Here is a 115,343-nt window from a genome sequence, read left to right on the forward strand (position 1 = left end):
GCCCGGTGCTGCTATCTGCGGCCAGCGCCCCGCGCATCCGCGCCGATGTGGTCGGGCCAGTCTGCGAAACCGGCGATTATTTGGCTCTCGACCGAGAAATGAGCATGCCAAGGCCCGGCGACCTGATCGCCATCGGCTCGGCAGGGGCTTATGGTGCCGTGCAATCGAGCACGTATAATACGAGGCGGCTTGTGCCGGAAGTGCTGGTCAAGGGCGACCAATTCCACGTGATCCGGCCAAGGCCGAGCTATGAGGACATGATCCGGTTAGACAGCCTGCCCGATTGGCTTGCATCCTGAGCAGGCTGTCTTTTCAGGAGATCGCGTTCACAATTTAGCCGGATGGCTGAAAAAACCACCCCTGCACCGGGCCTGCCCCTCGTCTTCGCCACAAACAATGCTATCCTAACATGTCAACGCTGTCGTGAACCGTATGAGTTGCGATAAGCAGTATAAGCGTTGAGATGACAGGAAACCGGAGACTGCCCATGACCGCTTCCGGCACGAAAAAGAGCCAAGGGGCTTTGAACGGCGATCAAAAGCTGGCCCGCAGGCTGGCCGTGAACCGCTGGACGGCAAGGCTTGTGCTGTTTTGTGAGCGGTTGCTGCCCTTGCTGCTGCTTCCAGCCTCGATTGCTGCTATTTTCCTGTCACTCGCTTGGCTCGGCTTTTTTCGCGAGGCACCCGGTTATCTGCGCTGGCCGCTGGTTTTTCTGTTGGTTTTCGGCTTTCTCGCCTCGCTTTTGCCCCTGGCCCGTCTGCGCTGGCCGCACATTGGCGAAGCAGACCGGCTGCTGGAAGAGCGCAATCATCTGCCGCATCAACCCATTGGCGTGCAGGATGAGGAACCGGCCTTCGACACGCCTTTTGCCCGCGCTCTCTGGCATGAGCATCAGCGGCGTATGGCAACCCGGATCGCTACGCTCGATGCCGGACAGCCAAAGCCTGATATCGCCCGCTTTGACCGCTTCGGCCTGCGCGCCTTTCCCGCTCTTCTTTTGGCGGTGGCCTTTGCCTATTCCGGCTCGAATGGCGCTGGCCGTCTCACCGATGCCTTTCTGCTGCAAGACAGGGATGACAACGCCCCTACCCTGCGCATCGATGCCTGGATTACCCCGCCGGGCTATACAGGCCGTCCCCCTGTTTTCCTCACGGGACGCAACGGCGATGGCACCCAGGATATCGCCGTTCCCACCCAATCGGTGGTCACTGTTCGGTTGACCGGCAGCACCGGAGACGAACAGGCAGAATTCAAACCGGCATCCGGGGCAGCGGCAGTCGCTTTCCAAGCGGTCAAGGCCGATCAGGAAAACACGCCCGGCCCCTTGGCCACCCCCTCGCCTAGCGTCTCGTCAGCCACGCCAACACCCGCCCAGACGGACAACAGCGCCCGCACGCTGACCCTGACCTTGGGCGAAAGCGGCACGCTGGACCTCGGCACCCGACAATGGCCGCTGAAGGTCATTCCCGACCATGCTCCAACTATCGCCTTTGACGGCATTCCGAAACGTGCCGTCAACGGGGCGCTGGAAATCGGCTTCACCGCCCGCGACGATTACGGTCTGCTGGAAGCCCGCGCCGAAATCGTCCCTGTTGAGACCGACCCGCAGGCCAGCCCACTCTATCCCCTGCCTGAATTCAAGCTGGACCTGCCGAGCCGCAATGCCCGCGACATCAAGAGCATATCGAGCCGCAACCTGACCGAACATCCACTGGCAGGCAAGAAGGTGCGCATCACGCTGATTGCCAAGGACGGACTGGGCCAGGAGGGCCGCAGCCCTGCCCATGAGATGATCCTGCCCGGTCGCAATTTCTCCGAACCGCTTGCCGCTGCCGTCGCCGAACAGCGCCAGGTCTTTGCGCTGGACACACGGCAGATGCCCCGCGCCGTGGCGCTCAACGAAGCGCTGACGCTGCGCGCCGATGAAACCATTCCGCAGCTTTCCCATTACCTGCTGATTTCCTCGGCCCATGCTCGCATGCAGATGGCGAGCACCACCGAAGCCTTGAAGGATACGGCGGATTATCTCTGGGAAATCGCGCTTGGCATCGACGGTGGCGATGTGTCGCTGACCGAGCGCAAGCTGAGCGAGGCGCAGCAGAAGCTGTCGGAGGCGCTGGAGCGTAATGCGCCCGATGCCGAGATCAAGAAGCTGATGGACGAGGTCCGTCAGGCGATGCAGGACTATATGAAGGCTCTTGCAGAGCGCCAGCAGCCGCAAAACGGCCAGCAAAACCAGCAAAGCGCTCAGAAAATGCTGACCCAGCGCGATCTGGAAAACATGATGAACCAGATCGAGAACCTGGCCCGTTCCGGCAACAAGGACGCCGCCCGCCAGATGTTGCAGGAGATGCAACGGATGATGAACAATCTCCAGGCTGGACGCCCGCAACGCTCCAATCCGCAGCAGCAACAGCAGACCAGCGAAGCGCGCAAGCAGATCGACAAGCTCGGTCAGATCATGCAGGACCAGCAGAAGCTGATGGACCAGACCTTCAAACTGGACCAGGAATTACAAAGCCGGTCGCAAATGGACGATGACCTTCAGCCGGAAGACGGTGACGGCATGACCCAGGATGATCCTCAGGCTAGCCCGACGCCGGATGGCGAGCAAAACCAGGATCAGGGCCAAAACCCGGACCAGAAACAGAATAAAGACAGCGCCGGTAAAAATCCTTCTGCCCCCGACCAGATGACGGCAGAGCAATTGCGCGAAGCCCTCAAACAATTGCGCCAGCAGCAGGATGCGCTTGGCAAGCAGTTGAAGGGCGTCCAGGACGGACTTGGCAAGCTCGGGATCAAGCCTGGAGAAAATTTCGGCCAGGCAGGTCGGGAAATGCAGGGCGCGGGCGAAGCGCTCGGCAAAAGCCAGGGTGACCGGGCCGTGCAAGGCCAGGGCCGGGCGCTGGAAGCCTTGCGCCAAGGCGCGCGCGATATGATGAACCAGATGATGCAGGCCATGCAGCGCGGCCAGGGGCAAGGTCAGGGCCAGGGGCAAGGCATGGCGGAAGGCAATCAGGGCGGTCGCGACCCGCTGGGGCGGCCACGGTCAACCACCGGGCCCGATTTTGGCGAACGGGTGAAAGTCCCCGACGAAATCGACGTGCAGCGCGCCCGCGAAATTCTTGATGCGATCCGCAACAAGCTGGGCAATAATGCCAGCCCAGAGGTAGAGCGCCGTTATCTGGAACGGTTGCTGGACATGTGATGGAAAGCTGGAGAGCAGCGGTCGCGCCCCTCACGTCCACGAAACCAAACAGAAGATGGACATGCAATCCTCTCCAGGCGACCGTCGCAGGGGCAACCGGAAACCGTCAGGCGGCCAACGCCTGGGCCACAGCCTTGCGAATATCGGGAAGCGCAAACGGCTTTGGCACGACATCGATGATTTTTTCGAGCAGATCGTCGGCCCGTTCGCGCTGTTCGGCATAGCCGGTCATCAGCAGGATTTTCAGGCCCGGAAAATCCGAATGGGCGCGATGCGCCAGTTCGATCCCATCCATGACCGGCATGCGGATATCCGACAGCAGCAGATCGAAATTGCTGGTGGCCAGCATTTCGAGACCCTCGGCGCCATCAGCCGCCTCATGGGTTTCATGTCCGTCGAGCCGCAACGCCCGGGCAACGAAGGACCGCAGGGCATCTTCGTCTTCGGTAATCAGTATCTTGGCCATATCCGCATTCCCATCTTGAAGCCTGCCACATCACCATTCGACCGAACCCAATCGACGGCTGTCATCATGCGGCATGTTGTACCAGGGCTTGAGGATGCTCACGCATCCGCGCCGTTACAGCACCGACCCCGAATCATAGAGGATGCGTGGCGCTGTCATTACCCAAGCAAATCACCAGTTTTTCCTTTGCGAGAGGTAAACAACCGGCAGCCAAGACGAGAGGATGGTTAATATTTTCTACCTGAAGACCGTGACACCGTCCCATTCCAGAGCATTGACCGTAACGGAGAAACTTTGTTGTAACCCATTGCGTAAAATGTATTTTCCGAAAATTACGACGCCGCATCGCCGGTAACAACACCGACAAAAGGCAATTCACGAAACGCGTGGGCGACATCCATGCCATAGCCGACGACAAAATAATCCGGGCATTCGAAACCGACATAATCAGCCTCGCACACTTCCTGGCGTTTGACCTTCTTGTCGAGCAGCACGGCAATGGTGACATTGGCAGCGCCGCGCTCATACATCAGCGTGCGGGCAAACAGCAGGGTTCGTCCCGATTCCAGAATGTCATCGATCAGCAGCACATTGCGGCCACGGACATCGCTGTCGATATCCTTGAGGATCTTGACCCCCTGCGACACCGTGCCGGTGCCGTAGCTGGACAGGGTGATGAACTCCACTTCAGGCGCAATGCCGACATGATGCAGCGCGCGGATCAGGTCGGCGGCGAAAATGAACGAGCCTTTCAAGATCGAAATCACCAGAAGATCCTCGGAAGGACCATCGACAATCGCCTTGGCGATCTCGATATTGCGGGCGGCGATCTGTTCGGCCGTGAACAAAGGTTCGATATTTTTTCCGCGAACGACAGGCATGGAGTCTCCAGGATTTCGCTGCCGATCTTCAGGCGACAGGTTTTTCTTTCACCCTGCCGATAGCACAATCAGGATTGCGAGGCATCCTTAGGTGCAAAGGAAAGCTTGAGTTCCGGCGTTTTTCCACCGGGATGGCGCAGCCGGGCCGCAATGCCACGGCTATGGCCGATACCGATTTCCGGCGCGGGCGGGGTGATAATCGTCGAGGCAATAAGACGGCCATCCGAATAGAGATCCGCCCTGATATCCGGCAGGGCCTGCGTCGTCGCGGCATGATTCTCCACAATCGCGTTGACCAGCAGAACCGGCATGCCACCGGAATTTTGTGGTGTCAGGCTGACATGGGTAATGTCGAGCGGATTTCTGGCAGGGACCGCCTCTGTGCCGCCAATCAAGCAAAAACCACCTGCGCTGAAAAACATCAGCACGGCAAGGGCTGCTATCAACGAGGTGAAAGACCGTTCCGATAGCTGCCCCAGGCGATTTTCCAACAGGACGACATGCCGGACCGTATAATTGACCAGAGCGTGCAGCACGCCCTGCGCTGCCGGCGCCTGTGGCCGGTATCGGGTGTTCATCTCCGCCTGAATTCGGCTTCGAAGTGCGCCGACGGGATCACCGACCGTGACGAATTTCGCATCGCTCACATCTTCCTCCAGCCGAAAGCCGGGACGTGGTATGGGGCGATAGGGCCGCTCGGGCGGCAAGAGATCGATATCGGGTTCGACATATTTAGGCCGAAAACGGAATGCGTTCATGGAACCCTCGCCACAGCAGGTCCAGACATTGGATGAAAAGAACCAAGTCCGGCTTGCCTTCAACAGAGATGAATCGCCCTTGATCGAAAGCTCCGCACCAGCCAGATGCGATAGAATACGAAGGGGCATTGAAACCAATCCATCCAAGTCGTAAATTCGAATGGTTAATGATTTGTAAAAAATCGCCGGATTGGCGCCGTAACATCGCGGCGTTTACCAAATGGTAACCGGAACCGTTAAGAACTGAGCAGTCGTCAACAGGCTCAAGCCCGGGTTTATCCATTGATCCACTTCGAAAATGTCGGCCTGCGATATGGGATGGGGCCTGAAATCCTCCGCGACCTGACCTTTGACATCCCAAAGCGCTCCTTCCAGTTCCTGACCGGGCCGTCGGGCGCTGGCAAGACCACGCTTTTGCGCCTGCTGTTCATGTCGCTTAAACCGACACGTGGCCTGATTCGCAGTTTCGGTCGTGATATTACCCAGATTCCGCGCAATGAATTGCCTTTGCTGCGCCGCAGGGTCGGCATCGTCTTCCAGGATTTCCAATTGCTTGACCATCTGACGACCTATGAAAATGTCGCCTTGCCGCTACGGGTGCGCGGCAAGGATGAGGCGAGCTATAAGCAGGATGTGCTGGAACTGTTGAAATGGGTGGGGCTGGGCGAGCGTATCAACGTTCTGCCGCCAATCCTGTCGGGCGGGGAAAAGCAGCGCGTTGCGATTGCCAGAGCCCTGATCGACCGGCCCGAAGTGCTGCTGGCCGATGAGCCGACCGGCAATGTCGATCCACCGATGGCGCGCCGCCTGCTCAGCCTGTTTCTGGAGCTGAACCGGCTGGGCACTGCCGTGGTGATCGCCACCCACGATCTGGCCCTGATGGACCAGGTCGATGCCCGGCGGATGATCCTGACTGAAGGGCGGCTCGATATTTATGAATGACCGCAAATCCCTGCCACCGCAGCCGAAAAAAATACCCGTGACCCCACCGCTGGCCAAGACCCCGCCGCCGGAGCGAGCAAAGGCGCAAAGGCGGGTGGAAATGCAGGTTCGCCCCACCGGCGCCATCCTGCCGCCCTCCAACATCCAGGGCAATGCGCTGATGGTGGTGATCGCCATCATGGCGTTCCTGGCCTGCCTGACGCTCGGCGCGGTGTCGATTGTCCGGGGAACGGCGTCCAGCTGGCAAAGCCAGATCTCCCGCGAGGTGACGATCCAGATCAAGCCGGACGACACTGTCAACATGGATGAGGCCTTGACGAAAGCCAAGGACCTGGCGCTAACCTTCGTCGGCACCAAGACCGGACAAATCGTCGATGAGGCCGCAACGGCCCGCCTGCTGGAGCCATGGCTCGGCACGGGATTGGATATCAACGACCTTCCGGTGCCTCGGCTGGTCATTATCACCATTGACGAGAACAATCCGCCTGACTTCGCCGCCATGCGTGATCTTTTGACCTCGCAGATCCCCCAGGCTTCGCTGGATGATCACCGCACCTGGGTGGACCGCCTGGTATCGATGGCCCGCACCACGGTGCTGATTGGCTTTGGCCTGCTGATCCTGGTGTTTACCGCCATGGTGCTGACGGTGATTTTTGCAACGCGCGGCGCCTTGTCCGGCAATCGGCATATTATCGAGGTCCTGCATTTCGTCGGTGCCGAAAGCCTGTTCGTGGCGCGGGAATTCCAGAAGCATTTCCTGAAGATCAGCCTGAAAGGCTCCGCGGCCGGCGGGCTTGCCGCAGCCAGCCTGTTTGCGCTGGCCAGCATCTGGCAGGACAATACGCTCGCCACGCCGCAAACCGATCAGGCCACCGCCATGTTTGGCCGGTTCGAAATCGGCTTTTCCGGCTACCTCGGTATTTTCGCCACGATGATCGTTATTGCTCTGCTGACAACGGTCACGGCCAGGTTGACTGTCATGCGCGCCATCTATGAAATCGACCAGATCAGGTCGGACCCCAGCCGCAGCGGCGGGTTGCCGCCCGAATGATCTATTTATCCGTCCTTGATGCGGGGATGCACCAGCATCCTCGATGCAGTTCCATTACGCACGAGCAATGACAATGCGCCAAGCAGACCCTGACCAGGATCAAGGCAGCCGGACCGCCAAACTATTCCATCGGCAAGCACCGCTGCGCCGCCTGCTACGCTATGGCGGCTATGCCATTCTTTTGCTGATGGCCTGTCTTGTCGCCGGTTTCCTGCATTTCGCCGATGACGTCACCGCGATGATGCCACCTGCTGAGCCCAAGGCTGATGCCATTGTCGTCCTGACGGGGGGCTATCAGCGCATCGACCAGGCTGTCGACCTGTTGCGCAAGGGATCGGGACGGCGGCTGTTGATTTCCGGTGTCCATCCATCCACATCGCCCGCAACCATTCGCAGGATGACGCAAAGCTCACCGGATCTATTTGCCTGCTGCGTGGATATGGGCTACCGCGCCATCGACACCATCGGCAATGCCAATGAAACCGCCCAGTGGATCCACGACAAGGGCTTTTCCTCGGTTCTGGTCGTCACCAGCAATTACCATATGCGCCGCAGCCTGATGGAACTGCGCCGTACAGACCATCAAACCCAGTTCATTCCCTATCCGGTCGTCACAGCCGATTTGCGCACCAGGGCCTGGTATGCCGATCCCAATGCGCTGCGCACGCTGCTGTCGGAATATGCCAAGATCCTCATTGCCTATACCCGCGATCTCGGCGGCTGGGACAATTGGCAGGGGCTTCGCACGTCTGGCAGTGCACCACAACAATCCTCCCAAAGCTAATCAGACCTGCGATACCTAACCATCTTCCGCTGATTGGAAAATTCGTATAGGCAGGGCCATCTGTCGGCGGAATATCTTCATGCTTGCTTTGCGGTCCCATGTTTTCAACGTGCTGTTTTATGCCTGCCTGATCCTCTGGATGGTCTTGGCCGCACCGATCTATTTCATCTTGCCGCGCAAAATCGCATATTCTGTCCCCAAGACATGGGCGCGGTTCAGTCATTGGCTGATGAAAACCGTGGTCGGCACGACATTCGAAATTGAAGGCCTGGAGAATATCCCAGACTCCGGCTACATCCTCGCACCAAAGCACCAATCCTTCTGGGATACCTATGCGCTTCTGCCCTGGCTGGATGATCCGGTCTTTATTCTCAAGCGGGAATTGATGTGGATTCCGTTCTTCGGCTGGTATGCCGCCAAGCAAAACATGATCCCGGTCAATCGCGGTGGACGTGGCAAGGAAATGGTCAAGGTCATGCAGCGTGCCGCCGTGGAAGTGCGCAACGGCCGCCAATTGGTCATTTATCCTGAGGGGACAAGACGCCCGCCCGGCGCCGATCCTGAATATAAATTCGGCATCGCCCGGCTTTACCGCGATCTCAAAGTGCCGGTCGTGCCGGTTGCCATGCATGCCGGTCTGTTCTGGCCGCGGCGCAGCCTGATGCGCTATCCCGGGCATTACAAGATTCGTATCCTTCCCCCCATCCAGCCGGGAATGAAGCCCGATGCATTTTTTGCAGTATTGACCCGCCAGTTGGAGGCGGCCAGCGACGCACTGCTGCTGGAGGCGGCCCAGACCAATCTGGATCTCCCCCTGCCGCCGACCGCCAAACACCGTCTTGAAACCATGAGAGCGCAGGAACAGGCCAAGAACCCCTCATAGCGTCGGTTTGTTCAGCCCCTTGACCACCTGCTCCAGCCAATGATCGCGGATGCCCATGCTGCGCAGGTGTTCTACGGTATTTTCGACATAGGCCCGGTTATCACCCGACTGGCCACTGGCCTGCGCGGTAACCTGTACCGCCTCCTCAACGGTAATCGCTCCCGCATATTGGCGGTGGTTTCGGTCCACCACGTAGCCAGTGCCAAGCACCCGGCGCCCATCAGACAGTTGCAACCGCAGCGTTTTTTCCTGATAGACCTGCGTCACCAGTTCCCGCGCCCGCAAATAGTCGAGCGTTTGCGGCCATGACGACGGACTAACACGAAAAGCCACACCATGGCAGGAACCACCTCGATCCAGCCCCAGAACCAGGCCAGGGGTCTGTTCGGTGCCGCGATGCACGAAAGATCGAACGCAAAGAGAGCGGCGAAACCCATGGGCCCTGGCAGCCTGCCGTTCTTCATGGACAAAGCCGGGATTCCACATCAAAGACCCGTAGCCAAACACCCAAAATTCGTCCATATCGCTGGTCATAGTGCTGGCTCCTGCTGTCTCATTCCCGAATTTTGATAGGTTTGGGTTGAAATTATCCAGCAGAAATGAATTTTTACAGCAGTCTTTGCACTGATAAACGGTGCTCGGCTCTGGTGCCTCAAAAGTCGCCTCGGTGACCGCTGAGCAAAATGGAAGACAATTGGAGAAGCGCATGGCCATGTCCAGCCGGACGAAGAGACCCCGGAAGAGATCGCGAGTTCTCTTGGTGGGCATTGTGCTTGTCCTGCTCGGTATCGTATACACCGCAGGCTGGTTCGCCGCTGCCAATTACGCCACGACAAAACTCGAACATGCCTTTGACGGTGATAATCCACTGGCTTCTGCCCTCGATTGCCCCGGAATGCGGATGAGTGGCTTTCCGCTGCATATCGGGTTGAATTGCACCAAAGTTTCGGTCAACGATCACCGCAATGGCATTACCGGATCATCAGGCGCCTTCCGGTCGTCGGCAGAAATTTTCCGGCCCGGCAGAATCAAATGGGAAATCGACGGGCCAGCCATTCTGCAAACCTCCACTGGGCTTGCCGGTGCTTTTCAATGGGACAGCTTTCGCTCCACCTTGTCGCTGGGCATGAACGGCGTCGATTCGTCAGCAAGCGTGATCCAGAAATTGCAGGCCAACCTGACCGACGCGCTCTCCGGCCGGGTTCTGAGGATCGATGCCACTGAGAGCCGGACGCGGCTGCAACGCGATGGCGAGGACCTCGTGGGAACCGCCCGCTTGACCGGCTTGGATTTTGGCCAGGACGACCGCAACCCCGATCTGCCGCCCATGGCCGCACAGTTGGATGTGAAATTACTCGCCCAGGCAGGCGCCCTCGATATCGAACATCCGGAACCCATACAATTGCGGGGTCTAAGCGGCGACATCCGCAATCTGCAGATCGATATGGGCCAAGGCCGCACGATTACTGCCAGTGGACCGATTTCCATCGATAACGCAGGCCTTGCTAACGGCACGCTCAAGCTGGAAATTGGCAAGGTCGATGCATGGCGGGACCTGGTGATTGCCGCCTATCCCGAAACCAAGGACATCGCCCGGATGGCTGCCAAGGGATTGAAAGCGGTGTTCCTTGGCCAGAATAAGGGCCAGGTGACACTTCAGATCACCAATGGCGTCGTGGTTCTGGGCTTCATCCCGCTTGGCAATATCCCGCCGATCTGAACCGGGCACCAGACGGTCTATCCGTTCGTCTTGCCATCCAGCCCATGACGGCCGAAATCCGGCACGTCCACATCCTGGCCCGCGTCGATGATCGAGCGGCGTATTGTGCGGGTGCGGGTGAACAGCTCAAACAGTTTATCGCCCTCCCCCCAACGGATCGCCCGTTGCAGATAGGCGAGGTCTTCTGAAAACCGCGCCAGCATTTCCAGAATGGCGTCCTTGTTGTGCAGGCAGACATCGCGCCACATGGTGGGATCGGACGCCGCCAGACGGGTAAAATCGCGAAAACCGGAGGCCGAATATTTGATGACTTCCGATTCCGTCACCGCTTCGAGATCGTCCGCAGTGCCGACGATATTATAGGCGATGATATGGGGAAGATGCGAAACGATCGCCAATACCTTGTCATGGTGCAGCGGGTCCATTTCATCGACGCGCGAGCCCAGTGCTTCCCAAAAACGCTTGAGCCGGGCAATCGCCTGCTGATCCGTATTCTCCAGCGGTGTGAAAATGCACCAGCGTCCATTGAACAGACCGACAAAACCAGCATCGGGGCCGGATTTCTCCGTACCAGCCAGCGGATGACCCGGAATGAAATGCACATGACCAGGCATATGCGGCGCCATTTGCGCAATGACAGAGGCTTTGGTGGACCCCACGTCGGTGACGATAGCCCCCGGCGCAAGATGCGGCGCTATCTGGATGGCCACCGTTTCGGAGGCACCGACCGGCACCGAAACGATCACCAGATCGGCCCCTGCAACCGCCTCGGCAGCCGACGTCGTATAGCGATCCCCAAGCTTCAATTCCTCGGCCCGCCGCAAGGTATCCACCGAGCGGGTTGAAACGACGATCTCACGCGCCAGGCCAAGCGCACGCACGTCACGAGCAATGGAAGAGCCGATCAAGCCGATGCCGATCAGTGCGATCCGGTCAAACTGGGTGCTGGCCATCACGGCTTGCCCATAAATTCGGTCAGGGCATCCATTACGCCAAGATTGGCCTCAGGCGTGCCGATCGACATGCGCAGGGCATTGGCAAACCCATAACCCTTGACCGCCCGCAGGATGTAGCCACGGCTGGTCAGGAATTCGTCGGCCTCGGACGCCCGCTTGCCATCAACATCGGGAAAATGGATGAGCAGGAAATTGGTGACCGACGGCGTGACCTTCAAGCCGAGCGCCTCGAAGGCCTGCGTCAGCCGGTCCAGCCATTCCAGATTGAAATCCACGGCCTTATCTGCAAAATCGCGGTCGAGAATGGCAGCGGCGCCCGCAGAAATCGCCGGGGCATTCATGTTGAACGGCCCACGCACCCGGTTCAGGGCATCGAGAATGGCAGCCGGACCATACATCCAGCCGATCCTGAGCGCTGCCAGCCCGTGGATTTTCGAGAAGGTGCGGGTCATCACCACATTGCGGTTTTCAGAAACGATTTCCAGCCCGGCTTCGTAATCGTTGCGGCGAACATATTCGGCATAGGCCGCATCCAGCACCAACAGCACATGTTTCGGCAGGCCGGCGACCAGACGGCGAATATCGGCACCCGGCACATAGGTCCCCGTTGGATTGCCAGGATTGGCTATGAACACCATCCGGGTCTTGTCCGTCACCGCCGCCAGAATGGCATCGACATCGACGCGGCAATCCTTTTCCTTGACCGTGACCGGCGTGGCACCTGCCGCCATGATCTGGATACGATAGACCAGGAAGCCATGCTCGGTGATAACAGCCTCATCGCCCGTACCCAGATAGACATGGCAGAGCAGGCCTAGCAGCTCGTCCGAACCATTGCCGCAGAGAATATTGGCCGGGTTTAACCCGTGCGCGCCGGCAATCGCCTCGCGCAGCTTCACGGCCTGGCCATCGGGATAAAGCTCGAGATTGGCGGCACCCGCCTTGAAAGCCTCAATGGCTTTCGGGCTTGGCCCCAGCGGCGTTTCATTCGATGAGAGCTTGAACACTTTTGCAACGCCAGGGGCGTGTTCTTTGCCGGGAACATAGGCGGCAATATCAAGGATTCCCGGACGTGGAACGGGCTGGTTCATGGTGCTGCTCATTGACGTGATTTCCTGGTTTTTGGTCTTGAACCTGATGCGGTTCAAACAGGCTGGCTCAAATAGGTATGCAGTAGCCCGGAACCTCTATTTTGTCGAGGGCGGCAACAGGGTTTGGCGTGTGGTTGGCACGCCTTGCGGGCTCAAAACCGGAGCAAATACCCGGCGCGATGCGCGCATGGCGACCGGCAACCCCTGATAGAGCCGCTTTTGCGCCTCGACAACGATAACGCCAGCAAAAGCCGGTGACAGCATGCGACCGAAGCGCTCGAAGGCACTATGCATTTTCAACATGGTTCTGAGCTTGGATGGAGGGAAAAACAATGCCTCGGTGCTGGCTCCCGGCGTAAAATTGGTCTCGCGCAGCAGCGCCGTCAACTGACCCCGAGAATAGGGGCGACCGGAGCCGAAAGGCGTATGCTCCATCCGCGCCCAGACCCCACGGCGATTGGGTACCACCATGACCAACCGCCCACCCGGCGCCAGAACCCGCCAGATTTCCTTGAGCGTTTCGCGCGGATTCTCGGCAAATTCCAGGGAATGGACCATCAACACCCGATCGATGGAACTGTCGGGCAGCGGTAGTTCCTCATCGAACACCAATGAGGTGGCGGAAAGCTCGCCCGGCGGCCAGTTCACCGCGCCCTGTCCCGCCGGCATGAAGGCGAAGGTGCGCTCGGTATCGGCCCGAAACCGATCCAGATACGGCACCGAATAGCCCAGCCCCACCAGCCGCTCCTCCGGCAGCCGCGCCCAGAGCGACGACAGCGCCATGGTAATGGATTGCTCGGCGGCATGGCCAAGCATGGTGTGATAGAACTGACGAAGATCGACTATATCCACATGCATGGCACAATTGTTAGCAGCAGGCTGTTGGACATCAAGGCCCCAGGCACTAGATTCTCCTCAAATCGCCACTTCCAAGCCAAAGGGTCACTCCGATGAAAAGCCCGGAAATCGAAATCTTCCCATGCCGCACCGACAATTACGGTGTGCTGGTCCATTGCCCAGAGACCGGCCTAACCGCGTCCATCGATGCACCGGAGGAAGGCCCGATCGTGGCCGCTGCCGAAAAACGGGGCTGGCAGATCAGCCATATTTTCACCACCCATCACCACAATGACCATGTCGAGGCCAATCTGGCGCTGAAGCAACGATATGGCTGCGAGGTCATCGGCCCGGTCAACGAGGCCGTCGCCATTCCCGGTCTGGACCGGTCCGCCTATGATGGGGAAGAGTTTTTATTTGGACCGCACCGGGTCCAGGTGATCGAAACGCCGGGCCACACGGCAGGCCATGTCTGCTATCATTTTCCAGATGCCAAACTGCTGTTTGCCGCCGATACGCTGTTTGCACTCGGCTGCGGGCGGTTGTTCGAACGCCCGGCTGCCGACATGTGGCATTCCCTGCAAAAGCTGGCCGTGCTGCCGGATGAAACCGCTATTTATTTCGGCCACGAATACACGCTTTCCAATGCCCGTTTCGCCCTGACCATCGACCCGGACAATGAGCGGCTTCAAGCCCGCGCCCGTGATATCGAGGCGATGCGAGCGCAAGGGCAGTTCACCATTCCCACCACCATGTCTCTGGAAAAGGAAACCAACCCGTTCCTGCGGGTGGCCGATCCAAAAATCCGCCGCAACCTGGTGATGGAAAGCAAGAGCAATGAAGAGGTGTTTGCCGAAATCCGCAAGCGCAAGGACAATTTCTGATGGCCGATGCCGATGAGATCATTGCAGCGCTGGCCATGCAGCCCCACCCGGAAGGCGGCTGGTACAGCGAAACCTTCCGCGACGGCAAAGGCGGCCAGCGTGGCCATTCCACGGCCATCTATTATCTGCTGCAAGCAGGCCAGCGGTCGCATTGGCATCGGGTCAAGGACGCCGCCGAGATCTGGCACTATTATGCGGGTGCGCCCTTAGCGCTCTATCGCTGTGACGATGGCATCACAGTGGAGACACTCGTATTAGGTACCGACCTTGTGCGCGGCGAACGACCCCAGGCCATCATCCCAGCGCTTAGCTGGCAGGCGGCGGAAAGCCTTGGGGAGTATACTCTGGTTGGCTGCACGGTCGCGCCGGGCTTTACCTTCGACGCTTTCGAAATGGCTCCTCCGGGTTGGGAACCAGGTCAGCCTCTTCGATAACCAGGCATATTGGTGTGCTTCAGGCCCCCTGTGCTTCAGACCCCCACAGGCTTCAGGCACATGTCAGCATAAAACGCTTTGTTGCGCTGCAAAATCCGATTTTTTGGAGTGGCGACATGACAATGAATATCCCGCTTGATTCGACCGCACCGCGCTCCACGCGCTACAATGGCGGCATGATATGGCTGCACTGGGCAACAGCGCTGCTGGTGCTTGCCCTGTTTCTTTCGGCAGAAATCTGGGAATTTACGGAAAAAGGCGGTGCGTTGCGCAATAGCCTGAAAGCGCTGCATTATGGTGCTGGCATCACGCTTTTCGCTGTGTTTGTGCTGCGATTTGTCTGGCGGATCGCCAGTCTCAAAACCCTGCCGGAAGAAGAAAAAGGCGTTTTGGGCCTGATGGCCAAGGCGGTGCATTATCTGCTCTATTTCGGGCTTGCCGCACAGATTTCCCTTGGCTTTCTATGGCGCTGGTCGCAGGGAAAACCGGTGGACTTCTTCGGGCTGTTTTCCATTCCCGATCTCATCGGTATATCGCCGGATTATCACCATCTGCTGGGTGACATGCATTCTCTGCTTGCCTGGATCATCATCGGCGCGGCCACGCTGCATGCCGTTGCGGCGATTTTCCATCATACCGTGCTGAAGGACGGCGTGTTGATGAAGATGATGCCCGGCAGGTAATCGTCAAGCCGCGTCTTCGATGGCTGTCTTGCGGCGAAACATGCCGCTTGCAGCCAGCGCCGCACCACCCGTGATCAGCACGCAAGCACCAAGAATGCGCAGGTTTGCCTCACCAAAACCGAAAACCAGCAGCACCAGCGTCGATAGCAGCGGGGCGGCGTAGGACGCTGCCCCCAGGATCTGGATATCGCCGTTCTTAACGCCGTAGTCCCAGGCATAGAAGGCCGCACCGACCGGCAGCAGCCCAAGGCCCGCCACGGCGAACCACTGGCTGGCACTGTCTGGCCAGACGGAGGTTTCCAGCCAAAGGTGACACACCAGCGAAAACAGTGACGTAGCGAGGCAGAAGCCGGTCACCACATCGGTGGAGACCGCATCGAACCGGCGCGTGACCAGCGAGTAGCTGGACCACGTCAAGGCGCAAAGCAGGGCCGCCCCATAGCCCATCGCATAGGCTGGATCGAAGGACAGGCCGTTTTTGCCGATGATCAGCACGGTGCCGCATAGCCCGGCAATCGCGCCCGCCATATGATACCAGCGCAACCTTTCCCCCGGCAGCAGCGCCGATCCGAACACGATCAGCAACGGCCAGAGATAGGCAATCAGCCCGGCTTCCACGGCAGGGGCATTTCTCAGTGCCGTGAAATAGAGGAAATGGTAGCCGAACAGGCCGGCAATCCCGACCAACCAGACCTTGGCCGGCTGTTTCAGCAATGTCAGCCGCTCCGGACGTATAATGAAAGTCGCAATACCGGGAAGACTGCCGATGGCAAAGCAGATGGCCGAGAGCTGGAAGGGCGGCATGGTTCCCGACGCTGCCGTAAACAGCGCCAGAAAAGACCACATCAGGATGGCCGAAAACCCGATCAGCGTTGCCCGAACCTTCATCCGTCCCTCAATTATTTTAGTGCTGATCAGGCCCCAAACCGGGTCGCTGTGATCGACAGCGTTCCCACCCGCGTTGGCACCCGCGCATAGACAGGGGCATATAAGGACATGGTTCCGGTCTTGGCAAACCAGATTTCCATATCGTTGGCGCTGCGCAGATATTCGATATCGCTACGACCCTTGTTGAAGCCGGATTTCGGCACATAGCGCACGGAGCAGACGATTGCCTCGCCCGACACATTGCCAGCGGTAAACTTGTTCTTGCCCTTGGGCGACATCACCAGATCCAAGCGGCTTTCACCATCGAAAATCGGCAGGGTCCTCGAGCAGATCTTGCCATCGTCGGGCAAGGTCAGCCCACCGACCGGATCGAGCACCGAGCGAAGATCCCCGGCACTCACTGGTATCCAGCGGTCCTTGTTGCGGTTGGGTTCAGGGGTGATGGTCGTGGAGACAACGTTGCCGCCCGCATAACGCACGTCATAGACCCGCGTCCGTTTGCCCCGCGTATAGACCAGATTGTAATTGCTGGCCTGCAAATGCTTGTCATCAGCCACCTGTCCCGTCACCTTGGTCTTTGCATCGAGACTGGTGAAGACATTGGCAATGCCCGCCGACGAAATCGTGCCGGTAATGGTGTAGCCGGGACGTGTGACCTCGGTCACGAAGGTGGCACGGGCGACAGGCAGACCAAGCAGGGTGACGCGGTATTCATTGCGATAGGTCTCGCCAGCAAAGGCAGAGCCGCTGGCCAAGACCAGCGTAACACCAAGCACCACAGGGGCGACCAGCAGAAAAGACAGTTTACGAACAAGCTTAAAATGCATTGCGACACCATGGCTCCAATGTCTGTTACCCCTTCATTTATGGCGTTCACTATGGCAAGACCATAGCCGAAGCGTCGATAAATCCGCCCTTTTGCCAAGGTTTGTCTTGACGGGGCGGCTTCAGCTGACTATAGAACCGCAACTTTCCAATCAGACCGCGTTGGATTGCGCCCTGGGTTATTGCCCAGAATGCTTTCCGACTGCCAATAAGAATAGGTGCATCATGTCCCGCAGTTGCGAATTGACCGGCAAGGGCGTCCAGTCGGGTAATAATGTAAGCCATGCCAACAACAAGACCCGCCGCAAGTTCCTTCCGAACCTGTGCGACGTCACGCTGATTTCCGATGCCCTCGGCCAGCGTTACCGTCTGCGCGTCTCTGCTGCTGCTCTTCGTTCCGTCGAGCATCGCGGTGGCCTGGATGCCTTCCTTTTGAAGGCAAATGAAACCGAACTGAGCATGCGCGCTCGTCTGCTGCGCCGCCAGATCGTCAAGAAGACCGCAGTCGCCGCCTGATATCAGGCAGCCACAGCATTGACATAACGAACGGGCTTGAACGGTAAAACGTTTGAGCCTTTTCGCTTGCGCCGTTTCTTGCCAAAATCTTTGGCACAGCGGCAAGTATCGACCCTTTCTTGTTATGGCCGGTCCGAATGTGGACTGAGCTATAGCTGGTGGCATCTCCCAGGATAAAAAAAATGCGGATCACACGTCACATCCTCGTCTACAGCATGCTCATGACCTTAGTCGTGGTCGCCTCCAACATCCTCGTGCAGTTTCCACTGTCGGGCCAATTGGCGGGCGTGCAACTCGGCGACCTCTTGACCTATGGCGCCTTTACCTATCCGGTCGCCTTTCTGGTCACGGATCTCACCAATCGCCAGTTCGGCCCCTCCACGGCGCGCAAAGTGGTGTTTGTCGGCTTTCTGGTGGGCATAGCGCTGTCCTTCGTCACCGGGCAGCCACGCATCGCCATTGCCTCAGGCACCGCCTATCTGGTCGGGCAATTGCTTGATATCAGCGTCTTCAACCGGCTTCGCCAGCAGGACTGGTGGAAAGCGCCGCTAGCCGGTTCGCTGTTTGGCTCGGTACTCGATACGGTGATTTTCTTCTCGCTGTCTTTTGCACCGGTCTTCGGCTTCATCGGCCCGAATGATGATTTCGCGATAAGCTGGGCACCGTTGCTTGGCGCGTTTTCCCCTGAAATCCCCCGCTGGATCTCTTGGGCCATCGGTGATTTTACCGTGAAAATGCTGGTCGGCTTGATTATGCTTTTGCCCTATGGGGCATTGATGAACAGGCTGAAGCCCTACCAGCTTGCGCGGGTTTGACCTCTGCTGCCTTACGGCAGCAGCCGGAACTCCAGCATCAGCGTCCGTTGCAGCATGAAGTGGTTGTCGTCGGAGACCAGGATCAGGCGAAGGTCGCCATTGCCCATGTCCACCACATCCAGGCCTTCCATATTGTCGATCTGGAAGCTTTGATCGGCGTCGAGCAGGATCTCTCCATCCACCAGCGCGCCCGGCTTGATGCTGTCGCCCTTGACGCGCACGATGCGCATGCCGAGCCCGCTTGGAAACCGGAACCGGCGCTCCAATAGCAGCAGATCACCATCCGGCAACCAGGCGCCATCGGTCACGTCGAAATCATCACGGCGCACCAGCTTGAAGCCACCCGGATGCGGACCATCGACCACGCCAGCATAGAGATTACCCTTGGCGTCCAGGCTCTCCTCGGTGATCGTCACCAGACCACCGGCAAGCGGTCCTTGCGCAGGCGATGCTGTCAGCATTTCCAGGCTGCGATTGCTCTTCAGGACCGTCTTGGGAAAAGGCAAAGGCAGGCTTTTTTCCGGCTTGGCCGTTTCAAATCCGTCGAGGGGATATTGATCGATCCGATGCCGCTGCTCAAAGCCGACATAGATCTTGTCGCCACGGATCGCCAGGCTCTCGGCGTCCATCGCCCGTTTCGGCGCATTGTTGCGGCCTTCGCGGTCCAGCATCGGAGCCAAAGAGACGCCATCGATACCGGAAAGGCGGCCCTTTTCATCTCGTTTGATTTCACCTGAAATCCAGTGACCGGTGTCCAGCACGCCAATGAAACGCTTGCCATCCGGTCGAAACCGGATCGAAGACCAGGCGCCAAACAAACTGTCTGACGATGTCAGATCCAGCCCACCGAGAAATTCCAGCTTACCGAACACGGTCTGGTCAGAGGCCGGATTGAAATATTCAATTTTGCGGCTACCCACCGCAGCAGACTCACCCACAGCCTGAGATGCCGCCAAAAGCAGCACGGAGCCGCAGCAGAAGGCGAGCAAGGCTTTGCGAGAGGTGATTAGCAACGGATCACGCGCACTCAGCTGGCGCGGCGGAACGAACCGCCACGCGCACCCTTGGCGGGCTTATCCTCAAACAGGCCAGCCAATTGCTCGGTCATCGCGCCTGCCAATTCATCCGCATCCACAATGGTCACGGCCCGGCGGTAGTAGCGGGTGACGTCATGGCCAATGCCGATGGCCAGCAATTCAACCGGAGACCGGGTCTCGATCTGCTCGATCACAGCGCGCAAATGCCGTTCAAGATAATTGCCGGGATTGACCGAAAGGGTCGAATCGTCCACCGGCGCGCCATCGGAAATCATCATCATGATCTTGCGTTGCTCACGCCGCGCCAACAGCCGGTTATGCGCCCAGATCAGCGCTTCGCCGTCGATATTTTCCTTGAGCAGGCCTTCGCGCATCATCAGACCGAGATTGCGCCGTGCCCGCCGCCACGGCGCATCCGCCGATTTATAGACGATATGGCGCAGGTCGTTGAGGCGGCCCGGCGTCGGCGGTTTGCCGCTGGCCAGCCATTGCTCGCGGCTCTGGCCGCCCTTCCAGGCCTTGGTGGTGAAGCCGAGGATTTCCACCTTGACGCCGCAGCGCTCCAGTGTGCGAGCTAGAATATCGGCGCAAGTGGCGGCAACCGTAATCGGCCGTCCACGCATCGAGCCGGAATTGTCGATCACCAGCGTCACCACCGTATCGCGGAACTGGGTATCCTTCTCCCGCTTGAACGACAGCGGCTGCATCGGATCGATGATCAGCCGGGTCAACCGGGCCGGATCGAGATAACCCTCTTCCAGATCGAAATCCCAGGACCGGTTCTGCTGCGCCATCAACCGGCGCTGCAGGCGGTTGGCCAGCCGACCGACCGCGCCCTGGAGATGGGCAAGCTGCTTGTCCAGAAAAGCCCGCAACCGATCCAGTTCGGCCTCGTCGCACAGTTCTTCCGCCGAGGTTTCCTCATCGAAGGCCTCGGTAAAGACTTTATAATCAACCTTCTCGTTGAAATCGTCGAACGGGCTGGCCGGACGGCGCATTTCACCTGGCGTCTCGCTGTCCTCGTCGCCTTCCTCGGACATGTCGTCGTCAGAAATCTCGGCACCGTCCATTTCGCCGTCGTCCATCTGCTCTTCGGCAGATTCGCTTTCATCGGCGGGCGCGCTCTCAGAACCGGCTTCCTCCTCGGAATTTTCCTGCTCTTCCTCGCCACTGCGCTGCTGGTCTTCTTCCGAGGTCTCTTCCTGCTCGGCCTGTTCCGGGTCCTCGCCAAAATCCTCGGCCATTTCCATGGACGACAGCATGTGGCGCACGACGCGGGCAAAAGCCTGCTGGTCCTCAATCACATTGGCCAGATTGGAAAAATCGCTGCTGGCCTTTTCCTCGATGAAGGAGCGCCACAGATCCAGCACCTTACCGGCACTTTCCGGTGGCTTTTGACCGGTCAGCGCCTCTCGGACCATCATCGCCACCGCTTCCGACAGGGGAGCATCCTCGCGCCGCTCGATGCCGGAAAAATTGGCCTTGGCATATTTTTCCGAGGTCATCGATTTCAGATTGGCGGCAATACCGGTCATCCGCAAGGCACCGATCGATTCCACCCGGGCCTGTTCGACCGCATCAAACACCGAACGGGCATCCTGCCCCTCCGGCGCCATCGAGGCATGGACTTTCTGGTCGTGGCAGGCGAGCCGCAGCGCCATGGAATCGCCAAGCCCCCGCGTCACCGCCAGTTCGTGGGCGGTCGGACGCTTGGAAATTTCCGGCAGGCGAATGCGCTCACCGGCAATGCCCGGACGATCATTGGCAAAGGCCACTTCGACATTGGCATCGCCGGCAATCGAGCGCACGCAACCGGTAATCGCCCGGCGCAACGGTTCGGTATCGACCGCCGTGCCGGGTTTCGCCTGGGAATTATCGCCGCGACCTGCCATGTTCCTTAAGTCTCTTTTCAGGCGCCAAGAACGATATTGGCTGCACTTTCCTTGAGTTCAATGCCAAAGGCGCGCTGGTATTGCTCGGCCACCAGGGTCCGCTCCAGTTCGTCGCATTTGTTGAGGAAGGTGACGCGGAAGGCAAATCCGATATCACCGAAGATCTCGGCATTTTCCGCCCAGGTGATCACGGTACGCGGGCTCATCACGGTCGAAAGATCGCCATTGATGAAGGCAGACCGGGTGAGATCGGCCAGCCGCACCATCTTGGCCACATTATCGGGACCGTTCGGGGTTGCGGCAAAGCCCTTGACCTTGGCCAGGACGATATCGACTTCCTTTTGATGCGGCAGATAGTTCAACGTGGTGACGATCGACCAACGGTCCATCTGTGCCTGGTTGATCTGCTGGGTGCCGTGATAAAGACCGGTCGTGTCGCCAAGCCCAACCGTATTGGCGGTCGCAAACAGTCGGAAAGCGGGGTGTGGGCGAATGACGCGGCTCTGGTCGAGCAGGGTCAGGCGGCCAGAGGATTCCAGCACCCGCTGGATAACGAACATCACGTCCGGGCGACCGGCATCATACTCGTCGAACACCAGCGCCACATTGTGCTGATAGGCCCAGGGCAGAATGCCATCCTTGAATTCGGTGATCTGCTTGCCGTCCTTCAGGACGATGGCGTCCTTGCCGACCAGGTCGATACGGCTGACATGGCTGTCGAGGTTGACGCGCACGCAGGGCCAGTTCAGCCGGGCAGCGACCTGCTCGATATGGGTGGATTTGCCCGTACCGTGAAAGCCGGACACCATGACGCGGCGGTTGTGAGCAAAACCGGCAAGGATGGCCAGCGTGGTTTCCCGGTCGAACAGATAGTCGGGATCGAGATCCGGTACATAGGCATCGCCCTTCGTATAGGCTGGCACGCGAATGTCGCTGTCGATGCCGAACACCTCCCGGACGGAAACTGTCGTGTCGGGCAGGTTGGCGATATCAAGGTCAATTTTGCTCATCGTCTCTCCAAGCCGGGCGGCATCTCCCAGCGCATACACTTAAGGTCGCATACAATCAGGTCGCATACGCAATCGGATATAGTCTTCGATTAACAGAAACCCGCCTGCTTTAACAATTGATAGGCCTGAATAACAGCCCGAAAACGCTCTTCAGAACCTCTGTCTCCGCCATTTGCATCTGGATGATGTTTTTTGACAAGCTCTTTATAGCGCCTCTTGATATCTTGGGCAGTGGCAGCCCCCGTCAACCCCAGAGCATCGAAAGCTTTTGCTTCCAGCGTCTTCAGTTTTCGCGCCTGCGGCTCGAACCGCGACGCATTGCCGCGCCCTTGCGAGACAAAGCCGAAAGGGTCTCTCATCCGCGCCTGCGCCGTAGCCGAGCCGGAGCGCTGGGTGGAGTGAATGGGCGATCCCTTGGCGGCCTTGTTGACGCCAACCGTCCAGGTCGGGCGATGGCCGGTGATCGCTTCCTTCTGGTAGCGGGCAATCTCGCTGTCGGAGAGACCGGAGAAGTAATTGTATCCCTTGTTATATTCCTTCACATGCTCGAAGCAGAACAGGAAAAACTGGCCTTCGGCATTGCGCCCCACCGGCGCACGATGCGCACCCGGCCGCTCACAGCCATCCCACTGGCAGGTGGTGACGGGCGGTTCCGGTTCCGCACCCTTCTTGCGGCGCGTACGGATCTTGTCGAAATATTTTGAGTCGAGTTTCATTGGCAAATTATGAGGCTTTCCCCATCTCACAACAAGAATTGACAAATCATATTGTTCTTGGCCTTTTGGAGGCTTTTACCAAAACGCCCGAATTGGTCAGCAGAATTGGACGCCACCGCATGCAGAGCCACCAGATGTCACTCCGCCAAACGATAGAGCAGAAACTGACGCAGGCCTTCCAGCCCGAGCGCCTGCTGGTGATCGATGAAAGCCACCACCATGCCGGCCATCAACCTGATATAACCGGCACGGGTGAAACCCATATGCGGGTGCGCATCGTCTCAGGCAGTTTTACCGGCCTCAGCCGCCTGGCCCGGCACCGGGCCGTTACCGACCTGCTGAAGCCTGAACTGGATGCCGGCCTGCATGCGCTGGCCATCGAGCCATCAGCCCCTGGCGAAGCCACACGCTGGTAGAGATCAGCCGGGCAGATTTTCGTTCAGAAAGCGCAGCACTTCCGAAGACGGCACATCGTCGGCGACGAAAGACTGTCCGATACCGTGGGTAAGAATGAATGTCAGTTGACCGCCCTTGACCTTCTTGTCCTGGGCAATGGCATTCATCAGCGTTTCAGCAGGCGGCATATCGCCTGGAATGTCGCTGATATGGGTCGGCAGGCCAACCTCTGTCAAGTGATGCTTGACCCGCTTTGCATCGTCAGGGCTCGCCAGATTGAGCCGGGCCGAGAATTCATGGGCCAGCACCATGCCGATGGCAACGCCTTCTCCATGCACGAGGCGGCGACTGTCATAGCCCGTGGCCGCTTCCAGCGCATGACCGAAGGTGTGGCCGAGATTGAGCAGAGCCCGGCGCCCATGTTCGCGCTCATCGGCCACGACCACATCGGCCTTGGCCTGGCAGGACAGCGCAATCGCCTGCGTGCGGGCCGCTCCACCGGCAAACACCTCGCGCCAGTTGCGCTCCAGCCACTCGAAAAACTCCGGCTTGTCGATCAGGCCGTATTTCGCCACTTCGGCATAGCCGGCACGAAATTCCCGTTCGCTCAACGTATTCAGTACCGCCGTATCGGCCAGAACCAGATCCGGCTGATTAAAAATGCCGACCAGGTTCTTGCCCTGCCTGGCATTGATGCCGGTCTTGCCGCCAACGGAACTATCGACCTGCGACAAAAGCGAGGTCGGGATCTGCACGAACCGCACCCCGCGCCGGACGATACCCGCCGCAAAGCCGGTGAGATCGCCGATGACACCGCCGCCAAGGGCGATCACCACGTCATTGCGCTCGATACGGGCTTCCAGCAGCACGTCGCAAACCTTGGTCAGGTGCTCAAAGCTCTTGGTCTTTTCACCGGCAGGAAGGGTCAGCGACACGGCTTCAAAGCCATCCGCCTCCAGGCTGTCCATCAGCGCGCCGTGGTAAAGCGCCCCGACATTCTCATCGGTGACGATGGCCGCCTTGCGGCCCTTGATACGGGTGGAAATCTCGCCGCCCGCCCGCCCGATCAGGCCGTCGCCGATCAGGATATCATAGGCGCGTTCGCCAAGCGGCACATGCACCAGACGTTCTGAGGATTCGGATGCCTGATCTGTGCTCATCGCTTGCTCCTGCCTTTGCTGATATAGGCGATCACCGCGTCCATCACCTCAGCGGAAATGGCTTCCTTGCGCCCATCGCGCGACAATACGGTAATATCGGCACGCTCGTAGATCGGGTAGCGCTCCAGCATCAGCTTTTCCAGCGTCTGTTTCGGGTGTTCGGTTTTCAACAGCGGGCGATGATCGCGCTTGTTGACCCGCTCCCACAACACATCCAGATCGGCTTTCAGCCAGATGGAAATACCCCCGCGCTCAATCTGCCTGCGGGTTCTGTCATTGATGAAGGCACCGCCGCCGGTCGAGACGACTTTCGGCCCGGACCTGAGCAGCCGCCGGATCACCCGGGTTTCCAGCGCCCGGAATTCCGTCTCGCCGTAGGCTGCGAACAATTCACTGATCGTCATGCGCGAGACCCGCTCGATCTCGGTATCGGTATCGATGAAAGGCAGGTTCAGTTGCTGGGCCACGAGACGCCCGATCGCGGATTTTCCAGCCCCCATCAGGCCGACGAAAATCAGGTTTCGACGCCCGAGCACCGAGCGGGCACGCTCAGCAAGAGGTAGAACAGCATGGGGCATCGAGTGGGTCATCAGCCTTTTCGCAACAGGTTTACCACCCTATTGACAAATGCCGGGGCCACGTCAAGCACTTGACGCACATGCCGACAAGAAACAATCACCCGCATGGCTTATTGCCTCCCTTAACTCCCAAGGGTTTACGGAGTTATTAGGCAAAACCTGCCATGTTCGATCTTGAAACAGGAACGGCTCCAGCCGATATTGCTGATGTGTGTTGCACTGAGGGAAAAGCAGAACTGTTCTTTCCCGAGGAGATAAACGACACCAAGAGAACCCAAAGTGTTACAGCAACCTCGACTGCTTCTTCCGGGAAGCACGGCACTGCACAGCATGGCTTTTAAAGCCGGAGGCCGTCATCATGCCCACCTTGTTCCGCTTCCTGTTCGTCATTGCCACCGTGGCAGCCATGATCTATGCGGCGATGTGGGCTCTGGTCATCTTTGTAGAACCAGGCCAGCGGGAGATCACCGCAACCATTCCTGCTGCGCAGATCAAGCCCCAGCAGCCATCACCGTGACGGCACACACACCAAACGATAGAAACGACAGCATCCATGGTTGATCTCGGCCACGCCCGCATCGAAGCTTTCCTTGAGATGATGAGTGCCGAGCGCGGTGCAGCGGGCAACACACTCTCTTCCTATGAACGGGATCTGGAAGATCTGCATGGCTTTCTGGCCACGCGCCAGGTCAGCGTCATGGCCGCCACCAGCGACGACCTTTCCGCCTATATGGCCGATCTTGGCCATCGCGGTTTCGAAGCCTCGTCCCAAGCCCGCCGTCTGTCGGCGCTTCGGCAATTCTACAAGTTTCTCTATGCCGAGGGACTGCGCGGCGACGATCCGACCTCGATCCTCGATACTCCGAAAAAGGGTCGGCCTCTGCCCAAGACCCTGTCGATTGCCGATGTCGACAAGCTCCTATCCCTGGCCCAGACCGAGGCGGCGTTGGAAGGCCCCGACCGCCTGCAAAGGCTGCGGCGCCTGGCGCTGCTGGAACTTCTCTATGCGACGGGCATGCGTGTCAGCGAACTGGTCTCCCTTCCGGCCAATGTCCTTGCGCAGGAGGGCCGGTTCCTGGTGGTCCGCGGCAAGGGCAATAAGGAACGGCTGGTGCCGCTGTCGCGCTCGGCCATCGCTGCCATGCAGGCTTACGCGCAGGCCAAGGAAATCGAACAGGCAGAAAAACCACCATCGAAAAAAACAGCATCGAAACAAACAGTATCGAAACTGGGAAAATCATCGGGCATTGGCTTCCTGTTTCCCGCCGCCAGCCGCGAAGGCTATCTGCCCAGACAGGTTTTCGCGCGGGAATTGAAGGATCTGGCCATTCGCGCCGGTCTCAGCGGCGATGCAGTGTCCCCACATGTGCTCAGGCATGCTTTTGCCAGCCATTTGCTTGAAAACGGCGCGGATCTACGGGTTGTGCAAGAATTACTGGGACATAGCGACATTTCGACGACGCAAATCTACACGCATGTGCTCGAAGAAAGGCTCCAGATTCTGGTTGAGACACATCACCCTCTTGCAAAACATAGGAAAAACCACGATTAGAAGCCCGGCTAGGCGATGTGCTAAGCCCCTTTGGTTGGCACGGAAATTGTCTGCAAGACAGACATGCGGCCAAGCATTGCGACGACATTTACGGTTTCACACCATCAAGGATGGGTGGTGAGATCAGACATATAGTCAGAAATTACGATGGCCGCCTCTCAGCCAACATCGTAAAGCAGGATAGAGTAACGGATCGGAACGGACCTGATGATCAACTATCTCGATTTCGAAAAGCCTATTTCCGACCTCGAAGGCAAGATTCACGAGTTGAAGAAGCTGAAGAGCGAGGATGAAAGCATCGACACCTCGGAAGAGATCGGTCGTCTGGAAATCCGCGTGCGCGAAGCCATGGAAGAGATTTATTCCAAGCTGAATGCCTGGCAGAAAACCCAGGTCGCCCGCCATCCGCAGCGTCCGCATTTCGTCGATTACGCCTCGCGACTGTTTACCGATTTCACGCCGCTGGCTGGCGACCGCAAATTTGCCGAGGACGCAGCCATCCAGGCTGGCCTCGCCCGTTTCCGGGGTATCCCCGTTGCCATTATCGGCCAGGAAAAAGGCAGCGACACCAAATCGCGCCTGAAGCACAATTTCGGCAGTCCCCGGCCTGAAGGCTATCGCAAGGCGATCCGCGTCATGGAAATGGCCGACCGTTTTGGCCTGCCGGTGATTTCGCTGGTCGATACCGCGGGCGCCTATCCGGGCGTCGGTGCTGAAGAGCGAGGCCAGGCCGAAGCCATCGCCCGCTCGACGGAAATGTGCCTTAACCTGAAGGCCCCGTTGATATCAGTCGTCATCGGCGAAGGCGGCTCCGGCGGCGCCATTGCCATTGCCACCGGCAACCGCGTCTACATGCTGCAACACGCCATCTATTCGGTGATTTCGCCTGAGGGTGCGGCCTCGATTCTATGGCGCGACAGCACCCGCGCCAAGGAAGCCGCCACCAATATGAAGATCACTGCGGAAGACCTAAAGGGTTTCGGCATTATCGACGATATCATTGCCGAACCGGTTGGCGGCGCCCATCGCAATCCCGAAACGGTTATCGACCGCACCGGGGAAACCATTGCAGCGGCACTGAAGGATATGTCTGGCCAAAGCGGCGCGGAACTGCGTGCGGCGCGGCGCCAGAAATTCCTCGATATCGGCCGCAACCTGTAAACCGCCGAGCGCGTCGTTCCTTTTGCAAGGCCATGCAATCTAGCAGGCGATTTGCCGCATAAATGTTTCAATCGGGCCTTAAACCGACAGCCATAATCAAGGGCTGTCGGTTTAAGCGGATATTGCAGCCTCGGCAATTCAGGCGAGGCATGGAGTGTGCGTGATGGGCGATCGGCACTTATTCACACTTTAGAAACCATATTCGGGCAAGGATCGAGACTGGATCGACAGGCTCCGACTTGATATGGTCCCGCCTGGATGATCAATGCTTCGTCGTCCCATGACAAGGACATGCTCACGCATCCTTGTCCTGAAAGAATGCCTCCGCCCCAATGAGACCCAGTTGAGCTCGCCAATGCGCATTTCAAACGCCGCCCTGCTGATCGCCACCACCCTGCTTCTGGCAGGGTGCAACGACACTTTGGATAGCGTCAGCGAAAAGAAGATGCCGGACAATGTGTCCAACAAGGTAGAGCAGCCGCTACCGCCTGAAATCCTCGCCTCGATGAAGGCGAAGGGCATGGAGCGCAATTCGCCAATTGCCATCCGGATTTTCAAGGAAGAAGGTGTTCTTGAAATCTGGAAGGCCAAGACTGACGGCCGTTTCGAGAAAATCGCTGACTACCAGATCTGCGCCTGGTCCGGAAAACTGGGCCCGAAAGAGAAGGAAGGCGACCGGCAGGCGCCGGAGGGATTCTATGCCCTGACGCCCGCCAATCTCAATCCCTATTCAAAATATTACCTGGCGATCAATACCGGCTTTCCCAACAAATACGATGCCGTCAACAATCGCAGCGGCACCAATCTGATGATCCATGGCGCCTGCTCGTCATCCGGCTGCTATTCGATGACGGATGCCCAGATCCTGGAAATCTATGCCTTTGCTCGCGATGCTTTTCGCGGTGGCCAGCAGACCGTGCAATTGCAAGCCTTTCCGTTCCGCATGAGTGCCGAAAACATGGCTCGGCATCGCTACAGCACCCACATGCCCTTCTGGCAGATGCTGAAGGCTGGCTATGACCAGTTCGAAGTCACCAAACAACCGCCGCAGGTTGGGGTTTGCGACAAGAAATATGTCTTCAACCAGCAAGTCGAAGCAGGCAAAAGCCTGAACGCGGCTGGTGCCTGCCCACCGATGAGCACACCACCGCAATTGTCTGCGGCGCTTGCCTCCTATAATTCCGCCTATAGCCGCGACTATGCCAAGGCCATGAAGAAATATGAGGACAAGGTCTGGTACGACCCGAGCGAAGCTGAACGCAAGGCTCTGGTTGCCGACCTGAAGAAAGGCCGCGACCTGGCCTATGCGCCGACAGGCTCGGCGCTGAAGGCTGGCAAGCTGTTGAAATTGTCCGAGGTCGCCGATCCGGCCAATCCGGTCATCAGCCCGCGGAAAACCGCAGCGACAGCGGCCCCGCTATTCGCATCCCTGGACAATTCCGCCAAGACCGGTCGCTATGGCGCGCCAAGCGATCCGCAGACGGCAAGCACTATGAGCTCTGGTGCTGCGAGTTCCGGTGCTCAGGCCACCATCGACCCGACCCAGACGGCAACCGTCGCCCTCCCGGCCACCGGTCCGGTTCCCGTTCCGAACCCCGTCGCGCCGCCACCACAGGCCAGCATGGTGGCCATGGATGCAGCCTCTGAGCCAGCGGCAAAACCCTTCTGGAAATTCTGGGCCGCCCGTTGACCCCGGAGTTGACCCCGGAGCCCGAAGAAATCCTGGACCTCAAAGGGCTGAAATGCCCGCTTCCCGTGCTGAAATCGCGAAAACGTCTGTCTGGAATGGCGGTCGGTAGCCGGCTCATTGTCGAAACCACTGATCCCCTGGCGATCATCGATATTCCGCATTTCTGCCGGGAAGAGGGATATATCCTGCTGTCCAGCGAGAGATCCGCAACCGGTCACCGCTTTGTGATCGGCAAACCGGATCAAATGCCCACCCGATAAAGCAGCGTCCGAGATAACCCCTGATCAGAAGGTCATGCCCGGCACTGCCAGGGGATTGTCTTCCAGAGCCTTCCGATCCGGTCGATCGATCGCCACTTTACCCGTGAAGGCATCAAACAGATCCCGCACATAGGCTTCGTCCAGCCCGTCAGTAATCATCACCAACCGGCTCCGGCGGTCGGAGGGGTCTGGCCAGGCTGCCAGCCGGTGCGGCGGATGAAAGATCGATTGCACACCATGAATGACGACAGGCCGCTCCGGATCGTCTTTCAGCCCAACCACCGCCTTCATCCGCAGCATTTTATCACCATGAGCCGACCGCAACAGGTCAATGAACATATGAAGGGCCGCCGGATCGACCGGATCGTCGTGCAGGATGGAGAAGGAGCGGATCGTGGCGCCGTGACGTGTGACATCGTCATGGTGATGGTGATGGTGATGGTCGTGGTCGTGGTCGTGGTCGTGGTCGTGGTCGTGGTCGTGGTCGTGGTGACGATGATCCTCCGCGTGCTGCTCTTCCTGCAACCACCGCGCCACGTCAGGCATTTTCGTCGCCGGATCATAAAGACCATTGTTGAGGATGACCGCTTCGCCAGCAGCCGATGTTTCCGCGTCGACAACAACAGCCCGTGGATTGAGCCCGGCAATCCGGCTCTTCAACCTTGCGATAGCACCTTCATCCGCAAGGCTGGCCTTGGTCATCACCAGCCGGTCGGCCACCGCCACCTGCCGGACAGCTTCGCTGTAATTGTCCAGCACTCTCTCGCCATTGACGGCATCGATCACGGTGATCAGCCCTTCCAGCTGAAAAGACTGAGACAGGACAGGATGCCCCATCACCGACTGCATCACTGGTGCTGGATCAGCCAATCCCGTGGTTTCGATCACCACCCGCGACAAGGTCTTGATCCGCCCCGTCTGCAAGGCATCGACCAGTTCAGCCAGGGTATCAATCAATTCACCACGCACCGTGCAGCACAGGCAGCCATCCGAAAGCTGGACGATCGAATCGCTGGAGGCTTCGACCAAGAGATGATCGATACCCACTTCACCGAATTCATTGATGATCACCGCCGCATCGCGCATGGCGGGATCTTTCAGCAGCCGGTTCAGCAGCGTGGATTTTCCTGCGCCGAGAAAGCCGGTCAGGATAGAAACAGGAATTCGGTCGGCAAGGGCAACCATGGTCATGACCTCTTCTTATACGAAGGCTCGAAGATGCTCACGCATCCTCGCCTTGAAAGAATTTCGAATGTCAAAATGCATCAAAGGCTTGAGATATGAAAGAGAACACGGATTGCCACGTTCAATGGCTCTCCGCGTTACATTTGCGGGCGCGGCGTGGGGCGCGGAACCTCGCCCATCTGCTGCTGTTTGGCACCCGAAGCCGCCGGTGGCGGATCAGGCGGCTCGCTGCCAGGGATGATGCCTGCAAAGACCGGCACCGGCGGTGCGGCCATTTCGTGGATATAGGGCGATTGCAACTTCATACGGCCGGTCTCATCGCGGGTTTCGCTGCGCCGCTTGCGTGCCTCCGTGGAACACATTTCGGCGGACACGTCATTCACCGCGTTCAAACCGTCAACGCTGTCAGGTCCCAGCGCCGAAAGGCGCGATCCCTGTGCATTGGGTCGATCGAAATATTTCTGGAGCAGATTGGCGGAAATATCAGCGCGTGCCGCCAGGCTGTCGGCACCCATCACCACGGTGATCAGCGTACGGCCATTGCGGGTCGCAGAGGTGATCTGGTTAAAACCGGACGCGCAGATATAACCGGTCTTCATACCATCCACCCCATCGAAACGGCCGACCAGCATGTTGACATTGGGATAGATCTTCTTGCCGGTATCAATGGCTTCGATCTTGAAATAACCGGCATATTCAGGAAATTCGCGGCGAATGGTCACGGCAAGCACCGCAAGATCGCGGGCCGTGGAATATTGGCCGGGAGCTGGCAATCCATTCGGATTGACGAAATGGCTGGATGTCATGCCGAGCCGGGCGGCCTCGGCATTCATCCGGGCAACGAACGCCGCCTGGCTGCCGCCGACATTTTCAGCCACCGCCATGGCGATGTCATTGGCGGATTTCACCAGCATCATCTTCAGGGCGTCGTCCAGCGTCATTTTCGAGCCGGGCTTGAAGAACATCTTGCTCGGCGCTTGCGACGCTGCAAAGGCGCTCAGTGTCACCACGCTATCCAGACGCACTTCGCCGGCTCTCAGCGCCCTGAACGTCGTATAGGCGGTCATCAGCTTGGTCAGCGAGGCCGGATACCATTTCTTGAAACTATCCTGGTGCTCCAGCACCGTCAGGGAGTTGACATCAACCACCAGCACGGGATTGGCGGCGACCGTAGACGGCAGCAGGGCGGCACACAGGGCAACGGCAACAAATGCGCGCCGGATCTGGCGAGGCAGCACGGACAATGACTTCTCCTTCCGGAAACTGGACAGACCACCCTGAATGTCTCTCGCATCGGGCAACCATATGTCCTATATGTCGAACCAATGGCAAAGCCCATCAGCAACGTCAATTGCAACCGAGTGATAAATGAGCCGGACCTGCCCGGTTCAAACGCATGTGATCAGGAAAACCGATGCCAATCTTGAACCGCGCCGCAGAACTGGAAGCCGATGTCCGGCAATGGCGCCATCATCTGCACCAGAATCCGGAAATTCTGTATGACGTCCATGAGACGGCTGCCTTTGTCACAGAAAAACTCAAGGAATTCGGCGTCGATGAGGTGGTGACGGGTTTAGGACGCACCGGCGTCGTTGGCCTGATCAAGGGACGTGGCGATGGCAGCCGGGTGATCGGACTTCGCGCCGACATGGATGCGCTCCCCCTGCAAGAAATCACCGGCAAAGCCTGGGCCTCGAAAACCGATGGCCGTATGCATGCCTGTGGCCATGACGGCCATACCGCCATGCTGCTGGGTGCCGCGAAATATCTGGCGGAAAACCGCAATTTCAACGGCTCCGTCGCCGTGATTTTCCAGCCCGCCGAAGAAGGCGGCGCCGGCGCGCTGGCCATGGTGGAAGACGGCCTGATGGAGCGCTTCGACATCGCCGAAGTCTATGGCATGCACAACATGCCCGGCATGCCGGTCGGCACCTTCGCGATCCGCAAGGGCGGGATCATGGCCGCTCCGGACAAATTCTTCATCACCATCAAGGGCCGTGGCGGCCACGCTGCCGAACCGCACCGCGCCATCGATCCGATTGCCATCGGCGCCCAGATCGTCACCAATCTGCAAATGATCGCGGCGCGCAGCGCCAATCCAGTGCGCTCAGTCGTCGTTTCCGTCACCCGCTTTCAGGCGGGAACGACCCACAATATCATTCCCGAACAAGCCGAACTGACCGGCACGGTGCGCACTCATGACGACGAAACGCAGGACATGGCAGAGCGCCGGATCCGCGAAATCGTCGCTGGCATCGCTAGCGCCCATGGGGCGGAAGCAGAGGTGATATATGAGCGCCCCTGCCCGGTCACGGCCAATCATCCTGACGAAACCGACAATGCCGCCCGCGCCGCCATCGATATCGTCGGCGAAGGCAATGTGAACACCGACGTCGATCCCTCGATGGCCGGCGAAGACTTCGCCTTCATGCTGAAGGCCAGGCCCGGCGCCTATATCATGATCGGCAATGGCAATACGGCGGGCCTTCACAACCCGGCCTATGATTTCAACGACGAGGCCATCGCCTACGGCATTTCCTACTGGGTGCGGCTTGCCGAACAACGGCTTTCGGATTGACCCGTTGTCTCATCAGGAAAAGGCTTGGCTTCATCGACGGCTTTTTGTATGGAGATAAACAGTGGTTCCGTAGCTCAGCAGGATAGAGCATCAGATTCCTAATCTGAGGGTCACGCGTTCGAATCGCGTCGGAATCACCATTTTTAAGCCAAAAGCGAAATAAACGATATTTTGCAGTAGGGCCGCCATATTTTCACAAGCTTTTTGGAATTAGGAACTACTATTGGTCGACCGGGCGCGGACCAGCGTCGGCTCATTCTGAAGTTATCATGCTTCAGAGAGGCTTTTGGACTTCGGAGTGTACTGGTGACCGTGAGAACTGCGAAAAACGATAGCGTCGTGACACCGCCCGCCGTTCCTGTACGCCGTGCTGCCGCAGAGCGCTATGCGCTGGTTGCCCCAACCTCGGCGGCGCGCTGGCTGCTGCTAGCCGTCTTGATGGCTAGCGCTTATTTTTTCTACGGTTTCATCGTGCCGTTGCTGGCCGCCATGGTGATCGGCTTTGCAAGCTGGCCGATCTATCGGCGCATCCTGGGCCTCGCCCGTGGCAACAGGACGATTGGTGCAACGATTGCCATCATTCTTGTGGTCTCCTTCATTGTCGTTCCCATCTCGCTGGCGGGTATCTATGCCGTCGATGAGGTGAAAAGCTGGGGCGTCTGGGCCTTGAAGGCCAATGAAGTCGGAGCACCAGTACCGCAGTGGCTCATCCAGGTACCCCTGGCCGGTGCCTGGCTTTCCGAGCATTGGGATCAATATGTCGGCCACCCCGGTGCGCTTGGTGAATTGGTGCAACTGATCAGCGGCGCCAATATCGGCACGATTTACCGTGGCCTTCTGGTGGTCGGCTCCTCGGCGTTCCACAGCTTTCTCACCTTGCTCTTCATGCTGATCGCCCTGTTTTTCGTCTATCGCGACGGGGAGCGTATTGTCGCGCAGGTGGATGTTGTCGGCGAGCGCATCCTGCCCGGTTGCTGGGAACGGGTATCGCGGCTGGTTCCGATGACGATCAGTTCCACAGTGACCGGCATGACGATCATTGCTGTCGGCGAAGGTATCGTGCTTGGCCTCGCCTATTGGATTGCAGGAGTTCCTTCCCCGGTTACGCTGGGCATCATCACCGGCTTCATGGCGCTCATTCCCGGTGGTGCGCCGCTGTCCTTCACCCTGGTCTCGATCTATCTGGTTGCCAGCGGCTCGACCATTGCAGGGGTCGGATTGCTTGCTTGGGGAACCGTGGAACTGTTCATTGTCGACAAGACTTTGCGGCCGAGACTGGTGGGTGGGCCGATCAAGCTTCCTTTCCTGCCAACATTTTTCGGCCTGATCGGCGGCGTCAAGACCATGGGCATGCTCGGCCTGTTCGTCGGCCCGGTGCTGATGGCGATCCTGGTGGCCATCTGGCGCGAATGGCTCCTGGAAGCCAAACAGCCCGAGTGATTGCGCTTCGGTAGCGCTTTCCGACAAACCTATTCAGGAATTTCCGCCAGACAGGAAAATCTATTCAGAAGCTCAGTTGATATAGCCGAGCCTGATAGCCTTGGCGATTGCCTGGATACGGTTGACCGAATCAAGCTTGATCGTTGCCGATCCAAGGTAAGCATTGACGGTATGGACCGAAAGACCGAGATTTTCGGCAATTTCTTCGCTGATCCGCCCATCGCCTGCCAATTGCAGGCAGGCGATTTCCCGGTCGCTCAACGCCTCGGATGGCGCTACTTTTCGCTCGCTCAGGGATAGAATATCCATCATCAGCTTGCAGCTGCGATTATGCATGTCGATCATCACATCGCTATCGAGATCCTCAGATCCATTCAATGCGAAGATGACATAGCCATTGCCGACAGCGCCCAGCCGGACAGGAAAAGCAACGCCCGAAAACGGCAGATTGCCAGCGGGCAGGCGCGATACGAAAGCCCCAAACTCACTGCTGATACAGAATGTGGCGTTGTCCTTGGCATTCCACATCAAAGGCAGCAGCAAATCATCGATGTGGCTCAGCAGAAGGTCGCCATAGCAGGACACAAATGCATCGCTATAGCTGCCGACCATGCCGCTTGCCGCCCAGCTCTCACATTCGCATTGCAACATGCGTTTGCGCGGCAGGCCCGACCCCGCCACCCGAAACACCGCAAAGCTGCGGGCGTTGATCGCCTTCTGCATCGCAATCAACCGAGGAAAAATATCCGCCCGGTTCGCAGCCAGCCGGGCTTTCAGATCTGCCGCCGATCCTGTCCTGCCGCTCGACATGTCTGCATTAAACGCCATGGCTGCCTTTCATACCGATGCTTGAAGATGCGGATGCATCCCCGCCTTGAAGAGGTTTTGGATGCCTCAAGACATCAATGACTTGAGATATCCTGAAGTAGAGCACCAACTGTCGCCTTTAAAGGTCGTCGGCGTTAGACCAGATTGTTGCGAACCGCATAGGCAATCGCTTCGGAGCGAGTTTTCGTAGCGGTCTTGCGCATCACACTGGTGATGTAATTATTGATCGTATTGCGGGAAATACCAAGAATCGTGGCGATTTCATCACTTGTTTTGCCTTCGGCAATCCAAAACAGGCATTCCAATTCGCGTTCCGTCAGCTCGAAGTCACGATCCGCTTTCTGCGACCGTCCTGTCGACAGGCTGACGCAATAGGCTGCCAACAAACCCACATCCCGCAACCGGTCGGGCGAGATTACGAATCCGTCGGGAAGAAGCATGACCAGCGCCAGCCGTGTACGACCGACATTGAACATCACTGAGCAATATTGACGGCTGGCCCCTAAGGGCAGTTCCAGGTCTTCAGGCAGGAGCACGAACTTTGCTTGCAGCAGGCCCAGGCATTTTTCAAGCTCGGTGGCCCGCGAACAGGCAGCCGACAATTCCGTGGCAACCCCACGCGCCAGATCGAACGGCCAGTCGGCCGTCACCACGAAATCCAGCCCATGTTCCTGAATAAGGTCGTATCGCGCCAGGAGATAGTGCGAGGCTCCAGCATAGTCCGTCAGGATATGCATCGCCACCCGAAGCTTTCCTGAGGACGCTGCCGAGGAAAGCTGTCTGATCATCGCATCACGCAACCTGGGGCCTTCAGGCCTGTTCGCCGTCTTCTGGCTACGGATCCCTTGATAGCCCCCAGGCTCAAGGAGTTCGACACTCATAAGGCTCCCCTTTCAAGGGACGAACGGCGACCTCTCACTATGCTTTGCCACGGAAGCCGCCCATTCCCTGGTTAAGCGCGTCATTCGAAACATGCCGAATCACCATAATGTTATTGTATGTAAATAACTTCTAAACGCTACGGGGATTAGCACAGAAGGTGTGGCTTATCCGCACCATACAAAAAAGCTGCGCCAACTTTCACCAGCGCAGCTCTCCTATTCGATTGGATTGAAGGATCAGGCTGCGTTCTCGACCGCCCATTTGCGCAGGATCTTGGCAGCGCGCTCTTCCGAGATTTCCACCATACGCGCCAGGCGCCGTTCCGGTCCTTCCTTGACGCGGCGGTTAAAGCCGCCATTCGGATCATTATCGAGGGCAAGGACATCATCGGCGCTATCGAAGCCGAAGTCGGACCCAAAGCCATCCATCAGCCCGCCACCGGCACCGGCATCAAGACCGGGCGAGAAGTCGGGCAGTTCCAATCCGGCAACAGCGTCGCTGCCACCCTCGAGCGCCGCAGTCCCACCGCCGCCCATCGAGCGTACCATTGGACGAATGCCCATCCAGACAACAAGGAAGGCAACAGCCAGGAAGGCAAGCGAGTTGATGATGCCCGCCATGTTGCGGCTGAGGATTTCCATCACACCGGGACCGGTTGGAGCCTCGCTCAGCAGCTGATTCTCCAGGAAGTCCATCGCCGTCAGGGTCACCACGTCGCCGCGCTTGTCATCGAGCCCGGCAGCCGATTTGACGATTTTCTGCATTTCCGCCAGATAGGCATCGATCTTGGCCTGATCGACCGGTTCGCCGACCATGGTAGCGATACGCTGCTTGTTGACCACAACGGCCACGGAAAGCTTGTCCAGCGTATAGCCATTCTTGACGGTGGCAATCGTCTTGCTGTTGATTTCGTAGTTGGTCTGCTCTTCCTTCTTGTCCTGCTGGTCGGACGATTCAGGACCGGCACCACCCGCTTGCGGCGCTGCCTGCGGAATATTCTGCTCCACGGTCGCTGCGGTATCGGATTGCCGCTGCTGCGACTTCTGTGCTTCCTTGGTTGTACGGGTCGAGCGTTCGACCTTGGATTCAGGATCGTAAACCGTTTCCTGGATCTGCTGCTGGTCAGTATTCAACTGCGCCGTAACGCTGGAGCGGAAATTGTCCATACCGAGGAAGGGTGCGAGGGCCTTGTCGATATTCGATTCGATTTCCTGCTGAACCGACTGGGCGACGCCGAGATTTCGGTTTGCAGTCCCGCCTGTCTCATCACCCGATGCCAGCAACTGGCCGGTCGAATCCAGAATGGTGACATCATCGACTTCAAGACCCGGCACAGCCGAGGCCACCAGATGGCGGATCGAAGCTGCGGATTTGCGACCGGCATCGGAACCGGCTCTGATCATAACCGAGGCTGTTGGCTTTTGCGCGCCGCGCCGGAAATTCCCGACATCCGGCATGACGATATGCACGCGTGCTGCCGCAATACCGTTGATCTGCTGGATCGTCCTGGCAATCTCGCCCTCAAGAGCGCGCACCCGGGTCACTTCCTGCATGAAGGATGTCAGGCCTAGGGAGCCGACATTATCGAACAGTTCGTAGCCGGCATTGGTGCTATTGGGCAGGCCGCGTTCGGCCAGCAACAAACGGGCCTTGCCGGTCATGCCAGCCTGAACCTGAATGCTCTTGCCATCGGCACCGGTCTGAAAACCGACGCCCGCTTCAGCCAGGGCAATACTGATTTGATTGACATCAGTCGCTTCGAGGCCAACGTAAAGGGTCTCAAAGGCGGGCTTATTGATAAAAAACGCCGCACCGATAACCAGCGCCACCGAAACGACGCCAACACCCGCAAGAGTCCATAGTTTTGTAGGTCCCAAGGACGAAAGGTTCTTGAGGACCTGGAGTAGTTGATTGAACAGATTCATTCTGTCTCGCACCGTCAAACATGAGGTTACGGCTTTTGGCCTAGCGTCACCCTAGGACGCGAAGCTTGTGCGAGCGTTTCCTGAAGCCTGCGAACCGAGCCCGACGTGCGGAAACGGATGTCTCAAAACGAAGATCGCCCCACAAGGGAGCGATCGAAACACTTCAGTATTTATGCATTTAAGGAATTATGAAAACTCTTTCTCTTAATTTCTAAGCACTTGCGGAGGTAAACCGCCTCGCAGTTTCGCTGGAAATGCCCTCTCGGGGCTGGCAGAGATCAGAAAAAGTCGAAATCACCCGCCACCTTGCTGAGAGGCTGCGAATGGCCATGACGCAGGCCATCGCCCAGTGCCTTCTGCATTTCGGCAAGCTTGACGAGGCTGAGCGCCGTCGTCATGTCCACTTTCCAGTCGTCGGACACATCCGCCGTAATGGTATCGATAAATTCGGCCAACCCGCGCGATTTCTGCACGGCGAGATCGATACCTTGCAAGACTTTCAGCGTTTCAGCCGATTCCAACGCCTTTGATCCACCCAATTCCAGCAATTGCGGCTCGACCCGCTCGATCAGATAGGCAACGTCGTGAAGTTCCGTCACAACACGCATCAGAATTTCAGGTAATGATTCTTCCACGCTCGTGGCCTCCATACTGACTCAGGCTTCGCAGTTCTGTTCTCCCGGAACCCACCACAGACAAACGCCACGCGGCACGCTCCATTTATGCTTTTTATTCAGTCCCGCCCTGAGCTTGTATAAACGAGCGAAGGGGCGTCCGTTCAGCTCATCCGAAACCGCAAACAGCGTTCGGATGGTCATTCATTTCATGCCAGCCTTGCTCGAATACATCGTATCGTCAGCCGCATCACATACCCTAGATTGTCCTTCAAAATCGTTACGCAACTTTGATCAGTATGGATTACCTGTGAAAGAACGGAACCGTTAGAAAAACTCGATCGAGCTTTCCACTGGCTTTTGCACTTTGACCGGCCGCTGTTCCATGGCCACGGTCTTTTGCGTCTCCGCTCCTGTCAGAGGATACTGGCGGGCACGACCGCTGATCGGCCAGAATTCCAGCTTGCGGCCATGTTCGCCGCCCGTCGAAGAGCCAACCACCTTAATGCCTTCATCTTTCAGAAACTGCGCAGCGAAGGCGGCATTCTGTTCGCCGACATTCGAGAACGTCGCAATCGTCTTCGCGCCCCCGAAAATCTTGGCTTCCAGACGATCGCGCCGAGCCCCCTTCTTCAAGAGGCCGTTGATCAGCAATTCCATCAGATGGACGCCATAGCGCGTGGCATCCCCGCCTCCCATGCCGGGATTGGCAGAGCCCGGCAGGAGGAAATGGTTCATACCGCCGACACCGGCAATGGGATCACGTATGCATGCAGCCACGCAGGAACCCAGGATGGTTGAAAGCACCACATTCGGGTCGCTGACAACCTTGTATTCACCTTGAATAATATGGACCCTGCGAGCCGCAGCTTCGTCACTCATTTTAACGCTCCGAAAACAGCTTCAATGGCCGCCTTCATCTTTTCGATGGTAAACGGCTTGGCGAGTACGTTATTGGCACCCAGTTGGGCCGCCTTCTGCACCAATGCCCTGTCGCCTTGGGCAGTCAGAATGATGAAGGCCGCCTTCTTGGTGGCCGGATTGCTTCGAACCGCCTGCAGAAGGCCGAGACCATCCATCTTCGGCATGTTGAAGTCGGAGATCACCAGATGATGAGGCTGTTGAGCCATGATCTTCATCCCCTGCTCACCGTCGCCGGCAGCCGTGATCTGCTTGAAACCCAGCTGAGTCAGCGCATCGCTCAAAAGTAATCGGCTGGTCACCTGGTCGTCCACTATCAGGACCTTAATTTTTTCAGCTATTGACATTATTCATAACCTTCTTTCCGTGCGGCCGTGAGTTTGAGAATTTCTTCGCCGATTGAGCCAAGCGGCAATTGATGCTCGACGGCACCCAGTTCATGGGCAACGCGAGGCATACCATAGACCACACAGGTCTTTTCGTTCTGCCCAATGGTCCGTGCGCCTGCACTTCGCATTTTGAGCAATCCAGACGCTCCATCGCGCCCCATACCTGTCAGTATGACGCCAACGGCATTGCGTCCAGCCAATTCCGCCACCGAATCAAAGAGAACATCGACCGATGGCCGGTGTCCATTGACCGGGGGCGTGTCCAGCAAACGGCAACTGGGAGCGGATGCGTTCACCACTTGCAGATGCCGTTCTCCACCAGGCGCCAGATAGATCTTGCCGATCTGCAATCTGGCACCGTCGGTTGCTTCCTCCACAACGGGAGCGCAGAGCCGGTTCAACCGCTCCGCAAAACTCTTGGTAAACGTCGGCGGCATGTGTTGGGTAATGACCGTCGGCGGACAATTGGGCGGAAATTTCTGCAGCACGGCAATCAGCGCTTCGACACCCCCTGTCGAAGAACCGATCGCCACGATCTTGCGGCCCACCCGGAAATCGGCAGCAGGCGTGGCAACCGGCGCCGCATGCATGATCTGCCGACGCTGCGAACGGGCAGCCGCCTTGACCTTCTCGGCAAGATCGCCGAACGGACGAGCCTCGCCCGGCATCGGCTTGCCAACGCAGTCGAATGCGCCAATTTCCAAGGCAGCCAGCGTCGCTTCAGCTCCACGATGGGTCATGGTCGAGACCATGATGACAGGCATCGGCCGCAGCCGCATGATCTTTTCGAGAAATTCCAAACCATTCATGTTCGGCATTTCAATATCGAGCGTCACCACATCCGGGTTCAGTTGCTTGATGGCGGCGCGGGCCTCCATGGCATCCTTGGCCTGGCCAATGACGCTGACTTCCGGATCGGAATTGAGAACGGCGGTGATCAGTCCCCGCATGGTCGGGCTGTCATCGACGACGAGAACGCGAGCGGCGGCTATCATACTTTGCGCCCTCCGGTCTTGCCGGTATATTTGTAGGTGGTGATACCGATATTATCGAACAGGTTCTTCGGATCGCCCGACACCCGCTCGGAGTGGCCGATATAAAGATGGCCGCCCTCCGGCAGCAGCCCGGCAAATCGCGACCAGATCTTCACCTGGGTGGGCTCATCGAAATAGATCACCACATTGCGGCAGAAGATCACGTCGAACGGTCCTTTGATCGGCCATTGCGCCATCAAATTCAACTCGTTGAAGGTGATCAGCTTCTTGACCCGGTCATCCACCTGGAATTTTCGGCGTCCACCGACATCGACATCGCGGAACCATTGCTTGCGCATGGCCGGGCTCACGGTTTCCAGCGCTGTTTCGTCATAGGCTCCGGCACGAGCCAGCGCCAGGATCTTCGGATCGATATCCGTTGCCAAGATCCTGAAATCGTAGTCGGCGGCATTCGGCATCAAGGACAGGACCGTCAAGGCGATGGAATAGGGCTCCTGCCCATCAGAACAGGCGGCAGACCAGATCCGCACGCGACCGCCGGCCTTGGCGCGGTTGATCAACCCCGGCAGAACCTCGGTGCGCAAATGATCAAAGTGATGGTTCTCACGAAAGAACCGGGTGAAATTCGTTGTCAGATGCGACAACATTTCGCGTCGCGCCCCGGCCCCCTCCTGGGAAGAGACAAGCGCGCAATATTCACGAAATCCACGCAATCCAAGATTGCGAATATGCTTCGACAGTCTTGAATAGACAAGGGAAGCCTTGGAATCGTTCAGCGCAATCCCGGCATCGGCATAGATCATCGCAGCAATTTCGTTGAGATCGCGGCGGGTCAACGGGTATTCGCCACTGGCCATGATCTCGTCGTCCGATTGCCGGCTATGCGCAGAAAAGGTCGATGTCATGCCGCTTCGCTTTCAGTTTCAGAGAAAAGGCCCGCCAGCTCAATCAAACAGATCATCCGTTTGTCAATGGCGAGGATGCCCCTTGCATATTGGCGCTCGAGATCAGACGAGACCTCAGGCGTCGGTTGGATCGCATCATCTGTTACGCTCAGTACGTCCGACACGGCATCCACCAGCAGGCCGACGACCTTGGTCCTGATCTGGACCACGATAATCACATGCCGAACGGTCGGCTCTGTTCGCTTCAGCCCGAGCCGGATCGCCAGATCGACGATCGGCAGGACAGCACCACGCAGGTTGATCACGCCCATCACGTAATGAGGAGACTGTGGTAACGGCGTTGCGGGGGTCCATCCACGGATTTCCCGCACCTGCATGATGTTGACACAAAACTCCTGATTACCGACACGGAACGCGATCAACTCGCGATTCCCCTGAACCAGATTTTCGACCGCATTCGACATTGGACTATCCTGCGACGGCTAACGACATTTCCTGCTTGAGAGACTGACCGCGCGAAGCAGCAACGACAGCATCCACATCCAGGATCAGAGCCACGCGGCCATCGCCCAGAATAGTTGCCGCGGCGATACCGGGCACATGAGTATAGTTGGCCTCGAGGCTCTTGATGACCACCTGACGCTGACCCTGGATGGCATCGACCATCAAGGCGCGCTGACCGCCACCTTCCGATTCAACCAACAGAGCAACACCATCGATCGGGTTGGCCTGGGCCGAGCGGAAGTTCAGGATCCGACCGACATCCACCAATGGGCAGAAGCTGTTGCGGATCGAAATCAGCCGCTGGTTGGCCCCGAAGGAATGGATATTCTGGGCTTCCGGCTGCAAGGTTTCAACGATGGCCGTCAAGGGAACGACAAGCGTCTGGCCAGCAACGGTAACGACCATGCCATCCAGAACCGCCAGTGTCAGCGGCAAGCTCATGGTGAAAGTCGAGCCCTGACCGGGGCGCGAGCTGATGGAGATGCGCCCGCCCAATGCCTGGATGGACCGCTTGACCACGTCCATGCCAACGCCACGGCCGGAAATGTCGGAAATCTTGTCCGCCGTGGAAAAGCCCGGCATGAAAATCAGATTGTCGATTTCCTCATCGGACAGATTGGCGTCGGCAGCGATGATATCGTTATCGATTGCCTTCTGGCGGACCCGTTCGCGGTTGATACCGGCACCATCATCGACCAGTTCGATCACGATACGGCCAGACCGGTGCTTTGCCGTCAGCTTGACCGTGCCTTCCGGGTTCTTGCCGGCGGCAGTACGCTTTTCGGGTGTTTCGATACCATGGTCAACGGCATTGCGGATCATGTGTGTCAGCGGCTCGGCCAGCTTGTCGATGACCGTCTTGTCCACTTCGGTGTTTTCACCTTCGGTGACCAGGCGGATCGATTTTCCAACCATATCAGCAACTTCGCGGACGATACGCGACATGCGCTGGAACACCGGCTTGACCGGCTGAGCACGGATCGCCATGACCGAATCCTGGATCTCGCGGGTGAGCTGTTGCAGCTCTTCGAGGCCCATATTGATCGACGACGTGCCGTTGGTGTCATTTTCGATGACGCTCTGTGACAGCATGGCCTGGTTGATGACAAGCTCACCCACCAGATTGATCAGGCGGTCGACGCGATCGAGATCGACGCGGATCGTTTGCCCGGCAGCAGAAGCTGCGGACTGGTTTTGCGCGGCGGCAGCGGCAGCGGCGGCAGCAGCGGCTGGAGATTCTCTCTTCTCCCTGACGGCACTGACCACTTTGGTTGCGGTATCGGCGGCTTCCACGGCCTCGGCAATCAAGTCGGCCGAGCTATCGTCAGCCTCTTCAGCGCCGCTGTCGTCGTCCAGCGCGGACAGATCGAACGGCACCGGTACCATCGGCAGCTCATCGCTTCCTTCAGCAGCAGTCGCTTCCTGCTCCTTGATTTCCAGTTCGCAATCCCATTCGGCAAACTCGAAAACAGTCCGAACGCCTTCTTCGCCTTTTTCGCTCTTCACCAGGATTTTCCAGGAGAAGTAAGCCTCCTCGGGATCCATGGATTCCAGCGTCGGAACGGCGCTTACATTACAGTTCAGGCTGACTTCGCCGATACGCGACAGATCGCGCAGCAAGAGCGTGGCGTCATTGCCCTTGGCATAGAGATCCCGGCGCGGCTTGAAGGTCACTTCAAGCGGAGGAGACACAATGGGCGGCTCTTCGTCGGCAAAATCGTCAAAGGAGAATGGAACGGGTGCAAAACCGCTATCATCCGTTGCTGCTGGCGCAGGCGCAGGCTTGGCAGCCGCCTTTGGCGCAGGTGCCGGTGCTGTGGCGGATGACGAAGGCATTTCACCCTTGGCAAGCGCTTCCAGTTCCTTGACAAGGCCGCTTGAACGCGAAGGATCGACGCTGCCACCGTCACGAGAAGCATTGGTCAGGTCGGCGAGCACGTCGGCCGACTTGAGCATGACCTTCATGACTTCAATGCCCGGTTCCAGCTTATTGGATCGAACGCAATCAAGGGTGGTCTCAAAAACGTGAGCGAAGGCAACGAGATCGTCGAGACCGAACGCGCCTGCGCCTCCTTTGATGGAATGAACAGCTCGGAAAACAGCATTCACCGTCTCCGGGTCACGATCCCCATCGTTCATTTTCAGAAGACCGGATTCCAGTTCCGCGAGCTGTTCCTCGCATTCCTGGAAAAAGATCTCTTTGATTTCGTTCATATCCATCGAAGTCAGACCCCGTTAGGCGGTTACACGTTCAATCGCATCGATCAGTTTCGTCGGATCGAATGGCTTGACGATCCAGCCGGTAGCGCCGGCCTGGCGCGCACGGTTCTTCTTCTCAGCATCGCTTTCGGTCGTCAGAACGAGGATCGGAACGGCGCGGTATTTTTCATTGCGGCGTACGCCCTCGATAAAACCAAAACCGTCAAGACGCGGCATGTTGATATCGGTAACGATCACGTCGGGATTGCACTCTTCAAGCACTTCAAGACCTTCGACGCCGTCTTCGGCCTGGATGGTCTCGAAACCCGCATTATTGAGGGTCACGAGAAGCATGTTGCGGATGGTTCTAGAGTCATCCACGGTTAATACTTTTTTCTTCATTGCCGGATCTCCGCGATCAGTTGATCGTTGTTCAAGCCCAAGAGCTGTATGGTTTTGGTGAAAGCGTCTGACGCCTTCTTTATCGAGAAGGTTTTCTGGTCTTCTTCCCAGGTTTTCGCGCCCGAGACGAGCACCTGGGCGCAAAGTGCTCCCATCCGCTCGACACCGGATGCGTCGATTTCAATTGCTCCTCCCCGCATGGACAGAAGCTTGTCCTTGAGCTGAGACGCTTCATTCAAGTCGAGCACCGATGCCAGCTTAAGCTGCGCCGATGCGCCTTTCTTGCTCGCCATAGACTGTTTCCCTACCGTTTCTATCGACCGCCCCATAAGGGTTATGAGAGTTCAAAACCTAAGCGCTTCTCCGGCACGAAAAGCCGTTTCATCCCGAACCTTCCTCCGTTGTATAAGAGGTAGGTAAATAAACCGCTCACATCGAAAGGCCTCCTGCCCGAATCGGCACTAAAAAATCGTGCCCCCCGAAGTCCTCGGAAAAAGCCACCATCGGCAGCTCTGCCGCTTGCGCTGATGGTACCGGGTAACCGTTCGACGGGTTGGTCTGGCTGCCATGATATTGGGTGCGCTCAATGGTGAATTGCCGCACGGTCTTGCCAAGCTCGACGATCACCGTATGCAGGTCGGCACTGTCATCCGCCGCCTGGCGTGACAACTGCGCGCTTGCACGCGATGTTTCGCCCTGGGCTTCCAGCACGCAAGCGACGCTATCCAGGGCTGCGGCCTGTTTGGCCGTTTCGCCCGCCATCACCGAGACCGATCGATTGATATCGACGACCTGCGTGACGATGCTGGAAATCGCATCCTGGGTGCGATTGACCATCTCCACCCCGGCTTCGACCTGATGTTTGGTGGCCGCAACCAGGGCCTTGATTTCCCGCGCACTGTCGGCAGAACGCTGGGCCAAAGCCCGTACTTCCTGTGCAACGACGGCAAAGCCCCGACCGGAATCCCCGGCGCGGGCCGCCTCGATCCCGGCGTTCAAGGCCAGAAGATTGGTCTGAAAGGCAATTTCATCGATGGAGCCGATAATATGACCGATCTGCTCGGCAGAGGTTTCGATATCCGCCATGGCGGCGATGGCCTTGCCAACCACCTCGCCGCTCGCTTCGACCGCCTTGACGGTCATCTCGACAGCCTGCTCGGTGAGTTTCGACTGCGCCGCGTTATGGCTGACCGTTTCGGTCACCTGCCGCAGGCTGACGCTTGCCGCATCAAGGCCCGCGGCTGCCTCATCTGCCCGCAGACCCAGCGCGGACCCTCGCTCACCAAGGGCAGCGCTGACCTCTTCCGCCGTACGGCGGCTGGCATCCATCAGGGAAATCGTAGCGCAAATGCTCTCCATCGCGCCATTGAAACTCGACACGAGATCCTGGTATTCCTCCGGGACATCCGTGTTCAACCGGCTGGACAGATCGCCCTGCGACAGCGCCGTGAATGCGCCCTGAAACAGATCCGTGACGCTGGCGCGCTCCTTGCGCCGCAGGTCGGCCATGTCGCGATGATGCTTGAGGCGCAATTCGTTGAAGCGCAGGGAAACGGCAATTTCCACATCCACCATGACCAGACGAATGAGCGCACTGACCAGCGCCTGCAATTCGGCGGCTCGCTTGCGCGAGGACGGCATGAAGCCGCGATTGGCAAGATCGGCGAAGACGGAACTGACCAGGCCCTCCAGAACAACGGCATGGCCGGCAATCTGCCAACGGGGGTCGAGCCCCATCCGGCTCTGGCTATCAGCCAGCACCTTGACACGTTCGGCATAGAGCGCATCGAAACGCGCGTCGGTCATTACTTCCCAGTGGGAAACATAGAGATCATGGAGGCGGTCGATCTGCCTCTCGCCGGTAAACTGACGGGCCGCATCGGGTGCCGTCTGCAGCTTGCGAAAAAACGCGCGCAGACCCGTTTCCACCTCAGGCTCCAGCCCGACCCGGTGGCGGCGCAAAAGACTGCAAGCATCCTGGTCCAGTCCGGCAAAATTCAGCCGGTCCCGCAAGCTGCCAGCCTGCGATCCACCTGTCCGTTCTGCCTCAGCGTGCTGAACCAATTGCCAATCCCCGCGGGGTCGGCCCTGTCGAACCAGGAACTGACCGCCATCACCTGTTAAATCGTCCGCATGGATACGCTATACGCCGCATAACCTTGAGAACCGCTCTGTACTGGAGATACCGGATCGGAACCGGTACGGTGGGACTGGCATCATGCCGGGTGGGACGCGCAACGCGCCCATTCCTCCGTGTCCTACAATCTTTATGGTTAATTCGTTGATTGGAGGTTAATGTTTATTCAATGCTCAACTTTACTGCCAAATTCTTAAAATTTGAATCTATTTGTGAAGGCCTAAACGTGAAATCAAGCTTGGAGCAAGGTTAAGTTGTGCTAATGTGGCACCAAGCGGCATGAAGGTCGAAAAGGTGGGCAATGATTGTTCTAGTAATAGGGGCTGCGCTGATTGCAGCAAGCACGATAGTGGTTGTATCGCTGAATGAGCGAGGCAAGTTGGCGGTCGCGACAAAGCCGACATTCTGACATACCATGCGTTTAACCCACGCATGAAGAGCAGTCCAACCTAGTAAAACTGCTGGATTTATCGTCTCCAACCGAAAAATTGCCCAGATATCTGGTCCATATCCTTCTAAGGATAGGCAGGGGCTGGCTGTGCCGTATCAAATCGTCCGCAGCCCTCAAGGGGCCTTTCACGGTCCACCAACGCACGCCATCGGCTTGAAGCTTGCCGCCCTGCCCATTCCCCTGTAGACGCATGGGGAACAGGTGCAATTGCCGGATATATCTATGAATACCGCCACGTCCCAGCCCCGCCGCCTCACCATTCTGGGGTCGACCGGCTCTATCGGAACCAACACACTTGATGTGATCAGACAAATGGGCGGGCGCGATCGCTTCGATATCATGGCCCTGACAGGGCATGGCAATGTCGCGCTTCTGGCGGAGCAGGCATTGCTGACAGGCGCAAAGCTGGCGGTTACCTCCGACGAAAATCAATATATTGCCTTGAAAGACCTGTTGTCGGGCAGCGGTATCGACGTTGCAGCCGGCAGCAGCGGGTTACAGGAAGCAGCATGCCTTGAGGCCGACTGGGTGATGGCCGCCATTGTTGGCACCGCCGGTTTGCAGCCGACCTTGACCGCCGCCGCACGCGGCGCCGATATCGCGCTGGCCAATAAGGAATGCCTTGTTTCGGCAGGCGAATTGTTCATCGAGACGGTACGCAAGGGCGGCGGCAAGATTATCCCCGTCGATAGTGAGCATTCGGCGATTTTCCAATGCCTGGACGAAAATCACCGCGACACACTGGAGCGCATCGTGTTGACCGCCTCGGGCGGGCCATTTCGCACCTTCACCCGCCAGCAGATGGCCGATGTGAGTGTTCAAACCGCCCGCGCCCATCCAAATTGGTCCATGGGACTGAAGGTGTCGATTGGCAGCGCCTCGATGTTCAACAAGGCGCTGGAGATGATCGAAGCAAAGCACCTGTTCGATCTGACACCCGACCAGATCGAGGTTATCGTCCATCCGCAGTCGATCGTTCATTCGATGGTGGGCTACAGTGATGGCTCCGTATTGGCCCAACTTGGCGTGCCGGATATGCGCACCGCCATCGGTTATGCGCTGAGCTATCCGAAACGCGCGGCGCTGGATGTGGACCGGTTGGATTTTACCAAGCTGGCGCGGCTGGATTTCGAAGCGCCGGACCTGGACCGCTTTCCGGCCATCCGTCTCGCCCGTACGGCGCTTGAGCGCGGCGGCTTGCAGGGCGCCGTGCTGAACGCCGCCGAGGAATGTGCCTTTGAGGCTTTTGTCGAGGAAAAAATCGGTTTTCTCGCCATGGCCGATGTGGTCGAGGATGTCATGGACCATCTATCGGGCTTGGCACCGGCGACCTTGATTGCCGATGTCTTTGCCGCCGATGCGCAGGCACGACGCCGCGCTCAGGAAGTCATCCTGAAAAAATGCCGTACGCTGCAATCATGAATGCCGTAACACTTTAAATTTGCTGCATCATTTTTCTCTTGAGCCGATTTCGGCTTCAGGAATTATCCATCCGCGCATACCGCAGCACGCAAGCGCTCGACATACGCACCGTCACAGCCTTCCAATGCCGTATTGCTCAGGCTGACCACGGTCAAACCGGCCTCGGGAACGATAAACCAGGTATTGCCATAGACACCACCCCATTGCACCGCGCCCGGTGGCAGGGCGGTGGCCGCTGCTGCGGAATCGGTGATGACAGCGCCAAGAAAACTGAAGCGCTTGCCGGCAAGCCCCATGGGGAGATCGTCGATCTGGTTGGAGAGACACATCTGCGCAAGCTCGGGTGACATCAGTCCCCCACCGCCTGTACGAATGGTTTCAAGCAGCGTCAGCACATCCAGCGCCGTACCGGCCATCCCCCCGCCACCGGACTGGAAGGCACGTGGATTGAAAATCCGCGAGGGGGAAAAAGCCGGTCCTTCGCCCGACAGAGCGGTTGACCGCCATTGGTCTTCCATGCGCTCGGCCCGCGTCTCGCCGTCCCGGTAGGGTACGGCCAATCGGGACATATCCGTGACATGGAACCGCGCATCCGCCAGCCGCAACGGCGCGCAGACATGCTCGACCACCGAAGCCTCCAGAACGCATCTGTTCTCGATGGAGCCGAAAAATCGTTCGAACGGAACGCTTCCGGGGAGCGGAGGAGCGCTTGTGGCTTCCGTGGTCTCTGTCTGTTCCGAGAGGCTGTTTTCGCCATGCACCTTGGCAACAACTGCGCCCAGCAGATCCGTGGCGATAGAATAGCCCCAACGCTCGCCAGGGACAAAAGCCAGCGGAATGGCATTATGGCGGCTGAAATTCTCCTCAACCGTCAGATCCGTATCGAGGAGACCGAGATTGATCGCCCGCTCACGCGGCAGCCTTTGCAGCGCCGGATCATAGGTCAGACCCGATGTGTGAGTGAGCAGATGACGCACCGTGATGGCGGCAAATGTGCCGGCTGGCGTCTTGGGCCGGAACCACGGAAGATGATCTGCCACCAGATCGTCAAGACCCAGCAATCCCTTGTCGATCAGAGTGAGCGCCGTGGCCGCGACAAATGGTTTTGTGACTGATGCGAAGCGAAAAATCGTATCGAGCCGCACTGGAATACGCGCTTCCCGATCCGCATAGCCGATGGCCCGTCGCAGCAGGGGCTGTCCGTGCTTGAACACCATGACCACCGCCCCAACCAGAGCCTCGCTTGATACAGCCTCTTCCAGCACGCGGTTGACCCGCTCGACAATCGACATCCCATCCCTCCCCTAAAACAAAATGCGGGCCATGTGACCATGACCCGCACAACCTGCGCAAGAGTGAAATGGAAAAATCAGGCGACAGCCCGCGCCAGCGCACATCTCGACCAGAGCTGATGCAGAGCTCCGACCAGATGATCAACATCGGCATCGCTGTGCAAGGGCGTCGGGGTGATGCGCAGGCGCTCGGTTTTCTTCGGCACCGTCGGGTAATTGATCGGCTGCACATAGATATTGAAATTGTCGAGCAGGATATCGGAGATCCATTTGCATTTGGCGGCATCGCCAACCAGGACCGGCACGATATGGCTGGGATTGGGCATATGAGGAATGCCGCGCGCATCCAGAAGCGACCGCAGCCGGCGCACCCGTTCCTGATGGGCGAAACGCTCGATCTGGCTGGACTTCAAATGCCGGATCGACGCAACTGCACCGGCAGCCAGCGACGGTGGCAAAGCCGTGGTGAAGATAAAACCTGACGCAAACGAACGGACGAAATCGCACAAGGCGGTCGAGGCGGTGATGTAGCCGCCCATCACCCCAAATGCCTTGCCAAGCGTGCCTTCGATGATCGTCAGACGGTCCATGATGCCTTCACGCTCGGCAACGCCGCCGCCGCGCGGCCCGTACATGCCGACCGCATGCACTTCGTCCAGATAGGTCATGGCGCCGTAGCGATCAGCCAGATCGCAGATTTCCCTGATCGGCGCGATATCGCCATCCATCGAATAGACGCTCTCAAAGGCGATCAGCTTCGGCGCCTTGGGATCGGCGGCCTTCAGCTTGGCTTCCAGATCCTTGACGTCGTTATGCTTCCAGATCACCCGTTCGCATTTCGCATAGCGGATGCCCTCAATCATCGAGGCATGGTTCAGCGCATCGGAAAAGATGATCAGGCCGGGGATTTTCTGCCCGAGCGTACCGAGCGTCGCCCAGTTGGAAATATAGCCTGACGTGAAAATCAGCGCCTGTTCCTTGCCATGCAAGTCGGCCAGTTCCTGCTCCAGCAGAACATGATAGTGATTGGTGCCGGAAATATTGCGGGTGCCTCCAGCACCCGCGCCACAGTGATCGATGGCGTTTTTCATCGCCTCGACGACCTGTTCGTTCTGGCCCATGCCCAGATAGTCGTTCGAACACCAGACGGTCACGTCATGCTGACCGTTTTCCGTGTAGCGGGTGGCACGTGGAAAATTGCCGCGCTGACGCTCAAGATCGGCAAAAACCCGGTAACGGCCTTCTTCGTGCAGGCCATCCAGTTCGCTCTTGAAAAACGCTTCAAAATCCATTGCGCCTGCTCCAATCTTCCTGGATCTCTTTTGAGATCGTTCGGGGCAGCGGTCAACCCCTTAAAGTGATTCTAAACTGCGACAAAAGGCACCGGCGCTGATGCGGGGTTCGATAACCACTGCCACTATCGCTGCCCGACGATCGATCTCTCCCATCGCCGCGGGCCGCATGTTCATTCACTAGCCGATGCGGATCCAAACAGACTTGATCTGTGTCAAGCTTGAAGACGCAGACGGCGAGAGTGAACCCGAACACAGCAGACATTTATTATAGAATAAACTAAAACAAAATAACTTTAATATGGGTTACCACCCATCGTCCTCAGCTGTGTCGGCAATTGCAAATTAGCGGCACTCACAACCGGAATATGAGCGACTATCTTCAGTGATCATTGCCATAAGTCGCCTATCGCGAAAAAAATCGTCCATGCTGACAATCTCTTTGAGAGACACCTTAAAAAACAGTGCGTTTCCGGTGGACATTCGGCGCTCTCGCTATATGTTTTGGCAATGTTGGGATTCCAGCAATTGACCAGCAATGGACAACAATCGGCAGGAAATGCGTCAAAAGACGACAAATAATGCTGCATAACAAAATATCAGCGCAGGGGCGGACGCGCCGGAAGGCCCAAATCTGGCCAGGAAAAGAACGATCGGCGAGACCTTGGTATCCGGATAAATCCAATACGGAGATGGACATGAAAAAGGCAATTATACTCATTCTGGCAGGCCTGGCAGTCGCCGGTTGCACGGAAACCGAAAAGGGCGCCGGCATTGGCGCAGCGTCGGGCGCCATCATCGGCGGCGTCGCTACTGGCAATGTTCGCGGTGCCGCGGTTGGTGCTGCCGTGGGTGGCGTAGCGGGCGCCATCATCGGACGCGTCAACGAGCAGCCGGGCCAGTGCTACTATCGTGACCGCTACGGCCGTCGCTACGTCGACAATTGCCCACGCGGCTACTGATATCCAGCCACCGCCGGACCCAGCCGTTCTCGGTCAGATCCGGCGGTGGCAATAAGAATACCGGAAAAGTTCACCGATGAACTTTTCCGGCTATAATCGCGGATGGGAATAGCGATTTCGGAGCAAGGGGTGCGGGATGGTTTTGCTCCAGCCAGATTGAGGACTTCAGACACTGTTTAAACCGAGTAGGGTGACATTGCCGAATGTCAGTAAAGCGTTTCGGAAGTCAGGCACCGCTCTGGCATGTGTCGTCGTGGGTGCGGCAGCCTTGTCGTTTCCCGTTGACGCCTATGCCTTCAAGATTTTCGGGATAACCCTGTGGGGCCGCGATGAAGGCAACACGGATGTCATCGATCCCGTGCGTTATTCTGTCGATCTCCAGTCGAAAGAAGCTTCCGTCAATCGCGATGCGAAAGATGCTTCCGGCGACCTGAAAGATGCGCTGGAGCAAAGCTCGCAGCTGATCCAGGAGAAGGACAAGCCGGTCTCCGGCGATCTTGGCGTGGTCATCAAGGCCCGCGAGGACCGGGAACGGCTGCTGGCGACACTTTACGAACACTCCTATTATGGCGGCGTCATTACCATAACGGTCAATGGCACGCCCCTGGACAGTCTGCCCCCCAATCCTGAATTTCCTCGCACGAAACCCGTGCCGGTCAAAATAGAGGTCGAACCCGGCCCGGTCTTTACGCTCGGCAAGGTGACGCTGACCGGCGATGCCGCAAAGCTTGACCCAACCGCCTATGATCTTGTGGCGGGCAAACCCGCCGGCTCCCTGGCGATTATCAAGGCCGCCAACAAGATGGCCGACGATCTGAAAGCGCAAAGCCGCCCTCTCGCCCGCATTTCCGAGCGGCAGGTGGTCGCGGACCATCAAAGCAACCGGGTGGATGTGACCATCGGTGTCTCCGCAGGGCCGGTCGCGCCGCTGGGTCCGGTTGCAGTCTCCGGCACCAAGGCCGTCGATCCCGGTTTCGTGCAGAAATATTCGAGGCTGAATGCCGGTCAGCCCTATTCGCCGGAAGATCTGCGCAAGGCATCCGACCGCTTGCGCAAGCTTAACGTCTTCTCCAGCGTGACCGTCACCCAAGCCGATAAACTCAACTCGCAGGGCGCCATTCCGCTCAATATCACCGTCTCGGAAGGCAAATTCCGCTATTTCGGGGCCGGAGCAACCTATGACACCATCGACGGTGCCGGTTTGCAAGGCTATTGGGGCCACCGCAACCTGTTTGGCCAGGCCGAATCCCTCAGAATCGAAGGCACCGTCAGTGGTATTGGCGAGAAAACCGATGCGACGGATTTCGATTATTCCGCTGGCATCACATTCACCAAGCCCGGTTTTCTGCTGCCCTCTGGGACGCTGGAGGCCTCGATCAAGGCCGCGACACTCAGCACCGATTCCTACGATGCCGACACCATCACCGGCAAGCTGGGCTATGCCTACGAATTGAATGATTATGACACGGTCTCGGCAGCAACCGCGCTGGAATATGCCCGGATCGATGATGCCTTTGGCCGAAACGATTATCTGACCTTTTCCGTGCCTCTCGATTATGTGCGCGATACCCGCGACAACAAGATGAACCCGACCACAGGCTACCGCGCCACGCTCAGTGCCGCGCCAAGCTATGAATTCCTCGGCAGCACTGTATTTTCCAATTTCGAAGGGTCGATTTCCGGCTATCACGGACTTGGCGCGGAAGACCGGGTGGTACTGGCGGGCAAACTGGCGGTGGGCACCCTGTTCGGCACCGGCAGTCTTGCCGATATTCCGGCAACAAGACGGTTCTTCGCTGGCGGCGGCGGCTCGGTGCGCGGCTATGGCTATCAGAGCATTTCGCCCAGAAACAGCGCGGATGACGCCACCGGCGGGCTTTCCTACATGACCGCCTCACTGGAAACACGGATCGGTATTACCGAGACGATCGGCCTGGTGCCGTTCTTTGATGTCGGCACCGTGTCCAGTGGGCATGTGCCCGATTTCTCCGATATCAAGGCAGGCGCGGGCATCGGTCTGCGCTATGCGACGCCGTTCGGCCCGATCCGACTGGATGTGGCCGTACCGCTCAATCCCTATCCCGACGGCGACAAATACGGCATATATGTCGGTATTGGACAAAGTTTCTGACGAAGAAGCAGCCTTTCGGGACAGAAGAAGGTCGTAGTAGACAGTGAGCGCACTTAAAACCCTATTCTCAGGCCTTGGCCGCATCCTCGCCTATGGTTTGCTGGTGCTGGCCGCGATGCTGATCGTGGCGCTGACGCTGATCGGCACGACGCAGTTCGGCAGCCGCTTCATCGGCGATTTCGTCGCCTCACTGGTGTCGAAGCCAAATCGGATCATCGCCGTGGACGGGATCAGCGGCCTGCTGGACGGTCATTTGCGGGTGGACACAATCACCGTTTCCGACGCGAACGGTGCTTATGGCCGCATTCAGGATCTCTCCATCGACTGGTCGCCGCTGGCGCTGATGTCACGCCGTTTCGAGGCCTCGCAGATCAAGGCCGCCTCCGTGACCCTGGCCCGCAAGCCCTTGCCGACCGTGGAGACGACGGCAGAAACCTCCAGCAGCAATGGCTTCAGCCTGCCGGTGGATATCCGTATCGAGCGGGTGTCCGTGCCGGAAATCCGGCTGGAACAACCGCTGATCGGCACTGCGGCCAAACTGGCTTTGGACGGCAATGTCGAGGCTGAACGAGGCAGTGAAGCGAACCAGCAAGCTATCACCTCGCAGCTGACAGTGAGCCGTGCAGATCTGCCGCAGGCAAACCTGTCGGCCCAGCTCGCCTACGCGCCGCAGCAGAACCGGCTGGATGTTAATGCCACCCTGCAGGAGCCGAAGGGCGGAATCCTCGCCAACCTGCTGCAATTGCCGGATGATCCGGCGCTTGCCGTCACGGTCAAGGGCGGCGGGCCAATCAACGATTGGAAAGGCTCGCTGACGGCAACGCTCGACGGTACACCGCGATTGGATATAACCACCACCCATAAACTGGCCGCGGACGGTCGGCACGTGGCTATCAATGGTGCCGGTGCCTTCGATAGCCTGTTGCCCGTCAATCTCCGCGACCTGTTTGCCGGCAAGACGATGATCGATATTGCCGCGCGCCTTTCCGATGACGGTGCCTTGAGCGTGGAAAAAGGCAGCGTCGAGACCGGCAGCCTGTCGCTTGCCGCCAGCGGCACCTATACGCCGAAAGGCGAAAATTCCCTTCATGCCACACTGACCGGCAAGAATGGCCCCGCCGCAATCCGTTGGCCGCTGGACGACAGCACCCTCGCCGCACACGTCTCCGGCCTGACATTCAGCCTGACCGGGGCTGCCGAAGCGGCAAAGCTTGAAACGACCGCGTCGGTGGAGAGCCTGACACTGCCGCAAGGCACGTTTGGCGGCATTGCCCTAACGGCAAGCGCCCCGGCTTTCAATCTGTCCACCCGTTCCGGCAGCATCGACACCACCTTGACCGTGCAGCAGGCGCAGCTGACGGACGCGACGCAGGCGCGTGCCATAAAGGCACCGCTGACCCTCAAGGCCCCGATTGCGATCAGCCCTCAGCAGATTACCGCCCAACCGCTCACCATCGAAAGCCCCGCGCTTGGCGGCAGCGTGACGGCCACCTATACCCTCGCCAGCAAGGCCGTGGAGGCGGAGTATTCACTGTTTGCCCGGCCTGAAGCACTGCCACAGGCCGTGACGGAAAAGCTGGTGGGAACGCCTGGTGGCACGGAGCAAACCAATATGGTGAAGCTTTCCGGCGAGGCACGCTATTCCGCAGGTGATGGAATTGTCATTCCCGGTTTTGCGCTGGAAACACGACTGCTGAATGCTTCGGGCAAACTGTCTTTTGCCAGACAGCAGCTCGCCGCCACTCTCTCGGGAACAGTCACTGATCTCAGCATCTTGCAGGCCAATGCATCGGGCAAGGCGGCGTTCGACCTCCAGGCCAATGGTCCTGTCAGTGCCTTGCAGACCAATGGCACGATCACCATCGACGCAGCAAAGCTTGCTGGCCGCGCCCTCACTGGTTTTTCCATGGCGGCGAAAGCCGACCTGACACGCGGCGCGCCTTCTGCGACGCTGACTGCGCAAGGCGCGCTGGATGGCAAGCCGGTGCGCTCCAACCTCAACCTCACTTCCAAAGACGGCATCATCTCCCTGCCGGATCTGAGTTTGACGGTGGGTGACAACAGCTTGAAGGGCGCCTTGAACTTTTCCCGTGCACGTCTTCCAAGCGGTTCTGTCGATTTTGACTTTCCCGATCTGGGCCTGCTGGCCGCCCTTGGCGGACAGACCGCATCGGGCGATCTGAAAGGCTCCATCAGACTGGATGAGGCCAATGGCAAGATTGCCGCCCGGATCAAGGCCAATGGCACCGCCATTCGCCAGGGCACTACAACAATCGCCCAGCCATCGGTCGATGTCACCACCAACGACCTCCAATCGCTGGCCTTGCAGGGCATGGTGAAGGCGGACCGGATCTCCACCGGCTCTGCTCTTGTGGAACAGTTGGCGCTTCAGTTCGACCGGAGAGGAACCCGCACCGATATCGACCTTTCGGGACGATACGACAATGCACCTTTGACCGGAAAAGCGCTGGTGCAGCAGGATGGCAATAGCATCGGCATTGCCCTGCAGGATTTTGCCGTCAGCCCACGCGGTATCCCAGTGACGCTGGCCCGGCCCACTGATATCACCGTGGAAAATGGCACGGCGACAATCGACACGCTGACCATCAAGGCCGGCAGCGGCACAATCGCGGTCGCTGGCAAGGCAGGCGCGGTTCTGGATATGACAGCGCAGATCATCGCGCTCCCCGCCTCGCTTGCCAATACAGTGTCTGCCAATCTGGGCGCTAGCGGCACACTTTCCGGTAAGATCACCGCCACCGGCACCACATCTGCCCCGAAGATCGCTTATGACCTGCGCCTCGATGATGCCAGCGTCACGCAGATGCAGGCCGCTGGCCTGCCGCCTCTGGCGATTGCAGCCTCCGGCACCTTTGCCGAAAACCGCCTGTCATTGGATAGCCGCGTGACCGGTGGCGGCGGCCTGAATGTCACGGGCGGCGGCTCGTTGTCCCTTGAAGGTGACAAGCCCATCAATATGGCATTCAAGGCCAATCTGCCGCTCAGCGCCTTGCAGGGCCTGTTGACCAAGCAAGGATTGACGGCGGAAGGCAATGCCAATGGCGATATCCGCATTGGCGGCACCCTGTCATCCCCGGCTTTATCCGGCACCATCAGCACGGCCAAGGCCCGGCTGATTGATGTGAAGCACAATATCGCTCTTGAGCAATTGGCCGTGGACATTGCCTTGACCGGCGATCAGGCCCGGATCAACTCCGCAACCGGCAGGATTTCCGCCGGAGGCAGGGTGTCGGCGACCGGCACGATCGACCTGAAAGCTCAGGGATTGCCCAGCGACCTTACAATCAAGCTCGACAACGCCATCTATATCGATGGTACGCTGGTCACCGCGACCGTCAACGGCACCATGGGGTTGAAAGGCCCCTTGATGGATGGACCGACCCTGTCCGGCAAGCTGACGCTCGACAAGACATCGATCACCATTCCCTCCCGGCTGCCGGGATCGATTGCCCAACTCGACATCAAGCACAAGAACGCCCCCGCCGACGTGCGCCGCCAGACGGCAATTCTCAATCCGGAGAAAACGGGGGACGGCAGCAACTCGCCGGTTCTGCTCGACCTGCAAATCGCGGCTCCCTCGCAAATCTTCGTGCGCGGACGCGGGATCGACGCCGAACTGAACGGCACAGTCACCATCAAGGGCAGTATCGCAGCACCGCAAGTCTCGGGCGGCTTCACCATGCAGCGGGGTCGGATGGTCATTCTGACCAAGAGGCTGGATTTCAGCTCAGGCAAAATTACCTTTAGCGGTGGCCTTATCCCGGTCGTCGACTTTGAGGCTACCAGCACATCAGGCAGCACGACGCTGACAGCCAAGGTGTCCGGCGTGGCGACCGACCCGGATATCAGCTTTTCCTCCGCCCCTGCCCTGCCGCAGGACGAGGTGCTGGCCCAGCTTATTTTCGGCCAGTCGATGGCGAAACTGTCGCCATTGCAAATTGCTCAATTGGCGGATGCCGTCGGTCAGTTGGGTGGTGGCAATTCGACATCGCTGTTCAACAGCCTTCGCAGCGCTGTTGGCGTCGACGATCTCGACATCAGCACCGATTCCAAAGGCAATACCCAGTTCAGTGCCGGAAAATATCTGAACGACAAAACCTATCTCGAATTCCAGCAGGGCAGCACCGGCAGCAAGGCCGTGATCAACCTGGATGTCGGTCGTGGCTTCAAGCTGAAAGGTGAAGCAGGCGCCAGTGGATCGAGCGGCGGCGGTGTGTTCTATGAGAGGGAATACTAGATACCGTCAGACTCAAAACGTCTCCGACAGGTTCAAGGCGCGGTCTACTCGCTGCATGGCATCGTAGCCTTATAAGCGCGCGATGCACAACACCCTGAATTTACTTTAGAATTTCTCAAGTCGAGGTAGTTCAGGGAATTACGGACAAACAAGTCCATGGATCGCCAGCGCTTTATCGCAGGCATAAATCTCGACTAAATATTTTTTACACTCTGGATCGCTTTCTCGTTAAATACGGCGAGGACTTAAGAAATTGTACAGCGAACTCTCGGTAAAATTCAGCTTGAGAAGCTCCAGACGTCCAGTGGACTTAACGGCCCTAAAAGACCAGAGGTGTCGACGCTATTCAAAGGAAAGCTTGAATAGCTATTTTTTAATAAAATATCTGTATGAATATAGGGGTTAAGCCAAGGCAAGGCCATCGATCACACAACAAAGCCATCGATCACACAACAAAGCATGTGAGATTGCTCTCCTTACTTGACGTCACACGAACCAATACGGTTCGGCGTTATGCATAGGCCCTTGGATCTAAAAAATCGATCACACTGAAGAATTATACGAACAGTCATTGAAAATGATTTTCGTATTCAACCTGCAACTTCCCAAGGCGAGGATGCGATTCACATCTTCGAGCCTTGGTATGGTTCGAGAAATACAAGCACCGCGGCGTCATCAGGGAATGCCCCAACAGGACACGCGTGCTACAGGACACAGAGGAAGAACGATGCTGGGTTTCGGTTCAGATGCAGAAAACATTCTGTCGGCGCTTGCAAAATCGCAGGCCGTGATCGAGTTCGATCTCGAAGGCACGATTATCACCACCAACGACGTCTTCTGTCGTTTGATGGGGTATCGGCCCGAGGAACTCAAAGGGCGCAAGCATGCGCTGTTTTGTGACCCTTCCTATGTGTCCTCTGCGCCATACAAGGCATTCTGGAAAAAGCTTGCAGACGGACAATCGGAAACGGCTACCTTCAAGCGGATCAACAAGGCAGGTCAGGAAGTCTGGATCAACGGCTCCTATAATCCGGTCTGCAATTCCAGAGGCAAGCCTTACAAGGTGGTCAAGATCGCAACTGATGTCACCGCTGCCCAGTTGCAGACCCTGGAAGACCGCGGCAAAATGGCTGCGATTTCACGCGCTCAGGCAGTCATTGAATTTACCAAGACCGGAGAAATTCTTACTGCCAACGAAAACTTCCTGAAAGTGCTGGGATATAGCTTGGCCGAGATCCAGGGCAAGCATCATTCGATGTTCTGCGAACCTTCCTATACCGCGAGCCGCGACTACAAGCTGTTCTGGGAAAAACTCAGCAATGGCGAGTTCATCGCAGAAGAGTTCAAGCGCATCGGCAAAGGCGGCAAGGTGACATGGATTCAAGCCTCCTATAATCCGATCTTTGATGCCGACGGCAGGGTAATCAAAGTGGTGAAATTCGCCACTGATGTCACTGACCGGGTGCGGTGCGTACAGGAAATCGGGCACGCTTTGCAGGCTCTTTCGGATGGCGACCTGACGGTGACGCTGGAGCGGCCTTTTGTTTCCGGCCTCGACCAGATCCGGATGGACCTCAACAATGCCATGGAAAAACTGACAACCGCGATGCGAACCGTGGCCATGAACGCCAACGCAATCGCCGCTGGAACCAACCAGATCAAATCCGCCTCAGACGACCTTTCCCGCCGCACCGAGCAGCAGGCTGCCTCTGTCGAAGAAACCGCCGCAGCCCTTGAGGAAGTAACCCAGACGGTCACCGACAGCGCAAAGCGGGCAGCAGAAGCCGCCAATCTCGTTGCGCGCACCAAGGCCCAGGCTGAAGCCTCCAGCCAGGTGGTTCGCAACGCCATTGACGCCATGGGCCAGATTGAAAACTCCTCCAATGAGATTTCAAACATCATTGGCGTGATTGACGATATCGCCTTCCAGACCAACCTTCTGGCGCTGAATGCCGGAGTTGAAGCCGCCCGCGCGGGCGAGGCAGGCAAAGGCTTTGCCGTCGTTGCCCAGGAAGTACGCGAACTGGCACAACGCTCTGCCAAGGCCGCCAAGGAAATCAAGCTGCTGATTACCACGTCGACCAGCCAGGTCGAAACCGGCGTGTCGCTGGTGGGTGAAACCGGCAAGGCGCTGACGACGATCCTGGCGGAAGTTCAGGAGGTCAACCGCAATATCGGCGCCATTGTCGAAGCGTCTCGGGAACAGGCAACCGGTCTTAGAGAAATCAACAAGGCCGTCAACACCATGGACCAGAATACCCAGCAAAATGCCGCCATGGTGGAAGAGAGCTCGGCGGCCAGCCATGGCCTTGCCCAACAAACCGAAAACCTGCGCAACCTGCTCGAACAATTTAGATTTGAGAAACACTCTTCCGCTAGGATGAGCCATGACAAATATGCGGCGTAGCGGCAATCGCTACGCATCGCATGGACGAAACACCAGACTAATGATCGCAATACAGCCCCGGCGGGTAACCTGTTTACAGGGAGCGGAGGGCGAAAGACAGGCGGGACGGATATCATGGCAACACCTATTACCCCTACCAGCTTCGGCGGTGAAAACCTCGAAATCATCGCGTTTCGCCTGCATGATCAGGAGTTCTGCGTCAAGACCACCACAATCCGCGAAATCCGCGGCTGGGCACCTTCCACGCCCATTCCGCATGCACCGGCCGATGTGATCGGCGTGATGAACCTGCGCGGTTCGGTCATTCCGATCATCGATCTTGCCTACAAGCTCGGCATGAAGAGCACGGTTGCCAATGAGCGCTCCGCCATTGTCGTCGCCGAAGTGCACAATATGGTCATCGGCATGCTGGTGGACCGGGTATCCGACATCCTGACCATTCCTTCCAGCCAGGTTCAGCCGGTTCCTGAGGTTTCGGCTTCTTTCGACAAGACATTTTCCGAAGGCATCATCGCCAATGAAAACGGAATGATCTGCTTCCTGAACCTTTCCAAAATGTTCAAGGGCAGCGAGCTGGAAGACCTGGCCGCCTGATATTTAAAAACCAATAGTATCGAAAGCGGCCTCATCGGGCCGCTTTTTTTTGTTTTGGTGCTTTTTGTTCTGTTATGCGAAATGCCGCCCTGCCTAAGCAGGGCGGCATGGCAAGGTTGGTCAGCCAAACAGCACCAGCGTGCTGCGCAGAGTGACCCAGACGCCCCAGAGCAAGGGAATGCCGACAACGGCCCAGGCGAGCGCCGCCTTGGCGTCGAAACCGCCTTTGCCAATGCCGAAGGAGCCGGTCGGGCCAGCACTGGCGGCAGCAGTCTTGGCCTGAAGGGCGGCAACCTCGTCATCCGACATGAACCATTTCTCCGGCAATGGACGGATCAGGGCATTGGCGACCAGACCAAGCGCCAACATCCCTGCCAGGATATACATCGTGCCGGTGTAAAGTGCGGGACCGGGGGAAACCCCGGCAGCAATCTGGGCTTCGCGGATATAGTTGACCACGACAGGACCGACAATGCCCGCCGTTGCCCAGGCGGTCAGCAACCGGCCATGAATGGCGCCCACGAATTGCGTTCCGAAAATATCGGCGAGATAGGCCGGAATGGTGGCAAAGCCGCCGCCATACATCGACAGAATGACGCCGAAAGCCAGAACGAACAGCGCCTTGGAGCCCAGACCCGCCAAGGTCGGTGCCAGCGCATACAGCAGGATGCCGAGCAGGAAAAAACAGTAATAGGTGTTCTTGCGCCCGATCTTGTCCGACATCGACGCCCAGAAAAACCGTCCGCCAATGTTGAACAGCGACAACAATCCGGTAAATCCGGCAGCGATGGCGGCAATCTGTGCCTTTTGCGCGGTATCCAGTTGCGAGAATGTCAGGTCCGGCAGACCGATCAGCGAGCCGGCGAAAATTTCCTGCAGCATGGGCGAGGCCATGCCGATCACTCCGATACCCGCCGAAACATTCAGGCAGAGCACAGCCCAGATCAGCCAGAATTGCGGGGTCTTGTGAGCATCACGCAGATGCACGTGGCGATGGGTAATCATGCTGCTCTTGGCAACAGGCGGGGTCCAACCTTCTGGACGCCAGCCAGCCGGGGGAATGCGGTAACCGAAAGCGCCGCCCATCATGAAGACGAAATAGATGGCAGCCATGACTACGAACGTCTGCCAGACGCCCGGCCCGGCATCGGAACGGAACACACCCATCAGCAGGTTGGCAAGCGGCGCACCGATCATCGCCCCGCCGCCAAAGCCCATGATTGCCATGCCGGTCGCCATGCCCCGCCGGTCGGGAAACCATTTGATCAGCGTAGACACCGGAGAAATATAGCCGAGGCCAAGCCCGATACCGCCGATCACACCCGCACCGATCCACATCAGCCAGAGTTGATGGGTGAAAACGCCCAGCGCCGCGACCAGAATGCCGCCGCACCAGCAGCAGGCCGAAACAAACCCGGCACGGCGCGGGCCGACCCGCTCCAGCCACCCACCCCAAAGCGCTGCGGAACAGCCGAGCAGGACGAAGAACAATGTGTAGATCCAGCCGAGGTCGGCAACCCGCCAATTGCACTCGGTGGTGAACAGCGCGCCGACAAGCGACAAGCCTGCGCAGGTTGCTGGCACCGTGGTACCCAATGCCTTGCTAAGCGGCAGCCAGAAGACGCTAAAGCCATAGGCCATGCCGATGCAAAGATGAATGGCAAGCGCTGCTGGCGGCACCAGCCAACGATTAAAACCCGGTTTTGCAATGATCCGTTCCCGATCAAGCAAACCGGCAGATGATGACAGCGCTGTCCCCGGCGCATTCGTAACTGCCATAAATATCCCTCCTCGTGCTTCTATCCAAATGGAGGCCCCAGCCATATTTGGAGAAGTCGTTGCTCAAACAAAAAACCAGTGCATGATGGCATGAACCAAGTGAATGCATCACGACACTGGTTGGCTTGTCCATTCCCACCACTATCTGTAGCGGGCAGCGCAACTGCCACCGCCACACATAGCGCGTCTGTCGAATGGCCAGATATGGCCCTAATCAACCTGTTCAAATCTTTAGATTATTTGGCGCCACGCACACTATGCCGTCGCCCGTTCGGTCGGCCTTCAGACTGTCCCCTGCCCCGCCATGCCAAAGGCCTCGGCACTATTGTCCACTGGACGCTTGATCAGTTTCGCCGCCTCGATCACCAGCGGGTCAAATCCATCTCGACCGGTATCAATCATCTCGAAGAACTGACGGCGCATGCGCGGTTCCCAGAACTTGTTGATATGGGTCGCCACGCCCTGCACCCGCTCATGCTCCGGCTGCGTATTGAAGAACTGGGCGATCTGGTTTGCCATGCGGATCAGTTTTTCAGCAATATGGTCATGCGACATCGGCGGAAACCCCGGATACTATGCGGTCAGGATGGGTAAAGACTTCAAAATCATCGCCACGGGCAATGCCGATCAGGGTCATGCCCGCCGCCTGCGCCGTGCGGATGGCTAGCGCGGTTGGCGCGGAAATCGCCAACAGGATCGGCGCGCCCAGCATGGCCGCCTTTTGCACCATCTCGACCGACAGCCGACTGGTAACCACCACCACACCGTCTTCGCCCCGGCGTCCGGCCTTCAAGACAGCACCGACCAATTTATCAAGAGCATTGTGACGCCCCACATCTTCCCGGATCGCCAACAGGCCTTCGCCGGGAATGAAGAAACCGGCACCATGCACCGCATGGGTTTGCCGGTTGAGCGCCTGCGCCCGGCTGAGCGCATCGACAGCCTCACGGATATCCGCCGGTGTCAGCGTCAATCCCCCGGTTACTTTAGGCACATCCCGGCTGGCCTGTTCGATCGACTCAATCCCACAGAGGCCGCAGCCGACCGGCCCCGCCATGCGACGGCGACGGGTCGTCAGAGCTTCCGCTGTTGTATCAACCAAAGTCACCTGCACATCGATGCCACTTGCCGCCTCGACCGGTTCGATGGCCAGAACCTCATCCAGACGGGTAATAATGCCCTCGGCCAGCGAAAAGCCCAGCGCAAAATCCTCGAGATCGGCGGGTGTCGCCATCATCACCGCATGGGTGGAACCGCCATAGGAAAAGGCCACCGGCACTTCCTCCGGCACGATCCGGTGGGCCTGCGTGGTCATTCCCTGGCGATACTGCAACTGTGGCACGAGGCAGGTGGTTTTCATCTCCGTCATGACGGCAAAACCCTCTTCCCCGCTATCCTCCCTGGCCGCCATCCTATTCCGCTGCTTCCAGCTTGCCGGAAATCCGGCGGGACTGGCGCGACAGTTCATCATAGTCCCGCTGCCATTCCGTCGGGCCGTTTGAGGGCGAAACCTGCACTGCGGTCACCTTATATTCCGGGCAATTGGTCGCCCAGTCGGAATAATCTGTCGTGATGACATTGGCCTGCGTATCGGGGTGATGGAAGGTGGTATAGACCACGCCCGGTGCGACGCGATCAGTGATCAATGCCCGTAGCGTTGTATCACCGGAGCGGCTGGCCAGCTTGATCCAGTCTCCTTCCTTGATACCGCGCTGTTCGGCATCATGCGGATGGATTTCCAGCCGGTCTTCGCCATGCCAGACGGTATTTTCGGTGCGCCGCGTCTGCGCGCCGACATTATACTGCGACAGAATGCGACCGGTGGTCAGCAGCAGCGGGAAACGCGGGCCGGTCCGCTCGTCCGTCGCCACATATTCGGTGCGGATAAACTTACCCTTGCCACGCACGAAGCCATCGACATGCATGATCGGCGAACCAAGTGGATGTTGCTCATTGCACGGCCATTGCACCGACCCCTTTTCCTCCAGCATCTCATAGGAAACACCGGCGAAGCTTGGCGTCGTCGCAGCGATTTCCGCCATGATCTCCGACGGATGGCTGTAATTCCAGGCAAGCCCCATGGCCTGCGCCATTTTCTGGGTCACTTCCCAGTCGCTATAGCCATTCTTCGGGCTCATCACCTTGCGCACCCGGTTGATGCGTCGCTCGGCATTGGTAAATGTGCCGTCCTTTTCCAGGAAGGTCGAGCCCGGCAGGAAGACATGGGCGTAATTGGCGGTCTCATTCAAAAACAGATCGTGGACCACCACGCATTCCATCGCCGCCAGTCCTGCCGAAACATGCTTGGTATCCGGGTCGGATTGCAAGATATCCTCACCCTGGACGTAAAGCCCCTTGAACGTGCCTTCCACCGCCGCATCCAGCATATTGGGAATGCGCAGGCCCGGCTCGTTGTTCAGCGTCACACCCCAGAGCTTCTCGAAGGTCTCGCGGGTAGCATCGTCGGAAATATGCCGATAGCCCGGCAGCTCATGGGGGAAAGAGCCCATGTCGCAGGAGCCCTGCACATTATTCTGTCCACGCAACGGGTTCACCCCGACACCAGGACGGCCGATATTGCCGGTCGCCATGGCCAGATTGGCAATCGCCATGACAGTGGTCGAGCCCTGGCTATGTTCGGTCACACCGAGCCCGTAATAGATAGCGCCATTACCGCCGGTGGCATAAAGTCTTGCCGCACCACGCAGATCGGCAGCGGGAACGCCGGTAAACGCCTCAGTTGCTTCCGGGCTGTGCTGAGGTTCGGCCACAAAAGCCGCCCAATCCTCAAATTCCGACCAGTCGCAGCGCTCACGGATAAAGGCTTCGTTGGCCAGACCTTCGGTGACGATCACATGCGCCAGCGCCGTCAGCACGGCAACATTGGTGCCGGGCTTCAGCGGCAGATGGAAAGCCGCCTCGACATGCGGCGTCTTGACCAGATCGATGCGGCGCGGATCGATAACGATCAGCTTCGCGCCCTTCCGCAGCCGTTTCTTCAGCCGCGACCCAAACACCGGATGACCATCGGTCGGATTGGCACCGATCACGAGCACCACATCGGAATGCTCGACACTGTCGAAATCCTGCGTACCCGCCGACGTCCCGAAGGCTTGGCCCAGACCATAACCGGTTGGCGAATGGCAGACACGGGCGCAGGTATCGACATTGTTATTGCCAAAGCCAGCCCGGATCAGCTTCTGCACCAGATAGGTTTCTTCATTGGTGCAGCGCGAGGAGGTAATGCCGCCAATGGAATCGCGACCATATTGATATTGCAGCCGCTTGAATTCGGAGGCCACATGGGCAAAGGCCTCCTCCCAGGTCACTTCCCGCCAGGGATCAGTAATTTTCTCGCGAACCATCGGGTTGAGGATGCGATCCTTGTGGCTGGCATAGCCATAGGCAAACCGGCCCTTGACGCAGGAATGGCCGCGATTGGCCTTACCGTCTTTCCACGGCACCATGCGCACCAGTTCTTCGCCGCGCATTTCCGCCTTGAAAGAGCAGCCAACGCCGCAATAGGCGCAGGTCGTCACCAGCGAATGCTCCGGCTGGCCAATGGCGATGACGGATTTCTCCGTCAGTGTCGCAGTCGGACATGCCTGCACGCAGGCCCCGCAGGAAACGCATTCCGATTCCAGAAACGCCTCATGAGCACCGGGCGAGACCCGGCTACCGAAGCCGCGCCCCTCAATGGTCAGTGCAAACGTCCCTTGCACTTCCTCGCAGGCCCGCACACACCGCGAACAGACAATGCATTTGGAGGGATCATAGGTAAAATAGGGATTGCTTTCGTCCTTCGGCATGTAGCGGGCATTTAACCCGTCACCGGACCGCGTCTTGACGTGGTTGTCACCCTCATAGCCATAGCGAACATCGCGCAGGCCCACGGCCCCTGCCATGTCCTGCAACTCGCAATCCCCATTGGCGGCACAGGTCAGGCAGTCCAGCGGATGATCGGAAATATACAGCTCCATCACCCCCTTGCGGATCTGCTTTAGCCGCTCCGTCTGGGTGTGAACGACGATGCCGGGCGCACAGGGCGTGGTGCAGGAGGCCGGGGTTCCATTGCGGCCCTCGACCTCCACCAGACAGAGCCGACAGGAACCGAAGGCATCCACCATATCGGTGGCGCACAGCTTCGGCACCTGAATGCCCGCCTCCATCGAGGCCCGCATGATCGACGTGCCTACTGCCACCGTCACCTCGCGGCCATCAATGGTCAGCGTCACAGTTTCGGTGGATGAGGAAGCCGGGGTGCCGTAGTCAATTTCATGGATCAGAGACATGGTCTTTACTCCGCCGCTTCAACAAGGGGGGCAGGCGCAAAATCCTGCGGGAAATGCGTCATCGCGCTCATGACAGGATAGGGCGTAAAGCCACCAAGCGCGCAAAGCGATCCGAATTTCATGGTGTTGCAGAGATCTTCCAGCAGCACTTTGTTCTTTTCAGGCTCAATGCCCTTGGCAATCCGGTCCACGGTTTCGACGCCTCGCGTCGAGCCAATCCGACAGGGCGTACACTTGCCGCAGCTTTCGACCGCGCAGAATTCCATGGCAAACCGGGCCTGTTTCAGCATATCGGCGCTGTCATCGAAGACCACAATCCCGGCATGGCCGATCAAGCCACCGGCTGCGGTAAAGGCTTCATAGTCGAACACCGTATTGAACAGCGAGGGCGGGAAATAAGCGCCCAGCGGCCCGCCCACCTGCACCGCCTTTACCGGACGGCCCGTGAGGGTGCCGCCGCCGATATCGTTGATAATCTCGCCCAGCGTCAGGCCAAAGGCGGTCTCGTAAAGGCCACCGTGTTTGACATTCCCAGCAATCTGGATCGGGATGGTGCCATGCGACCGGCCAACGCCATAATCACGGTAGAACTGCGCGCCGCGATCCATGATCACAGAAATGGACGCCAGCGACATGACATTGTTGACAACGGTTGGCTTACCAAACAGCCCCTCCAGCGCCGGAAGCGGCGGCTTGGCGCGCACCACACCACGCTTGCCTTCCAGGCTGTTGAGCAGCGAGGTTTCCTCACCACAGACATAGGCACCGGCCCCCTCGCGGACGTCCATGTCGAAAGCGTAAGCAGAGCCTAACACGGATGCTCCCAGAATACCCTGTTTGCGGGCGATCTCGATTGCTTCACGCATCACGGCGATGGCATGAGGATATTCCGAGCGGGTATAGACATAGCCCTTGGTGGCACCGACAGCGATCCCGGCAATCACCATGCCTTCGATCAGCACGAAGGGATCACCCTCCATGATCATCCGGTCCGCAAAGGTGCCGCTATCGCCCTCATCGGCATTGCAAACGATGTATTTCTGGTCGGCTTTGGCGTCCGCCACGGTTTTCCATTTGATTCCGGTCGGGAAACCTGCCCCGCCGCGACCACGAAGGCCGCTTTCGGTGACCTGGGCGACAATGTCGGTGGGCAGCATGGCAATCGCTTTTGCGAGGCCGGTCAGGCCCTTGTAATGCCGATAATCTTCCAGAGACAGCGGATCGGTAATGCCGCAACGGGAAAAGGTCAGCCGGGTCTGGTTCTTCAGAAAAGGAATATCGCTGGTCAAGCCATGACAGAGCGGATGGGTAGCTCCCGTCAAAAACCCGGCGTCGAACAGGCCAGCGACATCGGAAGGCTTGACTGGACCATAGGCGATCCGGCCGCTTTCCGTGCGCACTTCGACCAGGGTTTCAAGCCAAAGCATGCCGCGAGATCCATTGCGAATGATCGTCACATCGGCATGACGTGCCGCAGCTTCCCGCTGGATGGCGGCGGCAACCTTATCAGCCCCGACCGCCAGAGCAGCGGCATCCCGAGGAACGAAAACGGTGATGCTCATCGGCCCGCTCATCGACGGGCCTCCATCAGCAGTTCGTCAAGACAGTGCTCATCCAACCGACCATGCAATTCCCCGTCCAGCATGGCGGCGGGCGCGCAAGCACAGAGCCCAAGACAGAAGACGGGCTCCAGAGTCACCGCGCCATCAGCGGTGGTTTCATGCCAATCGATACCGAGCCGGGCCTTGATCGTTTCGCCGAGAGGCTCGCCACCTAGGGATTGGCAAGCCTCGGCCCGACAGAGTTTCAGGACATGGCGACCGGAGGGATGATCGCGAAAATCATGGTAGAAACTGACGACCCCATGCACTTCGGCCCGCGACAGGTTCAAGGCACGAGCAATCACCGGTTTGGCGCTATCAGGCACGCACCCGAATTCGCGTTGAATTTCATGCAGGATCGGCAAAAGGGGGCCTTCGAGATGCTTGAGGCCATCAATGATCGCCTCCACCCTATCCATATCGGCCTCCGCAACCACATGCATATTCATCGCGTCCTCCTCATCAGCCAGCAACGACGCCATGCGTCGTGCGGCAAGACGGTACACTCACCCATTTTGCGAGAATGAATTCAGCCTGTCACTCAGGTCAATACCGCTTTATCGTTACGCGATAGAAAAAACCTATCAAAGGCTTGTGCGGCTGCGAGGCGGCGTGCCTCATGCAATAGCGCTGAAACCAGCGGCGTATAGGGTTCACGATGGGTCGCCACCAGCCCAACCAGATGCTGGGCCTGCGGCTCGACAATCGGCACCATACGAATTTCCTCGGGGAAACCGAAGGATTCCGCAACGTTACGCGGCATGATCGACGACCATTGCCCGGTCCGGATATGAGAAAACAACACGATCATCGAGTTGGATTCCAGCGTCGGCCGAGGCACCACCCCCGCCTCGGTGAAATGCTGATTGATGATGCGCCGGTTCTGCATATCGGGCGTCAATAGGCAAAGCCGAAGATCCGAAACCTCTTGCCACGTCACGCTTTCCCGGTCGGCCAGCGGCGTGCCGGTCGCCGCAATCAGGTGATAACGCTCGGCATAGAGCGGCACAGACGTCACCCGGCCAAGCGGTTCATTGTCGAGATAGGTGATGCCCGCATCAATCTCCAGATTTTCCAGAAGGCTGAGGACCTGGAGAGAATTGCGCGACACCACCTGGAACGTCACAGCCGGGTGATGCGCCTGAAATGGCTCTGTCAGCCTCTGCACCATGGCCAACGCCGTTGGGATCACCGCGAGGCGAATATGTCCGGCCAGACCATTGCGCGCCGCCCGCATTTCCTCGCGCATGGTGCGCGCATCACCGACAATCCGCCGCGCCCATTCCAGCACCCGCTGCCCCTCGGGCGTCAGGCCTTGAAACCGGGAACCGCGCTGCACCAGGATCACGCCCAGTTGATCCTCAAGCTGGCGGATCGCCGCTGATAGCGTGGGCTGGGAAATGCCGCATTCTTCCGCCGCGCGACCAAAATGCTGGGCACGGGCAAGAGCAATGAAAAATTCCAGCTTGTCGATCATCGCTGCCCCGCCTGTCGCCCGAGTCTTGAATCATCGGAAAGGCCGAAGCACGTCCTTTGTCGGCAGTCCCATGCGCATCAATCACGCAGGTCGAATGTCGTCTCCTCGCCCGCAGGCGAACAATACATCTGGTACAGCACCGATACCAGTTCCTTCACCGCCGGATTGGTGATCGAATAATAAATCTGGCGCCCCGACCGCCGGCTTTCCACCAGATTGTCCATCCGCAACCGAGCCAATTGCTGTGACACAATGGCCTGCTGCAATTGCAGGAGCGCTTCCAACTCGCCGACCGTCTTTTCCCCTTCGCTGAGAATACACAGGATCAACAGCCGGTTTTCATGGGACAGCGCCTTCAGAAGAGCAGCGGCGCCTGCTGCTTTCTGCATGAAGTTGGCCAATTGGCTCGCCGGCGTTTCGGCGTCTGTTGAAGAAGCGATCATAGGTTCCATCGAATGACAATGTCTACGGACTGCTGAATACCGGATGAAGGGAGGCGGATCAGCGACGGACAAAAACTGCTCAACATGGCACAGACAACGCGAGATCCTTCAGCATCCTCGCGCTCTTGGCCAAGGCAATCCGCTCTGTTTCGTCAAGATCAGGCACAAGATCCATCAGAATTCCACTTGAGCCAATCACCCGTGGAACGGATGCCGCGACATTGGTGACGCCAGCCAACTCCGCAGTGACGCTGGAAACGGAAAGCACATCACGCTGATCGCTGGCAATCGCCTTGACGATCCGCGCCAGACCGGCACCGATACCGTAATAGGTGGCACCTTTTCCCTTGATAATCTTGTCGGCGGCGTGCCGCACACCCGCGTCGATCTCACTGCGAACCGTGTCTGTCACCGGCTTGCCCGCCTGTTCGGCAAAAGACATCAATGGCACGGCGCCAACCATGGCATTCGACCAGGCCAACACTTCGCTATCGCCATGCTCGCCCAGAACATAGGCATGGACCGATTGCGGCGAAATCTCCAGATACCGCCCCAGCAAGCTGCGAAACCGCGCGGTGTCGAGTATGGTGCCGGAGCCGATCACTCTTTGTGGCGCAAGGCCCGAGAGCCGGGTCGCGATATCGGTCATGATGTCGACAGGATTGGAAGCGATCAGCAAAATAGCATTCGGTGCGGCTGCGAGAACCTGGTCCACGACCTGCCGGAAGACTTCCGCATTGCGGCCAAGCAACTCGAGCCGGGTTTCACCCGGTTTCTGGCTGACACCTGCCGAGATGATAACCACCCCCGCTCCAGCGAAATCATCATAATGTCCGGCCCGCACAAGGGTTGCAGAGACGAATGGCACGGCGTGGGATATGTCCTCGGCCTGGGCTTGGGCCAGATCCGTATTATAATCAACCAGCACGATTTCCGAGGCGATGCCAAGCATTGTTAACGCATAGGCCGATGCACTGCCCACCATGCCCGCTCCCACTATGCCGACCTTCATGTCCCCACTCCTGACCGCGAAACCACCCGCGTTACTGACCCCGTATTCATGCATCTTCGCGCATCTCCGCATGGAGATCTGCTGCGAAATCTCTTCGATCCCAAAGGGTTGAAAGACACTGTTATAGACTACACCATAATGTCAAACCGGCAAAAAATGCACGAAATGCGATGCCGGACGTCCTTATGTTTTCCCCATGCTACCGTGCTTATGAAGGTCCATTGCGTTCGTCACATGCACCGTTTTTACTTCACTTCTAAATCGATTGAGAGGTGTATTACTTCTGATTAAGTGGCGACAGTGACGTTACGTGAGGCGAGTGTCAACCGCGGCATCCGGCCATTTTTGAGATAGAATGACCCCTTGGGACATAAAAAATAGTGCTAGCGCAATCATTTGAGAGAGGAATGTCGGTGGATTGCGTTTGAACGGCATCGGTGCCTGATGGAATTAGCAATTGCGCTGTGCCATGAGCGACAAAGAATATCGGGAAAACGACCAGATACACCAGCACCCAAAACACAGGCTCGGCCTGTTCAATACTGAATAGCAGGAAAGCGAAGCTTTCGGACCGTTTATCTTAATCTCAAAACGGGAAGAGCGCACATTGAATGGAACGATCGAAAAGCATTTTAAAAATCATCGACCGCTTCTGCATATTTTCCCAAATCCAACCGGATTGAGCGAAAAGACGATGCGCTAAACTCAAAAAAATACAGGATTTTAAGCATGCCTGATGAAATCAGCCGGCTTTCGATTTCACCACAAAAAAGCGGCCCCGAGGGCCGCCTTGAAAACCTGAAAATGGAGAGCAGCGTCAATCAGGCTGGAACCAGGATTCCATTCAGATGCGTCATTGCGTTCAAGAACTGTTCCAGCTTGGTGCGATGTTCGTGATTTTCCGTATCATCCAGCTCAGCCTTGGCCAACTCGATCCGCTTCATCAGCGTATCGCGGCTCAATTCATCGACCGGTACGGCACTTTCCGCCAACAAGGTCAGTCTTTCCGGCGTGATATCGGCAAATCCACCGAAAATCACATATTTTCCGGTTTTTCCAGAAGCGAACTTCACCGTTACGACACCAGGCTTGATCACAGTCATCGTCGGCGCATGGTGGGCCATGACGGTCATCTCACCTTCGGTCGCCGGAATGACAACCTCGCTTACCTTTTCCGAGATCAGTAACCGCTCGGGGGAAACGAATTCGAAATTGAAATTGTCAGCCATGGCTTTTTACTTTCTAACGCTGGAAACTGAACGCACGGTCAAAAACCGTGCGTTCGTCGATCCATGGATCAGGCAGCAACAGCTGCCAGCTTCTTTGCCTTTTCAATGGCTTCGTCCATTGAGCCGACCATGTAGAAGGCGGCTTCCGGCATATGGTCGTAGTCGCCATTGACCAGACCCTTGAAGCCCTTGATCGTGTCTTCCAGCGACACCAGCTTGCCTGGCGAACCGGTGAAGATTTCGGCAACGTGGAACGGCTGCGACAGGAAGCGCTCGATCTTACGGGCGCGGGCAACCGCAATCTTGTCGTCTTCGGACAGTTCGTCCATCCCAAGAATGGCGATGATGTCCTGGAGCGACTTGTAGCGCTGCAGAGTCGACTGAACCTTACGGGCCACTTCGTAATGTTCTTCACCGACAACCATCGGGTCGAGCATGCGCGAGGTGGAGTCGAGCGGGTCAACAGCCGGGTAAATACCCTTTTCAGCGATCGAGCGGTTCAGAACCGTCGTTGCATCCAAGTGGGCAAACGACGTTGCCGGAGCCGGGTCGGTCAAGTCGTCGGCGGGAACGTAAATGGCCTGAACAGAGGTAATCGAGCCCTTGTTCGTGGTGGTGATGCGTTCCTGAAGAGCACCCATGTCGGTTGCCAGCGTTGGCTGATAACCAACCGCCGAAGGAATACGACCCAGAAGAGCCGACACTTCAGACCCAGCCTGCGTGAAGCGGAAGATGTTGTCCACGAAGAACAGAACGTCCTGGCCCTTGTCGCGGAAGTCTTCAGCGATGGTCAGACCGGTCAAGGCCACGCGCGCACGCGCACCTGGAGGCTCGTTCATCTGGCCATAAACGAGGGCGCACTTGGAACCAGCAGCAGAACCACCGTTTTCATGCGGGTCGACGTTCACCTTGGATTCGATCATTTCATGGTACAGGTCATTGCCTTCGCGGGTACGTTCACCCACGCCAGCAAACACCGAGTAGCCGCCGTGTGCCTTAGCAACGTTGTTGATCAATTCCATGATCAAAACGGTCTTGCCAACGCCCGCGCCGCCGAACAGGCCGATCTTACCGCCCTTGGCGTAAGGAGCGAGAAGGTCAACAACCTTGATGCCGGTCACCAAAATCTGAGATTCAGTCGATTGCTCAACATACTCAGGAGCAGGCTGGTGAATCGCGCGACGAGCAGTCGTCGTCACCGGCCCAAGTTCGTCGACCGGTTCCCCGATGACGTTCAGAATACGTCCGAGCGTTTCGTCACCGACAGGCACGGAGATCGGAGCGCCGGTATCGGAAACCGGTTGACCACGTACCAGACCTTCGGTCGAGTCCATGGCAATGGTCCGCACCACATTTTCACCGAGATGCTGCGCCACTTCCAGAATCAGACGATGGCCGCCGTTTTCTGTTTCCAACGCATTCAGGATCGGCGGCAAGACGCCGTCGAATTTCACATCGACGACGGCGCCGATGACCTGGGTCACCTTGCCCGCTGCGGGAGATGTCTGGGTCGCTGCCCTAGCCATATTCATACCCTCTTTTGTTCAAGCTCAGAGCGCTTCGGCGCCTGCAATGATTTCGATGAGTTCGGTGGTGATCTTGGCCTGCCGCTGGCGATTGTAACTCAGCGTCAACTTGTTGATCATCTCACCGGCGTTGCGCGTGGCATTGTCCATAGCGCTCATTTTAGCGCCCATTTCACCGGCGGCATTTTCAAGAAGCGCACGGAAAATCTGCACCGCAATGTTGCGCGGGATCAGGTCGGACAAGATCGAAGCCGCATCCGGTTCGTAATCATAGATCGCGGCAGCGCTGCTGGAAGCTGCCGGAGCATCGCCAACAGCCGCTGGAATCAACTGACGGGCTGTCGGGATCTGGCTTATAACCGACTTGAACTCCGAATAGAACAAGGTGCAGACGTCGAATTCGCCCTTGTCGAACATGGAGATCACCTTGCGAGCAACCGTATCCGCATTTTCAAACGCAACGCGCTTGACCTCGCGAAACTCTGTCCGCTCGACGATCAATGCACCGAATTCCCGGCGCAAACTGTCATAGCCCTTCTTGCCGACGCAATAGATCTTCACGGTCTTACCCGCTGCCAGCAAGCTGCGCACATGATCACGCGCAAAGCGCGAGATCTGTGAATTGAAACCGCCGCAAAGACCACGCTCGGCCGTGCAGACGACGAGCAGATGCACGTCGTCCTTGCCAGTGCCCGTCATCAGCGTGGACACGCCGTCATCACTGCCAACCGCCTGGGCGATATTGGCGAGAACGGCGCCCATGCGCTGGGAATACGGCCGGGCGGCCTCGGCCGCCTCCTGCGCACGACGCAACTTAGCCGCAGCGACCATTTTCATCGCTTTGGTGATTTTCTGCGTCGCCTTGACGGAGGCGATCCGGTTTTTCAGATCCTTTAGTGAAGGCATCCGTTAATCCGTCCTTGGCTCGAGTCCGATTTAGGCGAAAGACTTTGCGAACGTATCGAGAGCAGTCTTGAGCTTGCCCTTGACGTCGTCGCTGATAGCCTTCTCCGTGCGGATTGCATCGAGAATGTCCTTGCCTTCTGTCCGGAGATAGGAAAGCACGCCATGCTCAAACCGACCGACATCACTGACGGCAAGCTTATCGAGATATCCGTTGACACCAGCGAAAATCACAACAACCTGCTCCTCCACCTTCAACGGGGAAAATTGCGGCTGCTTCAAAAGTTCGGTGAGGCGCGCACCACGGTTCAGCAAGCGCTGCGTGGCAGCATCAAGGTCGGAACCGAACTGGGCGAAGGCGGCCATTTCACGATACTGGGCAAGCTCACCCTTGATCGAGCCAGCAACCTGCTTCATGGCCTTGATCTGAGCGGCAGAACCAACACGCGAAACCGACAAACCAACGTTCACAGCGGGACGAATGCCTTGATAGAACAGGTCGGTTTCAAGGAAGATCTGGCCGTCGGTGATCGAGATCACGTTGGTCGGAATGAAGGCCGACACGTCGTTGCCCTGGGTTTCAATCACCGGCAGAGCGGTGAGCGAACCAGCGCCACGCTCGTCGGAGAGCTTGGCAGCACGCTCAAGCAGACGCGAATGCAGATAGAAAACGTCACCAGGATAAGCTTCGCGGCCCGGAGGACGACGCAGCAACAGCGACATCTGACGGTAAGCAACAGCCTGCTTGGACAAGTCGTCGTAAGCGATCAGGGCGTGCTGGCCCTTATCGCGGAAATATTCGCCCATCGTGCAGCCAGCGAACGGAGCCAGATACTGCATAGGAGCAGGATCAGAAGCGGTTGCCGCGATGATGATGGAGTATTTCAGAGCGCCACGCTCTTCCAGAACCTTGACGAACTGGGCGACGGTGGAGCGCTTCTGGCCGATAGCCACGTAAACGCAGAACATCTTGTCATCGCCACCAGCATCATGTGCAGGCTTCTGATTGAGGAAGGTGTCGAGAATGATGGCGGTCTTGCCGGTCTGACGGTCGCCAATGACCAACTCGCGCTGGCCGCGACCAACCGGGATCAGAGCATCGATAGCCTTGATGCCTGTCGACATCGGCTCATGAACGCCCTTGCGCGGAATAATACCAGGAGCCTTGACGTCAACGCGCGAACGGATTGCCGAGTTGATCGGACCTTTGCCGTCAATCGGATTGCCGAGAGCGTCAACAACGCGACCCAGCAGCTCAGGACCAACAGGAACTTCAACGATGGCGCCGGTCCGCTTAACGGTGTCGCCTTCCTTGATGTCGCGGTCGGAGCCGAAGATAACCACGCCGACATTGTCGGATTCGAGGTTCAGCGCCATACCCCGGATACCACCGGGAAACTCGACCATTTCACCGGCCTGAACATTGTCCAGACCGTAGACGCGGGCAATACCGTCACCGACGGACAGAACCTGGCCGACTTCGGAAACTTCAGCGTCCTGGCCAAAGTTCTTGATTTGATTTTTCAGAATTGCGGAAATTTCCGCGGCGCGGATATCCATCAGCCAACCTCTTTCAGTGCAAGCTTAAGGGTGGAAAGTTTGGTGCGAAGAGACGTGTCTATCTGACGGGAGCCGATCTTGACGATCAGACCACCCAGGAGAGACGGATCGACAGTCACGAACATCGTAACGGTCTTTCCGGTCGCGCTCTTCAGCGCCTCCTTCAGTTCGGTTTCCTGCGCCGGGGTCAGCGCATGAGCAGAGGTCACATCAGCAGCCAGTTCGCCACGGTGGCGCGCCGCGATAATGCGGAAGGCTGCGATCATGCCGGGAACGGCAAACAGGCGACGATTGGCTGTAACGAGCTTCAGGAAATTGCCGACGAGGCCGCCAATTTCAGCCTTGTCACACAGAGCTGCGATGGCAGAAGCCTGCTGCTCGCTGGTGAAGGCCGGGCTGGTCACCAGCCGCTGCAGATCAACGCTCTCGTCGATCATCGCCTGGAAACGATTGAGATCACCAGCCACCGCATCCACAGAATCCGCCTCGCGCGCCAGCTCGAAAAGCGACGACGCATAGCGCTCTGCAACTGCGGAAACCGGCTGACCGGACATAGGCTGGGATGTGTCTGCCACGGGCACAAAATTCCCTGAATGTTACTCAAAACTGTCGCATGCGCCGGCTGGCGCAACACCAGTTTGATATCGTTTAAGTTTTCCCCCGGACTTCACAAGCAGTGCAGCTTGTATCGTCCAAATTTGCGGTCCGTCTAGCATACGATCCCCGGACTCGCAACACGGGTATTAACGGAATAAACGAGGAGGGCAACCCGCTTTTGACGATTTTGTGATCTTCACCGTCAAATTAATGAGGCGGATTGCGCGAAATCGCGTCACACTAGGCCAAAGACGTAGATGAAAGGCAAAATGCCTAAAACAGTAACGGCAATTATAAGTAGAAAATTGCGCCAGGTCGCTCCGCGAGCTCCCCCATGGTCCGACAGGATCGACAAAATCAAACCAAACAGCCCGACCCCCAGAGTGATCCCATAGGCCAGATAGAGCATTGGCTGGGCCAGCATCACGGCGCTTGCGCCAAGGCCGGTCATCATGCCGCCACCCAGACGTAGCGCGGCCAACCCTTCCCGGCGGCCCTCCCACCCGCTCAAGCCGAGCCCCCGAAGGGTGATGCCCGGGGCAAACATGATGAACAGGCCCAGAAGGGCAAAGAGCGCGGCGCTGGCAAAGGCCAGTTGCTCGCCGGTTTCGGTCGGAAAATAGAATTCCATAGCAGCCTCTGGTGGTCCTCTGTGATCGTCCCTGTCTCAGGCCTGGATACGGCGCAAAACAGGAGGATGAATCGTATTTGCGCTCTTATGCCACAGGCAAATCCAGGCGCAATATCTGGCTTTCGTCACCTCAAGCGCTGAAGGTCCTTTTTACGAGGGATTATTGGAAATCACCCGTCGTATTCCCCGGCATCAAAGAAAGCTCTGCGGATCGACATCCACTTGCACCTGGATGGAGCGACGCTCTTTCGGGCCGTTGCTCAGCATCGCAGCGACAAAAGCCTGCATGTCGCTGGCTTTGCGGCCATGAATGAGCAGGCGGAAACGATGGCGGCCACGGATCAACGCCAGCGGTGCCTCGGCTGGCCCCAGAATGGCGATGCCGCTGACGGCAGGGGCGGCCTGGCGCAATTGCCGGGCATGTGTTTCGGCATCCGCCCTGTTGTCCGCCGACACGATGATCGAGACAAGCCGCCCGTAAGGCGGCAGCACCGCCCGCTCCCGCTCGGTAATTTCCCGCTCATAAAAGGCATCGGCATCGCCGGAGACGATGGCTTGCATCACCGGATGCTGCGGTTGATAGGTCTGCAAAAGTCCATGGCTTTTCAAGCCGGTGCGCCCCGCCCGACCCGTCACCTGACTGAGCAATTGGAAGGTTCGCTCAGCGGCGCGTGGATCGCCATTGGCAAGACCGATATCGGCATCGACGATGCCGACAAGCGTCATCAGCGGGAAATTATGCCCCTTGGCCACCAATTGCGTGCCGATGACAATATCCGCTTCGCCCTTGGCAATGGCTTCCAGTTCCAGTCTGAGCCGCTTGACGCCGCCGAGATCCGACGACAAGACCAGAGTGCGCGCGTCTGGGAAGTGCCGTTCCACCTCCTCGGCAATCCGCTCCACCCCCGGCCCGCAGGCAACGAGATGGTCCAGCGTCCCGCATTCGGGGCAGGCATTGGGCGTCGGCTCGGCATAACCGCATTGATGGCATTGAATCTGGCCGCGAAACCGGTGCTCCACCAGCCAGCTGGAACATTGCGGACATTGGAAACGGTGGCCGCAGACCCGGCACAGCGTGAGCGGCGCATAGCCCCGCCGATTGAGAAACAACAGCGCCTGCTGCTGTTTTTCCACCGTCTTGCCGATGGCCCGCAGCATGAGAGGCGAAAGAAACCCGCCCCTTTCCGGCGGATGGCGGCGCATATCGACAAGATGCAGATCCGGCATCGCCGCATCGGCAAAACGGGTTGGCAGGTGAATACGCTTGTAGCGACCGCTATAACTGTTGACCTGGCTTTCGACGGATGGCGTGGCCGAGACCAGCACGGCGGGAATGCCAGCAATCCGCGCCCGCACCACCGCCATGTCGCGGGCATTATAAAACACCCTGTCTTCCTGCTTGAAGGCCGGATCATGCTCTTCATCGACAATGATCAGCCCCAGATCGGCAAAGGGCAGAAACAGCGCCGAACGCGCACCGGCCACCACCCGGATGTCGCCTGTCGCTGTCTGACGCCAGACTTTTTCACGGGTCCGGGTGGCAAGATCGGAATGCCATTCGCCGGGCTTGGCGCCAAACCGGTCCTGAAATCTTTCCAGAAACGCCGTGGTCAGGGCGATTTCCGGCAAAAGGATCAGCACCTGGCGGCCCTGACGCAGGGTTTCGGCAATTGCTTCGAAATAGACTTCCGTCTTGCCGGACCCTGTGACGCCATCAATCAATGCCACCGAAAACCCGCCGTCCCGAACACTTTCCACCAACACCTCAGCTGCACCCAGTTGCGGACCGGAAAGACGATGGGCGGCGTAATCCGAGTCCGGCAGCGCCACCAGCGGTGGAGGCGGCAGAAATACGGTTTCAAACAGGCCGAGCTTTGCCATGCCATCAACAACCGAGGTCGAGACCCCTGCCGCATGAGCAAGCCCGCTCTTGGTCCAGGAAAGCCCATCCTCAGCCAATTCCAGCACTTTCCTGCGAGCCGGGGTCAGTTTTTCCGGGGCATGACCGCTGTAGCGTAAACCTTCGATCATCGGGTCAGGATCGAAGGCGGCAGGCGCGCGCAAAGCCATGCGAGCCACCAATCCGGGTGGAGAAAGAGTATAGGCCGCCACCCAGTCGATGAACCGGCGCATGCCCGCATCCAACGGAGGGCAATCGAACAGTTTCTCAATACTACGCAATTTGGCGGGATCAACCTTGGCCCCATCATCGTCGCCGTCCCAGACAACGCCAACCACTTTGCGCGGCCCAAGCGGCACCTGCACGATGGCGCCAGGCGTCAGCATCATCTCATCGGGAACGGCGTAACTGTAAGGCCCCGGCGCCGGCAAGGGCACCAGGACGGGGACGGCGCGGCGGGCAGGACCGGCCTTGGCGCGCGGACCAAACAGATCTGACGATTCGGTGCTCATTGCGCCGGACCATGCCCCCGAACAGAACAAAATGGAACCGGAAATTTACGCCGTGATAGCCCGCACCCGACACTGGGATGGATGCGGGCAGTAGGGTACTCACCCCACCCGCCGCAAACCGGTCGATGGCTGGGAACCGGTGGCTCCATGGGCGGGATGAAGATTAAACCGCCGGACCAGATCAAGCAGAACCGTTGCCTCGGAGGCCAGCGCCGCACTCGCCGCATTGGTTTCCTCGACCATGGCGGCATTTTTCTGGGTTACCTGGTCCATCTGGTTTACAGCGGTGTTGACTTCGGACAGACCGACGGACTGTTCGCGTGCGGACAGAGCAATGGCATCCATATGCCGATTGATCGTCACGATATAATCCACAATGGTCTTTAGTGATTCGCCGGTATTGCGCACCAGTTCCACGCCTCTGTCCACTTCGACCGTCGAATTGCGGATCAGTTCCTTGATTTCGCGGGCCGCCTGGGCAGAGCGCTGGGCAAGCTCGCGGACTTCCTGAGCGACGACGGCAAAACCCTTGCCAGCCTCGCCCGCCCGCGCCGCTTCCACGCCAGCGTTCAGCGCCAGAAGATTGGTCTGGAAAGCAATCTCATCGATCACCCCGATAATATTGGCGATCTGGTTGGACGATTGTTCGATGCGCTGCATGGCATTGACCGCATCCGCCACAACACGGCCCGAGCTGGTCGCACTGCTATTGGCCTCGACGGCGACTGTTCTGGCTTCTTCGGCACGCTTGGAAGAATTGCCGACATTGGCGGTGATCTGGTCGAGGGCCGCCGCCGTCTCTTCCAGCGATGCCGCCTGTTGTTCCGTGCGCTTCGACAGTTCATCGGAACTACCGCTGATTTCCAGTGAGCCATTGTCAATCGATTGCGAGGCCTGGGTCACGGCGATCATCGCCTCGCGCAACTGGGTGATGGCCGCGTTGAAATCGGCCCGCAGGCTTTCGAATTCTGGCGCGAAGGGCTGGTCCAGCCGGAACGTCAGATCGGCATTGGCAAGATGCTTGAGGCCATCGGCAAGGCCGGACGTGGCCTGGGCCATCGCTTCGGCCCGCAATCTGTCGACTTCTGCGGTGCGGCGGCGTTCGGTTTCCGTCGTCTGGCGGCTGGCGGCCGCATCCTGCTCCAACTGGCGGTTAGCGACGGCATTGTCACGGAACACGCCGACCGCATCGGCCATAGCACCGATTTCATCGGCCCTGCCCGCGCCAGGAATGGTGATATCCGTCTCGCCACCGGCAAGCTGGCCCATGCTGGCCGTCATGGCCCGGATGGGCTTGGCAATGCTGAGCGCCACGAACCACATGGCGCCGATACCGCCGGCCGCGATGATAAGGGCGACGATAGCCTGGAAGATGATATCGCTGCCGCCGCGCTGGGTCAGCGCCTGGTCCAGGCTGATTGCCTCGGCCATCGCCACCGGCCTGGGCACAGACACGATCACCGACCATGGTGTCTTGGTACGCCCGATGGCGATTGGGGAAAATGCCTGAAACTGATCGGCATCGGCAAGAACGTCGGCCTTGCCAGCCTGAATCATCGGCAGAAGGCTGGAGAGCGCTGGTATCGTCTTGTCAAAACGCTGCCCGATTGTATCGGGATGCTCGCTATCGGCGACCACCAGCCCCTTGTAACTGACGATCTTAACGCCGGCCTTGCCGCCGTAGATTGAGGCGCGCACCTCCTCTGCCAGCTTCTGCACGAAGCCGAGATCGAAATCGGCCCCGGCGACACCTCGAAACTTGCCATCAATCATGATCGGCACAGACATGGTGGCAAGAAACACGTTCTTGCCCTGAACGATATAGGGCAATGGATCGAGAATGCTCTCGCCCCCTCCTTGCTGCGGGCCGATATACCAGCCGCCCTTCATCACTCCATTCGGATGCAATTCCGCACTGTCATATTCGACAAGCGGCTGAATGGCGATCTTGCCCGCCGCATCCCGGGTCCAATAGGGCAGGAAGCGCCCCGTCGAATCGGACCCCAGATCGCGGCGGTCGCGGAACTGGCTGTCATTGCCATCGAGCGCGTTCGGCTCCCAGGCGCTATAGGTGCCGTTGAAACGTGGATTATCCTTGAGCAGGTTCAGCAACATGGCGTTAAGTTGCCCGCGCCTCAGCTCCACCGCCGTACCATGGACCTTGTCGCCTGCAACGACCTCAAAACTGCGTGCCAGGTTCCGTGCGGCATCGAAAGCGCCATCCAGCGATGACCGGATAATGCCCGATTGGGTGGAAGCGAGCGTGGAGAGGGCTTCACGGGTTTTGGCTTCGGTGAGCTTGGTGACGTTATCGCCGACAAAATCCCTTGTCTGCCCGGCGGAGACAATGCCATAGCCGACCAGGCCAGCCGTGGCCGACAGGACGCAAAGACCTGCAAGCACGGCTATTTTCATTTGTATGGACTTAAACTGCATATTGGTTTCTTTCGCCAAGCGAGATCTTCCCGCAAGATCTCCAGATTGGCCACCATTTAGATATTCTGAATATTAATAGATTCAAAATAACCCCTAGATATCGAGGGTATAAAACCAAAGTATAGAATCGATTTTGACGATTGTTAAACCAACATAAACTATGAGTATATTTAATACTTTCAATGCACGCCTTGGCATGCGTCGCATCTGCCCGGTGACCTGAGCACCTCGGTTAATCCTTCCCTAATGGCTCTCCTGCAGGATGGCTTTGATGTGCGACGTGGACTGTTTAAAATCTAGACAGACAACCACTGTATAAGACGATCAATCACGAAGGCCCTGCCGTGACAGAATTGCTGTTGATTGCCGCCCCCGACCTGATGGCGGAACGCCAGAATTGGCTTGCCAGCCTGTCTGGACAAAGGCGGCTCGCCGATCATACGTTGACCGCCTATGAACGCGATACCCGTCAGTTTCTCAGCTTTCTAACCGGTTATTTCGGCGGTCCTCCGTCAATCGATGATATCAAGGCGTTACGACCTTCCGACCTGCGCGCATTTTTGTCGTCGCGCCGCAAGGAAGGTGCTGGCGCGCGCTCGCTCGGACGCCATCTCGCCGGTGTCCGGTCGCTGTTGCGCTATCTGGAACGCAAGGGTCTGGTCAATGCCGCCGGTGCCGGTGCCATCCGCTCACCCAAGCAGCCGAAATCGCTGCCCAAGCCGCTCAGTGCCGCCCAGGCTTTGACGGTGGTGGCCGCAGAAACACAATTGAATGAGGAGCCTTGGATCGCGGCAAGGGACGCCGCGGTTTTTGCTTTGCTCTATGGCTGCGGCCTGCGCATTTCTGAAGCGCTGAACCTCACACCCGCCGATATCGTCGCCACGACGACCACGCTGCGTGTGACCGGCAAAGGCAACAAGACCCGGCTCGTGCCGCTCTTGCCTATCGTGCGGCAAGCGGTTGAAACCTATCAAAGCCTCTGCCCCTATCACCTGCCAGCCGCAGAGCCGCTGTTTCGCGGTGCGCGCGGCGGGAAGTTGCAGCAAGGCATCATCCAGCGGGAAATGCAGCGGTTGCGCTCGGCACTCGGTCTGCCGGATACCGCAACGCCGCACGCATTGCGCCATTCCTTTGCCACGCATCTGCTGAGCGGGGGCGGCGACCTGCGCACCATTCAGGAATTGCTCGGCCATGCCAGCCTTTCCACCACCCAGATCTATACCGGCGTGGATTCGGCACGGCTGCTGGATGTGTATGACCGGGCGCATCCCCGCGCGTGATACCAAATGTTTAAATTTGGGAAATAGGGTTCGGCAAAACGCAACCGGCGTCGCCGGGCAGACGCGCCCAGATGGACATTAGAAAGCAGACAGGATGTTTAAAGCCAAGAATATGTCAGCGATAAACATAAGCGTTTTCGGCTGGGCTCCCCTCCGCTTGGCTGCCCCCCGCTGGACTGAACCCGCCTTGGCCATCGTCATGGCCGTGCCACTGCTGTTCCTGACGCTGCTGATTGCAGCTATCGTGTCCTCAAGCTTTGTCAGGGCCGAGGATCTCTCCTGTACCGGACGCAATCTCCTGCCGGAGTTACAGCAAAAGGACCCGAAAGCCTATCAAGCGCTGGAGGCCGAAGCGGCCAAGGTGCCGAATGGCCATTCGATTTTCTGGAAGATCGAAAAGCCCGGCATTGCACCGTCCTTCCTGCTTGGCACCATGCATGTCACCGACCTGCGCGTGCTGACGATGCCGAAAGGCGCACCGGACGCAGCAGCGGCAGCCGATACCATTATCGTTGAATCCGATGAGGTCCTCGACGACAAGAAAGCCGCCCTCGCGCTTCTGGCAAAGCCCGAACTGTCAATGTTTACCGATGGTACGACGATTGCCAGCCGCCTGACACCGGAGCAGACGGCAACGCTCGAAACCGGACTGAAAGAACGAGGTCTGTCGCTCACCGCCGTCAACAGGATGAAGCCCTGGATTCTCGCGGCTTTCGTGGCACTTCCGGCCTGCGAAAAGGCCCGCAAAGCCGAGGGACAGTCCTTCCTCGACAAGCAGATTGCCGAAAATGCCGCCAAGGCCGGCAAGCGGGTGGTCGGACTGGAAACCTATGCCGAACAATTGGCCGCAATGAATGACCTGCCGATGGCTTTTCATTTACAATCGCTGATCGAGGCCGTCGAGCTTGGTGACAAGATCAATGACATCAATGAAACCATGATCTCCCTTTACCTGAAAGGCGAGGTCGGCGAGATCATGCCGATGCTGCAAGCGGTTGCACCGGATGCCAAGACCGCCAAACCTGACGGCCATACCGATTTCGACCAGCGGATCGTGATCGACCGCAACATGGTGATGGCAGAGCGCGCTGGGCCGCATCTCAACCAAGGCAAGATCTTCATGGCGGTCGGCGCCTTACATCTTCCGGGCGAAAAAGGTCTGGTCGAATTGCTGCGTGCTCAGGGCTTCACCCTGACGGCCATGCAATAAAATCAGAAAAGCCGTGGCTTGAACATCAAGCCACGGCTCTTAATATTGCAAAACGATAATAACCGACTTCTCTCTTCTTTTAAAAAAGAGCGCGGATCACATGTGGATCGGCTTGGCGAAGGTGGCCATTGCTGCTTCCTTCACGGCTTCCGACATGGTCGGATGCGCATGGCAGGTGCGGCCAAGATCTTCCGAAGAGCCGCCGAATTCCATCAACACAGCTGCTTCATGGATCATTTCACCTGCCCCAAGGCCGATGATGTGAACGCCAAGCACCCGGTCGGTCTCCTTATCAGCGAGAACCTTGACGAAACCGTCCGTCGCCTGCATGGCGCGGGCGCGGCCATTGGCGGTGAAGGGGAATTTTCCGACCTTGTAGGCGACGCCTGCGGCCTTCAGCTCTTCTTCCGTCTTGCCGACAGAGGCCACTTCCGGCTGGGTGTAAACCACGCCGGGAATGACATCGTAATTCACGTGGCCGTGCTGGCCAGAGAGGATTTCAGCCAGCGCCACGCCTTCGTCTTCAGCCTTATGCGCCAGCATTGGACCCTTGACCACGTCACCAATGGCGTAAATGCCGGCAACATTGGTCTGGAAGTGGTTGTCGATTTCGACGCGGCCACGGTTGTCGAGCGCAACACCAACAGCTTCCAGCCCAAGGCCGGTGGTGTAAGGCTTGCGGCCCGTGGCGATCAACACGACATCTGCTTCCAGCACGGTCGCTTCGCCGCCCTTGGCAGGCTCGAACGTCACCTTGGCGCCGGTACCGGTCTTTTCAACGGCGGTCACCTTGGCACCGAGGTTGAATTCCATGCCCTGCTTGACCAGCATGCGCTGGAACTGCTTGGAGACTTCGCCATCCATGCCGCCGAGAATAGTGTCGAGATATTCGACCACAGTGACCTTGGCACCCAGACGCGCCCAGACCGAGCCAAGCTCAAGGCCAATCACGCCGCCGCCAACCACGATCATCTTGCCCGGCACTTTGTCCAGAGCAATGCCTCCAGTGGAGGAGACGATGATCTTCTCGTCGATATCTACGGCAACGCCGGGAATGCCAGCCACATCCGAGCCGGTGGCGATGACGATGTTCTTGGTTTCGAGGATCTGTTCTTCACCCTTGTCATTGGTGACAGAGACCTTGCCGGCAGCCACGATCTTGCCCATGCCGATGACGCCATCGATCTTGTTCTTCTTGAACAGGAAGGACACGCCTTCGACATTGGCTTTCACGGTCGCATCCTTGTGCGCCATCATCTTCGGCAGGTTCAGGACCGGCGCGCTGACATCCACACCGAGCTCAGCCATGCCATGGGCGGCATGGTGGAACATTTCGGACGCATGCAGCAGCGCTTTCGATGGAATGCAACCGATATTGAGGCAGGTGCCGCCATAGGTGGCACGCTTCTCGACAACAGCCACCTTCATTCCAAGCTGGGCAGCCTTGATCGCGCAGACATAACCGCCGGGGCCGCTACCGATGACAACAAGATCATATGCCATTCAATCATTCCTTCACATCAAACGTTATGCCGCCCGTCATTGTGGGTACCGGCAAAATCACGAACAGACAGGGCCAAGGCCCGCATGAGACAAGCGCAAAGCGCTCACATTAACTGGCCTTTTCCGTCGCTAGCTTCAAACCAAGCACAATGAAGACTGCGCCGCTGATGCGGTCGATCCATTGGCTGGCGCGTGAAAAGGCCGCACGCATTTTCGGCGTCGTCATGAAGATACTGACGCCGACAAACCAGGTGATCAGGCAGGTTGCCATGACAAGGCCATATCCGAACTTAACCGCGATCGGCGTGTGAATGCTAACCACCGTTGAGAAGATCGACAGGAAGAAAAACACCGGTTTCGGATTGAGTGCATTGGCTGCAAACCCGAGAAAGAAGGACTTGGAGATCGACTGGCGTTTATGATCCCCCGCCTCCACGCGCGGCTGCGCCGTCATGTCGGATTTACCCGCCCGCAATGACTTCACACCAATGTAAAGCAGATAGGCGACACCACACCATTTGACGATATTGAACAGGTAGATCGACTGGGAAATGATCAGGCCAAGCCCGAGAATGGTGTAGGTCACATGAAACATCAGCGACGAACCGACGCCGATACTGGTGATGATCGCCTCACGCCGTCCATGTACCAGGGACTGGCGCATGACCATGGCCAGATCAGCACCGGGAGAGACGATAGCGAAGGCGAAAATAGCCATCAGGGATGCGAGTTCAAACAGATAGGGATGCATCGACTTTCCTCACTCCGCCATAAGCAGCCGCTTAAAACAACAGGACCAACAGCATTGCCACCAGACCTGCCATTGAGCCCACCCATACCAGAGACCGGATATAGGGAACTCCCGCCAGATAAAGCGGAATATAAATAATCCGGCATACCAGCCATACCCAGGCACCGATCAGGCCGAACCCATGCGGATCACCAGCCAGAATGAGGCCGAATGCAAGCGCAATGAACCCCGGATAGGTCTCGCGGAAATTCCTGGAGGCCCGCGCCGCACGGCCCGCGAGCTGACCGGTCGGTTTCCTGTCATCATCCCTCGGCCCGGCATTCCAGTTTGTCCCGAGTTCCTTGGTCGCCGTCATGCCTTGCAGCATGATGTGGACGATCAACAGGATCACACTGATACCAATCAGCGGCAAAAAAGGCGACGCGGCAAGAAAAGTCGGTTGCATGTTCATGCTCCACTTTTTGGTTCACACCATTCCGGATGGAATGCCGCATCGCATTTTGTGCTCTGACATCTTCCGCCACCTATTGGCAGCGGAAAATGATTTCATCGCTTGCGAAGAATTAGAGGTCCAGAACCAGACGTTCCGGATCTTCAAGGCTTTCCTTGACGCGCACGAGGAAGGTCACGGCTTCCTTGCCGTCAACGATCCGGTGGTCGTAGGACAGCGCCAGATACATCATCGGACGGATCACGATCTGGCCACCGACCACGACCGGACGATCCTGGATCTTGTGCATGCCCAGAATACCGGACTGCGGTGCATTGAGGATCGGCGAAGACATCAGCGAACCATACACACCACCATTGGTGATGGTGAACGTGCCGCCCTGCATGTCGGCCATGGAGAGCGAACCATCACGGGCAGCCTTGGCAAGACGACCGAGATCCTTTTCGACTTCCGAAATCGACATCTGGTCCGCATCGCGGATCACAGGAACAACCAGGCCCTTGTCGGTGCCGACGGCCATTCCGACATGGCAGTAGTTCTTGTAGATGATATCGGTGCCGTCGATCTCAGCGTTGACGGCAGGCAGTTCCTTCAGGGCGTGGGTGACGGCCTTGGTGAAGAAGCCCATGAAGCCCAGCTTGACGCCATGCTTCTTTTCGAAAATGTCCTTGTATTTGTTGCGCAGGCTCATCACTGCCGACATGTCCACCTCGTTATAGGTGGTCAGCATGGCAGCCGTGTTCTGCGCATCCTTCAGGCGCTTGGCAATGGTCTGGCGCAGGCGGGTCATCTTGACGCGCTCTTCGCGCGATGCATCGTCGGCAGACGACACCGGACGCGGCGCAGCAACCGGGGCTGGAGCAGCGGCAGGCGCCGTTGCACCCTTTGCGACAGCGGCGATCACATCGCCCTTCAACACCTGGCCACGCTTGCCGGAGCCATCCACCTGATCGGCGGAGATATTGTTTTCAGCCAGCATTTTCGCTGCGGCCGGCGCTGCCGGCATGGCGGAGCCTGCAGCCGGAGCGGCAGGGGCCGCCTGTGCAGGTGTAGCAGCTGGCGCCGGGGCAGCAGCAGGAGCAGGTGCAGCCGCACCAGCCGATGCGCCCTCGGCGATCTGGCCGAGCAGAGCGCCAAGACCAACCGTTTCACCGTTCTGGGCGACGATTTCGGTCAGAACGCCCGAAGCGGGACAAGGGACTTCAACCGTTACCTTGTCGGTTTCCAGTTCCACGAGCGGCTCGTCCGCCTTGACGACATCGCCGACTTTCTTGAACCAGGTGCCGACGGTGGCTTCGCTGACGGATTCACCCAGAGTGGGGACGCGGATTTCAGTGGCCATGATGATAAATTCCGTTGATCGATATGGATTTCGAGCGAAAGGGTGGACCCGGCGGCATCAGCCGCCGAGTGCGTCCTCCAGGAAGGCTTGCAGCTGGGCGAGGTGCTTGGACATCAGGCCCGTTGCCGGAGAGGCGGCAGCCGGACGGCCGGTATAGCGCACGCGCTGATACTTGGCGTCGATGTGAGCCAGCACCCATTCCAGGTAAGGATCGATGAAGGACCAGGCCCCCATGTTCTTCGGCTCTTCCTGGCACCAGACCATTTCCGCATTGCGGAAGCGGCTGAGCTCATTGATCAGCGCCTTGGCCGGGAACGGATAGAGCTGTTCGATACGCAGCAGGTACACATCGTCGATGCCACGCTTTTCGCGCTCTTCCAGCAGGTCATAGTAAACCTTGCCGCTACACATCACCACGCGGCGGATCTTGGCATCCTTCTGGAGCTTGATCGGACCGTCCTTGATGATCTCGGCATCATCCCACAGCAAGCGATGGAACGAGCTTTCGCCTGCCATTTCCGCCAGGGTCGACTGGGCCCGCTTGTGGCGCAGCAGCGACTTCGGCGTCATCAGGATCAGCGGCTTGCGGAAGTCGCGTTTCACCTGACGGCGCAGGATATGGTAATAATTGCTCGGCGTCGTGACGTTAGCCACCTGCATATTGTCTTCAGCGCACATTTGCAGCCAGCGCTCCAGACGAGCCGAAGAGTGTTCCGGTCCCTGACCTTCATAGCCATGCGGCAGAAGGCAGACGAGGCCGGACATGCGAAGCCACTTGCGTTCACCCGACGAGATGAACTGGTCGAACACCACCTGGGCGCCGTTGGCGAAGTCACCGAACTGGGCTTCCCACAGGGTCAGTGCATTCGGGCGGGCCAGAGAATAGCCGTATTCGAAGCCAAGCACGGCCTCTTCCGACAGCATCGAATTGATGACTTCGTAGCGGGCCTGGTTAGGTGCGAGGTTGGCCAACGGAATGTAGCGATCCTCGGTTTCCTGATCGTAGAGTACCGAATGACGCTGGCTGAATGTGCCGCGCTCGCAATCCTGACCGGACAGGCGGATCTTGTGGCCTTCGACGACCAGCGAACCGAAAGCCAGGGCCTCGGCCATCGCCCAATCGATACCTTCGCCGGTCTCGATCATCTGGGCGCGGTTTTCCATGAAGCGCTGGATGGTGCGATGCGCTTTGAAGCCATCAGGAATGGTCGACAGCTTGCGACCGATCTCCTTCAGGGACTTCATCGGCATGGCTGTCTTGCCGCGACGCTGCTCATCGGCATTGTCGGCAGCGCGAAGACCGGACCAGACGCCATCCAGCCAGTCAGCCTTGTTGGGCTTGTAGGACTGGCCAGCCTCGAATTCCTGCTCAAGATTGGCGCGCCAATCGGCTTTCATCTTTTCAAGATCGCCTTCGGTAATCACGCCTTCAGCAATCAAGCGATCGCCATAGACCTGAACAACGGTCTTGTGGGCACGAATTTCCTTGTACATCTTTGGCTGGGTAAACGAAGGTTCATCACCTTCATTATGGCCAAAGCGGCGGTAGCAGAACATGTCCACAACCACAGGCTTGTGGAACTTCATGCGGAATTCAGTCGCCACCTTGGCGGCATAAACCACAGCTTCCGGATCGTCCCCATTCACATGGAAGATCGGCGCTTCGATCATCTTGGCCACATCCGATGGATAAGGCGACGAGCGCGAGAAGCCCGGATTGGTGGTAAAGCCGATCTGGTTATTGATGATCACATGCATCGTGCCAGCCACGCGGTGACCGCGCAGACCAGACAGGCCAAGAATTTCAGCCACAACGCCCTGACCCGCAAAGGCCGCGTCGCCATGCAGCAGCAATGGAAGAACCTTGGCGCGTTCCTTCAGCGGAATCACGTCGCCTTCCCAGACTTTGGCCAGCTGGTCCTGCTTGGCGCGAGCCTTTCCCATCACCACGGGGTTGACGATTTCCAGATGCGAGGGGTTGGCCGTCAGCGACAAGTGAACCTTGTTGCCATCGAATTCGCGGTCGGACGAGGCACCCAGATGGTACTTCACGTCGCCGGAGCCTTCGACTTCATCAGGCTTGAACGAACCGCCCTTGAACTCGTGGAACACGGCGCGATGCGGCTTGTGCATCACATTGGTCAATACGTTCAGACGACCGCGATGCGCCATGCCGAGCACGACCTCTTCGAGACCTTCCTGACCACCGCGCTTGATAATCTGCTCCAGCGCCGGGATCAGCGATTCGCCGCCATCCAGACCAAAGCGCTTGGTGCCCTTGTACTTCACATCAATGAACTGCTCGAAGCCTTCAGCCTCAACCAGCTTTTGCAGAATGGCTTTCTTGCCCTCGACGGTAAAATCAACACCTTTATCGGGGCCTTCGATGCGCTCTTGAATCCAGGCCTTTTCTTCCGGATTGGAAATGTGCATGAATTCGAAACCGAGCGTCGAGCAATAGGTGCGCTCAAGAATTTCGATCATCTCACGCACGGTGGCATATTCCAGCCCCAGAACGTTATCGATGAAGATCTTGCGGTCAAAATCAGCGTCAGTAAAGCCGTAGGACGATGGCGACAGCTCGTTGTAATCTTCAACCGCCGTGGCAATGCCGAGCGGGTCGAGCTTGGCATGCAAATGACCGCGCATGCGATAAGCGCGGATCATCATGATAGCGCGTACGCTATCACGGGTCGCCTGCAACACTTCGGTTTCAGAAACTGGCTTGCCTGTGGTTACGGCTGCGGCTTCAGCCTTGCCCTTGACCTTGGTTTCAATGGCCTTTTCAACCAGACCCCAATTGCCGTCCAGCGCCGAAACCAGATCGGTGCGGGGCGTCAGCGGCCAATTGCTCCGCTGCCAGGAGGCTCCCTTGGCCGCCTTTTTCACGTCGCTTGGATTATCGCCCAGCGCCTTGAAGAAGGATTGCCACTCAGGCGATACCGAACCCGGATCGTCTTCGTAACGCGCATAAAGCTGCTCGATATAGATCGCATTCGATCCGTCCAGGAACGAGGTGATCTGAAACTGCTCGTTGGCTTCTTGCCTTGCCATGGTTTTTTGCGGGCCTCGTGCCCGCCTCCCGACTTGAGGTCATCACCGAACTATTCGACCGAATATTCGGCTTGTCGAATATCTGCCAGTCAAGGCTTGCGCTCGGCTGGACTTTAAATGCCTGCACGGGCAGACGCCATAAAGACGTCTGCCCGCTCATCTCTATGTGGTCTCAGCCCTTGAGAACTTCAACCAGCGTCTTGCCAAGGCGGGCTGGCGAGGGCGAAACCCGAATGCCAGCCGATTCCATAGCTTCGATCTTGTCTTCCGCGCCGCCCTTGCCGCCAGAGATCACAGCGCCTGCGTGACCCATGGTGCGACCGGGAGGTGCCGTACGACCAGCGATGAAGCCAACCATCGGCTTCTTGCGGCCCTTCTTGGCTTCGTCCTTGAGGAACTGTGCAGCTTCTTCTTCCGCAGAGCCGCCGATTTCACCGATCATGATGATCGACTTGGTGGCTTCGTCTGCGAGGTACATTTCCAGGATGTCGATAAACTCGGTGCCCTTGACCGGGTCGCCGCCGATGCCGACAGCCGAGGTCTGGCCGAGGCCTTCGTTCGAGGTCTGGAACACGGCCTCATAGGTCAAAGTGCCGGAACGCGACAACACGCCAACCGAACCCTTGCGGAAGATCGAACCCGGCATAATGCCGATCTTGCATTCTTCCGGCGTCATCACGCCCGGGCAGTTGGGGCCGATCAGGCGCGACTTGGACTTGTCGAGGCGAGCCTTGACCTTGACCATGTCGGCAACCGGAATGCCTTCCGTGATGCAGACGATCAGCGGAATTTCAGCTTCGATGGCTTCGATGATTGCAGCAGCAGCACCGGCTGGCGGTACGTAGATCACCGATGCATTGGCGCCTGTGACGTCCTTGCCTTCGGCAACGGAAGCGAAGATCGGCAGGGTTTCACCCTTGGAGCCGGTCCAGTTGCTACCGCCCTTGGCCGGATGAATACCGCCGACCATTTTGGTGCCGTAATAGGCAAGCGCCTGCTCGGTATGGAAAGTGCCGGTCTTGCCGGTCAGGCCCTGTACGAGAACCTTGGTGTCTTTATTGATCAGAATCGACATTACTCGGCTTCCTCTTCCTCGAATTCGAGGGGTTCAAATGCCTCAAAGGCGTCATTGGAAAAGCGATAGCCCATGCCCTTGGCCGGCTTCTGCGTCAGTTGCTTCTCAAGGCTCTTGGACCATTGGGTAAAGAACCAATCGAACTGGCCGTCGCCCTTGGCAATGGCAAGCTCGCCCTTCCAGACATAGAGGCTCGCGTCCTTGGACTTGTCAGCGAAATAGGCGAGCGCATCGTCATTGTCGTTGAAATGCACCCAACGCTCGGCGACGTCGCCATCGGTTGGAAGCTCGCTGTCGAAGCAGACGAAGTAGCACAGATTGATATCTGTCTCATTCGGGCCAAAAGGCTGGCGCTTCACGGTCTTGGATGTATCGGCCATCAGATCACGCTGCCTTCACGGCTGCGACGATCTTCTGCGCAGCATCATCCAGATCATCCGCCGAAATGACGTTGAGACCGGATTCGTTGATGATTTTCTTGCCCAGCTCGACATTGGTGCCTTCGAGGCGAACGACGAGTGGAACGGTGAGACCGACGTCCTTGACGGCAGCCAGAACGCCTTCGGCAATCACGTCACACTTCATGATACCGCCGAAGATGTTGACCAGAATGCCCTTCACAGCCGGATCGGCAGTGATGATCTTGAAGGCTGCCGTAACCTTTTCCTTGGTCGCACCGCCACCAACGTCAAGGAAGTTTGCCGGCTCAGCACCATAGAGCTTGATGATGTCCATGGTTGCCATGGCGAGACCAGCACCGTTGACCATGCAGCCAATGTTGCCGTCGAGAGCAACGTAAGCCAGATCATACTTGGACGCTTCGATTTCCTTGGCGTCTTCTTCGGTCTTGTCGCGCAGAGCCACAACGTCTTCGTGACGGAACAGAGCGTTGCCATCGAAAGACATCTTGGCGTCGAGAACGCGCATACGACCGTTCTTCATGACGATCAGCGGGTTGACTTCCAGCAGAGCCATGTCCTTTTCGACAAAGGCTTTGTACAGGATCGGGAACAGCTTTTCAGCGTCAGCCTTGGCTTCGCCTTCGAGCAGCAGAGCCGCTGTCAGGGCTTCGAGATTGGCAGCCGTTACACCAGCTTCTGGATCAATCGCAACGCTGATGATCTTTTCTGGGGTGTCGTGCGCAACCGTTTCAATGTCCATGCCGCCTTCGGTGGAAACCACGAAAGCAACCTGACCAACAGCGCGGTCTACGAGCAGCGACAGATAAAGTTCGCGCTCGATGTCTGCACCGTCTTCGATGTAGAGGCGGTTGACCTGCTTGCCGGCAGGGCCGGTCTGGTTGGTCACCAGCGTGTTGCCGAGCATTTCAGCAACATGCGACTTCACTTCATCAATCGAGAAAGCCAGGCGAACGCCGCCCTTGGCATCCGGGCCAAGTTCCTTAAACTTGCCCTTGCCGCGACCACCAGCGTGGATCTGGCTCTTGACGACATAAAGCGGGCCAGGAAGCTGCTTTGCGGCCGCCTCAGCTTCATCGGCGGAAAAGATTGCCACACCTTCGGCAACCGGTGCGCCAAAGCTCTTCAGCAGAGCCTTGGCCTGATATTCATGAATATTCATCGTCTGGTCCTGTGTTCGGAGCAATTCCAGAACCAGCGGTCATGCCGCCCGGCTTAGAACTGCGTTAAAACCATGCGCGGCTGCGCCATCATCCGCAGATGAAGGCGCAGCCGCCAAAGGCGATTACTTGAGAGCCGGAGCGATATTGATGCAGGCTTCGCAGAGACCGGCGACAGCGCCGACCGACTTCTGGAAGGCGGCTTCCTCGTCCTTGTTCAGTTCGATCTCGATGACGCGCTCGACGCCGCCAGCACCAATCACCGTGGGCACGCCGACATACATGTCCTTGACGCCGTACTGACCGGTCAGGTGCGCAGCGCAAGGCAGAACGCGCTTCTTGTCCTTGAGGTAGGATTCAGCCATTTCAATTGCCGAAGCGGCTGGTGCGTAGAAAGCCGAACCGGTCTTCAGCAGGCCGACGATTTCGGCGCCGCCATCACGGGTGCGCTGAATGATCTCTTCCAGGCGTTCAGCGGTGACCCAGCCCATCTTGACCAGATCGGTCAGCGGGATACCGCCGACCGTGGAGTAACGAGCCAGCGGCACCATGGTGTCGCCATGACCGCCAAGCACGAAAGCGGTGACGTCCTGAACGGAAACGTTGAATTCTTCAGCCAGGAAAAGGCGGAAGCGCGAGCTGTCGAGCACGCCAGCCATGCCGACAACCTTGTTGGCGGGAAGGCCGGAGAACTTCTGCAATGCCCAGACCATGGCATCGAGCGGGTTGGTGATGCAGATCACGAAGGCGTTTGGCGCATATTTCTTGATGCCAGCGCCAACCTGTTCCATGACCTTGAGGTTGATGCCGAGCAGGTCGTCGCGGCTCATGCCGGGCTTGCGGGGCACACCAGCGGTGACGATGCAGACATCCGCACCTTCGATAGCGGCGTAGTCGCTCGAACCGGTCAGCTTGGCATTGAAGCCTTCAACGGGCGACGACTGCGCAATATCGAGACCCTTACCCTGCGGTACGCCATCGGCGATATCGAACAGGACGATGTCGCCCAGTTCTTTCAAGCCAGCCAGATGGGCCAGCGTACCACCGATCATTCCAGAACCAATAAGTGCGATCTTGTTGCGCGCCATTGAAGTGCTTCCTTTTAGATCCAAAACCAAGTCGGCCCTCCAATAGAGTGACCGGCCTTTGGGCCATTCGCATAGCGCGACCGGAAAAAAAGCGCAACCGATATTTATGAGAGCATATTTTTCAATCGTTTAGACTATAAAATTCTTACGTAAAGGTAAGATATTAAGTCATCAATTCTTCACATTTCGGCAATGCGGCCTGCATGCGCTTCGAGATATTCACGGCTACGCATCTCAAACAGCCGCGATGCCGTCCGGTCGAATTCGAACCCTTCGGTTCCTTTTCTGGCCGTCAGCAAGGCCTCCGGCTCGGCAGAAGCGCTGGCATGAACCCGCACATGATGGTCATAGAGTGCGTCGATCAGGATGATGAAGCGCTTCGTCTGATTGCGTTTTTCGGGCCCGAGATAGGGTATATGGTCTACGAAAATCGTATGAAACCGGTCCGCAAGCGCCAGGTAATCGGAGGCACCGAGCGGCTGCTCGCAAAGCTCGGCAAACGTGAAGCGCGCCATTTTACCAACCGCCCGTTTCACTGGCAGAAGCCTGCCCTTCATCTCGATATCCAAAGGCTTTTCCGCACGGCCTGCGGTCATCATTTTCCAGGCCCGGTCCATTTCCCGATCCGCTACAGCATCCGCAGGAGAGAGGTAGATCGGCAGCTGATCGGCCTTTTCCAGCCGGTAGTCGGTCGGCGAATCGAGCGAGAGGATCTCGACATATTGCTTGAGCAAGCCGATGAACGGCACAAACAGGCCCCGGTTCAACCCATCTGGATAGAGATTGTCCGGCTCGACATTGGAGGTCGCCACCAGAATGCAGCCGCGCGCGAACAGCTCGGTAAACAACCGCGATAGGATCATTGCATCGGCAATATCGGTAACGGTGAATTCATCAAAGCACAAAAGTCCGGCTTCGGCGGCTAGCTGCTCGGCCACCGGCGGCACGGGATCGGCCTGCTTTGTCTCGCCATTCTTGAGTTTCTGTCGATGGATGTGAATGCGATTATGCACATCGGCCATGAATTCGTGAAAATGCGCCCGCCGCTTCTTTTCCACGGGCGCCATACGAAAGAACAGGTCCATCAGCATGGTTTTGCCACGCCCGACGCTGCCATGCACATAAAGCCCCATGATTTTGGTTTGCGGCGCGCGATGCCGTGCAAAGATCCAGCCAAGCGCCGAGGACTTCTTCGCTGGCTTGCGTTCTTTCAATTGAAGCAGGATGCGATCGAGCCGGGCGGCAACCGCCATCTGGGCGGGATCGGCCATCAACTCCCCCGACAGGGTCCGCGCCTTCAGATCCTCGCTGACGCTGAGGGCATAATCGGGCACAGGCTGCATGTCGAACTCCGCGGAGGATATTGCCCGCCCCTATGGCATCAAAGGGCAGGCATCAGAATGAACGGCGGCTCAGCTCACTTTTACCGGCTGAGGCTGACAGGCTGGCCAGCACTGGTGGAGCCGTTGAAGCGATTGTCCGCCGTCTTGTAGAGAGTGCCGATCACATTGCCGTCGCGATCCTTCAGCATCAACTGCTTGTTGGCGACGTCCCAGGCACCCATCGTCGTCAGCGGACCGACGCAACCGCGCGTACCGCCGCGCGATCCACCGCCCAGATTGGTGAGGGTCAGGAACATGTCACAGCTGGACTGGCCATTGGCCACACGCCAATTGCCGACCATCTGTTCCTTGGTGAAATCGAGAGAGCTACCCGGCGGCGGCGCATTCGGTGTCAAGGCAGCGCTCTGGTTAGAGGTGGGGGCGACCGGAAACTGGCTTGCACCCGGAGGCGGCAATTGCCCCGACTGAACCTGGGGCACCGGCTGCGCTTGCAACGGCGGCAGCGATGAAGAGCCGTAATCGCTTGACGTGCGCTGACATCCGGCAAGAGAAAGCACGACCACCAGACCCGTCGCCGCAAATTTCAGTTTCATTCCAACACTCCCGGTTGCTTCATCATCGTCAGCCTTGACCTTTTGGTGCCAGCAATCATGCACCAAACGCCCGGAAACTAGCGTCAAAGCCGATTTAAAATCAAGGTGGAAGCGTATGCAACCGCCAGCTAATAACGCGATTGCGTCAAACAGATGGATATTTTCCGCACAAAAACCCGTGAGCCATCGGAAAAATGCTCCTGAAAAATGTCGCGACTGCGACATAAGCCCGCAGTGCCGCTCGCGGCACCGCGGGCAACTTTCGTCAAACGCGGCGCTCGACCATCATCTTCTTGATCTCAGCAATCGCCTTGGCCGGGTTGAGGCCCTTTGGACAGACTTGCGCGCAATTCATGATCGTATGGCAACGATAGAGCCGGAAAGGATCTTCAAGATTGTCCAGACGTTCGCCCTTGGCCTCGTCACGGCTGTCGATCAGCCAGCGATAGGCTTGCAGCAGCACGGCAGGGCCGAGATAGCGATCACCATTCCACCAATAGCTTGGGCAGGAGGTCGAGCAGCAGGCGCAGAGAATGCACTCATAAAGACCATCCAGCTTCTGCCGGTCGTCGTGGCTTTGCTTCCATTCCTTGGCCGGTGTCGGAGAAACGGTCTTTAGCCAAGGCTCAATGGAGCGATGCTGGGCATAGAAGGTGCTGAGATCCGGCACCAGATCCTTGACAACAGGCATATGCGGCAGCGGATAGACCTTCACGGTCCCCTTCACCTCGTCGGTGCCCTTGGTGCAGGCCAGCGTGTTGGTGCCATCGATATTCATCGCGCAGGAACCGCAAATGCCCTCACGACAGGAGCGGCGGAACGTCAGCGTCGGGTCGATCTTGTTCTTGATATAGAGAAGACCGTCGAGAACCATCGGGCCGCAATCATCCATATCGACATAATAGGTGTCGAGGCTTGGATTTTTGTCGTCATCGGGGCTCCAGCGATAGATCTGGTATTCCCGCAGGTTCTTTGCACCTGAAGGCTTTGGCCAGACCTTGCCCGGCTTGATCTGAGAATTCTTGGGAAGCGTCAGTTCAACCATGTCGATATCCTCACATCAATAAACGCGGGCCTTGGGCTCGATCTTCTTGGGATCGATCCCATCCGCCAGAAGCTCGGTATGTACAGGACGGTAGTCCAGCTTCACATCGCCTGCCTCATTGACCCAGGCCAATGTGTGCTTGCGCCAGTTGACGTCGTCGCGGCCACCGAACGGGCCATCGACAAAGTCCTCGCGGGCGTGAGAACCACGGCTTTCCTTGCGGGCTTCCGCGCCATAGACTGTCGTGATGGCATTGGCCATCAGATTGTGCAATTCCAGCGTTTCCACCAGATCGGAATTCCAGACCAGCGACCGGTCGGTCACCTTGATGTCGGGCATTTCCTTCCAGATTTCCGAGATCCGGCGGCAACCGCTTTCCAGCGCTTCCTGGGTGCGGAACACGGCGGCATCTTCCTGCATGGCGCGCTGCATCTTGTCACGCAGCACGGCAGTCGGCGTCGAGCCGCTGGAATGACGGATGGCGTCGAACCGCTCCATGATCTTGTCGCAGGCGGCGATGTTCAATGCCGGGATCGGCGAGACCCTATCGATCACTTCGGCAGCGCGGATGGCCGCGGCACGGCCAAACACCACGAGGTCGATCAGCGAATTGGAACCAAGACGATTGGCGCCATGCACCGAAGCGCAACCGGCTTCACCGACAGCCATCAGGCCGGGTGCGATCCGCTCGGGGTTTTCAGCATCGGCATTCAGCACTTCGCCCCAATAATTGGTCGGAATGCCACCCATATTGTAGTGAACGGTTGGCAGAACCGGGATCGGCTCGCGGGTCACATCGACGCCGGCAAAAATCTTGGCGCTCTCGGAAATGCCCGGCAGGCGCTCATGCAGTACGGCTGGATCGAGATGGTCGAGATGCAGGTAGATATGATCCTTGTTCTTGCCGACGCCCCGGCCCTCGCGGATTTCCAGGGTCATGCAGCGCGAGACAACGTCACGCGAGGCAAGATCCTTGGCCGATGGGGCATAGCGTTCCATGAAACGCTCACCCTCGGAATTGACCAGATAGCCGCCTTCGCCGCGCGCGCCTTCGGTGATCAGACAGCCGGCACCGTAAATACCGGTTGGGTGGAACTGTACGAATTCCATGTCCTGAAGCGGCAGACCGGCGCGGGCAATCATGCCGCCGCCATCGCCGGTGCAGGTATGGGCAGACGTTGCCGAGAAGTAGGCGCGGCCATAACCGCCGGTCGCCAGCACCACCATCTTGGCGGAGAAGCGATGGATCGTGCCGTCATCGAGGTTCCAGGCCACGACGCCGGTGCAACGGCCATCCTCGGCCATGATCAGGTCGAGGGCGAAATATTCGATGAAGAATTCAGCGTTGTGCTTCAGGGATTGACCATAAAGCGTATGCAGAATGGCGTGGCCGGTCCGGTCGGCGGCAGCACAGGTGCGCTGTACCGGCGGACCTTCGCCGTAATTCTGCATATGACCACCGAAGGGGCGCTGATAGATCTTGCCTTCTTCATTACGCGAGAAGGGCACGCCGTAATGTTCCAGCTCATAGACCGCCTTTGGCGCTTCCATGGCTAGATATTGCATGGCGTCCACGTCGCCCAGCCAGTCAGAGCCCTTGACGGTATCGTAAAGATGCCACTGCCAGCAATCCGGCGTCATGTTGTTGAGCGAAGCGGCAATGCCGCCTTGGGCTGCAACCGTGTGGGAGCGGGTCGGGAAAACCTTGGTGATACAGGCGGTCTTGAAACCCTGCTCGGCCATGCCGAGCGTGGCGCGCAGGCCAGCACCACCGGCGCCGACAACGACCACGTCATAAGCGTGATCGACATAGGTATATGTGCGGCCATTGATGGTTGGGCCGGACTTGGAAGAAGAACTTGTCGCTGCCATGATGAATTATCCTACAAACGCGATCTTGAGGATGGCGAAAAGACAGAGCGCACCCGTGATGACCACGAAAAATGTGTTGAGCATCATCAGCCCCATTTTCATAACTTCGTTATGAATATAGTCGGCGATGATTTCCTGCATACCGATCTTCATGTGGATCAGGCCGGAAAGCACGACCAGTCCCATGATAACCGCCACGAGAGGGTTCGACAAAGCGGACACGACATCGGCATAGGGTGCGCCGGCATGGGTCAGCATGAAAATGATGAAGAACAGCATGAGCGGCACGTTGGCGATGGCCGTCAGGCGCTGGCGCCAGAAATGTTCCGTGCCGTCCTTTGCGGAGCCGAGACCGCGAACTTTACCGAGCGGTGTACGCATATCCATGATTAAAATCCCTCAGCGGATGATGAACGCGACGACCCAGACCAGAACGGTCAGGACGACGGATGCAACGGCTGTCGCCTTGGCAAGCTTGGTGTTGAAGTGCTTCTCCAAACCATAGCCCAGGTCCCATGCGAAATGACGCATGCCACCCAGCATGTGGTGGATCAGCGCCCAGCTGAAGCCGAACAGAATGATCTTGCCGATGAACGTCCCCATGAACCAGGAGACCCAATCGTAATAATCCGCTCCCGTCGAGGCGGCGATCAGCCACCAGGCAACCAGCGCGGTCCCAAAATACAAGGCTCCGCCGGTAATGCGATGCACGATGGACATCAACATTGTCGGAACAAGCTTGTAGATTTGCAGATGCGGCGACAAAGGCCGTTGTTTTGTCACGTTCGCCATCTCGTCCTCACGGCGTTCAAGTGCATTCCACCTTTGGAATGGAAGGGATATAGGGCGCTCCTTCATGGAGTGCAGTGCGTCAAATTGGACCTTTAATCCTCCGATTGATGCAGGACAAGGCGGATTTGAAACTGGCTTTCAATTTAATCGATTGGCAAGCCCCTGATCAGGCGCCACTCCGACCAAAGACGCATGGCGCGACAATAAACAGCAGTTCTTAAGAAAATCGACCAGATAGCTGGAATGACTTGATTTTCCCATGGTTCAAATTAATCTCTTGTTAACCACATTCTGATGGGGACCGGAGAAAAAACCTTGGCTGCCACTGGTAAAATCACCCGTATCAAAGCTCACGTCCTGGCCTTGGCCTGCGGATGTTTGCTGGCCCAGGCCGCCTATGCGGGCGGCACAAGTGACAGTGCCGCTTATCATGGCCAGCAGAGAGGGTCGCATACCGGTTCAGCGGCGGGATCGATCATCGGGATCGGCACCCCCGGTGGCACTTATACTCTTGGTGTTTCTGCCTGGCGCTACGACAGGAGTAGCCAAAACTCCACCCCTCTGGCTCCAAAGGCCAAGATCATCGACGTCAAAGCTCAGCTGGAAGCCTCGCCCTGCACCTACCAAGCAGGCGTTTGCATCATACGCCCCTGACCGATTCGGACCCGATCAGCAAAACTTCCAGACGGTGGTTTTCTTCACCTCGCTGTCTTCGAGCATCCGCGTGACCGGAACCTGGTAGGTCGCCAAGGCCTGCATCCGATCAGTCGGGCAATAGCTTCGCCCGGGATCGCCGACCAGGATATCGATCCCCTGCCCGCACAGCGTTGAAAACCAGGCTACCAATCGGTCGGCAAAGCTCTTGTCGTAGAAAACATCGCCAGCCAGAAGCAGGTCGGCATCCAGTGTCTGGCCGACCAGATCCTTACCGCAGAAACCAAGTTCCACCCCGTTCTCCGCTGCATTGAGGGCAATTGCCGCGTGTACGAAGGGATCGATATCCACGCACAGCACCGACGCGGCCCCAGCCTTGGCGGCGGCAATGGCAACCAGACCGGAACCGCTGGCGAAATCCACCACCCGCTTGCCCGCCACAAGCTGCGGATTATCGAGGATATGACGCGCCAAGCCCTGACCACCGGCCCAGGCAAAGGCCCAGAACGGCGGCGGCAAGCCGATTTCCGCCAGATCTTCCTCGGTTTTCAGCCAGAGATCATGCACTTCGGTTGCCAGATGCAACCGGATTTCCGGCACATTTGGCGGTGCGACAAGATCGGTATTGTCAAGGATGAATCGCTGAGGATCGATCTTCACAGGTGAAACGCTCACACCGGCGGGTTTTCAAGCCCGCCCATGCGGCAAATCTCGAAATACTCCTCCTCGGTCACCGGCTGTACCGAAAGCCGCATCGAGGTCACCAGCGCCATCTGCGCCAGTTTCGGATTGGCCTTGACGTCCTTCAGGGTCACCGGTTTTGGCATGTCCCGCACGGCGCGAATGTCGACGCAATCCCAACGGGCATCGCCTTCAGCGGTCGAATCAGGATGGGAAAGCGCGCAGACCTCGGTGATGCCAACCACTTCCAACCCCTCGTTGGAGTGGTAGAACAGGCCCTTGTCGCCGATCTGCATCGCCCGCATATTGTTGCGGGCCAGATAATTGCGCACCCCGGTCCATTCGGTGCCCGCCTCGCCCGCATCCTTCTGCATGGCCCATGACCACTTGAAAGGCTCGGATTTGTAAAGCCAGAAAGCCATGCGTCTCACGCCTCGGGATTGTTGAAGACCCAGTTATAGGGTTTGATGTCAACGCTTTCGAACAGGCCAGCCTTGGCATAGGGGTCTTGCGCCGCGATTTCCTTGGCCGCAGCAAGGTCGTCCGCCTTGATCAGCAGCATCGAACCGCAGGGCTTGCCATCGCCATCCAGGAAAGGCCCACCGATTTTCAAAACGCCTTCAGCATTCAAACCGTTCAGCCACTCCACATGCGGCGGGCGGGTCGCCATTCGAAGGTCAAGATGGTTGGGCTTATCGGCGCAGATCACAGCAAACAGCATGGCTCGTCTCCTCAAAAATTATTCCGTGGTAATCGGGCGGGTCATCAGCGCATCGACCGCCCGGTCAATATCCAGCACACCATCGATGATGGCGGCAACAGCCTGGGTAATCGGCATGGCGATAGCGTGGTGTTCAGCAAGGCGGGCGGCAACGGCAGCGGCAAAGGCACCCTCGACCAGACCGCTGCTGCCAAGCTGGCTTTGCTCACCCTTGGCAAGGGCAATACCATAACGCAGGTTGCGGGATTGATGGCTGGTGGCCGTTAGGACCAGATCGCCAAGGCCCGACAGGCCGCGCACCGTATCCGCCTTGCCGCCCATGGCGACGACCAGCCGCGACATTTCCGCAAGACCGCGCGAAATCAACGCTGCCCGGGCTGATTCACCCAATCCACGACCCTCGACGATGCCGCAGGCAATCGCCAGCACATTCTTCAGCGCCCCGCCAAGTTGCACGCCGATCCGGTCGTCGGCGGCATAAAGCCGGAATGTCCGGGTGGACAGCGTGCGGGCGAGTTCCTCCGCCATGTCAAGATTGTCAGCCGCCAGCGCCATCGCGGTCGGCAGGCCACGGGCGATATCCATGGCAAAACCTGGTCCCGACAGAACCGCGACAGGATGATGTGGTAATTTTTCTTCCAGCAATTCGGTCAGCAGCCGGGAGCTTGCCCGGTCGATGCCCTTGGCACAGGTGACCACCATGGCCTCTGCGGAAAGATAGGGACCATAGGTCGCCGCCGCATCGGCCTGCGCCTGCGAGGGCATCGCAAACAACACGATATCGGCATCCGCCAGCACATCCGGCTCGAAGGCGAATTCCAGCCCGAAAGGCAAGGCAACCCCCGGCAGAGCTGCGTCATGCATGCCATCGGTCCTGAGATCGGCCATTAAGGAGGGGTCGCGGCCCAGCAAAGTGACCTTGGACCGCCCTTCCAACGCCATGACAGCCGCCAGCGCCGTGCCAAAGGCGCCAGCACCGATCACCGCAATGTGATGATGTCCACTCATGCTTTCGCGCCCCGTTTGCCGGACCCAAGCAGCGTCGCTGCATTGCCGTCCAGAGGCCAGCGGGCGCGCGGCGAGACCGAGAGGTCATCCGCCGGAAAGCCATGGGCCAACCGTTCCAGCCCAGCCCAGGCGATCATCGCCGCATTGTCGGTGCAAAGATGATGCGGTGGGGCGATGAAGCGAAACCCGTGCCGATCGCATAGCATCTGCAAGGCACCACGCAATGCCTGATTGGCGGCCACACCACCGGCCACCACCAAAGCGGGCTTGGTCTCAAGGCCAGGATATTCCGTATTGAACCGCTCCAGCCCCCGGCCGATCCGATCGTCCATGGTGCGGGCGATCGCGCGCTGGAAAGAGGCACAAATATCGGCGATATCGGATTCGCTGACCGGCGCTGCCGCCTGTGCCGCCTGCCGCACCGCTGTCTTCAGCCCGGAAAAGGAAAAATCCAGCCGCGCCTCACCCACCAGCGGGCGCGGAAAGCTGAAGCGTTTTTCATTGCCGTGAAGGGCGGCGCGTTCCACCGCCGGGCCACCCGGATAGGGCAGGCCGAGCAGTTTGGCGGTCTTGTCAAATGCCTCACCAAGCGCATCGTCGATGGTGGTGCCCCAACGCTGGTAATCGCCAACACCGCGCACCAGAACCAACTGGGTATGACCTCCGGAGACCAGCAGCATCAGATAGGGAAAGGTGACATTATCCGTCAGCCGCGCCGTCAGCGCATGGCCTTCCAGATGGTTGATGGCATAAAGCGGCTTTCCCGCCGCCCGGGCAATCGCCTTGCCGGTCATCAAACCGACGATCAGCCCGCCGATCAGGCCGGGACCGGCGGTGGCGGCCACGGCATCGATATCGCTCAACCGCATATCAGCCTTGGCCAGCGCCTCTTCCACCAGCGTATCCAGCGCCTCGACATGGGCGCGGGCAGCGATTTCCGGCACGACGCCACCATAGACGCTGTGTTCGTCCAGCTGGCTCAACACCACATCAGATACGATTTCGCCGCGCCCATCATCATGGCGCAGAACGATAGCGGCTGCGGTTTCATCGCAGCTGGTTTCGATGCCGAGAATCTTCAAAGGACCTGTCATGGAGGCTGAGTTGCGTCGATTTGATTGATTGCGAGGAAGAGCAAACATGGTTACGAGAACCTCCGGTAACAATGGATGACTTCGGATGCAAACGAAACCTTTCCGCATCGGCACACGCGGCAGCCCTTTGGCGCTGGCCCAGGCCCATGAAACCCGCGAACGTCTGGCGGAGGCCCACGGCCTTTCGCCTGATATGTTTGAGATCGTCGTCCTGTCGACCACCGGCGACCGCATTACCGACCGGTCTTTGGCTGAAATCGGCGGCAAGGGCCTGTTCACCCTGGAGCTAGAGCAGCAATTGCTCTCCGGCGGGCTGGACTTTGCCGTGCATTCCTCCAAGGACATGCCAACGGCCCTTCCAGATGGGCTGGAGATTTCCGCCTATCTGCCACGGGAAGACATGCGCGATGCCTTTATCGGCCGCACGGCACCGAAGCTGCTGGAGCTTACCGAGGGCGCTGTCATCGGCTCGGCCTCGCTGCGGCGTCAGGCACTGATTCGCAGGCTTCGGCCTGACCTTCAGGTCATCACATATCGCGGCGCGGTGGAGACCCGGCTTCGCAAGCTGGCCGCAGGCGAGGTCGATGCCACGCTGCTGGCCGTGGCCGGTCTGAAGCGGTTGGACAAGGAAACCGTGATTACCGAATATCTCGATCTCGAACGCTTTCCGCCCGCCCCGGCCCAAGGGGCGATCTGCATCGAAGCGCGGGTCGATGACCGTCGCATCCAGGATCTTCTGGCTCCGATCAATCATCGCCCGACATTTGACGCGGTTTCCTGTGAGCGCGCCTTTCTGGCCGCGCTGGACGGCTCCTGTCGCACACCGATTGCCGGTTATGCGATATCGGATGGCGAAACGATCCGCCTGACAGGCACGATCCTGACGCCGGATGGACAGGTCTCCCATTCGGTCGAGGCCGAGGGCCGCTGCGCCGATGGACTGGCACTCGGCTGGTCGGCGGGCGAAAAGGTAAGGGACAAAGCCGGACCCGGCTTCTTCGAGGGATGGACCTGATAGCATGCGCGTTCTGTTGACCCGGACGGAGACCGCAAGCCGCAAGACGGCAGGCCGTCTCCGTGTCCTCGGTCACGAAGCTGTGCTCCTGCCGCTGGCCAAAGCCGGCCATCATGCCGATGAGGTGCTCAAAGCCCTCTCAAAACCGCATGCCGCCTTGGCCGTGACCAGTACAGAGGCGCTGCGCAGCCTTGCATCGCATGGCGAAGCGCTTCGTCCGCATTTCGAAACGCCGCTGTTTTCCGTGGGAGCGGCAACGGCTGATGCAGCCCGGGGCCTCGGTTTTCGCGCGGTGATCAGCGCTAAAGGCGATGGCGCCGCCTTGGCGCGCACAATTGCCAACGCCCGCATCGACTGGGCCGATCCGCTGCTTTATCTGGCCGGGCAGCCGCGCAAGCAGAGCCTGGAACAGGGCTTGCGCCAATCTTCCATTCCCTTTGATGTGGTGGAAGCCTATACTATGCAGGATTTGGCTTATGAGCCGGACGATATCATCGACCGGCTTGAAGGCAGGGCGGTAGATGCCGTGCTGCTCTATTCCGCAGAGACTGCCAGACGGTTCTTCGCCCTGCCTCTCTCGGGCGAAATTGCAGATCTCTTCGCATCCGCACACATTTTCTGCCTGAGTAAGGATATTGCAGAAAACGTCGCAAAACCGTTCAGGAACAGGGTTTCCGTTGCTCCCCACCCTCATGAGGAGGCCCTCCTTCGCCTCCTGTAAAACCACCGGACAAGTGGCAAATGCAGGCAAGCCCCTTTCCTTCCAGACGATCCCTGACTAATTTCATTCCACACCCATTGAAAACGAGGTTGCCATGGTTTCCGGAAAACCCCCACGCCGTTCCAAAACCACCGAAGAGCCGGTAACCATCGACCTGACGGCGACCCCTGTTCAGGCGCCGGAAACAGTGCCGAGCTCCAGCGAAGAGCCGATAAGTGAAAAGCCGGTAGAAGACACTGACCCTGCTTCCGCGCCCGCTACAGAGCTTGAGGTTCCGGTTGCGGCTGTCAAGGAAGACCAGAGCACAGCTCCAGCTGAAGCCGTGACGAGTGATCCTGAGCCAGCAAAGCAGGAGCAGGCACATTTCGGCGGTGAGACCTCGGCCTTTTCTCCGCCGCCGCCCGATGAACCCGGACCGCCGCCGATCGACGCCTCTTCGGAGGAACAGGCACCAGGACCAACCTCGCGCTCGTCATCGCGCACCACGTCGAGCCTGGTGGCCGCTGGTATTGTCGGCGGCCTGATCGCATTGATCAGCGCCAGCGCCTTGCAATATGCCGGCGTCTTGCCCTCCGCCGGAAGCGGCTCGAGCAAAGACGATAGCGCAATCAGCCAGCAGGTTTCAGCGCTTACCGCCGATGTCGAGCGCCTCAAGGCAGGGACGGCCAATGGGTCAGCTTCGGGCGATCTATCCGGTCTCGAGAGCCGTTTGACGCAACTGGAATCGGGCCAGCAGCAAAATGCCGTGGACCCCGCCGCCGTCAGCGACTTGCAGGCAAAGCTTGCCAGCGCCAATCAGGCAATAGACCAGCTGAAATCGGATCTTGCCGGTCGGGTGGAAAAGCTCACCGAAAACCAGACGGAAGTTTCCGAGAAGGTGAGCGCCATCGAAACCAAGATCAACAAGCCGCGTGACGACATCGAAGTCGCCCGCGCCATTGCCGCCTCGGCTTTGAAGACCGCCGCAGACCGCGGCGGGCCGTTCCTGGCCGAGCTGCGCACGCTGGGTAGCATTGCACCGGAAGACACTGCCATTGCCGCCCTGGAACCCTATGCGACCACGGGCGTCACCTCCCGCGCCGAGCTGCAACGGCAATTCGGCCCGGTTGCCGACAAGATCCTCTCGACCATCAACGCGCCTGCGGAAAGCGCCAATATCGGTGAGCGTCTTTGGGCCAGCGCCATGTCGGTGGTCAAAGTCCGGCCAGTCGGCAATGTCGAAGGTGATAGCGCCTCGGCGATTGTTGCGCGCATTGAGGACAAGATCCGCAATGGCGACCTGAAGGGTGCGGCAGCCGAATGGGACAGCCTGCCGGAGGCGGGGCGCACCGTCTCTGCCGAGTTCAAGAAGGCGCTCGACGCCCGTATTACCGTTGAAAACCAGGTTTCCGACGCGCTGGCCCGTGCCGTCGCCGGACGGCAAGGATAAGCATCATGGTCCGTATCATAGTCTATATCCTGATCGTCCTGGCGCTTGGCTTCGGTTTTTCCTGGCTTGCCGATCGTCCAGGTGAGTTGCAGATTGTCTGGCAGGGCCAGTTGATTGAAATGAGCCTGACGGCGGCGGCCACGATGATCGTCGCCATCGTTGCTGTCGTGATGATTGGCTGGTGGCTGGTGCGCACGCTCTGGACCTCGCCGCATTCGATGCGCCGCTATTTCCGCGCTCGCAAGCGTGACCGAGGCTATCAGGCGATCTCGACCGGCCTGATCGCCGCAGGCGCTGGCAATGCCGCGCTGGCGCGGCGGATGAGTGCCCGCGCCCGTGGCCTGGTGCGTGCCGATCAGGAACCATTGATCATGGTGCTGGAAGCACAGGCCGCCCTGATCGAGGGCAAGCATGACGATGCACGGCGGATCTATGAGCAGATGGTCGCCGATCCCGAAACCCGTGAGCTTGGCCTGCGCGGTCTCTATGTGGAGGCAACGCGGCTAGGGGCGCATGAGGCTGCGCGGCAATATGCCGAAAGGGCTGCCGAGGATGCGCCTTATCTGCCCTGGGCTGCCAAGGCTGCTTTGGAATATCGATGCCAGACCAGTGCCTGGAACGAGGCCATTCATCTTCTGGATCAACAGCGCGTCGCAGGCGTCCTGGCCCGGTCGGAAGCCGACCGGCTGAAAGCCGTGCTGCTGACCGCAAAAGCCATGGACCAGCTGGACGGCGATCCGGCAGCCGCCCGCGACAATGCCATGAATGCGCTGAAACTCGCCAAGGATCTTGTGCCTGCCTCCGTGACCGCCGCCCGCGCCCTGCTGCGGGAGGATAATCTGCGCAAGGCGGGCTCGGTGCTGGAAACCGCCTGGAAACTTGCTCCCCATCCAGACATCGCCAGCCTCTATGTACGGGCACGCGGTGGTGACGGCGCGGTCGACCGGCTGAAGCGGGCCGAGCGGCTGGAGCAGGTCAAGCCCAACAATGTCTATTCACTGCTGGTGGTTGCGGAAATGGCCCTTGAGGCGCGGGACTTCACCAAGGCACGCGCCAAGGCCGAAGCGGCAGCCCGGATGCAGGCCAGCGAACGGGCTTTCCTGCTGCTGGCCGATATCGAGGATGCCGAAACCGGCGACCAGGCCCGCATCCGCTACTGGATGGCGCAGGCGCTGAAAGCACCGCGTGATCCTTCCTGGGTAGCCGATGGCCAGGTCTCGGAAAAATGGTTACCCTATTCGCCTGTCAGCGGCAGGCTCGACGCCTTCGAATGGAAGATCCCCTATGCCCAGCTCTCCGGGCCGGTGGAAGACGGCACAGTGATCAGCGGCGCTGCCGCCTTGGCCGAATTGCCGCCGCTTGGACAGGGCGAGAAACCTGCATCCTCCATTCCGGCACGCAAGATTGACACGCTGCCGGAAAATACCGAGGCCGCAGCTGTAGCTCCCTCGTCCAGTCAGCCGCCTGCATCACCAAAGCCTGCGCCGAAAAACCACGAGCCGGAGCCATTCTTCGGCGGCCCGCCGGATGATCCGGGCGTGCGCGATGCCAGCCGCAATTCTGACGAGAAAACCCGGCTCAACCTGTTTTAAGGATCATTCATGCTGGAGCGCCTCAATACTTTTTTCCAAAGCTTTATCGCTGGCGAACAAGACAATGAATTCGACGGCAATGACACGAGGGTGCTGATCGTCGCCCTGTGTTTCCAGGTGATGGAAGCCGATGGAACCATCAGCGCCGCCGAACGAAAAAGCCTGAAAAAGAGCATCAAGGACCATTACGATCTGGATCGCAGCAAGATCGAAGCCTTGCTGGAGGCAGGCCAGCAGGCGGAAAGTGAAGCGGTGGACTATTACCGCTTCACCTCGGAATTGAAGCGCCGTCTCGATGAAAACCAGCGGCTGGAACTGGTCAGCGTGCTCTGGGACATCGTCTATGCCGATGGCATGCGCAACGAGATGGAAGATCATATCCTTTGGCGAGTCGCCGACCTGCTTGGCGTCTCGGACCGGGATCGGATTTTGGCCCGGCAAAAGGCGGCGGAGCGGGCGGGACAAAAGGCGGATGGCCAGGCCGGAGATGAACAGGTCGCTGGAGATGCGGATGCTTCATGATCCGGCACGAATACGGCCCGCGCACCGTCCGGTCCTGGTCGTTCTGCATCAGGAGCGATCCAGCGCCGGTCGTGTCGGCCAGTTGCTGGTGGAAAAAGGCTTCCCCCTCGACATCCGCCGCCCGGTGCTCGGTGATCCGCTGCCCGATACGCTGAGCGCCCACAGCGGCGCCGTGGTATTCGGCGGGCCGATGAGTGCCAACGATCCTGATCGTTTCGTGCATGACGAGATAGACTGGCTATCCGTGCCGCTCAAGGAGAACCGGCCTTATCTAGGCATTTGTCTCGGTGCGCAAATGCTCGCCCGGCATCTGGGCGCCAAGGTCAATGGCCATGACCGGGAACTCGTAGAAATCGGCTGGTATCCGATCCAGCCGACCACCCATGGCCGATTGCTGATGAAATGGCCGAAAATGGTCTATCATTTTCACCGCGAAGGGTTCGACCTGCCGCATGGCGCAACGCTGCTGGCCACCGGCGATATCTATCCCAATCAGGCGATCCGTTACGGCGAAAAAGCCTTTGGCATCCAATTTCATGCAGAACTGACGCGGGCGATGATGCAGCGGTGGGTGGTGCATGGCGCGTCACGCTTTTCCATGCCGAACGCCCAGGCTGGCCGCGACCATCTGGAAGGACGCATGCTGTTCGATGCCCCGCTCAAGGCCTGGCTATCGGATTTTCTTGATCTGGTGTTTGCTGAGGAAGCTCAGTCCGCCAATCAGCATCAAAAGACTGATAAACAGCCAGCCTGATCGCAATCAGGTCTTCTCTGGAGCTTCCAGCGTGTCAATAGTGCGCAGCTTCGGAAAGGTCAGCGCCCAGATGATCGAGACGGCAAGCGTTCCGACGCCGCCGACAACCACCGCTCCGACCGGTCCGATCAGATGCGCCATGGTACCGGCCCGGAACTCCCCCAGCTCGTTGGAGGCGCCGATAAACACCGAATTGACGGCATTGACCCGGCCACGCACCTGATCCGGCGTCCAGAGCGCCAGCAGCGTTTCGCGAACATAGACCGAGATCATGTCGCCTGCGCCAAGCACGGCAAGGGCGATGGCTGAAATCCACCAGACTTTGGAAACCCCAAAAACGATCGTTGCAATGCCGAAAATCGCAACACCGACAAACATCAACAGTCCAGCCTTGTGGCGAATAGGAAAGGTCGCGAGGAAAGTCGCCATCAAGATCCCACCGATACCGGGAGCAGAGCGCAAAATTCCAAGCCCGAGAGGTCCCATGGTCAGGATGTCAGATGCATAGATCGGCATCAGCGCCAGCGCGCCACCCAACAGGACTGCGAAAAGATCCAGTGAAATTGCCCCCAAAACCACTTTCTCATGGCGGATGAACTTAAATCCAGCCAGCAGATACGTCAGGGTCTTTGGTTCATTGGATGTTTTTTTCGCAGACTTTGGCACCAATATAATAAACAGCAGACCTGCTGCCATGAACGCAAGTGACACACCATAAGCAACATTTGCCCCAAAACCATAAAGCAAACCGCCTGCGACCGGCCCGAGGATGGACGCGATCTGCCAGGAAGATGCATTCCAGGCAAAGGAATTGGCGAGGTCCTTTTCAGGCACCATATTGGCCGCCAGGGATTGCACTGCAGGGCCCATAAAAGCCCGCTCAATGCCAAAAATCGTCATGATGATCAAAACGGGAAGGGGCGCAAAAGCACTGTTGATCGTCATAACCAGCAACAGGGCGACACAGGCCGCGCTCACACCCAGACAAATTGCGACGATCATCCGTCGATTAAAATGGTCCGCGACTGTCCCCGTCACCAGCACCAGCAACAGCGCCGGCAAGAACTGCACCAACCCGATCAGGCCGAGGTAGAGGGCATTGCCGGTAACCTCATACATCTGCCAGCCAACCGCGACGCTGACGATTTGCATGGCAAAGGCAGCGAGAAACCGTGCGAAGAAGAATTTCGTATAGGCGGAATGGCGAAATGCAGCGAAACGATCTTCGGACTGGGAAATGGACATCAGCTATTTTCCTGGCCGGATAGGTCCGGCAATGGCGGCATAACTTGCGTTAAACATGAATGGCGATAGCTGGCAAGGCGACACTTGCCCGTTTCGGCCTCAATGTCTACATGTCTGTCAACTGACAAATGGAGACAGACATGCTTGCCCTGTTGCAGACGATTGATCTCGCCCTCAATCTTTATACCTGGATCCTGATCGCCAGCGCGATTTTTTCCTGGCTCTACGCATTCAACGTGATCAA

107 protein-coding genes and 1 tRNA gene (2 of these 108 only partly in view) are annotated in these 115,343 nt (G+C 58.2%); 38 read left to right on the forward strand and 70 right to left on the reverse strand.

All coding sequences use genetic code 11. The features are described 5' to 3' along the window. Both lysA and G6L01_RS14775 read left to right on the forward strand, forming a co-directional pair. Positions 1-299 carry the 3' end of a diaminopimelate decarboxylase gene (gene lysA, locus G6L01_RS14770; RefSeq protein WP_070164366.1) on the forward strand. It extends 973 nt beyond the left edge of the window, so 299 of the gene's 1,272 nt are visible here — the last part of the coding sequence; its start codon lies off the left edge, out of view; it ends in the stop codon at positions 297-299. Between the two features lie 188 nt (positions 300-487). Next, positions 488-3,208, forward strand: coding sequence for a TIGR02302 family protein (locus G6L01_RS14775; RefSeq protein WP_070164365.1), 2,721 nt, complete (start codon positions 488-490; stop codon positions 3,206-3,208). A gap of 106 nt (positions 3,209-3,314) precedes the next feature. Here the strand turns inward: G6L01_RS14775 and G6L01_RS14780 are convergent, their stop codons facing one another. From G6L01_RS14780 to G6L01_RS14790, 3 genes are all read right to left on the reverse strand, one after another. Continuing rightward, entirely contained in the window at positions 3,315-3,674 is a 360-nt protein-coding gene (locus G6L01_RS14780; RefSeq protein WP_070164364.1) for a response regulator, read from the reverse strand. 332 nt (positions 3,675-4,006) lie between these two features. After that, positions 4,007-4,555 (reverse strand): hypoxanthine phosphoribosyltransferase, encoded by a 549-nt coding sequence (hpt, locus tag G6L01_RS14785; RefSeq protein WP_070164363.1) that lies wholly within the window; start codon positions 4,553-4,555, stop codon positions 4,007-4,009. 68 nt (positions 4,556-4,623) lie between these two features. Further along, positions 4,624-5,442 carry a DUF3426 domain-containing protein gene (locus tag G6L01_RS14790; protein WP_234891959.1) on the reverse strand — a complete coding sequence of 273 codons (819 nt, stop codon included), beginning with the start codon at positions 5,440-5,442 and terminating at the stop codon, positions 4,624-4,626. A 153-nt stretch (positions 5,443-5,595) separates the two neighbouring features. Here G6L01_RS14790 and ftsE point away from each other — a divergent pair, with 153 nt between their 5' ends. From ftsE to G6L01_RS14810, 4 genes are all read left to right on the forward strand, one after another. Further along, positions 5,596-6,255 (forward strand): cell division ATP-binding protein FtsE, encoded by a 660-nt coding sequence (gene ftsE, locus G6L01_RS14795; RefSeq protein WP_070164362.1) that lies wholly within the window; start codon positions 5,596-5,598, stop codon positions 6,253-6,255. Between the two features lie 100 nt (positions 6,256-6,355). After that, positions 6,356-7,306: a cell division protein FtsX gene (locus tag G6L01_RS14800; RefSeq protein ID WP_139190204.1), complete on the forward strand. Its 951-nt coding sequence runs from the start codon at positions 6,356-6,358 to the stop codon at positions 7,304-7,306. A 67-nt stretch (positions 7,307-7,373) separates the two neighbouring features. After that, entirely contained in the window at positions 7,374-8,090 is a 717-nt protein-coding gene (locus tag G6L01_RS14805) for a YdcF family protein (RefSeq protein ID WP_070164361.1), read from the forward strand. Between the two features lie 79 nt (positions 8,091-8,169). Then, the gene (locus G6L01_RS14810) at positions 8,170-8,973 is read left to right on the forward strand and encodes a lysophospholipid acyltransferase family protein (protein WP_070164360.1); all 804 of its coding nucleotides are present in this window, start codon (positions 8,170-8,172) and stop codon (positions 8,971-8,973) included. Here G6L01_RS14810 and G6L01_RS14815 read toward each other — a convergent pair. Next, entirely contained in the window at positions 8,968-9,507 is a 540-nt protein-coding gene (locus G6L01_RS14815) for a gamma-glutamylcyclotransferase (RefSeq protein WP_070164359.1), read from the reverse strand. The genes G6L01_RS14810 and G6L01_RS14815 overlap by 6 nt on opposite strands. Before the next feature lie 226 nt (positions 9,508-9,733). Between G6L01_RS14815 and G6L01_RS14820 the strand changes: the two genes are divergently transcribed. Next, complete coding sequence (locus G6L01_RS14820) at positions 9,734-10,693, forward strand: DUF2125 domain-containing protein (protein ID WP_070164358.1); 960 nt, start codon at positions 9,734-9,736, stop codon at positions 10,691-10,693. Positions 10,694-10,710: 17 nt separating this feature from the next. On the opposite strand, the gene G6L01_RS14825 is transcribed toward G6L01_RS14820, so the two are convergent. The 3 genes from G6L01_RS14825 to G6L01_RS14835 all read right to left on the reverse strand — a co-directional run bounded on the left by G6L01_RS14825 (position 10,711) and on the right by G6L01_RS14835 (position 13,598). After that, complete coding sequence (locus tag G6L01_RS14825) at positions 10,711-11,646, reverse strand: prephenate/arogenate dehydrogenase family protein (RefSeq protein WP_070164357.1); 936 nt, start codon at positions 11,644-11,646, stop codon at positions 10,711-10,713. Continuing rightward, entirely contained in the window at positions 11,646-12,752 is a 1,107-nt protein-coding gene (gene hisC, locus G6L01_RS14830; protein WP_070164431.1) for a histidinol-phosphate transaminase, read from the reverse strand. The genes G6L01_RS14825 and hisC overlap by 1 nt, the downstream gene beginning before the upstream one ends. Before the next feature lie 84 nt (positions 12,753-12,836). Beyond that, positions 12,837-13,598 (reverse strand): class I SAM-dependent methyltransferase, encoded by a 762-nt coding sequence (locus G6L01_RS14835; RefSeq protein WP_015917327.1) that lies wholly within the window; start codon positions 13,596-13,598, stop codon positions 12,837-12,839. Positions 13,599-13,690: 92 nt separating this feature from the next. Between G6L01_RS14835 and gloB the strand changes: the two genes are divergently transcribed. The 3 genes from gloB to G6L01_RS14850 all read left to right on the forward strand — a co-directional run bounded on the left by gloB (position 13,691) and on the right by G6L01_RS14850 (position 15,578). Further along, positions 13,691-14,461, forward strand: coding sequence for a hydroxyacylglutathione hydrolase (gene gloB, locus G6L01_RS14840; RefSeq protein WP_070164356.1), 771 nt, complete (start codon positions 13,691-13,693; stop codon positions 14,459-14,461). Continuing rightward, positions 14,461-14,895 carry a cupin domain-containing protein gene (locus tag G6L01_RS14845; RefSeq protein ID WP_070164355.1) on the forward strand — a complete coding sequence of 145 codons (435 nt, stop codon included), beginning with the start codon at positions 14,461-14,463 and terminating at the stop codon, positions 14,893-14,895. Before gloB ends, G6L01_RS14845 begins: the two co-directional genes overlap by 1 nt. Positions 14,896-15,011: 116 nt before the next feature. After that, positions 15,012-15,578: a cytochrome b gene (locus G6L01_RS14850; protein WP_081344015.1), complete on the forward strand. Its 567-nt coding sequence runs from the start codon at positions 15,012-15,014 to the stop codon at positions 15,576-15,578. A 3-nt stretch (positions 15,579-15,581) separates the two neighbouring features. Here G6L01_RS14850 and yddG read toward each other — a convergent pair whose 3' ends face one another. Both yddG and G6L01_RS14860 read right to left on the reverse strand, forming a co-directional pair. Continuing rightward, positions 15,582-16,466, reverse strand: coding sequence for an aromatic amino acid exporter YddG (yddG, locus tag G6L01_RS14855; RefSeq protein ID WP_070164353.1), 885 nt, complete (start codon positions 16,464-16,466; stop codon positions 15,582-15,584). 26 nt (positions 16,467-16,492) lie between these two features. Further along, positions 16,493-17,293 (reverse strand): DUF3108 domain-containing protein, encoded by an 801-nt coding sequence (locus G6L01_RS14860; protein WP_139190198.1) that lies wholly within the window; start codon positions 17,291-17,293, stop codon positions 16,493-16,495. A gap of 223 nt (positions 17,294-17,516) precedes the next feature. Here G6L01_RS14860 and rpmB point away from each other — a divergent pair, with 223 nt between their 5' ends. Together rpmB and G6L01_RS14870 are read left to right on the forward strand one after the other, a co-directional pair. Further along, entirely contained in the window at positions 17,517-17,807 is a 291-nt protein-coding gene (gene rpmB, locus G6L01_RS14865; protein WP_015917333.1) for a 50S ribosomal protein L28, read from the forward strand. 182 nt (positions 17,808-17,989) lie between these two features. Beyond that, positions 17,990-18,622 (forward strand): queuosine precursor transporter, encoded by a 633-nt coding sequence (locus tag G6L01_RS14870; protein WP_070164352.1) that lies wholly within the window; start codon positions 17,990-17,992, stop codon positions 18,620-18,622. Positions 18,623-18,633: 11 nt separating this feature from the next. On the opposite strand, the gene G6L01_RS14875 is transcribed toward G6L01_RS14870, so the two are convergent. The 4 genes from G6L01_RS14875 to G6L01_RS14890 all read right to left on the reverse strand — a co-directional run bounded on the left by G6L01_RS14875 (position 18,634) and on the right by G6L01_RS14890 (position 23,277). Continuing rightward, on the reverse strand, positions 18,634-19,635 hold the full coding sequence (locus tag G6L01_RS14875; protein WP_234891960.1) for an esterase-like activity of phytase family protein: 1,002 nt from the start codon (positions 19,633-19,635) through the stop codon (positions 18,634-18,636). A gap of 14 nt (positions 19,636-19,649) precedes the next feature. Then, positions 19,650-21,551, reverse strand: a complete 1,902-nt coding sequence (gene cobT, locus G6L01_RS14880; RefSeq protein ID WP_070164350.1) for a cobaltochelatase subunit CobT — start codon at positions 21,549-21,551, stop codon at positions 19,650-19,652. Between the two features lie 17 nt (positions 21,552-21,568). After that, positions 21,569-22,561 carry a cobaltochelatase subunit CobS gene (gene cobS / locus G6L01_RS14885; protein WP_060718633.1) on the reverse strand — a complete coding sequence of 331 codons (993 nt, stop codon included), beginning with the start codon at positions 22,559-22,561 and terminating at the stop codon, positions 21,569-21,571. 89 nt (positions 22,562-22,650) lie between these two features. After that, positions 22,651-23,277, reverse strand: coding sequence for a J domain-containing protein (locus G6L01_RS14890; protein WP_060718634.1), 627 nt, complete (start codon positions 23,275-23,277; stop codon positions 22,651-22,653). A 134-nt stretch (positions 23,278-23,411) separates the two neighbouring features. Between G6L01_RS14890 and G6L01_RS14895 the strand changes: the two genes are divergently transcribed. Beyond that, positions 23,412-23,693 (forward strand): BolA family protein, encoded by a 282-nt coding sequence (locus G6L01_RS14895; RefSeq protein WP_070164429.1) that lies wholly within the window; start codon positions 23,412-23,414, stop codon positions 23,691-23,693. Positions 23,694-23,696: 3 nt separating this feature from the next. On the opposite strand, the gene aroB is transcribed toward G6L01_RS14895, so the two are convergent. Continuing rightward, positions 23,697-24,833 (reverse strand): 3-dehydroquinate synthase, encoded by a 1,137-nt coding sequence (gene aroB, locus G6L01_RS14900; RefSeq protein WP_070164349.1) that lies wholly within the window; start codon positions 24,831-24,833, stop codon positions 23,697-23,699. Beyond that, a complete protein-coding gene (locus G6L01_RS14905; protein ID WP_139190197.1) occupies positions 24,830-25,423 on the reverse strand; it encodes a shikimate kinase in 594 nt (197 codons plus the stop codon). Before G6L01_RS14905 ends, aroB begins: the two co-directional genes overlap by 4 nt. Before the next feature lie 152 nt (positions 25,424-25,575). Between G6L01_RS14905 and G6L01_RS14910 the strand changes: the two genes are divergently transcribed. The 6 genes from G6L01_RS14910 (at position 25,576) to G6L01_RS14935 (ending at position 30,074) form a co-directional block, all read left to right on the forward strand. After that, positions 25,576-25,752 (forward strand): hypothetical protein, encoded by a 177-nt coding sequence (locus G6L01_RS14910; RefSeq protein WP_156547982.1) that lies wholly within the window; start codon positions 25,576-25,578, stop codon positions 25,750-25,752. 17 nt (positions 25,753-25,769) lie between these two features. Continuing rightward, positions 25,770-25,928, forward strand: a complete 159-nt coding sequence (locus G6L01_RS14915) for a hypothetical protein (protein ID WP_171431006.1) — start codon at positions 25,770-25,772, stop codon at positions 25,926-25,928. Between the two features lie 36 nt (positions 25,929-25,964). Beyond that, a complete protein-coding gene (locus G6L01_RS14920) occupies positions 25,965-26,963 on the forward strand; it encodes a site-specific tyrosine recombinase XerD (RefSeq protein WP_070164348.1) in 999 nt (332 codons plus the stop codon). A 207-nt stretch (positions 26,964-27,170) separates the two neighbouring features. Next, positions 27,171-28,124, forward strand: coding sequence for an acetyl-CoA carboxylase carboxyltransferase subunit alpha (locus tag G6L01_RS14925; protein WP_070164347.1), 954 nt, complete (start codon positions 27,171-27,173; stop codon positions 28,122-28,124). 355 nt (positions 28,125-28,479) lie between these two features. Continuing rightward, a complete protein-coding gene (locus G6L01_RS14930) occupies positions 28,480-29,814 on the forward strand; it encodes a L,D-transpeptidase family protein (protein WP_070164346.1) in 1,335 nt (444 codons plus the stop codon). Beyond that, complete coding sequence (locus G6L01_RS14935; RefSeq protein ID WP_234891961.1) at positions 29,811-30,074, forward strand: sulfurtransferase TusA family protein; 264 nt, start codon at positions 29,811-29,813, stop codon at positions 30,072-30,074. Before G6L01_RS14930 ends, G6L01_RS14935 begins: the two co-directional genes overlap by 4 nt. A 24-nt stretch (positions 30,075-30,098) precedes the next feature. Here the strand turns inward: G6L01_RS14935 and G6L01_RS14940 are convergent, their stop codons facing one another. Together G6L01_RS14940 and G6L01_RS14945 are read right to left on the reverse strand one after the other, a co-directional pair. Beyond that, on the reverse strand, positions 30,099-31,259 hold the full coding sequence (locus G6L01_RS14940; RefSeq protein WP_174089281.1) for a CobW family GTP-binding protein: 1,161 nt from the start codon (positions 31,257-31,259) through the stop codon (positions 30,099-30,101). A 137-nt stretch (positions 31,260-31,396) separates the two neighbouring features. Further along, complete coding sequence (locus G6L01_RS14945) at positions 31,397-32,497, reverse strand: D-alanyl-D-alanine carboxypeptidase family protein (RefSeq protein WP_070164425.1); 1,101 nt, start codon at positions 32,495-32,497, stop codon at positions 31,397-31,399. A 176-nt stretch (positions 32,498-32,673) separates the two neighbouring features. Between G6L01_RS14945 and G6L01_RS14950 the strand changes: the two genes are divergently transcribed. From G6L01_RS14950 to G6L01_RS14960, 3 genes are all read left to right on the forward strand, one after another. Continuing rightward, positions 32,674-33,837, forward strand: coding sequence for a M20 aminoacylase family protein (locus G6L01_RS14950; RefSeq protein ID WP_071206127.1), 1,164 nt, complete (start codon positions 32,674-32,676; stop codon positions 33,835-33,837). 63 nt (positions 33,838-33,900) lie between these two features. Next, positions 33,901-33,977, forward strand: a tRNA-Arg gene (locus tag G6L01_RS14955). Between the two features lie 199 nt (positions 33,978-34,176). Then, positions 34,177-35,277 (forward strand): AI-2E family transporter, encoded by a 1,101-nt coding sequence (locus G6L01_RS14960; RefSeq protein WP_337692725.1) that lies wholly within the window; start codon positions 34,177-34,179, stop codon positions 35,275-35,277. Positions 35,278-35,349: 72 nt separating this feature from the next. Here the strand turns inward: G6L01_RS14960 and visR are convergent, their stop codons facing one another. From visR to G6L01_RS15025, 13 genes are all read right to left on the reverse strand, one after another. Continuing rightward, entirely contained in the window at positions 35,350-36,105 is a 756-nt protein-coding gene (gene visR, locus G6L01_RS14965; protein WP_070164344.1) for a transcriptional regulator VisR, read from the reverse strand. A 134-nt stretch (positions 36,106-36,239) separates the two neighbouring features. Next, positions 36,240-36,893 carry a transcriptional regulator VisN gene (gene visN, locus G6L01_RS14970; protein WP_234891968.1) on the reverse strand — a complete coding sequence of 218 codons (654 nt, stop codon included), beginning with the start codon at positions 36,891-36,893 and terminating at the stop codon, positions 36,240-36,242. A gap of 330 nt (positions 36,894-37,223) precedes the next feature. Further along, positions 37,224-38,912, reverse strand: coding sequence for a flagellar basal-body MS-ring/collar protein FliF (gene fliF, locus G6L01_RS14975; protein WP_070164342.1), 1,689 nt, complete (start codon positions 38,910-38,912; stop codon positions 37,224-37,226). A 278-nt stretch (positions 38,913-39,190) separates the two neighbouring features. Continuing rightward, the gene (gene cheT / locus G6L01_RS14980; protein WP_070164341.1) at positions 39,191-39,562 is read right to left on the reverse strand and encodes a chemotaxis protein CheT; all 372 of its coding nucleotides are present in this window, start codon (positions 39,560-39,562) and stop codon (positions 39,191-39,193) included. Between the two features lie 291 nt (positions 39,563-39,853). Continuing rightward, positions 39,854-40,408 (reverse strand): chemoreceptor glutamine deamidase CheD, encoded by a 555-nt coding sequence (cheD, locus tag G6L01_RS14985; protein WP_015917355.1) that lies wholly within the window; start codon positions 40,406-40,408, stop codon positions 39,854-39,856. Continuing rightward, complete coding sequence (locus G6L01_RS14990; RefSeq protein ID WP_027486928.1) at positions 40,405-40,794, reverse strand: response regulator; 390 nt, start codon at positions 40,792-40,794, stop codon at positions 40,405-40,407. The genes cheD and G6L01_RS14990 overlap by 4 nt, the downstream gene beginning before the upstream one ends. Further along, entirely contained in the window at positions 40,794-41,831 is a 1,038-nt protein-coding gene (gene cheB / locus G6L01_RS14995) for a protein-glutamate O-methylesterase CheB (RefSeq protein ID WP_060718644.1), read from the reverse strand. The genes G6L01_RS14990 and cheB overlap by 1 nt, the downstream gene beginning before the upstream one ends. Further along, entirely contained in the window at positions 41,828-42,736 is a 909-nt protein-coding gene (cheR, locus tag G6L01_RS15000; RefSeq protein WP_060718645.1) for a protein-glutamate O-methyltransferase CheR, read from the reverse strand. The genes cheB and cheR overlap by 4 nt, the downstream gene beginning before the upstream one ends. Continuing rightward, the gene (locus G6L01_RS15005) at positions 42,733-43,200 is read right to left on the reverse strand and encodes a chemotaxis protein CheW (RefSeq protein ID WP_070164340.1); all 468 of its coding nucleotides are present in this window, start codon (positions 43,198-43,200) and stop codon (positions 42,733-42,735) included. Before G6L01_RS15005 ends, cheR begins: the two co-directional genes overlap by 4 nt. A gap of 4 nt (positions 43,201-43,204) precedes the next feature. Continuing rightward, a complete protein-coding gene (locus G6L01_RS15010) occupies positions 43,205-45,460 on the reverse strand; it encodes a chemotaxis protein CheA (RefSeq protein ID WP_070164339.1) in 2,256 nt (751 codons plus the stop codon). Positions 45,461-45,475: 15 nt separating this feature from the next. Further along, entirely contained in the window at positions 45,476-45,841 is a 366-nt protein-coding gene (gene cheY1, locus G6L01_RS15015) for a chemotaxis response regulator CheY1 (protein WP_006726298.1), read from the reverse strand. Continuing rightward, positions 45,838-46,134: an STAS domain-containing protein gene (locus G6L01_RS15020; RefSeq protein WP_041698243.1), complete on the reverse strand. Its 297-nt coding sequence runs from the start codon at positions 46,132-46,134 to the stop codon at positions 45,838-45,840. The genes cheY1 and G6L01_RS15020 overlap by 4 nt, the downstream gene beginning before the upstream one ends. A 136-nt stretch (positions 46,135-46,270) precedes the next feature. Beyond that, the gene (locus G6L01_RS15025) at positions 46,271-47,905 is read right to left on the reverse strand and encodes a globin-coupled sensor protein (RefSeq protein WP_234891962.1); all 1,635 of its coding nucleotides are present in this window, start codon (positions 47,903-47,905) and stop codon (positions 46,271-46,273) included. Between the two features lie 746 nt (positions 47,906-48,651). On the opposite strand from G6L01_RS15025, the gene dxr reads away from it, so the two are divergent. Beyond that, on the forward strand, positions 48,652-49,851 hold the full coding sequence (dxr, locus tag G6L01_RS15030; protein WP_070164337.1) for a 1-deoxy-D-xylulose-5-phosphate reductoisomerase: 1,200 nt from the start codon (positions 48,652-48,654) through the stop codon (positions 49,849-49,851). A 62-nt stretch (positions 49,852-49,913) separates the two neighbouring features. Here the strand turns inward: dxr and G6L01_RS15035 are convergent, their stop codons facing one another. Beyond that, positions 49,914-51,143, reverse strand: a complete 1,230-nt coding sequence (locus G6L01_RS15035; protein ID WP_070164336.1) for a serine hydrolase domain-containing protein — start codon at positions 51,141-51,143, stop codon at positions 49,914-49,916. A 77-nt stretch (positions 51,144-51,220) separates the two neighbouring features. Then, the gene (gene hemA / locus G6L01_RS15040; protein WP_070164335.1) at positions 51,221-52,435 is read right to left on the reverse strand and encodes a 5-aminolevulinate synthase; all 1,215 of its coding nucleotides are present in this window, start codon (positions 52,433-52,435) and stop codon (positions 51,221-51,223) included. 698 nt (positions 52,436-53,133) lie between these two features. On the opposite strand from hemA, the gene G6L01_RS15045 reads away from it, so the two are divergent. The 5 genes from G6L01_RS15045 (at position 53,134) to G6L01_RS15065 (ending at position 62,787) form a co-directional block, all read left to right on the forward strand. Further along, on the forward strand, positions 53,134-53,397 hold the full coding sequence (locus tag G6L01_RS15045; RefSeq protein WP_015917366.1) for a glycine zipper domain-containing protein: 264 nt from the start codon (positions 53,134-53,136) through the stop codon (positions 53,395-53,397). 190 nt (positions 53,398-53,587) lie between these two features. After that, positions 53,588-55,528 (forward strand): autotransporter assembly complex protein TamA, encoded by a 1,941-nt coding sequence (locus tag G6L01_RS15050; RefSeq protein ID WP_081344012.1) that lies wholly within the window; start codon positions 53,588-53,590, stop codon positions 55,526-55,528. Between the two features lie 43 nt (positions 55,529-55,571). Then, the gene (locus tag G6L01_RS15055) at positions 55,572-59,786 is read left to right on the forward strand and encodes a translocation/assembly module TamB domain-containing protein (RefSeq protein ID WP_070164333.1); all 4,215 of its coding nucleotides are present in this window, start codon (positions 55,572-55,574) and stop codon (positions 59,784-59,786) included. A 727-nt stretch (positions 59,787-60,513) separates the two neighbouring features. Next, entirely contained in the window at positions 60,514-62,193 is a 1,680-nt protein-coding gene (locus G6L01_RS15060; RefSeq protein ID WP_234624546.1) for a methyl-accepting chemotaxis protein, read from the forward strand. A 114-nt stretch (positions 62,194-62,307) separates the two neighbouring features. Continuing rightward, positions 62,308-62,787 (forward strand): chemotaxis protein CheW, encoded by a 480-nt coding sequence (locus G6L01_RS15065; RefSeq protein ID WP_060718654.1) that lies wholly within the window; start codon positions 62,308-62,310, stop codon positions 62,785-62,787. Positions 62,788-62,907: 120 nt separating this feature from the next. On the opposite strand, the gene G6L01_RS15070 is transcribed toward G6L01_RS15065, so the two are convergent. The 17 genes from G6L01_RS15070 to G6L01_RS15150 all read right to left on the reverse strand — a co-directional run bounded on the left by G6L01_RS15070 (position 62,908) and on the right by G6L01_RS15150 (position 84,703). After that, entirely contained in the window at positions 62,908-64,566 is a 1,659-nt protein-coding gene (locus tag G6L01_RS15070; RefSeq protein WP_070164332.1) for an OFA family MFS transporter, read from the reverse strand. 282 nt (positions 64,567-64,848) lie between these two features. Continuing rightward, on the reverse strand, positions 64,849-65,121 hold the full coding sequence (locus tag G6L01_RS15075; RefSeq protein WP_070164331.1) for a formate dehydrogenase subunit delta: 273 nt from the start codon (positions 65,119-65,121) through the stop codon (positions 64,849-64,851). Beyond that, positions 65,111-65,926, reverse strand: a complete 816-nt coding sequence (gene fdhD, locus G6L01_RS15080; RefSeq protein ID WP_420359869.1) for a formate dehydrogenase accessory sulfurtransferase FdhD — start codon at positions 65,924-65,926, stop codon at positions 65,111-65,113. The genes G6L01_RS15075 and fdhD overlap by 11 nt, the downstream gene beginning before the upstream one ends. Positions 65,927-65,978: 52 nt before the next feature. Continuing rightward, entirely contained in the window at positions 65,979-68,858 is a 2,880-nt protein-coding gene (gene fdhF, locus G6L01_RS15085) for a formate dehydrogenase subunit alpha (protein WP_070164330.1), read from the reverse strand. Between the two features lie 5 nt (positions 68,859-68,863). Further along, entirely contained in the window at positions 68,864-70,420 is a 1,557-nt protein-coding gene (locus tag G6L01_RS15090; protein WP_070164420.1) for a formate dehydrogenase beta subunit, read from the reverse strand. An 8-nt stretch (positions 70,421-70,428) separates the two neighbouring features. Continuing rightward, positions 70,429-70,908, reverse strand: coding sequence for a formate dehydrogenase subunit gamma (locus G6L01_RS15095; protein WP_070164421.1), 480 nt, complete (start codon positions 70,906-70,908; stop codon positions 70,429-70,431). Between the two features lie 92 nt (positions 70,909-71,000). Further along, entirely contained in the window at positions 71,001-71,936 is a 936-nt protein-coding gene (locus tag G6L01_RS15100) for a LysR family transcriptional regulator (RefSeq protein WP_071206123.1), read from the reverse strand. A gap of 77 nt (positions 71,937-72,013) precedes the next feature. Continuing rightward, positions 72,014-72,325: an ArsR/SmtB family transcription factor gene (locus G6L01_RS15105; RefSeq protein WP_139190193.1), complete on the reverse strand. Its 312-nt coding sequence runs from the start codon at positions 72,323-72,325 to the stop codon at positions 72,014-72,016. A gap of 133 nt (positions 72,326-72,458) precedes the next feature. Beyond that, entirely contained in the window at positions 72,459-73,391 is a 933-nt protein-coding gene (locus tag G6L01_RS15110) for an L-lactate dehydrogenase (RefSeq protein WP_070164327.1), read from the reverse strand. 821 nt (positions 73,392-74,212) lie between these two features. Then, positions 74,213-74,620 carry a F0F1 ATP synthase subunit epsilon gene (locus G6L01_RS15115; RefSeq protein ID WP_070164326.1) on the reverse strand — a complete coding sequence of 136 codons (408 nt, stop codon included), beginning with the start codon at positions 74,618-74,620 and terminating at the stop codon, positions 74,213-74,215. Between the two features lie 68 nt (positions 74,621-74,688). Beyond that, on the reverse strand, positions 74,689-76,146 hold the full coding sequence (gene atpD, locus G6L01_RS15120) for a F0F1 ATP synthase subunit beta (RefSeq protein ID WP_015917381.1): 1,458 nt from the start codon (positions 76,144-76,146) through the stop codon (positions 74,689-74,691). A 24-nt stretch (positions 76,147-76,170) separates the two neighbouring features. After that, positions 76,171-77,052, reverse strand: a complete 882-nt coding sequence (locus tag G6L01_RS15125) for a F0F1 ATP synthase subunit gamma (protein ID WP_015917382.1) — start codon at positions 77,050-77,052, stop codon at positions 76,171-76,173. A gap of 30 nt (positions 77,053-77,082) precedes the next feature. Further along, complete coding sequence (gene atpA / locus G6L01_RS15130) at positions 77,083-78,609, reverse strand: F0F1 ATP synthase subunit alpha (protein WP_070152934.1); 1,527 nt, start codon at positions 78,607-78,609, stop codon at positions 77,083-77,085. Next, on the reverse strand, positions 78,609-79,190 hold the full coding sequence (locus tag G6L01_RS15135; protein WP_081344011.1) for a F0F1 ATP synthase subunit delta: 582 nt from the start codon (positions 79,188-79,190) through the stop codon (positions 78,609-78,611). The genes atpA and G6L01_RS15135 overlap by 1 nt, the downstream gene beginning before the upstream one ends. 251 nt (positions 79,191-79,441) lie before the next feature. After that, positions 79,442-79,837 (reverse strand): AGROH133_08824 family phage infection protein, encoded by a 396-nt coding sequence (locus G6L01_RS15140; protein ID WP_070164324.1) that lies wholly within the window; start codon positions 79,835-79,837, stop codon positions 79,442-79,444. 192 nt (positions 79,838-80,029) lie between these two features. Next, positions 80,030-82,249, reverse strand: a complete 2,220-nt coding sequence (locus G6L01_RS15145; RefSeq protein WP_070164323.1) for a primosomal protein N' — start codon at positions 82,247-82,249, stop codon at positions 80,030-80,032. 99 nt (positions 82,250-82,348) lie between these two features. Next, positions 82,349-84,703 carry a methyl-accepting chemotaxis protein gene (locus tag G6L01_RS15150; RefSeq protein ID WP_234902129.1) on the reverse strand — a complete coding sequence of 785 codons (2,355 nt, stop codon included), beginning with the start codon at positions 84,701-84,703 and terminating at the stop codon, positions 82,349-82,351. 326 nt (positions 84,704-85,029) lie between these two features. Here G6L01_RS15150 and G6L01_RS15155 point away from each other — a divergent pair, with 326 nt between their 5' ends. Together G6L01_RS15155 and G6L01_RS15160 are read left to right on the forward strand one after the other, a co-directional pair. After that, positions 85,030-85,965 (forward strand): tyrosine recombinase XerC, encoded by a 936-nt coding sequence (locus G6L01_RS15155; protein WP_070164322.1) that lies wholly within the window; start codon positions 85,030-85,032, stop codon positions 85,963-85,965. A gap of 199 nt (positions 85,966-86,164) precedes the next feature. After that, positions 86,165-87,175: a TraB/GumN family protein gene (locus G6L01_RS15160; RefSeq protein ID WP_234891971.1), complete on the forward strand. Its 1,011-nt coding sequence runs from the start codon at positions 86,165-86,167 to the stop codon at positions 87,173-87,175. A 96-nt stretch (positions 87,176-87,271) separates the two neighbouring features. Here G6L01_RS15160 and lpdA read toward each other — a convergent pair whose 3' ends face one another. From lpdA to sdhC, 15 genes are all read right to left on the reverse strand, one after another. Then, positions 87,272-88,678: a dihydrolipoyl dehydrogenase gene (gene lpdA, locus G6L01_RS15165; RefSeq protein ID WP_070164321.1), complete on the reverse strand. Its 1,407-nt coding sequence runs from the start codon at positions 88,676-88,678 to the stop codon at positions 87,272-87,274. Between the two features lie 109 nt (positions 88,679-88,787). Continuing rightward, positions 88,788-89,429: a LysE family translocator gene (locus G6L01_RS15170; RefSeq protein WP_070164320.1), complete on the reverse strand. Its 642-nt coding sequence runs from the start codon at positions 89,427-89,429 to the stop codon at positions 88,788-88,790. Positions 89,430-89,460: 31 nt separating this feature from the next. Then, positions 89,461-89,874 (reverse strand): MAPEG family protein, encoded by a 414-nt coding sequence (locus tag G6L01_RS15175; RefSeq protein ID WP_070164319.1) that lies wholly within the window; start codon positions 89,872-89,874, stop codon positions 89,461-89,463. 118 nt (positions 89,875-89,992) lie between these two features. Beyond that, on the reverse strand, positions 89,993-91,222 hold the full coding sequence (odhB, locus tag G6L01_RS15180) for a 2-oxoglutarate dehydrogenase complex dihydrolipoyllysine-residue succinyltransferase (protein WP_070164318.1): 1,230 nt from the start codon (positions 91,220-91,222) through the stop codon (positions 89,993-89,995). Positions 91,223-91,279: 57 nt separating this feature from the next. Beyond that, on the reverse strand, positions 91,280-94,276 hold the full coding sequence (locus G6L01_RS15185; RefSeq protein WP_070164317.1) for a 2-oxoglutarate dehydrogenase E1 component: 2,997 nt from the start codon (positions 94,274-94,276) through the stop codon (positions 91,280-91,282). 172 nt (positions 94,277-94,448) lie between these two features. After that, positions 94,449-95,351 (reverse strand): succinate--CoA ligase subunit alpha, encoded by a 903-nt coding sequence (gene sucD / locus G6L01_RS15190; protein ID WP_015917395.1) that lies wholly within the window; start codon positions 95,349-95,351, stop codon positions 94,449-94,451. Continuing rightward, positions 95,351-95,731, reverse strand: coding sequence for a hypothetical protein (locus G6L01_RS15195; RefSeq protein WP_070152909.1), 381 nt, complete (start codon positions 95,729-95,731; stop codon positions 95,351-95,353). The genes sucD and G6L01_RS15195 overlap by 1 nt, the downstream gene beginning before the upstream one ends. Before the next feature lie 4 nt (positions 95,732-95,735). Next, complete coding sequence (gene sucC / locus G6L01_RS15200; RefSeq protein ID WP_015917397.1) at positions 95,736-96,932, reverse strand: ADP-forming succinate--CoA ligase subunit beta; 1,197 nt, start codon at positions 96,930-96,932, stop codon at positions 95,736-95,738. A gap of 123 nt (positions 96,933-97,055) precedes the next feature. Further along, on the reverse strand, positions 97,056-98,018 hold the full coding sequence (mdh, locus tag G6L01_RS15205; RefSeq protein ID WP_015917398.1) for a malate dehydrogenase: 963 nt from the start codon (positions 98,016-98,018) through the stop codon (positions 97,056-97,058). Positions 98,019-98,197: 179 nt separating this feature from the next. Continuing rightward, a complete protein-coding gene (gene zapE / locus G6L01_RS15210) occupies positions 98,198-99,361 on the reverse strand; it encodes a cell division protein ZapE (RefSeq protein WP_070164316.1) in 1,164 nt (387 codons plus the stop codon). An 80-nt stretch (positions 99,362-99,441) separates the two neighbouring features. Beyond that, complete coding sequence (locus tag G6L01_RS15215) at positions 99,442-99,954, reverse strand: protease inhibitor Inh/omp19 family protein (protein WP_070164315.1); 513 nt, start codon at positions 99,952-99,954, stop codon at positions 99,442-99,444. 265 nt (positions 99,955-100,219) lie between these two features. Next, a complete protein-coding gene (locus tag G6L01_RS15220; RefSeq protein WP_070164314.1) occupies positions 100,220-100,999 on the reverse strand; it encodes a succinate dehydrogenase iron-sulfur subunit in 780 nt (259 codons plus the stop codon). Between the two features lie 15 nt (positions 101,000-101,014). Further along, positions 101,015-102,871, reverse strand: coding sequence for a succinate dehydrogenase flavoprotein subunit (gene sdhA, locus G6L01_RS15225; protein WP_071206120.1), 1,857 nt, complete (start codon positions 102,869-102,871; stop codon positions 101,015-101,017). A 6-nt stretch (positions 102,872-102,877) separates the two neighbouring features. Next, the gene (sdhD, locus tag G6L01_RS15230; protein WP_015917403.1) at positions 102,878-103,258 is read right to left on the reverse strand and encodes a succinate dehydrogenase, hydrophobic membrane anchor protein; all 381 of its coding nucleotides are present in this window, start codon (positions 103,256-103,258) and stop codon (positions 102,878-102,880) included. A gap of 12 nt (positions 103,259-103,270) precedes the next feature. Beyond that, positions 103,271-103,663, reverse strand: coding sequence for a succinate dehydrogenase, cytochrome b556 subunit (gene sdhC / locus G6L01_RS15235; protein ID WP_015917404.1), 393 nt, complete (start codon positions 103,661-103,663; stop codon positions 103,271-103,273). 315 nt (positions 103,664-103,978) lie between these two features. Between sdhC and G6L01_RS15240 the strand changes: the two genes are divergently transcribed. Continuing rightward, positions 103,979-104,317 (forward strand): hypothetical protein, encoded by a 339-nt coding sequence (locus G6L01_RS15240; RefSeq protein ID WP_139190191.1) that lies wholly within the window; start codon positions 103,979-103,981, stop codon positions 104,315-104,317. 15 nt (positions 104,318-104,332) lie between these two features. On the opposite strand, the gene G6L01_RS15245 is transcribed toward G6L01_RS15240, so the two are convergent. The 5 genes from G6L01_RS15245 to tsaD are packed head-to-tail and all read right to left on the reverse strand — an operon-like array spanning position 104,333 to position 107,821. Next, complete coding sequence (locus G6L01_RS15245) at positions 104,333-104,977, reverse strand: class I SAM-dependent methyltransferase (protein ID WP_070164417.1); 645 nt, start codon at positions 104,975-104,977, stop codon at positions 104,333-104,335. An 11-nt stretch (positions 104,978-104,988) separates the two neighbouring features. Next, positions 104,989-105,420 carry an EVE domain-containing protein gene (locus tag G6L01_RS15250; RefSeq protein ID WP_070164311.1) on the reverse strand — a complete coding sequence of 144 codons (432 nt, stop codon included), beginning with the start codon at positions 105,418-105,420 and terminating at the stop codon, positions 104,989-104,991. A gap of 5 nt (positions 105,421-105,425) precedes the next feature. Further along, positions 105,426-105,719 (reverse strand): YciI-like protein, encoded by a 294-nt coding sequence (locus G6L01_RS15255; RefSeq protein ID WP_070164310.1) that lies wholly within the window; start codon positions 105,717-105,719, stop codon positions 105,426-105,428. An 18-nt stretch (positions 105,720-105,737) separates the two neighbouring features. Beyond that, entirely contained in the window at positions 105,738-106,727 is a 990-nt protein-coding gene (locus tag G6L01_RS15260) for an NAD(P)H-dependent glycerol-3-phosphate dehydrogenase (protein WP_070164309.1), read from the reverse strand. Next, on the reverse strand, positions 106,724-107,821 hold the full coding sequence (tsaD, locus tag G6L01_RS15265) for a tRNA (adenosine(37)-N6)-threonylcarbamoyltransferase complex transferase subunit TsaD (RefSeq protein ID WP_070164308.1): 1,098 nt from the start codon (positions 107,819-107,821) through the stop codon (positions 106,724-106,726). Before tsaD ends, G6L01_RS15260 begins: the two co-directional genes overlap by 4 nt. Before the next feature lie 85 nt (positions 107,822-107,906). On the opposite strand from tsaD, the gene hemC reads away from it, so the two are divergent. The 6 genes from hemC (at position 107,907) to G6L01_RS15295 (ending at position 113,854) form a co-directional block, all read left to right on the forward strand. Further along, a complete protein-coding gene (gene hemC, locus G6L01_RS15270) occupies positions 107,907-108,836 on the forward strand; it encodes a hydroxymethylbilane synthase (RefSeq protein ID WP_070164307.1) in 930 nt (309 codons plus the stop codon). 4 nt (positions 108,837-108,840) lie between these two features. Next, positions 108,841-109,557 (forward strand): uroporphyrinogen-III synthase, encoded by a 717-nt coding sequence (locus G6L01_RS15275; protein ID WP_070164306.1) that lies wholly within the window; start codon positions 108,841-108,843, stop codon positions 109,555-109,557. Positions 109,558-109,651: 94 nt separating this feature from the next. Next, entirely contained in the window at positions 109,652-110,986 is a 1,335-nt protein-coding gene (locus G6L01_RS15280) for a COG4223 family protein (protein WP_071206118.1), read from the forward strand. A gap of 5 nt (positions 110,987-110,991) precedes the next feature. Continuing rightward, positions 110,992-112,578, forward strand: coding sequence for a heme biosynthesis protein HemY (locus G6L01_RS15285; protein WP_070164304.1), 1,587 nt, complete (start codon positions 110,992-110,994; stop codon positions 112,576-112,578). Between the two features lie 9 nt (positions 112,579-112,587). After that, the gene (locus G6L01_RS15290; protein ID WP_070164303.1) at positions 112,588-113,100 is read left to right on the forward strand and encodes a tellurite resistance TerB family protein; all 513 of its coding nucleotides are present in this window, start codon (positions 112,588-112,590) and stop codon (positions 113,098-113,100) included. Beyond that, positions 113,090-113,854: a glutamine amidotransferase gene (locus G6L01_RS15295; RefSeq protein ID WP_070164302.1), complete on the forward strand. Its 765-nt coding sequence runs from the start codon at positions 113,090-113,092 to the stop codon at positions 113,852-113,854. The genes G6L01_RS15290 and G6L01_RS15295 overlap by 11 nt, the downstream gene beginning before the upstream one ends. Before the next feature lie 6 nt (positions 113,855-113,860). Here G6L01_RS15295 and G6L01_RS15300 read toward each other — a convergent pair whose 3' ends face one another. Further along, positions 113,861-115,099, reverse strand: a complete 1,239-nt coding sequence (locus tag G6L01_RS15300; protein WP_156584329.1) for an MFS transporter — start codon at positions 115,097-115,099, stop codon at positions 113,861-113,863. Positions 115,100-115,239: 140 nt separating this feature from the next. Between G6L01_RS15300 and G6L01_RS15305 the strand changes: the two genes are divergently transcribed. Next, positions 115,240-115,343 carry the 5' end (the start) of a YggT family protein gene (locus G6L01_RS15305; protein ID WP_015917418.1) on the forward strand. 187 nt of this gene lie beyond the right edge of the window, so only the first 104 of its 291 coding nucleotides appear in the window; it begins with the start codon at positions 115,240-115,242; its stop codon lies beyond the right edge, outside the window.

Origin of the sequence: Agrobacterium vitis, assembly GCF_013337045.2 — a bacterium.
In the GTDB taxonomy this organism is placed as follows: domain Bacteria; phylum Pseudomonadota; class Alphaproteobacteria; order Rhizobiales; family Rhizobiaceae; genus Allorhizobium; species Allorhizobium vitis_B.

Bases quoted from the DNA above. Each gene is read 5' to 3' on its own strand.
- G6L01_RS14775 (WP_070164365.1), top strand. From the start codon at position 488: ATGACCGCTTCCGGCACGAAAAAGAGCCAAGGGGCTTTGAACGGCGAT.
- G6L01_RS14780 (WP_070164364.1), bottom strand. From the start codon at position 3,674: ATGGCCAAGATACTGATTACCGAAGACGAAGATGCCCTGCGGTCCTTC.
- hpt (WP_070164363.1), bottom strand. From the start codon at position 4,555: ATGCCTGTCGTTCGCGGAAAAAATATCGAACCTTTGTTCACGGCCGAA.
- G6L01_RS14790 (WP_234891959.1), bottom strand. From the start codon at position 5,442: ATGCCCCTTCGTATTCTATCGCATCTGGCTGGTGCGGAGCTTTCGATC.
- G6L01_RS14800 (WP_139190204.1), top strand. From the start codon at position 6,356: ATGCAGGTTCGCCCCACCGGCGCCATCCTGCCGCCCTCCAACATCCAG.
- G6L01_RS14805 (WP_070164361.1), top strand. From the start codon at position 7,374: ATGACAATGCGCCAAGCAGACCCTGACCAGGATCAAGGCAGCCGGACC.
- G6L01_RS14810 (WP_070164360.1), top strand. From the start codon at position 8,170: ATGCTTGCTTTGCGGTCCCATGTTTTCAACGTGCTGTTTTATGCCTGC.
- G6L01_RS14815 (WP_070164359.1), bottom strand. From the start codon at position 9,507: ATGACCAGCGATATGGACGAATTTTGGGTGTTTGGCTACGGGTCTTTG.
- G6L01_RS14825 (WP_070164357.1), bottom strand. From the start codon at position 11,646: ATGGCCAGCACCCAGTTTGACCGGATCGCACTGATCGGCATCGGCTTG.
- hisC (WP_070164431.1), bottom strand. From the start codon at position 12,752: ATGAGCAGCACCATGAACCAGCCCGTTCCACGTCCGGGAATCCTTGAT.
- G6L01_RS14835 (WP_015917327.1), bottom strand. From the start codon at position 13,598: ATGCATGTGGATATAGTCGATCTTCGTCAGTTCTATCACACCATGCTT.
- gloB (WP_070164356.1), top strand. From the start codon at position 13,691: ATGAAAAGCCCGGAAATCGAAATCTTCCCATGCCGCACCGACAATTAC.
- G6L01_RS14845 (WP_070164355.1), top strand. From the start codon at position 14,461: ATGGCCGATGCCGATGAGATCATTGCAGCGCTGGCCATGCAGCCCCAC.
- G6L01_RS14850 (WP_081344015.1), top strand. From the start codon at position 15,012: ATGACAATGAATATCCCGCTTGATTCGACCGCACCGCGCTCCACGCGC.
- yddG (WP_070164353.1), bottom strand. From the start codon at position 16,466: ATGAAGGTTCGGGCAACGCTGATCGGGTTTTCGGCCATCCTGATGTGG.
- G6L01_RS14860 (WP_139190198.1), bottom strand. From the start codon at position 17,293: ATGCATTTTAAGCTTGTTCGTAAACTGTCTTTTCTGCTGGTCGCCCCT.
- rpmB (WP_015917333.1), top strand. From the start codon at position 17,517: ATGTCCCGCAGTTGCGAATTGACCGGCAAGGGCGTCCAGTCGGGTAAT.
- G6L01_RS14870 (WP_070164352.1), top strand. From the start codon at position 17,990: ATGCGGATCACACGTCACATCCTCGTCTACAGCATGCTCATGACCTTA.
- cobT (WP_070164350.1), bottom strand. From the start codon at position 21,551: ATGGCAGGTCGCGGCGATAATTCCCAGGCGAAACCCGGCACGGCGGTC.
- cobS (WP_060718633.1), bottom strand. From the start codon at position 22,561: ATGAGCAAAATTGACCTTGATATCGCCAACCTGCCCGACACGACAGTT.
- G6L01_RS14890 (WP_060718634.1), bottom strand. From the start codon at position 23,277: ATGAAACTCGACTCAAAATATTTCGACAAGATCCGTACGCGCCGCAAG.
- G6L01_RS14895 (WP_070164429.1), top strand. From the start codon at position 23,412: ATGTCACTCCGCCAAACGATAGAGCAGAAACTGACGCAGGCCTTCCAG.
- aroB (WP_070164349.1), bottom strand. From the start codon at position 24,833: ATGAGCACAGATCAGGCATCCGAATCCTCAGAACGTCTGGTGCATGTG.
- G6L01_RS14905 (WP_139190197.1), bottom strand. From the start codon at position 25,423: ATGACCCACTCGATGCCCCATGCTGTTCTACCTCTTGCTGAGCGTGCC.
- G6L01_RS14910 (WP_156547982.1), top strand. From the start codon at position 25,576: ATGTTCGATCTTGAAACAGGAACGGCTCCAGCCGATATTGCTGATGTG.
- G6L01_RS14915 (WP_171431006.1), top strand. From the start codon at position 25,770: ATGCCCACCTTGTTCCGCTTCCTGTTCGTCATTGCCACCGTGGCAGCC.
- G6L01_RS14920 (WP_070164348.1), top strand. From the start codon at position 25,965: ATGGTTGATCTCGGCCACGCCCGCATCGAAGCTTTCCTTGAGATGATG.
- G6L01_RS14925 (WP_070164347.1), top strand. From the start codon at position 27,171: ATGATCAACTATCTCGATTTCGAAAAGCCTATTTCCGACCTCGAAGGC.
- G6L01_RS14930 (WP_070164346.1), top strand. From the start codon at position 28,480: ATGCGCATTTCAAACGCCGCCCTGCTGATCGCCACCACCCTGCTTCTG.
- G6L01_RS14940 (WP_174089281.1), bottom strand. From the start codon at position 31,259: ATGGTTGCCCTTGCCGACCGAATTCCTGTTTCTATCCTGACCGGCTTT.
- G6L01_RS14950 (WP_071206127.1), top strand. From the start codon at position 32,674: ATGCCAATCTTGAACCGCGCCGCAGAACTGGAAGCCGATGTCCGGCAA.
- visR (WP_070164344.1), bottom strand. From the start codon at position 36,105: ATGGCGTTTAATGCAGACATGTCGAGCGGCAGGACAGGATCGGCGGCA.
- visN (WP_234891968.1), bottom strand. From the start codon at position 36,893: ATGATCAGACAGCTTTCCTCGGCAGCGTCCTCAGGAAAGCTTCGGGTG.
- fliF (WP_070164342.1), bottom strand. From the start codon at position 38,912: ATGAATCTGTTCAATCAACTACTCCAGGTCCTCAAGAACCTTTCGTCC.
- cheT (WP_070164341.1), bottom strand. From the start codon at position 39,562: ATGGAGGCCACGAGCGTGGAAGAATCATTACCTGAAATTCTGATGCGT.
- cheD (WP_015917355.1), bottom strand. From the start codon at position 40,408: ATGAGTGACGAAGCTGCGGCTCGCAGGGTCCATATTATTCAAGGTGAA.
- G6L01_RS14990 (WP_027486928.1), bottom strand. From the start codon at position 40,794: ATGTCAATAGCTGAAAAAATTAAGGTCCTGATAGTGGACGACCAGGTG.
- cheB (WP_060718644.1), bottom strand. From the start codon at position 41,831: ATGATAGCCGCCGCTCGCGTTCTCGTCGTCGATGACAGCCCGACCATG.
- cheR (WP_060718645.1), bottom strand. From the start codon at position 42,736: ATGACATCGACCTTTTCTGCGCATAGCCGGCAATCGGACGACGAGATC.
- G6L01_RS15005 (WP_070164340.1), bottom strand. From the start codon at position 43,200: ATGTCGAATGCGGTCGAAAATCTGGTTCAGGGGAATCGCGAGTTGATC.
- G6L01_RS15010 (WP_070164339.1), bottom strand. From the start codon at position 45,460: ATGGATATGAACGAAATCAAAGAGATCTTTTTCCAGGAATGCGAGGAA.
- cheY1 (WP_006726298.1), bottom strand. From the start codon at position 45,841: ATGAAGAAAAAAGTATTAACCGTGGATGACTCTAGAACCATCCGCAAC.
- G6L01_RS15020 (WP_041698243.1), bottom strand. From the start codon at position 46,134: ATGGCGAGCAAGAAAGGCGCATCGGCGCAGCTTAAGCTGGCATCGGTG.
- dxr (WP_070164337.1), top strand. From the start codon at position 48,652: ATGAATACCGCCACGTCCCAGCCCCGCCGCCTCACCATTCTGGGGTCG.
- G6L01_RS15035 (WP_070164336.1), bottom strand. From the start codon at position 51,143: ATGTCGATTGTCGAGCGGGTCAACCGCGTGCTGGAAGAGGCTGTATCA.
- hemA (WP_070164335.1), bottom strand. From the start codon at position 52,435: ATGGATTTTGAAGCGTTTTTCAAGAGCGAACTGGATGGCCTGCACGAA.
- G6L01_RS15045 (WP_015917366.1), top strand. From the start codon at position 53,134: ATGAAAAAGGCAATTATACTCATTCTGGCAGGCCTGGCAGTCGCCGGT.
- G6L01_RS15060 (WP_234624546.1), top strand. From the start codon at position 60,514: ATGCTGGGTTTCGGTTCAGATGCAGAAAACATTCTGTCGGCGCTTGCA.
- G6L01_RS15065 (WP_060718654.1), top strand. From the start codon at position 62,308: ATGGCAACACCTATTACCCCTACCAGCTTCGGCGGTGAAAACCTCGAA.
- G6L01_RS15070 (WP_070164332.1), bottom strand. From the start codon at position 64,566: ATGGCAGTTACGAATGCGCCGGGGACAGCGCTGTCATCATCTGCCGGT.
- G6L01_RS15075 (WP_070164331.1), bottom strand. From the start codon at position 65,121: ATGTCGCATGACCATATTGCTGAAAAACTGATCCGCATGGCAAACCAG.
- fdhD (WP_420359869.1), bottom strand. From the start codon at position 65,926: ATGAAAACCACCTGCCTCGTGCCACAGTTGCAGTATCGCCAGGGAATG.
- fdhF (WP_070164330.1), bottom strand. From the start codon at position 68,858: ATGTCTCTGATCCATGAAATTGACTACGGCACCCCGGCTTCCTCATCC.
- G6L01_RS15090 (WP_070164420.1), bottom strand. From the start codon at position 70,420: ATGAGCATCACCGTTTTCGTTCCTCGGGATGCCGCTGCTCTGGCGGTC.
- G6L01_RS15095 (WP_070164421.1), bottom strand. From the start codon at position 70,908: ATGAATATGCATGTGGTTGCGGAGGCCGATATGGATAGGGTGGAGGCG.
- G6L01_RS15100 (WP_071206123.1), bottom strand. From the start codon at position 71,936: ATGATCGACAAGCTGGAATTTTTCATTGCTCTTGCCCGTGCCCAGCAT.
- G6L01_RS15105 (WP_139190193.1), bottom strand. From the start codon at position 72,325: ATGCAGAAAGCAGCAGGCGCCGCTGCTCTTCTGAAGGCGCTGTCCCAT.
- G6L01_RS15110 (WP_070164327.1), bottom strand. From the start codon at position 73,391: ATGAAGGTCGGCATAGTGGGAGCGGGCATGGTGGGCAGTGCATCGGCC.
- G6L01_RS15115 (WP_070164326.1), bottom strand. From the start codon at position 74,620: ATGGCTGACAATTTCAATTTCGAATTCGTTTCCCCCGAGCGGTTACTG.
- atpD (WP_015917381.1), bottom strand. From the start codon at position 76,146: ATGGCTAGGGCAGCGACCCAGACATCTCCCGCAGCGGGCAAGGTGACC.
- G6L01_RS15125 (WP_015917382.1), bottom strand. From the start codon at position 77,052: ATGCCTTCACTAAAGGATCTGAAAAACCGGATCGCCTCCGTCAAGGCG.
- atpA (WP_070152934.1), bottom strand. From the start codon at position 78,609: ATGGATATCCGCGCCGCGGAAATTTCCGCAATTCTGAAAAATCAAATC.
- G6L01_RS15140 (WP_070164324.1), bottom strand. From the start codon at position 79,837: ATGGAATTCTATTTTCCGACCGAAACCGGCGAGCAACTGGCCTTTGCC.
- G6L01_RS15145 (WP_070164323.1), bottom strand. From the start codon at position 82,249: ATGAGCACCGAATCGTCAGATCTGTTTGGTCCGCGCGCCAAGGCCGGT.
- G6L01_RS15160 (WP_234891971.1), top strand. From the start codon at position 86,165: ATGGCCGTGCCACTGCTGTTCCTGACGCTGCTGATTGCAGCTATCGTG.
- lpdA (WP_070164321.1), bottom strand. From the start codon at position 88,678: ATGGCATATGATCTTGTTGTCATCGGTAGCGGCCCCGGCGGTTATGTC.
- G6L01_RS15170 (WP_070164320.1), bottom strand. From the start codon at position 89,429: ATGCATCCCTATCTGTTTGAACTCGCATCCCTGATGGCTATTTTCGCC.
- G6L01_RS15175 (WP_070164319.1), bottom strand. From the start codon at position 89,874: ATGCAACCGACTTTTCTTGCCGCGTCGCCTTTTTTGCCGCTGATTGGT.
- odhB (WP_070164318.1), bottom strand. From the start codon at position 91,222: ATGGCCACTGAAATCCGCGTCCCCACTCTGGGTGAATCCGTCAGCGAA.
- G6L01_RS15185 (WP_070164317.1), bottom strand. From the start codon at position 94,276: ATGGCAAGGCAAGAAGCCAACGAGCAGTTTCAGATCACCTCGTTCCTG.
- sucD (WP_015917395.1), bottom strand. From the start codon at position 95,351: ATGTCGATTCTGATCAATAAAGACACCAAGGTTCTCGTACAGGGCCTG.
- G6L01_RS15195 (WP_070152909.1), bottom strand. From the start codon at position 95,731: ATGGCCGATACATCCAAGACCGTGAAGCGCCAGCCTTTTGGCCCGAAT.
- sucC (WP_015917397.1), bottom strand. From the start codon at position 96,932: ATGAATATTCATGAATATCAGGCCAAGGCTCTGCTGAAGAGCTTTGGC.
- mdh (WP_015917398.1), bottom strand. From the start codon at position 98,018: ATGGCGCGCAACAAGATCGCACTTATTGGTTCTGGAATGATCGGTGGT.
- zapE (WP_070164316.1), bottom strand. From the start codon at position 99,361: ATGCAGCCTGTGCCCGATTATGCCCTCAGCGTCAGCGAGGATCTGAAG.
- G6L01_RS15215 (WP_070164315.1), bottom strand. From the start codon at position 99,954: ATGAAACTGAAATTTGCGGCGACGGGTCTGGTGGTCGTGCTTTCTCTT.
- G6L01_RS15220 (WP_070164314.1), bottom strand. From the start codon at position 100,999: ATGGTTGAACTGACGCTTCCCAAGAATTCTCAGATCAAGCCGGGCAAG.
- sdhA (WP_071206120.1), bottom strand. From the start codon at position 102,871: ATGGCAGCGACAAGTTCTTCTTCCAAGTCCGGCCCAACCATCAATGGC.
- sdhD (WP_015917403.1), bottom strand. From the start codon at position 103,258: ATGGATATGCGTACACCGCTCGGTAAAGTTCGCGGTCTCGGCTCCGCA.
- sdhC (WP_015917404.1), bottom strand. From the start codon at position 103,663: ATGGCGAACGTGACAAAACAACGGCCTTTGTCGCCGCATCTGCAAATC.
- G6L01_RS15250 (WP_070164311.1), bottom strand. From the start codon at position 105,420: ATGGCTTTCTGGCTTTACAAATCCGAGCCTTTCAAGTGGTCATGGGCC.
- G6L01_RS15255 (WP_070164310.1), bottom strand. From the start codon at position 105,719: ATGCTGTTTGCTGTGATCTGCGCCGATAAGCCCAACCATCTTGACCTT.
- G6L01_RS15260 (WP_070164309.1), bottom strand. From the start codon at position 106,727: ATGAGTGGACATCATCACATTGCGGTGATCGGTGCTGGCGCCTTTGGC.
- tsaD (WP_070164308.1), bottom strand. From the start codon at position 107,821: ATGACAGGTCCTTTGAAGATTCTCGGCATCGAAACCAGCTGCGATGAA.
- hemC (WP_070164307.1), top strand. From the start codon at position 107,907: ATGCAAACGAAACCTTTCCGCATCGGCACACGCGGCAGCCCTTTGGCG.
- G6L01_RS15275 (WP_070164306.1), top strand. From the start codon at position 108,841: ATGCGCGTTCTGTTGACCCGGACGGAGACCGCAAGCCGCAAGACGGCA.
- G6L01_RS15280 (WP_071206118.1), top strand. From the start codon at position 109,652: ATGGTTTCCGGAAAACCCCCACGCCGTTCCAAAACCACCGAAGAGCCG.
- G6L01_RS15285 (WP_070164304.1), top strand. From the start codon at position 110,992: ATGGTCCGTATCATAGTCTATATCCTGATCGTCCTGGCGCTTGGCTTC.
- G6L01_RS15290 (WP_070164303.1), top strand. From the start codon at position 112,588: ATGCTGGAGCGCCTCAATACTTTTTTCCAAAGCTTTATCGCTGGCGAA.
- G6L01_RS15295 (WP_070164302.1), top strand. From the start codon at position 113,090: ATGCTTCATGATCCGGCACGAATACGGCCCGCGCACCGTCCGGTCCTG.
- G6L01_RS15300 (WP_156584329.1), bottom strand. From the start codon at position 115,099: ATGTCCATTTCCCAGTCCGAAGATCGTTTCGCTGCATTTCGCCATTCC.